Source organism: Oceanobacillus senegalensis, from assembly GCF_900176885.1.
GTDB lineage: Bacteria > Bacillota > Bacilli > Bacillales > Amphibacillaceae > Oceanobacillus > Oceanobacillus senegalensis.
The window spans coordinates 4,046,602-4,161,944 of the sequence record NZ_LT839648.1; the positions used below are offsets into that span (position 1 = coordinate 4,046,602).

A 115,343-nucleotide genomic window follows, 5' to 3' on the forward strand; every position below is an offset into this window, starting at 1 on the left:
GCCGGCATCCGATATCTCGATGGATGATATAAACAAAGCAGGTGGTATCAGTGCGATTATTAATGAACTAACGAAAATTCCGGGCACCATGCACCCAGAACGTTTGACGATTACAGGCCAAACGATGGGGGAGCTTGTTAGCGGATATGAAATCACTAACGATAAAGTTATTCGTACGAAAGACAACCCGTACAGTCCAGTTGGTGGACTTTCCGTTCTTTTCGGTAACCTAGCGCCAGAGGGTGCGGTCATTAAAGTTGGTGCGGTAGACCCGAGCATTAACGTATTTGAAGGGGAAGCCATTGTCTTTAACTCACAAGATGAAGCACAAGAAGCAATTGATAACGGGACAGTAAAAGAAGGACATGTTGTCGTCATTCGTTATGAAGGACCAAAAGGCGGACCAGGTATGCCTGAGATGCTCGCTCCAACGTCTGCTATCATGGGACGTGGACTTGGTAAATCTGTTGCACTTCTCACAGACGGCCGTTTTTCTGGTGCATCACGCGGAATTTCAGTCGGACATATTTCACCCGAAGCTGCAGAAGGTGGGCCAATTGCATTAATTGAAAATGGAGATACGATTACGATTGACCTACCAAACCGTACCATAAACGTTGACCTAACAGATGAAGCTTTAGAAGAAAGAAAGAAAAACCTACCAACATTCGAACCGAAGATTAAACACGGTTGGTTAGGAAGGTATTCGAAGTTAGTAACAAATGCATCAAACGGTGGCGTGATGAGCATATAATTGTCATATATAATAGATAAGCTTAATGGATGAATAGTAAAGCATCTTTACGAGGAAATAAACGTTTGGCCCTTTGAAACCAAGCGTTTATTTCCTTATTTTTTTAACCGGGGTTTTTTATTATTGGGTCGTTCTACAGTTCCTTTTTCCAGATTTCCTCCGCTGGTTTTGTCTATTTATCATTCAAAACGTTCATGATGGTTGATTGGAGTGGAGGGCAGTCGACTCCTTGACCGTGAGATGAGTAGATGACGTGTCTATCCTTTGTCCTGCGGGAAGAACACGTATCTAGATCAGAGCAGGAAGTGGTTCCCTTCCCAATTATTTTTACATTCCATCCCCCCTCCGCTTCTTTCACGACGATTATAGTGGTGAAAGGGAGGTGAGGCACATGGCAGTAGCAGAGTTAAAGAAATCCACATTAACGTTGGTTCTTAATGATGGAAATGACTTGGAAACAGGTTTACCAATCTACCGTAACAAAAGCTTCAACAATGTTAAAACCGATGCAACACCTGACCAGCTTTATGCGGTAGCGACAGCATTTGTAAGCTTGCAAGAACGACCGCTTTATAACATCATCCGTAAAGATAACTCCGATATTGTTTCCGAGTAAAGGATGGATCATGAGTAGTTGAAAAATAGGAAAAGGAGGGCGTACAAACGATGAAAAAAATTGAACTGAAATTTACAAATGAGGATGGGAGAACCGTAACACATTCCCTAGAACATCCGATTGAACCGGTTGATCCGGCTGCAGTGAATGCGGCAATGGATGAAATCATTGCACAAGATGCTTTTACATCAACAGGTGGTAACCTTGTTGCGAAGAAGAGTGCACGAGTGGTGGAAAACATCGTGGAGGATATTGATTTAGGATTATAAAACAAATGGAAATGGATGCATGACCAGCCGGCGATTTGCTTGCTGGTCCTGTTTTTAACCTGTGTTTCACTTTAGCAAAGAGAACAGGAGGTTTTTGTCATGATGGAAACATGGGTATCGTTTATTACGGAAGTAGGCTTTCCGATTGCGGTCACTTTTTATTTGCTGCACCGGATTGAGGGGAAACTGAACCAGTTGATTGATTCGATACATGATTTGCCAGAAAAGATGAGGTAGGGGGGTCATCGTCCCCGTTTGATATTCAATAGGGGGGAGACATTTGCGGTGTACTGTATTTATTTGGGAGCAGCGTCAACATGTCCGAACCCCACTACTTCAGAAATTTAGCGTTTTAGTGTTTACCAACCTTCGTTTCCTTTTGTTGTAACCATACAAATAAGTTTGTGATAAGTTTAGATACCAGGAAAAATGCCACATAAAATAGAAATAAATGAATGTAATTGATTCCCTTAAACATATGGAAAAGGTGAAGGTTTACCATCATTGGTTTTAATACAAAGGCAAGTATTGCGGATAGTAGGACGGCGTATAGATAGATATTCTTTTTATGGTTTAAGGTCCATTGATATAACAACATATAACACACTGGGATGAGTGAAGCGTCTAAGGCAAACCCCGCTAAGAAAGGGAGAATTTGATAGGGATATTCCCATAACCCCAGACTAATACCAATAGCATTAACATAGGCAAACCATACATGATAATTAAGGCCAAAAAAGCCAAGAAGTAACATTTTACCTTTATCAATGGAAAGGAATAACACGATTAGGGGGGCGATTAACATGAGGATAACGACCCAAAATTGCCATATGCCAAAATCCGAAAATGCTTTCCAATACTCTATTTGAAATTGAGTTAACTCTTCAGCCATCGATCTTATTTCATTCAAATATTCTACTTGTTTTTCCTTCATTTCATTCCCACCCGATACGATATAGTTATTCGGTAGTTTAACCCATTTGTTTGTTAACTATTCTATTTACGTGCAATTCTTCACAATTACCGATGGGTTTTATCGTATGTTAAAGGGCAGTCATACCCTATCTCAAAAATGGGGGAGACATTCATCTTTTTTAGATGGAGGATAAACGGAACCCCCACTGATTGGAGGTTCCGTTTAGAGACCAGATCAACAATCAACAGACATATCAAGCACTTGTTTCTGCTTTGGAGCTATTCCTTTTTTCTGCCTTTACCTTCGAGACAAAGTGCTCATTTTCAACAAGGAATGAGACAAACAAACTTCCAACAATTGCCCATAAAGGAGCACCAATATTGAAGAAGTTTACACCGGACATGCCAATAATTAAGGCAAAAAAGGCACCCATTTGAAATGTACTATCTGAAAAAGCCGTTTTGAGTGAGTTAATAAGAACACCTAGCATCGCTAGACCAGCAATTACACTAACAATCACAATCGGCATAGCGATAACCAAAGGAACGACCATTGCCGCAAATAATCCAAAGGCAGAGAAGAACACTCCACACGCAACCGATGCAGCATACCGACTCTCTTTTCTTCCTACGTCGTTTGCAGAACAGATAGCTGTCATTGGTCCCGCAATATTGATTGCATGAGCACCGAACAATGAACCTATAAGTCCCACGATTGAACCATTGACTGCCATTGCACTATTCGGTGGCTTGTATCCTTGAGCCATTAATACACCAGTTGCTTGGGCATTTTCCGTACAAATGATGAGTAATGCAAGTGGAATTCCAATAGAGATAATGGCATCAAGACTAAATGCTGGCATAATGAGTTGTGGAATAATAAAGGAATCATAAACATTCTGAACCTTAAATTCATTCATAAAGACAGCCAACAAAACAGCTACAACTAATGCAGATAAAACAGGTGGAACTTTTTTTAAGAGTCGTGATGAAAGTAAAAAAGCTAAAATAGCCGAACCTGCTAATAAGGGGGAAATGGTAATGGATGTAATCATCTCTGTTGCAAAACGGATCATCACTCCAATAATCATCCCCATGACAATTGGAACGGGTATCCATTTCATCACTTTGTCGATTAATCCGGACGCCCCAAGAACAATGACAAGGATATGAGCTACAATATAAGCTCCTATTGCTTCATTTAATGAAAAATGGGTCAAAGCCCCCGAAACGAGTACAGCACCAGCAATCGAATGGGCACCTGCGATGGGCTGACGATACTTTACAGATAAAAAGATACCTAATAATCCACTAAAAAAATAGACAGCAAATATCCAACTTATCGTCTCCGCATAAGTTAAACCACCACTTGTAGCTCCTCCAATAATAATTAGCGCTGGACCTGTACACCCAAAAATTGCTGCAACGAGACCAGAACTAACTGTATTTACATTTAAATGTTGACGTAAATCTTTAAAATTTGTACGTAACGTATTTTCTCTCATTGCTATCTCCTTTAAGATGGTGAAAAAATATACCTCAATTAAAGCGTGCCATACTTCAAGAAAGAGCTTCTATAATTCCCTGTTCATGGTAGCCTATGAAAGAAAGCATGGTTGGATAGCAAAACGAATGCTAGATGTGGTATCGATTTTTGGTTTAAATCGTCTTCACTAACTCCTTGAATACTTTGGATGAAAGCCTCTCTTGAATTGGTTAATTATTGTTTCAAGTTATCTAATGGTTGATATTCGTTCGATGGAACCCCATTTAAACATCACTATAAAACAAGCAATATTTTTTCTTTTTGAATTTAAGTATTTACATGTAATCGTATGGATAAATAGATTAACTGTCAAGAGATAATTACCATTTTTCAGTAAATTAATACTTTATTAAAGGTTCCGTTAATTACTTATCAAGTTTGAACAGATTCGAAAGGAGATCTGCTTCTCTTCCTAAAGAAATGTGGTTATGTTAACCTTACAAAAGATATAAATGATTCTAGAATAAAATCTATTTCGATAACCGATACAGGTCTAGTCAAGCAACGCCTATTTGGTTACAAATACAAGAAGGGGTTGGATAAATACGGCGAGGGAAATTATAGAGATTTGTTAGAAGTACTAAAAAAATTACAGGAATCTATCGAATGGAACGAAGGTTAACATTTATACTCAATGGATCAATAGAATATCTGTAAACCTCTTTATGAAGAGGACGTAGACTAAATAGTGCTTTAATGGAGCTATCAAACAGCCTCATTTCTTTCGAATTAAAGGAGAATGGAGGCTGTTCTATTTATACATAGATTAAAATGTTTTCATCTTTATTAGACGAGAAGCTACAACCATTAAATGAACGTTTGGAGAGGTTTGAAGGTGGGCAGCAGGTAATTATAGAAAAATTAGATAATGTATCAAAACAAGTTGCTAGTAACACTGAAAATCACTTGAATAAAGTAGGTGCCTTCTTTTTGTAATAATTGTTGAACTAGATTACTTGTTTTGAAATAAGCAACAGGGCCAGATTGTTGCCTAACGAATAAGGAATCATTACATAAACGCTCTTTCATCCTTTATCTAGTGTTTTTCTTTCAAGAGACACCTATACAATCCCTTGTTTCCCTTTATCCATATAGTAATTGTGGGAGGTGAAATAGTATGGGCAAAAAGAAAAAAATGGGTTGTGGTTGTTCATGTGAGGATTTAATTATCGGTATTCCAAAGGGGACGCGTGTTCAAGTATATACGGATAATGGAAATGCAGAAACTGGAGAAATGGGTGAAATCGTAACGGAAGGGATTCTTCAATTAAAAAACCCTCGAGGGCTAGATGGGGGAGTATTAAATATATGTTGTAGTAAAATAAATACAATTCATACACTACAATCCTAGGGGTTCCTCCTATTTCTTCGACAACAATTGTTTCGTGAAAAAGGGGGAGTGACAGCATAGATTGTTGAAAACTTTCCTTCGACAAATAAACCTCTTTATTAAAGCACAATCCTTCACAGAAAATTATTTGCAATCTACTACGCAGTAAAGACTTATAGCCTTTTTTTCTATATTTCGGCAGGATCCCCAATAGAAAAAGGTGCCCGACATTAGTGGAGTAGAGATGAAAATGGACATCCCGTCATTGTCCGTATGGTACCATGCAGTGTGAGGGAATAGAAGGAATGAGGAAACCGATATAGAAAAATGTAAGGTTCAGAGAATCTGTGTAGTTGGCAGCGATTAATCACAAGGATGGGGAGTTTATCCTTTGCATTATGTATTTATAGACTATGCAACAGAAGGGCGCAGTTGTTGAATAAAAACTGCACCCCAATTGTTTGTGTCCAGCAATGGGGGTGCAGTTCAATCAATCTGTTCATTTACCGTTATTTTTATTCTTTATATGAGACAATCTGATGAAGTTTTCATCTCTTTCTGTAATTCTTCTCTGTATTTCCTCCATCCCTGAATAAGTGAATAAGCCTTTCCCTGTTTTTGTCCCAAGGTTTCCGCTTTGGACTTTCTGTTCCACGAATTGCGGGATTTTTTCTTCTTTGGATAATACAGGTGCAAGGTTTTCAACCACACTCTTCCAGATATCTAATCCTCCAAAGTCTGCGGTTTCTAATGGACCAATGAACGCCCATCTGAATCCGGGACCTGCAGTAACAGCTAAGTCAATATCTTCTGCATCCGCGATATCATTGTCTAATAGGTAGTAGGCTTCACGGACTAATGCCGCTTGTAGACGGTTGGCAATGAGACCCGGAATATCTTTTTTCAATACAACTGGTTTCTTACCGATGTTTTGTAAAACCTCCACGGTACGATCAATCATATTTTGTGAAGTTTCTGGGCCTTTAACGACTTCTACAAGTGGAACTAAATGTGCCGGATTGAAGAAGTGTGTAATGATTAGTCTGTCTGTTCTTTGAAGACCTTTGGATAGTTGATGAATGGAAAATGTAGATGTATTGGATGCGATAATCGTATCGTCTTCTGCGACTTCCTCTAGCTGCTTGAACAAGTCAAATTTAATGGTTAGATTTTCAGATACTGCTTCGGTGACAAATCGCGCTCCTCCAACCGCTTCTTTTAAGTCAGTAGATGTAGATATTCGTTTTAATGTCTTTTCTTTCTCGGGTTCTGTCATTGGATTTTCTTGGATTAGCATGTCTAAGTTATTTGAAATTCGTGTCACCGCCTTTTCCAAGATCTCGTCCTTAATATCATACATATATACATCATAGCCAGCTTGTGCATAAAGTTGTGTAATTCCATGTCCCATCGTACCTGCGCCTAATACTGTAATTTTCTCTGCCATTATATACTCCTCCTTATTGACACGTTTGTTTAAAAGGATAGCCTATTCCTAAGCATGGGATTAAAACTATTGTGCAGTATACCCACCATCAATAACCACTGCTTGTCCAGTAACACTTTTTGCTTTATCACTTGCTAAGAATAAGGCGTAGTCTGCGATTTCGCTAACGTCTAATAAATTCTTTTGTGGTACTTGAGCAAGAATCGCTTCTTCAAGTGCTCTTTCTTCGGGGATATTGCGAGCTTTTGCTAAGTCGGAAATTTGTCCACGCACAAGTGGAGTATCCACATATCCTGGAGCAAGTGCGTTTACCGTAATTCCGTGGCGGGCACCTTCTAAAGCTGCTACTTTTGTTAAGCCAATAACACCGTGTTTTGCACTATTGTAAGCTGCTTTACCTGCAAATCCGATTAATCCATTAATGGAAGCGATGTTGATAATACGTCCCCATCCTTGTTCTTTCATAATAGGGAATACTGTTTTTGTAAGAATGAAAGGCGCTGTCAGCATAATTTTTTGCATCAATTCGAATTTCGCTGTAGGGAAGTCTTCGATAGGTGATACATGTTGTAGACCTGCGTTGTTAATAACAATGTCTACTGAATGGTATGTATCCTTTGCTACTTTTACTAAGTTTTGAAGATCTGTTTCGCTTGTCACGTCAGCTTTAATGCCGATTGCTTCAAAACCGAGCTTTTTCAGTTCTTCAGCAGAAGCTTGTACACCTTCTTCATTGATGTCGGAAAGGACAACTTTCGCACCTTCCTGAGCAAAATGTTTACCAATTTCAAATCCGATACCACGTGCAGAACCTGTAATGATAACGACTTTATTTTCAATCACTTTACATACCTCCAATTTTTTACTTGTTCTTTTATAATTTGTTTATACCAAGCCGAATGCGCCCATAATAACCCCTACAATTAATGCAATACTCGGAATAATGAATGCAACCACGAACACATCTTTATAAGTAGTCCTAAGGCTTAATCCAGTAACAGAAACGAGTGTTAATAAGGCTCCATTATTAGGAAAAATCGATGCACCAGATGCAACGGCTGCAATCCTATGGAACACTTCAGGACTAATGCCGGTTGTTTGCGATAGCTCAACGAACGTATCACCAAGTGTACTTAAGGCAATACCCATCCCACCAGAAGCAGATCCAGTGATAATCGCCATGACTTGAACGGCAAGCCCTTCGGCAACTAACGGGTTATCGGATATATTTAACAGCCAGGAGGTTATATCTTCAAAGGCCGGGACAATGGCGATGACGGCACCGAAGCCGACTGCAGCGCTCGTATTAAAGATTGCCATAACGGACCCTTTTGACCCATCATTAATGGAAGGAATAAATTGTTTATAATTCTTCACATTCAGAATCATAATGCTCAGAACCCCGAACAGAAGAGACCATAGAGCTTCCAGCTTCATAACGTTAAGCAATACGACCACAATCAGAAGTGGAAGTAGAGATAGAAACCAGTTCGGGATGTTTTCATCCCTTGTCTCCTCGGTATCTTCTTGATTTTTAGGTTCTGTAAAAACATCTCCTTTAGCAGAAAGCTTCTTTGCTCGGTATGCTAACCAGAGATAACCACCAACTGCCATGATTAAGGTAGTGACAATACCAATGACAGGGCCTGCCATCGGTGTTGTTCCAAAGTGTTCCATTGGAATCAAGTTTTGAATTTGTGGTGTACCTGGAACAGAAGTCATGGTGAATGTAAATGCACCAAGAGCAAATGTCGGTACGAGCAATTTCCTCGAGATATTTGCTTCACGGAATAATTCAAGTGCAATCGGATAGATGGCAAATACAACTACGAACAAGCTTACGCCACCATAAGTTAATACCGCGGCAGCTATTAAAACGCCAAGAACCGCACGATTTTTACCAATTAACTGGGTTATTTTTTTAGCAACAGATTTTGCGGCTCCTGTCTCTTCCATTAATTTCCCAAATACGGCACCCAATAAAAAGATTGGGAACCAGCTCTTAGCGAAACCAACCAACCCTTCCATATAAGGTCCTGTATATGTTTCAAAAACATCTAAGCCGCTTAGTACTGCAACAACTCCAGCCGCCAAAGGTGCTACCCAAATAATCGACCACCCCAGATAGGCTAAACCCATCAGCATTACTAAGCCAACCAGGATACTTAGCACACGGAAACACTCCTTTCCTATGTTGTTATTTATTCGTATTAGTTGAGGTTAAAATTTCATTTATGAAACGATATCCTTTCGTTCAAAAGTAACGAAGGATGACCCAATTCATGGTAATTCTAATTCCTTTCACTACAAGAATTGGCTTTAAATACGTCGGAAATTAGTTTACCCCATTTCTAATCACTTATTTGTATCTATTTGATTTATACATGGCTTTAGTTAACGCCTAACTCTTTTCATATTGGTTTCTTACATGGGGATTAGAATAAATAAAAATCCTATTCGAACATTCTCGAATAGGATTTTCAATCTTTAATTTTTTACGGAACAATTGAAATGTAGGAAAAGAGGTTAGAAATAATGGCTGAGCTTGTCAAAGGGGACAAACTGTGTCTGCTTATAAGGATGGAAAAAGCCATATTTACGCTAATTTTAATCCATAGTACGCACAAATGGCGATTACGATTATGAGAAACTATTACAACTTTTGTTTGACCTATAATACGAAGGAATATGGAGAAATCGTTTCTAAAACACCTGCTCAAAGGCTAGGCATTATTGATAAAGAATTTGATTGGAACGAAATTATTTTTCTTCGATGTTTTTTAAGGATTTATGTAATTTGATGTTAAAATAATTATATGAATAGTTGTTCTGCTTGTTCAACTAAAGGGCAGTTTAGTTGAAGAATGATGTGCTATTATGAATTAAAAACAATTATTAGAAGGGGTTACGCTATGGAGAGAGTGGATGTTGTTTATGCATTTATTTATGATGATAAAATAGAAAAAGTTTTAATGGTTAATAACAAAGGTGGTGGTTGGTCACTACCAGGTGGGGCAGTAGAAAAAGGGGAGACATTAGAGCAAGCAGTTGTTCGAGAAACGAGAGAAGAAACTGGTTTAGTAATCGAAGTAGGGAATATAATTGCAGTTAATGAAGCGTTTTTTTTAAAGCACGAGAATCACGCTCTACTCATTACATTCAATGCAGAAGTTAAAGATGGAGAAATTCAATTGGAAGAAAATGAAGAAATTGCAGAGGTAAAATGGATGGATATAGATATAGCTAATAACTTAATGCCTTACCATAAAGATGGGGTAGAAGGGTTGTTAAAATCTACGTCGCCTTACACTTTTCAAGGTAAGTGTTGATAAATTTACTTCCACTAACGGGTGCGTTAGTTAAAGAACAGGTCATTAGATTATAAGAAACGCAGAGGATGCTAAAAACCTCTGCGTTTTTCTGTGTGATTTTGTTGTCTAAAAGTATGCGATTTACTTTGATATTTACCTTGTAAATTCAATTTTTCTACTTCACAATCGAACTACTTATCGTTTGATATCTCCTCTTTTTTCTTTCATTAGGTTTCCATAGGCCCATCAAAACAAAAATAGATTACTGGCCATTTTTCCTTCGAACGGTTACTGATTCTCCAGCAATACCCCAATTATCCGTATCAACTTCATCAATAACTACAACGGTCGTGTTTGGATTTTTACCCAATACATCAACCAGTAATTGAGTGGCTCCCTTTATTAGCTCAGCCTTTTTTTCAGGTGTAACATCTTCATTAGTAATTTTAATATTTACATATGGCATTAAAATTCCCCCTTTTAATTTGATTTAATAGCTGATGTTTCGATGCTTGGTATTCGATCAAAACGAATACCGCTTACAAGTAACATGGATCCAATGAATACGACGCAAGATGCTCCAGTCAATGCGGAATTAAAACTTCGTGTATAAGATAATAGGATTCCAGCGATAGTTGGTCCTACCATTTGACCAGCAGCATAAATGGCGGTTAGATAACCAATAATTCGACTGCTATTGGATGGACTCATTTGGCGTGCCAAGGTTGTGGCCAGAGTGGTAATACCCATAAAAGTTGCTCCAAATAATAATGCACTTATCATGATACTGGATGGAGTCAACCAGAAGACAGGTAGCGCAATTCCTATGGATTGGAGAAACATCGAAATGACGAGTGTTTTTACAAATCCCCATTTTTTTGCAAGGGTGGACCAGACGATACAGGATGGAATGGCACCTAAGCCCACAACCACCCAAACAATGGCAGGATCCATGAGAAAGATGGAGGTCTTTTCAGCGATGGACACAATAAAGGTCCCTGTTACAATATACCCTAATCCTTCTAGTCCATAGGCAATAATTAACCAAGGAAGCCATTTGAGGGGCGGTGCTTGTATAGTAACCATTTGTGAATCCTTTTTCATCTCTGAGTTTGGGGAATCTTTGAGCCAAAACCATACGAAGATAGTCAGCATACAGCTTATGATGCCTAGCCCGATCCAGACGCCTTCCCACCTAAATAAATCGTTAAGACTCGGAATAAAGAGCGTCGAAAAAAAGATTCCAAAGCCTACGCCTGAATAAAAATAGCCTGCCCAATTTGTTTTACCTGCAATAGCCAGTTTATCTAGAACAATACTGGAAGCTATTACAAAAATGAAGGCACTTGACACTCCTGAAAGAAAGCGGATGATGAGCATCAGTGTGTAGGAGTGGGTCAGCCCCATCATGCCAATGGTCATAATACTTACCACCAGACTACTTCTTAAATAAAATGTTCTGTGCTTTTTCAAAGGGAGAACCCCTGCTAAAATCGCTCCAACGAAATATCCTGCATAATTGCTAGAAGCGAGGTAGCCTGCTACAGCATCCGTAAAGGCGAGAGACTCCTGCATAATCGGTAAGATTGGAGTATAAGCAAACCGCCCAATTCCCATCGCTACCATTAACGAAAAAATTCCTCCGATCAAAAATAAAACAGGATTTTTGTTCAAACTTTCACCTCCAGTAATAATAATTTTCTTATATTTCTATCTTATCTGTTTTTTGCTGTATGGTATAGTACTAAAAAACGATGTCTGGATATCATTTTTATATATAAAGGAAGAGGCGATAAGGGGATTGCGTTAATTCAAGAAGGATTATGGTACGAATGGGGAAACTATTTTAATAGTACGCCTAGCAAATTTATTGATCTTTATGTATAATCATTCATAAATATAAATAATTATACAATAAATGGGAGTGGAAATAATGAAATTGATTTGTGAGTCTGATAACTTAGGGGGATTATTTACTAGAATTAAATGAAGTGAATTATTCCAAGCCAATCATTAAAAGGAAAGCAGATGAACTTTTCAATCCAGCTCAAACGGAAATTGAAAAAGCTAAGGTATCTTTTGAATTTGTTCGTGATGAAATTGCTCATTCTTGGGATATTCAATCCAAACGAGTTACTTGCCATGCTTCGGAAGTGTTAGATGTTCAAGAAGGAATTTGTTATGCAAAATCTCACTTATTAGCGTCTTTATTGCGTTCGCAGGGTATACCAACGGGCTTTTGTTATCAAAGATTGATGTTGTTTGACACTCCAGATAAAGGATATTGTATTCACGCCTTAAATGCTATCTACCTTAAATCTCTAAATAAATGGATTAGGGTAGATGCTCGTGGAAATAAAAAGGGAGTGGATGCCCAATTTTCAATGGAAGAGGAAAAATTAGCTTTTCCTGTTAATGAAGGACTTGATGAAAAAGATTATCCAGTTATCTATACAAAGCCTCACCCCAAAACAGTGGCTGTCTTAGAAGAACATACCAATACATTGGAAATGTATATCAATCACTTACCAGATAGTTTGTAGTGTTCACTAGCAGGTACGATAGGTGAATCAAGTAGCCAGGGCGTTATAAAAAAAGGATTTCCCTCCAATGAAACAACGTCCTTAAGGAGGCTATTCTTTTTCCAACAGTCAATGGCTGTATCAATTACAATTGGAATAGTCACCCTTTTTCTTTTGCTGTTCGAAATTTTCGAAACCAAATGGTACCATGTTTCGTAAACGGATGATGAAAGTTTAAATAGTAGATTACTAATCAACATTATTTTGGTTAGACCTTGCTATAGCATAAGGAGATCATTCTAGCAGGACAAAACATCAACGTTTTACATAAATCTTAAATTTCCTTCATATTCCTTTGTTAAGCTATTATACGAATATTGGAGTAAACTTTTTAAAAGAAACAAGGGGAGATAAGGGGAGATTATCATGAACAAAGCTTTAGTGCTAGGTGCATCAGGCGGAATGGACTTTTCCATTGTAAAAACTGGTTCAGGAAAAACAACCATTCTTAACCTATTATTAAGAATCTATGTTAATTATGAAGGTTCTATAAAATCAATCATAAAGATATTCAAGATTATTCACTGAAAGAGTTACGTGACCAAATTGGACTAATTACTCAAGACAGCGTTCTAAGATATGTTTGGAGTCAGTACCAGTGAAGATAAATTAATCAAGGCATTAGAAAAATCCCAATTGAGGGACGATTTAATGAGCTGGCCTCGAAAAGTTCATGTCCCTATCTTTGAAGGTGGTAAGAATTTCTCGGGAGGTCAACGTCAGCGACTATCCATGGTAAGGATTTTTCTAAAGGAATACCCCATTTTATTACTAGATGAGCCAACTAACCACTTAGACGACAAGACTTCCATGCTATTGATGGAGGAATGGAAAGTGCGTAACTTTATTTTATTGATAACTTTAGGGTTCGAGGTCTTCCTGTAAAATAAGTTAATTTCATAGAAAACCCATTTAAATCAAAGTGAATCACTTACCTTATTCCATGGTACACCCATCATAATAATGTTTGGATACCTAGTCGTTTTTTGGAAATAAGGAACAAAAGATAAAGGATGGTTTAAATGAATGAAAATGAGATAGAAACAGTAGAAATCACGAAAAAATATGGGGGTGAAACTGTCGTTAACAATCTTTCACTTAACATTCCAACAGGAAGCATTTATGGTTTTCTTGGTCCAAATGGAGCAGGAAAAACAACAACGATGAGGATGTTAGTGGGATTGATTAAACCGGATAAAGGTTCGATATGTTATAAAGGGGGGGATTTGCAACAAAACAAAAGAGCAATCCTAAAAAATATTGGGTGCTTCATAGATACTCCAAACTATTATCCGCACTTGACAGGATATGAAAACTTAAAGTATATACAGGAAATATTAAACATGTCTATTGCAGAGGTGGATCGCGTATTAAAAGTCGTGAACTTAGACTTTGCTAAGGATAAAAAAGTAAAGGAGTACTCTCTGGGGATGCGCCAACGACTAGGGCTTGCTTTTTCCCTTCTTAATGATCCCGACGTCCTCATATTAGACGAGCCAACTAACGGATTGGACCCTGAAGGTATTTATGAAATCAGAAATTTACTGATTCATTTAAGTGAAGTGGAGATGAAAACAATTGTGGTCTCGAGCCATAATTTAGCTGAAATAGAGTCAATGGCCTCTCATATTGGCATGATCAATCAAGGAAATATGATTTACGAAGGGAGCCTTAAGGACCTATATGAATCAACCTTAGATGAATATACAATTACTGTTGATAATCCAGAAGGAGTCAAGCAAATCCTAAAGAACCAATCGATATCCTTTAGCGGACAAGCTAATCAAATTGTTGTAAAAATGAGTCAGGATGAAGCTGCTCAACTTAATGAAATACTTGTAAATCGTGGAGTAAAAGTTTTTGAACTGACTCAGTCTAAGAAAACGTTAGAGGATGTATTCTTATCTTTAACACGAAAGAGAAGTGAGGCTTGATGAAGTTTCTTCCGCTTATTAAAGGAGAATTCATAAAGATCCCTAAGTATCAGTTACTTCTATGGACAACAATTTTGTCTATCATTCCCGTGGGAGTGGCTATCATAGCTTATGTGAAAGGATATGAAAACTTCGCATCTCAAGGTTTGGGAAACAGCACGGGACTATTGATGTATTATCATTTTGTCAACAATTATTTTGTTATAGCCTTATCAGCTCTTCTTTGGTCTTTTATTTATTCCAAGGAAAATAGTTATAACACTTGGAGTATTTTATTGACTAAAATTCCATATAAGTTTTATTTAATAAGCGCTAAATCCATTGCTTTTATTATTTATTATGTGTTTTCTGTCGTTATCAGCCATATACTGCTTTTGGTGTTTTGTTTCATGCAAAAGGTTGAGTTGATATCACAATCTTTCATTTCTTCAGTTTTAATTAGTTTGTTTACTGTTTTAAGTATTGGTTTCTTACAATTCATTTTACATGTAGTCTTCAAAAATGGATTAATTGCAGCTTCTCTATCATTGGTATGGATTGTCCTATTATTTTTGTACACATTTTTTCCAAAATTCGTTCAATATTTGTTTCCATTATTCCTATCTACAACTGTGATTGATGCGAGCAAGCTTCAGGGGCTATCAATCGTCATAGTTAGCGCAATAGGTTCTTTATTATTTATATTTTTAACTGTATTGCTATCCTCTAAGGTAAATCTATCTAAAATGGATTAGAAAGGAAATTATTATGGATTTCATTAAAGGTATAACAAATGAATTTAAAAAGAATAAACGTACGGGGCTGTTTACTTTAGTTATCGTCAGTATTATAATTATTATTCCCTTTCAGGGGGGGCTAGGATTACTTGCAGCTTCAATTGACGAAAGTAATATTTTTATAACGGCTCTATCCTTATACTTCAGATTATTTTTTCCTGTTTTCCTCGGCTTGTTTATCTCAATATCTTTGCATAATGAAAAAAAATACGAAGCTATCCTAGTGTACTATTATAATGCAGTCCCCGTAACAAAAGTGTATCGAAATAAACTATGCGCTCAACAAATCCAAGGGGTAATGTTTTATGCCTTATGTGTGATTATTGCGATGTTGTTCATTTTATTGGAAGGTGGAAGTCCCTTAACATATATAAGAGAAAACCTTTACGGCGTACTCTACACAATCATAGGGATTACATTACTGATTAATATTCAGTTTCTTATTTCTATTATTTTAAATAATCAAATCTTGTCTTTGTTGATTGCACTGCTTGGGTCAATCGGTAACTTCTTTGTTGCCTCCACAAGTCTTTGGATTTACTATCCGTGGTCCTACCCATTCAGAATGTTATATCATACTTCTATTCATACTGAACAAATTGCTATGATTGTCTTAATGTTGTTGCTTTCATTTTGGTCTTTGTTATTTAGTAGAAAAAGGTTTGAGAGGATTATGCTTGCTCAATAAATCAGGCTTGAGAGATGTGTTAGGGACAAGAATAAGATACTAAGGAGAGAAATAACTATTAAACCCTAGAAAGTGATTCTTTCACTATTATGTAGTTCACGACAAGTTCTATCACTGTGTAAAAATATGATTCGTATTGGAAGATACCAATGGGGGGGCAAACAGGCGATTAACCCACAGAACACCTACTATTTCAAATTAGAGATAGCATGTCTTTTTGTGGTTACTTTTTAGAACCAGAACCATTTATAAGGTATTGGATACGTATGTTAGAATCAATGTAGATTGAGAGATTTATAGTTAAAACGACGAAACCGACGATTGTAGGGGGAGAGTTATGTCGAAGGTTCTTGATACATTCAAAAATATGTTTTTAGATGTATTTTCTATGGGGAAAGGCTTTGTGTATGGGTTTGTAATGGTTGCATTATATTTATTATCATTTGTGGGTCTATAATATATGGAATTCTATTTTTAAAAAATGTAATCTTTTAGCTTTGTGAAGCATTGTACGTAGACTTTTGGGCGCCTGACTTGAATAAGTAGGTGTCTTTATTTTTGAAAAAGTGGTGGAATAAGATTACTAACTTTGAAATAATTGGTATTAGGCAATAGAGAAATTTAGCGGAATAAAGGAGGGATAATTTGAAAATAAAGGAAAAAGTCATTGAGATGCTGTTTAACGAAAATAAGTAATTATAATGGTAGTTATTATAAGTATCATTCTTTCTGAGTATAAACAACCCTATATCGTTTTCTTTGTACCCTTATTAACAATATTTTTGATTATGGGTATAATCAAAATAATGTGGTACAACAAGAAAAATAATTTTAAGACACGTGTAATAGATAAGATAGCACCTTTTTTATATGTTTTATTAATAATCGCTTGTTTCTATCTTGTCTGACGTTATGAAAGCATGGGGTGCATTTTTTTAAAAAGGGGTTTATTATGGTTAAACTAAATTTTTTAGAAAAGACATTTCTTATAACTGGAATGCTTCATGTTGGTTTTATCTCTTATTGTTTTTTCATTGGATATGATTTAAATTATTATGATGCCTCAAAATATGTAACCTTTGCTTTATTCTCTATGTATTTTGCAATATCGATATACAGAGATATCACGTTTAAACGGAACGGATCTATTGATGAAAAAAACAATGATCACTAAGGAAATACTATTCAACTAAAGGGGCAGTTTTGGTGGAATCTATTAAAAAACAGAAAAAGGAAAGTAAAACAACGGATTCAATCTTGATAGCATTAGTAATTATACTTTTGTTAAAGAATACAATTGACTTATTTTTCTTCGATCTGTTTCCAACAGTAGCAGATAATATCTTTTGGGCTATCCTTTCTGTGATATTTGTTATCGTTTTTTATATAAAGAAAAGCTACATATTTCTTACTATTACGCTTGTCATACTAATCGCAGGGTTTATTCAAACTTTAGTGTAAATCTATATTAAGTACTTTAGCTATTGGGTGCTTATTTTCAAGAAGGTTTAAGCACCTTATTTATAAAATGAAAGAAGTAGAATACATTGAAAAGGGTTTTAGTATTCTATATTGCGATAATTTAAGACAGAAGAAAGGGTGACTGAAAGGTGGAAAAAATAACAAAATATATTTTCTTTTCATTGTTAATTTTGATGTTCATAAATGGATGCAGTTCACATAACAATGAAGAAAATACAACAAATGAAAATATCTTTCAATACGAGGGCACTTTAATAGGCGATAACAGTGCAGTAATTAACATTATTGGGCAATTACAACATAGTGAGGAATTTAATGAAGTCTCACTTCAAACGGAAACAGAGCCATATGGAATGACTTTAACGTACAATGAAATGGATGCGACAATGATAGAAGAGGAATATGAAGAAACGGCGATTCACAATGCTACCTTCCTGTTCGCTTTAATTGATAATGCAGAGTGGATTACCTTCGTTTTTGAAAATGATGAATATAGAATAACAAAGGAAGAATTACAAAAGTGGTATGGTAAAGAGTTAAGTGAATTTAACAATGAAGAAGAATTAAAAAGTCTTGTCCATGAACAATTGAAAGATGGAAATAAGGTAAATCAGTTATTAAACTAACCAGTGAGGATGGGACATAACTAAAGTATTTAACTCAAAAGACGAATAACGCACTACTTAGCGGAGGAAATATACGTAGACTCCTTGAAAATACAAACCAATTTTCTGCGTGCGATGATTCGCTGCCGAAGCGTTCCTTGTCCTGCGGGATGAGAGGCCTAGGTGAGACACCGTAGTGCGTTAGCACGAAGGGGGCTCATCAGCCACCCTAAGGTGCGCGAAGTATATTTTGGAGCGGCTTTTCGCACCAACCGTTCGGGTTTTGTGTTGAAAAAATACTTTTGTCCCAGACTCTGTAATATTATTTCTCCAAGAAATGGCAGGATTGTGCAAAAGGATGGAGAGAAAATGCCTTAATTAGATTAAAGGTAGAACGATTATTAAGGGGGATGAAATGGGCTTTTTCCGAGATAACGAAAAGGTATTTGTGAAATCATTGATATACGGTTTTATTGGAGGACTTTATTACAGTATATTATTTATACCAAGGACTGAAGAAATCATAACTCAGGGAGATTGGACTAAATTTTCATACCAAGAACTTACAGTATTTGAATACATAATAAAAGTATTACAAACCTCGATTATTGTATCTATTGGAACTTTTGCTGTTGCACTGATATATCTTTACTACAAATGGATAAAAAGTAGTAATTAAACCATTTTATTTTTGGAATATTATGGTAGTGTTTAGATAGAAGTTATTAATTTAACGGGGCAGGATTGTTCTATTGTGGGGAGGAGAATAATGAATATTTTAATGTATTTCATAGTTCCAGTAATAGTAGTTATAATTGTTGGTGCAATAATGTCTCGAATCTTTAGGGATGAAGAAAAAAAGGATAAAGGCTTTGTTCTATTCTACCATCAATTAACATATAGAAGAAAGATGATACGTAGTTTATGGAACATTCCAATAATTATCCTTTTATATTTAGTTTTATATTGGATTGGTGATTTTAGCTCAAATGAAAATATAGCCATTGTAATCATTTTATTACTTATCTTTCTCATAGAATTCACCTACAATTATGTGAACTGGAAAAAGGTTGAAAAGGGAGAATAACGTATCGTGAAAAAATGTATTTAAGGTAACAGGTGTGATTGCGAAATAAGGCAGTAGCTTTTTCACTAACGAAAGTAGTAATCCTTCCATAATGAAATTGTTCTGTGATTCCATTGTATTGTTATTTTTAGAGGAAATTTTAAATGGATTGGTTATGAGCGTGGTTCGCAAGTTCTCTTGCTGCTGGGGCGTTATATAACTCCCATGAAGTAAAAATAGAAAGCAAAAAGTTAAGAGAAAGAATTGAAGAATTAGAGGAAGAAGTCTATAAATCATTCAGTCTTCCATAGTCCATTATTTCTTATAACTTACTGTATTTACAGGTAAAACAGCTTTATGTAGATACACTCCCTTATCGATGAATTTTATATAATAAAAAATACACCTAGAGGGAGATGGATATTTGAGCTTTAAAATTACTACTACTTGTTCATACCAAACTGGTACTAAAGCAACAAATGGTGTCATTCAGTTGTGCCATCTTCTAAAATCTCTCTAACTTTCAACTGGGAAGATTACTAAACCATCAGGTTCATCTAAATTCACTCCATTAAACTCCCCAACATGTGTGGGCTCTTCAGGATCAGAAATGTCATATATTTGAATTGTGTTATTATTGAAATTTGTAACATAGAGCGTAGTCCCTATAATCGCTAATCCCTCAGGTTCATCTAAATTCGCACCATTAAACTGCCCAAGATGTTCGGGGTCCTCAGGATGTTCAATGTTATAAATTTCGACTGTGTTATCGCCCAAGTTTGCGACATAAAGTGTGTCCCCGGTAATTGCCAATGCAGTTGGACTGGCTAAATTCACACCATTAAACTGTCCAAGATGTTCAGGGTCTCTAGGATTTTTAATGTTATAAATTTCGACTGTACTATCGCCAAAATTTGCGACATAAAGCGTGTTTCCGGTAATCGCTAATCCGGTTGGGATATTTAAATTTGCTCCATTAAACTCTCCAACATGTGTAGGGGATGTAGGTGTAGTAATGTCATATATTGCTATTGTGGGATCTAACGCATTTGTGACATATAATGTGTTTCTTGTAATTGCCAATGACTCAGGGGTGACTAAATTTCCTGCATTAAATTCCCCAACATGTGTAGGGGCTGTAGGTGTGGTAATGTCATATATTTCGACATGGTTACCGGAGAAATTTGTGACATAGAGGGTAGTCCCTATAATCGCTAAACCAGAAGGACCACTTAAATTCACTCCATTTACCTCTCCAAGATGTTCAGGTGATCTTGGATTGTTTATATTGTAAATTTGGATGGTGTCATTTCCAAAACTTGCAACATACAGGAATCTAGCTGATTTAGTAAGGCTATCAATCTTAGAAAGTTCTGAATGAAGCACGCGGTGAGCCGCAACAAGATTGCCGTCTTTATTTTTACCAAATACATTGACTAAAACATCTATTTCATTTTCTAGTTGAATTTGAATTTCATATTCAGCCGTATTTCGAACATTAAAAGCTCTAAAAGTTGATGATCCAGGTGCAAGAGTGAATGCATCATCAACTATTTCAGTTTTTTCTCCATTTAAACTAAAAACCTTGATACGTACGTCTGTTTCGTTATTTCTGTCATTATTCAAAACTTTAACGAAAGCAACTTCTGTGTTTGTTTTTTTATTGTTGTCATTTTCGAGAGGGCCTGTAGAATATACTTTTTTATCATCTTTGCAATCCTTGTCGTCCTTTGCCTCTGGATGATGGAACCTTTTAGGTTTTTTCCGTCCATAATATTGAACCAACAAAATCTCCTCCTTCAATTTTTTTGTTATGTTAAGAATGAAAGGCTCTGATAACAAAATATTTACGCTTGTATTTATGTATATTAAGGCACTGCGAAAACGAAGCGACCAATCCCTAGTTTTAAAAAAATGGCGCATGACATAGTGACATTTGCTCTGTTCTTGGTGTTATTTGTTATCTATTGTTACTAATAAAGATTTAAATGGGCTACATTCCCTTTTCTTAAAACATTAGAAGAATTTAATTTGAAAGAGCAGAAATCATTAAGTAGCAACATTTAAATAGATGAAAAGATTTAACTTGGATTGAACAGCTACACAATATCATCCTATTAGGGCCGCCGGGAAATGGTAAAATTCATATTTCTATCGGCCTAGGCATTGAGTCTTTAAACCAAGGATATAAGGTTATCTTCACTACCATGGGAGACCTTGTTCATGTATTAAAAACTGAGGAAATCACCCGTCAATCCNACCCTAAGGTGCGCGAAGTATATTTTGGAGCGGCTTTTCGCACCAACCGTTCGGGTTTTGTGTTGAAAAAATACTTTTGTCCCAGACTCTGTAATATTATTTCTCCAAGAAATGGCAGGATTGTGCAAAAGGATGGAGAGAAAATGCCTTAATTAGATTAAAGGTAGAACGATTATTAAGGGGGATGAAATGGGCTTTTTCCGAGATAACGAAAAGGTATTTGTGAAATCATTGATATACGGTTTTATTGGAGGACTTTATTACAGTATATTATTTATACCAAGGACTGAAGAAATCATAACTCAGGGAGATTGGACTAAATTTTCATACCAAGAACTTACAGTATTTGAATACATAATAAAAGTATTACAAACCTCGATTATTGTATCTATTGGAACTTTTGCTGTTGCACTGATATATCTTTACTACAAATGGATAAAAAGTAGTAATTAAACCATTTTATTTTTGGAATATTATGGTAGTGTTTAGATAGAAGTTATTAATTTAACGGGGCAGGATTGTTCTATTGTGGGGAGGAGAATAATGAATATTTTAATGTATTTCATAGTTCCAGTAATAGTAGTTATAATTGTTGGTGCAATAATGTCTCGAATCTTTAGGGATGAAGAAAAAAAGGATAAAGGCTTTGTTCTATTCTACCATCAATTAACATATAGAAGAAAGATGATACGTAGTTTATGGAACATTCCAATAATTATCCTTTTATATTTAGTTTTATATTGGATTGGTGATTTTAGCTCAAATGAAAATATAGCCATTGTAATCATTTTATTACTTATCTTTCTCATAGAATTCACCTACAATTATGTGAACTGGAAAAAGGTTGAAAAGGGAGAATAACGTATCGTGAAAAAATGTATTTAAGGTAACAGGTGTGATTGCGAAATAAGGCAGTAGCTTTTTCACTAACGAAAGTAGTAATCCTTCCATAATGAAATTGTTCTGTGATTCCATTGTATTGTTATTTTTAGAGGAAATTTTAAATGGATTGGTTATGAGCGTGGTTCGCAAGTTCTCTTGCTGCTGGGGCGTTATATAACTCCCATGAAGTAAAAATAGAAAGCAAAAAGTTAAGAGAAAGAATTGAAGAATTAGAGGAAGAAGTCTATAAATCATTCAGTCTTCCATAGTCCATTATTTCTTATAACTTACTGTATTTACAGGTAAAACAGCTTTATGTAGATACACTCCCTTATCGATGAATTTTATATAATAAAAAATACACCTAGAGGGAGATGGATATTTGAGCTTTAAAATTACTACTACTTGTTCATACCAAACTGGTACTAAAGCAACAAATGGTGTCATTCAGTTGTGCCATCTTCTAAAATCTCTCTAACTTTCAACTGGGAAGATTACTAAACCATCAGGTTCATCTAAATTCACTCCATTAAACTCCCCAACATGTGTGGGCTCTTCAGGATCAGAAATGTCATATATTTGAATTGTGTTATTATTGAAATTTGTAACATAGAGCGTAGTCCCTATAATCGCTAATCCCTCAGGTTCATCTAAATTCGCACCATTAAACTGCCCAAGATGTTCGGGGTCCTCAGGATGTTCAATGTTATAAATTTCGACTGTGTTATCGCCCAAGTTTGCGACATAAAGTGTGTCCCCGGTAATTGCCAATGCAGTTGGACTGGCTAAATTCACACCATTAAACTGTCCAAGATGTTCAGGGTCTCTAGGATTTTTAATGTTATAAATTTCGACTGTACTATCGCCAAAATTTGCGACATAAAGCGTGTTTCCGGTAATCGCTAATCCGGTTGGGATATTTAAATTTGCTCCATTAAACTCTCCAACATGTGTAGGGGATGTAGGTGTAGTAATGTCATATATTGCTATTGTGGGATCTAACGCATTTGTGACATATAATGTGTTTCTTGTAATTGCCAATGACTCAGGGGTGACTAAATTTCCTGCATTAAATTCCCCAACATGTGTAGGGGCTGTAGGTGTGGTAATGTCATATATTTCGACATGGTTACCGGAGAAATTTGTGACATAGAGGGTAGTCCCTATAATCGCTAAACCAGAAGGACCACTTAAATTCACTCCATTTACCTCTCCAAGATGTTCAGGTGATCTTGGATTGTTTATATTGTAAATTTGGATGGTGTCATTTCCAAAACTTGCAACATACAGGAATCTAGCTGATTTAGTAAGGCTATCAATCTTAGAAAGTTCTGAATGAAGCACGCGGTGAGCCGCAACAAGATTGCCGTCTTTATTTTTACCAAATACATTGACTAAAACATCTATTTCATTTTCTAGTTGAATTTGAATTTCATATTCAGCCGTATTTCGAACATTAAAAGCTCTAAAAGTTGATGATCCAGGTGCAAGAGTGAATGCATCATCAACTATTTCAGTTTTTTCTCCATTTAAACTAAAAACCTTGATACGTACGTCTGTTTCGTTATTTCTGTCATTATTCAAAACTTTAACGAAAGCAACTTCTGTGTTTGTTTTTTTATTGTTGTCATTTTCGAGAGGGCCTGTAGAATATACTTTTTTATCATCTTTGCAATCCTTGTCGTCCTTTGCCTCTGGATGATGGAACCTTTTAGGTTTTTTCCGTCCATAATATTGAACCAACAAAATCTCCTCCTTCAATTTTTTTGTTATGTTAAGAATGAAAGGCTCTGATAACAAAATATTTACGCTTGTATTTATGTATATTAAGGCACTGCGAAAACGAAGCGACCAATCCCTAGTTTTAAAAAAATGGCGCATGACATAGTGACATTTGCTCTGTTCTTGGTGTTATTTGTTATCTATTGTTACTAATAAAGATTTAAATGGGCTACATTCCCTTTTCTTAAAACATTAGAAGAATTTAATTTGAAAGAGCAGAAATCATTAAGTAGCAACATTTAAATAGATGAAAAGATTTAACTTGGATTGAACAGCTACACAATATCATCCTATTAGGGCCGCCGGGAAATGGTAAAATTCATATTTCTATCGGCCTAGGCATTGAGTCTTTAAACCAAGGATATAAGGTTATCTTCACTACCATGGGAGACCTTGTTCATGTATTAAAAACTGAGGAAATCACCCGTCAATCCCAGATAAGAATGAAAAGAATACGGGATGCGGATTTAGTAATTATTGATGATTTGATGTTCATGGCAATAAACTTTGTAACCGATTATAATAGTATTTCTGATACAATATAATTTAACAGCTGACCAGATAGTTGAACAAATAGATATGGTAATATATAGTTCATTAAATTTTAATTAAACAAAACAAGTAATTGTGGCGCATGACACGCATTTTAGTTGTAGAAGATGATGAAGAAATTCAACATTTTTTAAAAAATGCAGAACAATATGATGCCATCATAGTCGATATTCAATTAGTTGATTATAAAAAGGGACTGATTTGGTTGAACAGCTACGGTCGATCCAGACTCTTTGTGCCATTGCCAAAAAAGAGCGAAAAGAAAATTAAGAGAAGAAGAAATAAAGCAGTAAAACTGTTACTTTGAAAAATAGCTTCATATTTCATAATAAAGATTGAGCTTGGTTTTTTTAAAAGAGTTATATAATTACGTTGACGATAAGGATTGTGACAATTCAATAAACGGGCCACTTTATGGAATAAGGCTTCCAAAATTAGGTTTACCCGATTTAAGACTGTTCGGGTAAATCTTTTGCTAATATTCCAGTGTTCTGAAGTGCCTTCCTATATTCGGCGACAATATATTATCGGATAATTACGAATCTACTTTTTCGAGGGGTTGTGCAAAAATCCCCTATTAATTAACAAAAAAGAGGGAGAGGTTATCAATTATGTTACAAACAATGAAGTTTTCAGGAACATTAATCTTAAGTTTTATCCTACTTGTCGGCTGTACGAACGCAGAGACGGAATCGAGTGACTCTGAACCAAGGGAAGAAAAAACGTCGACAAATGATGTATTTAGGCAGCTAGAGGACGAATACGATGCACGTCTTGGTATCTATGCACTGGACACCGGTACAAATCAGACTGTAAAACATAGGGAGGACGAACGATTTGCCTACGGCTCTACACATAAAGCCCTATCTGTTGGTGTACTGTTGCAACAGAATAATTTAAATGAACTGGATCAAACCATTACATTTACTTATGATGATCTTGTGAATTATAACCCGATTACAGAAAAGCATGTGGATACTGGGATGACATTGAGAGAGATAAGTGATGCAGCCATTCGACATAGCGATAACACTGCTGCCAACCTCATACTGGAACAGATAGGCGGACCTGAAGGATTCAAAGAAGCACTCCGTAAAATCGGGGATGATGTCACGAACCCGGAAAGAATTGAACCCGAGCTAAATGAGGTAGAACCAGGAGAAACACAGGATACAAGTACCCCTGAGGCGCTCGCAACCAGTCTGCAGGCCTTTACTACTGGAGATGCTCTTCCTTCAGAAAAACAAGATTTACTGATCGATTGGCTGAAGCGCAACACAACTGGAGATGCTTTGATTCGAGCTGGCGTGCCAGAAGGGTGGGAAGTCGGAGATAAAACAGGGTCAGCATCTTACGGTACGCGTAATGATATCGCAATTATCTGGCCACCGAATGGGGATCCTATTTTTCTTGCAGTCCTTTCTAGCCGCGACCAAAAAGATGCTGAATCTGATGACGAGCTTATAGAAAAAGCAACCGAAGAAGTATTTAACATCTTAACAAAATAACGTAAGGGTAATTGGTTATAACCGTAGAGTCAACTAATATATTAAATCAGGGAATTTAACAGCCAATATTGATTAAACCTTTTATTAAAAGATGCACGTGATGCACATCGGGCTCTCAATAATCATTATTTGGGAGAACTTTGTCTTAAAATTTACTGAAAGGTACACGAAGGGGAAAAAGCGCAATGGAAAGCATTTTTTCTGGTGCTAATTCATTTACCTTAGGTGTATTTCTACCTTTGTTGGCTTTGCCCTTGGTTACATATCACAGAAGAAGAAATTGATAAGTATATTGATGATTTCATTAAAGAAAAATCAGAAGTTCAAACAATGGTACTTCCCCTCTTAGCAAATATAACAATTAGATCAGGACTTTCATATCTTGCACGTATCTCGGCAGGAGCAATTATAAGGGTTGGTTCACATACAACTTATAGAGCTGTACAAAGATCTATTACATCTCGAAATTTAGATGACGCACTATCTTATGGGGAAAGGTACACAGATATCTATACTGGGGCTAGAATAGCTTTTGACAAATCAAAAGGGGTCGCTGTAGTTGTTGATAAGACTAATAACAAAACAATAACAACTTACCCAATTCTTCTTGCTAAATATCGCTGGCAACGAAGTTTTTGGTCCTGGTAAAGTGAGGGGTTTACAATGGCAGAATTATTAGATTACGGTGTAGAATTTAGTTCATGTAAAATTAATTTAGAAATTGAAAGAATAGCATCTGGGGATGAAACTGTAGTTACCTTCAATGTAACATTGGTAAGTAGATACGGTACAATTAAAGAAGAAATTACTTGCCTGAAAAACGATTTATTATTCATGTTAGAAACCATTCAAGACGTTATTGATACCGAAAAGCCAAACTTTATTTCTACAGATGAGCCAGGACTTTTCATGGAAGTTAAACATGCTCAAAAATTAGAGAACGAAACATTATTTAGTGTGCTTTTCGTAATAGATGCAGGAATCTCTGGACCTAAACAGGTATCTACAGATACAGGACCTGCTTTATACATAACGGTAAAGAAGGAACAACTTCAAACTTTTAAAGAAAATTTAATTTTAGAATTAGATAAAGTTTGACTGACACTCTTATCTTTAAACATCATTCCTTTCTAGTTCAGAATAACAAGCCTTTCTTTCGATGAGACTTGTTATTCTATTGTTTGGATCTTCTTATTTACTTCTGCGAGTTTTGTTTGGAAAAGAGTCATTAAAAAAGGTTGCCATTAAGGCAACCTTTTAAGCATTTCTTAGTTCTCTAAATTTATTGATGGTTCTTTACCTTTGATTATAAGAAAGATACCAAAGGCTAATTATCATAATGTTCACCCATCTTAACTAAAAATTACATAATCTTTCAAACCAATATGCCATTTTGCTATCACATCAAAAGCACCGTTAGCGATCTCGTCTTCATCCTCCGAAATAATATTGACCAAATCACCTTCCTCGGCATCTTCTAAATTCAATTCCTTATGTATCTTTTTCAGCAAACCACCATAACTGATTAGCCTTTTATAAGCCAATGCAAAGTCCAAGGCAAGAACCGTTTCTACGTTATCATCCGTCACCTTGTTTCCCTGTATCACGTCCGTATCCTTCACCGGATACTTTGAGACTTCCAAAAGAGCACTTTGCTCTTTAATCGTATCTTTAACGTCTTTTTCATAGCTCTCCAAATCTGATAAACTCTCTTTTGGCTTAACCTTTCGAACGTCTACAATCGGTGTATAATCAAGTTTCATAGCTCGTTTCCAAAGGCTTGTCCATTCTGAATGTTTTATGTAATCTCTTGTAAAGTAACTAGGTGAAACACATAATAAAACATGAAAATGAGGGTGATACGTTCCAAAGTGCTCACTTTCTGGATTTCGATTCTTGGTAACTTCTAATTTTAAAAAAGATAAAAGCTAGGATATTGAGCTAAAGGGTGTGATAGTTTAATAAGGAGTTGCTTCTATTACTTATGAGAGATAAGAAAAATTTATTGAGCTTATTGTGCTAACGAATGCGATTGTAAGAGAAGGAGAACCACGTTTTTTGTCGAATTAATGAATGAGCCAAGGATTTGAAGAAAGATACGCTTTATCTCTTTAATATCCAACGATTTATGTTTGCCGTTTTTTGTACGAGAGGGAGGTAGAATATGGAAAGGGAAAGAATAGAAAAGCTGGAAGCTCGGATTGTTCAGTTGGAAAAGGAAGTTGCTCAATTAAAAGGGGAAAGAAAAAAGCCAATCCATTCTCCGGTTGAGAAAGTTCATAAACCAATAAAAATGAAAAAAATACGTGAGCCCGATAACCCTAATGTCCATCATACTACGAAAGAGAAAAAAGAGCATACAGATTGGGAAACACTAATCGGAAAGGTATGGCTTCCACGCATTTTTATCTTTGTACTGCTTTTAGGTGTTGTTTGGGGATTTAGAATAGCGGTAGATGCTGGATGGTTAAATGAAACGAACCGTATTATTATTGGTTTTATAGTAGCTGGACTCTTTTATTATATAGGAAGTAAACAAATAAGGAAAAACCGAATCGCATTAGGAAAAGTTTTGCTTGTCGGTTTTATATCTACTTTATTAGTAACCACCTTTGCCATGCATATCCTTTATGGCATGATTCCAAGTAGCATAGCTTTCCTATTAAATGGGCTTTGGGTCGCTTTTGGAATATATTTATCGCATCTTCATCGATCCCAGGCGATGGGTGTGATGTTTGCAATAGCTGGATATTTAATTCCATTTTTAGTAACAGGGAATGGAACTACGACTACAATGGTTATGGTTATTGTCTATGAACTCATTTATTATATAGCTTTACTTTGGTTTGCAGCACGCAACCAATATCGCGTTCTATTCTACGTTTCTAGCCTTTTTTTACATATTGTTTATATCGCATTAATGGTTGCAGCTAATCATGTATTAGATAGTACTCTTATTTTCATAATGACTTTAGCCATTCTTATTCAACATGAAGTTATTTTCTATACGTTAGTCAAAGGAAAAATAGAAAAGTTAAAAGCTTTCCCTGTACTATTTTCTAGTTTTGTTATCACACTGCTATGGGCGAAAATAGGATTTGCAGTTTATGTTGTATCCTATCTCTTCCCGATATATGTACTCCTTACTACGATTCGCTATGGATGGGTAGCTTATCAAGCGAAGATGAAAGAAAAGGCCAATTTATTTTCCATTTTAATCGTTACAACTACAATCGGAATTTCTGTTCTCATCTTAGATTTAGTGGAGAGTCCATATGTCATGGCATCCCTATATCTCATTCAAGGGGCATCCGCTGTCTATGTCGGTTATACCTTCCAATCTAAGGTTCAAAAGATTAGCGGGTATCTCATCTATTATGGAATGACTTTATTCATTATTGGAAACCCGTATATCGGTGGAATTGAGGATATCATACTATGGGGAGTTCTTATTGGAACACTATACTTCCAAGTGTGGTTCAGCCAAAAAGGGAAAGATGAAACATTTTTCCAACTCCATATATCTGCATTCTTATTGGCTCATGTTTTATTCTTAGCAGGATTGGATCATTATGTTTTAACATTTGGTCCGTTATATTGGATGGTAATTATTGGTTCTTTATATGGTTTATATCGTTTGATCAAAGAACATATGAATATAGTCATCAAACAGATTTATCAAGTAGTAAATGTTTTGATTCATCTTCAATTTATTTCTTATCTCGCAGGTGAATTTATATTCTCTACCAATGCACAAGTATTATTAACTACAGCAGGGTGGGCTTTATACGCGTTAGGTTGTGTATATATAGGCATGAAAAAACAATATAAGTCGCTTCGCCTGGCGGGGATAGGATTAATCTTTTTTACACTTTTGAAGCTCATATTCTTTGATTTAGCTTTTATAAGTTTAACGACACGTTCCATTTTATTTGTTTTTATTGGTCTAATAGGTATCCTAGTTTCTCGATTTATATATGGTAAGTATAAATGATTCCGTTACCTATTAGAGGTTAGTATTTGATCTTTCACCAATTCAATTAATTGGCCAAGCGAGAAGAGAGTGTTGTTTAACTTGTGTTCAACATCGGACCGTTTATTGAAAGGACACATTTATAATAAATAAGCGATAAGCCATGTAAACAATTGAATTAAACAACCATGGAATTATACCCATGCTGGATATAAAGAAAGAGTCGATAGCAATTTAAGATGTACTATCGGCTCTTTGTTTAAGCTACTTGTTTATCATGTTTCCTTGCTGTAACCTTTTTTCCATGTAAAAAATAATACAAAGTTAACGACAAGAACACAACTACAGCTAAGGTTAAATAGATTCCCCGGTAACCAACATACGGAACAATCATGCCAATTATAAAGGGACCTAACCCCATTCCCCCATCCATAAAAATAAAGAAGGTCGAGGTTGCTAATCCCACCCTATGTTTTGGTGATTCTTTTATCGCAATGGCTTGTGCAGCGGATACGATTGTTCCATAGCCTGCAGCCAGCAGTATACCAGCTAGAAGAAGAATAAAACCGTTCTGTGCTACACCAATGAGTAATAAGCATAGGGAAAAGAGAAGAATGGCTGGGTACATGATAAAGTTATCTCCTTTATTATCCTGCAGCCTCCCAGCAATCGGTCTTGAAATAAACAGAAATACTGCATAGACAAGGAAGAAGAGACTGGCTGCTTCCTCAAGTTGTATTTCTACCGCATATAAATTGATAAAGGATACGATGCTTGAATAGCTAATCCCCATGATGATTAAAATTACGGAAATAGGCACAGCTCTTTTTTCAAGAAAATCTTGTAACCTTACCCCTTTTTTCATGGATTCTAATTGCTCATCGGTAATGTCAGCTTCAGGAATCTCCGCAAATAGTATAATTAGTAAACTAAGTACAGAAAAAGCTGTACAGGTAACAAAGATCATATGATAGTCTGCATATTGAGTAAGAAAAAGACCTAAGAACGGGCCAACTGCTGTTGCAATTGTCGTGCTTAAAGCAAAATACCCCGTACCTTCCCCGCGCCTGGAATTTGGAATCATGTCCATTACTGCTGTAATCATAGCTGTAGTAGAGGCTCCAAAAGCAACTCCTTGAATAAAGCGAACGAAAAGCAGCAGATTTAAATGATTAACAGGAAAATAAAGCAATGCAGCAATTAAAAACAAAACCAAGCTGCCATATATTACTTTTTTACGTCCAATTACCTCCATATATTTCCCTGTAAAAAGCCGTGCAAATAGAGCACCAATGATAAAAATACCAGAAGCTAGACCTGCCATGCTTTCGGATGCTTGGAACTGCCTAATAGCATAGGCAGCTAGTGTTGTCATCAATAAATAAAAGGTTAAAGATACAAAGCAATTAGCGAAAAAAATCAGAATAAAACTCTTTGTAAACAATTTAGATTTCGTCAATTTGTCCACCCCAGGTTGTAAAAAAAATTATTTATGAAAAATCTCTTTTAAGTCGCCTCGGAATCTAGTTGTTTTATATCCGCCAACTTCTAATTCAGCTGAAAACAGGCAACCAGCTGTTGGTTGTTGGACTCTTTCGATTTCAGATAAAGGCTCTGCTGAGGTTGTAATAAATAAAGTTCGTAATTCCTCGCCGCCAAATGCACAAGATGTCACATTATTGGTTGGCACAGTAATGCTGTCTATCCATTTTTTTCGGAACGGATCAATTTTTGCCACTGTTCCGCCTTTGAAAAGGGCAATCCAAAGCATACCTTCCTGGTCAATCGTCATTCCATCTGGTAAACCATCCGATTCTTCAAACCTATAAACTACCTCCTCGTTCGAGATTTCGCCAGTTTTTGTATCGTAATCAAATTGAACGACCTCTTGATTAGCTGAATCAATAAAATACATGATATTCCTGATGGGATCCCAGTCAAGCCCGTTGGATAGGGTTATATTATCTTTCATTGTTTTAATATCCAAGTTCTCTATACGATAAAGACTTGCTATTTGTCCATGGAATTCGGTTTGAAGGGAATCTTGACTTTCTTTATATAATCTAAAATCATCATTGACAGAACCAGCCCAAAGCCTTCCCTGGGGATCGCATTTAGCGTCATTTAAGAGTAATTTTTCATTTAAATCTTTGGGTTTAAGAAGTTCTTTTAATGTTTCTTGTTTTAAATGATAAAGGTAAAATCCATCCCTCATGATAACGATGAGCTTGTCTTTTGAGTATTTAGCGAGAGACATTGGGGATTTTTGAAGTTGATAGAATGTGTCCTGATTTGTCTTTGGACAATAAGCTCGGATTTTATTTTCAGCATTATCAACCCAGAATAAACATTCGTTTTCATCGTCCCACAATGGACCTTCTCCAAAAGTTGCTCGTACATGTTCATTTGGTAATACAGCTTTCATATTTCTCCTCCTCATTTTGTGTATTATAGATACTGTCCTTCTAGGAAAAATATCTCATTATAATGTACATGGTGTTGATTAGTGAACAACATGTATATTATAATGTTAAACTTGTATTCACATTAGTTTCAATAATCAATTTCTTAAATGTGATGATTATTGAACACGAATATAAAAATTGTCTATTAATAAACAAAACTAAAATAGGGGGGTATTACATGGTGAAAAAAGAGGATAGACGTATACAAAAAACGAAGAAAACAATTAAAAAGGCATTTATTGAACTACTTAATGAGAAAAACTTTGGGGAAGTAAGTGTAAACGATATTGCAAAAAGAGCTGATATTAATAGAGGAACATTCTATTTACACTATCAGGACAAATTTGACCTATTTGAGAAATACGTTGACGAGCTACTAAATGAACTAATTTCAAAAATTAAGATATCAAATCTAGAAGAATATCAGGGGAAAAAAGCAGATAAAAAAGAAAGTAATCCCTATGTGTTATTCTTTAAACACTTTCAGGAGTATTCTTCATTTTATAAACCGATTCTCAGTTTTAAAGGAGGTCCATATTTCTATATCAAATTTATAGAATTTATTAAAGACTATTATATGCAGGAGTATTCTAAATTGCCTATACATCATAAAGAGCCAAAGACTGATAAGGAAATCTTAGTAAATTTTGTCGCACACGCACACTTAGGTGTTATTAATAACTGGTTACAAAATGATATGACAAAAACACCAGAATATATGGGAGAGCAATTATCAGCACTGTTATCTTCGCTTGTCAAAAGTTTATAAAGATCAAAAATAACTTTATTATCTTCAAAATTGGTGTGATATTTAATCCTAAGTTAGAACTTTCATTTTTAAAAAAGATACTATTCAAGACAAAGATCAGTCATTTGAATTTAATGGACGGCAGTATAAAATTGTTGCTATAGATAATAAAGATGAATTTGAAACAACAGTAGCAGAAGATGTTGAAAAAAATCCAGAGTTAAAACAAAAATTGGTACAGGCAAACATTGGACTTACTAAAAACTATAGCTATAGATAGTTGATAATAAAAATGAGGCCCTTATATACATACAAGAGATGTTCTACCTATATTACTGCTATTTTTTATTTAATTACTATATTGGAATTGAATAGATCCATCATTTGCAAGAGGTGCACATGATGGATCTAATTTTTTCTAATGGCGTTAAATGTATTGGTAAGCGATACACTGTACATCGGTTAATTCCGCTATGATAGAGGTCCCTTCTGGGTAACAAAGAATCATTTCTTTCACCGTACAAATCGGTGTTTCAAATTCACAAATGAGTAAATCATCACAGAAGAATTGAATCTGTATGGGTAACCAAAAACGAATGGTGGCCCTCCACTTTTAACGTCATTGGAGGGACAACTTGAACATTGTGTCTTAATACCAGATCCAATTGTAAGTTGTTTGGCCTGGATACCTCTACTTGGATTTCGAATCTGCAGTCAGCGGTATTTCCTGAAGCATCTTCAGCTGTACAAGTAACTTCCGTCGTTCCCAGAGGAAAGAAAGATCCAGATGCAGGGGAACAAGAGAAGATGATTCCTGGGCAATTGTCTGTAACTGTAGGGTCTGGGTAAGTTACCACGTATCCAGTTTCACCGGGTTCAATCAAAACGACGTTATCGGTCGGGCACGTAATAGTTGGTGGCTCTGTATCGTTTACTGTGATTTCAAACGTACAAGGTTCACTTTCATTTCCAGAAGCATCGGTTGCCGCGATTTTTTCACCGATACCGGGGGAGAGAGCGAACATTGGGTAGTTGAAGATTATAAAATCACTACAGGTAAACGATTTTCTACAAAAGATGGAATGCTTTATATGAAAGGTGAGACAGAGTTTTGGGCAGATTATTTTAAACTATCAGCTTATATTGAAAGTGGGGGACGTGAACTTTGGATGCACGAATATGAATTGGAGGCTGACAATCTCTTATCTTGGCAGGACGATGATGTAATGGATATAGTTGAATTAGAAATTGGGAGGACAGCAGGGGTATTTTTAACTGAATTTTGGATGCCGATGACCATAAATAACATCGAACAACTGTATATGATTGTTCAATGGAAAGGTAAGAATGATGATAACTTAAAGGAAGAAAAAATTATTCTTATTCCAAATGAAATATAATTTTTTGCTACTCTAACTGGTGCAATAAAGGAAAGAAATTATATTGGAGCCAGTACCTTTTTGTGTGATAATAATTATAGGAAAAAAATAACGTGGGGTTGTTCATAAAATGGATATGAAAAGCAAGTTAGAAATAGATGTGGCGGAACTCCAGATGATTTTAAATCATTCTCATCCAGAAGTGACGTTAAAATACATTGGCAAATGAATAGATTGAAAATCATTTAAATCATTTTGTTTTATAAATTTGGCGTGTTATAAGTATAACAAAATTAATGTCGAAAATTAATGGAATGTATTATATGTATCTGTCCTTAAGCCTATTTTATTATTAGAAATAATGATTTACTGATCTATTAAAAAGTGATTTGATTGATTGTAAAAAGTGATGAATTAAAGGAGAATAATTGCTTATGTGGTCGTTATTAATAGTTAATCTAATTATATCAGTTATGTTACTTACTGGATTTTTAAATCATATTGTACTTATATTTTTAGTCTTTTTATTTATTTTAGGTGAAAAAATAGAAAGAGTGGTTAAAGTAAAACAACCAAATAGATTATTTTCGATTTTAATTGCATTATATTCAACAATTTTAGTAATAGCTTTATTTTATGAAGTTTATTTATGATAAAAAAAGGGAGACTACCGACTCTCCCATTTTTAATCTTTTAAGTAATAATTAGGGTTCCCCATTATTACTTAGCTTGAACCCAATCAATTGATATGGAATGTTTTGTCGGGAACGTATCATGGTGTGCATAATCTATTTCGTAGTTATAATGATGTTCAATATTCCAACCCACTATATCATCCGAAGTTCCTCTATACATGGTTTCTGCTGCGAATGCTACAGTACCAGTTATTCCCAATGTGTATGAAGTTTTTGTCAACATCTGAGTTGCAATCTTTTCCCAAGCTCCGACAGTAAGAGTAGAAAAGGTAGTGGTATACCCCAGGTCGGCTGCTAATTTACTAAGGTCATCTTTTGAAAAATAAGTAGTTTCAACATAAATCTTACAAGGATTATATTTTTCTAAATAGCCATCATATGGCCAAGCATCTCTATCACATCCAGATTCCCAGTAGTAATCAGTTGACTGGTTAGCAGCAAAACTACTTGATGGTAATACAAAAATAGCTAATGCAGCAATTAAAACTAAAGATAATGAACATTTAAGTAATTTCATTTTTTATAACCCTCCTTTCTCAAAATAGTTATACAATTTATACTAAATTAATTATTAATAAAATTAAAGTGATTAATTGAAATCTTTGTATAATTTTGTTTAACCTAAAAGTCGTTTTGTAGTGTTTTCCTAGCCTAGATGAGCAAAAGTTAATGGATTTAAGAAAATTCTTTATGTAAATGCAAAATATGTAGAAAACGAAGATAGCTATCGAATGAAACATAGATCAACCATATTTGGTCAAGAAAGTGTTTCAAATTAATTAACAGAAATTGTGTCTTTTTACTTGATGGTCATAAGCGTTTGTTTTTTAACCTTTTAGAACCAGAATTATTCATATAATGTATTGAATATGTATGTTAGAATCAATGTAGATTGAGAGAGTTATCATTAAAATGATAATTGTAGGGTGAGAGTTATGTCGAAGGTTCTTGTTACTTTCAAAAATATGTTTTTAGATTTATTTTCTATGGGGAAAGGCTTTGTGTATGGGTTTGTAATGGTTGGATTATTTATTATCATTTGTGGGTCTATAATATATGGAATTCTGTTTCTCAAAAATATAATCTTTTAGCCATGTGAAGAATTGTACATATACTTTCGGGCACCTAACTTGAATAAGTGGGTGTTTTTATTTTCAAAAAAAGTGATGGAACGGGGGATTTTCTTCAAAAAGGTATAGATCCATTTTTAATTGATTTTTTAAATGGACAGTAACCTTTAATAAGGTAATCGAATTTTTAAATAAAACATATGTATGGGAGGGATTATATGTATTTGATTCTATCAATCGTTTTAAGTGCCATTTTAGGTTATGTTTTATTTATGATGGGACCACTTGTTGGTGGTATTGTTGCTTTTGGAATCGTAGTAGGTTGTATATTTAGAGGATTGTATTTAATAAATGATATTCATAAAAGAATTTCAAATATATCACCCAAGGAAGATAAAGCTCAAAAAGCATTAAGAGAATATCTAGAAGAAAAAAGTAAATAGTTTACTGAATTAACGCGGTGCGATTGTTCATGATTGGTAGTAGTCGCTTCTTGTGTTAACAAAGCAGTTTAATGGAAGAAATGAAAATGAGGGGTCAGATTGAAGAATTTTTTATTCATCATAAATTTATTTGCGAATTTTTTATTATACCAAACGATACTTAGGCCAATTTTTAATATGTTATTTGATATAGAGGTGCTACCGCAAATCTTATGGTTAATATTAGTAATAGGATTAAGTTTTTTCACTACCATATACACTTTTTCATACTTACAAAAGAATATAAATTAAATTTATTGGAGTAACGTTGCTATCTTAAAATAAGGGAGGTCGAATAATGTCTAATAATAAAGAACAAGATAAACCTTTTAATGACGCAATGGAACATCAACACAAGGTCGAGGGATTTCCAACAAACCAAGGCGGACGACTACCTCTGCCAATTCGTTTAATCGGTTATTTTATATTTGGCGGAATTATTCTAATGATATTATTAGGTTTTTTCGGAAACATTCTATTTAACTAACGCGTGCTTGTCCTCATAAAGGATAAGCTCCATTTTTGTTGAACAGGTTACATTAACATTTAAATTAAGGGTGGAATGATATGAAGTTGGTAAGAATAGTAAGCTTTATAAATAATTGGTACAAATCAATAGGGCAGTAATGTTGAATACAAAGTAAACAAGAAGGAGATGCATTCATGTTAGGTTACTACAATAAACTTTCTTCAGAAGTCTATGATTTAGGCAAATATATTGGTCTTTCATTTGGAGATGTAGAATTTTATTATGATAGATTAGCTTCCTGCAAGGGTACTATTCTGGAACCAGGAGTTGGAACGGGGCGCATCCTCATTCCACTTTTAGAAAAAGGGTTGAAAGTGGAAGGCTTTGATGTTTCGGCTGATATGTTAGAGATATGTCGTAATAATTGTAAAAAAAGAGGATTAAACCCAAAATTAGTTGAAGCGAAAATGGAATCATTCTCGTTAGAAACAAAGTATGAAGCTATCATTGTGCCAACTGGAACATTCCTATTACTTCACGAGAGAAAGGATTCTATCCAAGCATTAAAGAATTTTTATCATCATCTTGCTAACGGAGGAAGGCTTATTATAGATACTTTCTTACAAACAGACTTAACAAAGGATAACGGATCAACAAGAACATGGGAAACGAAAGATGGTGATATGATTACATTAGAAAGTAAGATTACCGAAGTCGATTATATCAACCAGCATACAATATCGCACAACCGCTACGAAAAGTGGCGAAATGGTTTACTACTACAAACAGAATTAGAATGNTTATGAAGTTTATTTATGATAAAAAAAGGGAGCCTACCGACTCTCCCATTTTTAATCTTTTAAGTAATAATTAGGGTTCCCCATTATTACTTAACTGGAACCCAATCAATTGATATGGAATGTTTTGTCGGGAACGTATCATGGTGTGCATAATCTATTTCGTAGTTCCTCTATACATGGTTTCTGCTGCGAATGCTACAGTACCAGTTATTCCCAATGTGTATGAAGTTTTTGTCAACATCTGAGTTGCAATTTTTTCCCAAGCCTTGTACGGAAGTTATATCCGATTTGAAATGAAAAAGGCTGGAGAGTTGCTCATGACATTTAAAATAAATTAAGTAAATGAGCAAACACTTCGAGACCTTACAGGTTGGACAATGATTAATGAAGCAATTGATGCCACATTACGTGGAGAGAGTTTTAAGTTTAACAAAGAACGGGTAGGGAAGATACGTTAAGAATATGATCGTCAATTGGAAGGATAGTTTACTCAAAGAGTATAGTTATTCAACTAACAGGTGCGTTTCTATAATAAAAGAACCGATATGAAATCAAAAAAGGAGAGAGTGTGTGTCCTCTTCTCTCCTAACTACGTTTTATTGTTTAAAAACAAATTCTTCTCTGTACTTACGAGATTCTTTTCCTTCTTTTTCCCAAGTAACAATAACTTTCAATTTCTTTGCCTGAGTAGATATAGGAAAATTTTGATGGCTAATAGATGGGTAATCACTATTCTTTTCTATTTCTAAACCATCACCGGTAGCAGTAAATAATTCAAATTCATATGAAGAACTTGGGTCGTCTCTGTACACTTCCACTCGTTCAATCTTAATGTCTTCATTACCAATATACTTAATAGCCATACTATATACATGGTAGACATCAGGTTTTGGCTTGAGATCATTGCTTTTTGGCTTATCAATAACTACTTCCCATTGATTTGATGTTTCTGATGATGGCAACTCCTCCAGTGATGATGCCACTCCACTGATGGGAAATAAAAGAAATGATAACATTGTGGTGAGAATAAATGCTTTCATATATTTCATCATTCATTCACCTCCCTTTTTATTAGTTTGCAAATAACTTGGTAATATATTCAAAGGAACATTGTTTGTTTAGTTTATTATGCTAGCTGGTGCATTGCTGAAAAAGGACAGTCGTTCTTGTGCTACCATAAGTGATATATCATATTGAAAAAAAGGAGGTATTCAGGTGATTTATGAACTTAGAAAAAATATTTAACTATAAGGTATTGGAGTACATACTTAATAAAGTTGCAGCGCTTGGTTTGTTAGTATTTATTATGTGTACATATTTATTGTTAGCAACTGGATTTGATCTTTATGAGTTTACGGAATATTTATTGAATACAGAGTTCTGGCTATATATGTGTGGATATGCACTTCTAACAACCGTGCTAATCGATTTAGTAAGATATAAATGGAAAAAATTAACGAATAATAGAGGTATCCTATTGCACTGTTTAGCAGGATTCATTGTGTTTTTTCCATTTATGGGTATAAATCCTTTTTCGTTAATTGCTGGTTTTGTTGGCGCATTATGTGCTTTTATTTATGCTATAGGCTCCTACTTTTTTAAAAAGAAAAAGAGATTCGTATGGATGGCTCTATTCGTTTTTCCTCTACTATTAGGTATGAGATTAATAGACTTTACTGTTAAAACGAATTGGAATGAAGAAATAACAAAATCATCATATTCTGCAGAGTTCGAGTATTTTAATGGAAAGCACGAAATTCCTTTATCTTTAGAAAAAGGAGATAAGGTAACGAGTTATATATCCTTTACACAAACAAACGGAGGAGGATACGGATATCGTATTTTAGATCAAAACAAGGATTATGTTGGGATGAAAGAGATAGAAGAAACATATGAAGACTATGGAGCGGTTGATACGAAAGCATTCCAATTTAATGCTAAAAAAGCAGGTGTATATAAATTAATTGTCACAGGCGATGATCTGAAGGGGAAAATTGATGTGAAATGGGAAATAGAGTAATGAATAGTAATATGGGAACTTTTATATGTTATTCCTAATTATGAAAAGCAAATTAGGTGGGTTTTCAACCATTTTATTTTTTGTTGGGTTAGTATCATACATTGCTGTTTTATTTGGTAATGATAATTTCCTATTATTCGGGGTAATTTTATCTGCAATAGGGTTTGTTTCGGCATTATTTGCTGAAAAAGAGGTGTATAAAAAGATAGGCTTAGTTGGTAACGGTATTATATTATTTATTTCAATTGTTATTCCTTTCATTGTCACAACTTTCTTTTGGAATAAACCATAATACATCAACTGATTACAGTTTGTGAAGGATGATACTTATAGTAATGGGTGTTTTAGTCATACAACAGGGATCGTCATAAGTGACATTTCCCTGTTTATTTTTTCCTTTACTATCTGGGGACAGTTTAAGTATAATTCAGTAAAGTCTTAGAGAGTAACGTTGGAGCAGTGGAAAAAAATAATTATTGGGTGGTTATCCGTTTCCGATGCTTCAGAACAAGCAGATAACATTAAGAAATTATTTCACTCTTCAAATATAACCATTTTCAAGAACGCAATTTGTAAGGGGTTTATACTCCACAACAGAAGATAATTTGATTAAGGTAGACGGCTCTCCGAAGGGTAAAGTAGCATCAATAAATTCTTCAAGTATATTTACTGATTCCGTTACGACCTTTACTAAATAACTATACTGACCCGCTAATCGGTGGCATTCTACTACCACCGGATGTTCTTTGCAAAATTCTCTAAATTTTTTTCCTTGCTTCGTATCGATTAAAATAAATGCTGTTACATCTTTATCGAGTTTTTTAGGATCAATGATAGCCCTATATCCTTTTATAACTCCTTTATCCTTAAGCTTTTTTACTCTTTCGTTTGTTGCAGGAGTTGAAAGTCCAATCTTCTTACCTAATTCTGTCATTGAAATTCGAGCATTTTCTTGAAGTTGAATAAGAATGCTTTGATCAATTTCGTCCATGATAGCCTTCTCCCTTCACATTAAAAATTTAAGTATATGTATATTAATTAAGTTAAAAATGAAGTGACTCTTTAAAATAACCTTAAAATAGTTATGTATTTGGAATAATATACCATATAAAATTGTATTTAATAAAGTTATATCACTTTTTCTAACGGGGAGAGGAATTCAAATGGAATTATATCGAGCTACTATTGAAGATTTAGAAGGTGTATCACATTTATTTAATTTGTATCGTATGTTTTATCAACAAACAGCAGATTTAGAAGGTGCCAAAAATTATATTAAAAATCGTTTAGAAAGTAAGGATTCTATTATATTCGTTGTTAAAGATAAGAAAGGGTATGTAGGATTTACTCAACTATATCCTACATTTTCATCAGTATCCATGAAAAGAGCATGGATATTAAATGACTTGTATGTAGATGCAGAAGCCAGAAACCAAGGAATAGGAGAAATGCTCTTACATAAAGCAAGAGAATTTGCTATTGAAACAGGTGCTAAAAGCATTAGCTTGGAAACAGCACCTGATAATTACGCTGCTCAAAGACTATATGAAAAGAATGGCTACAAAAGGGATTCTCAATATTATCATTATAATTTAGATTTGGCTGAATAGCCTTTAAATGGTTATTCAACTATTGGGTGCATTGACACAACAGGGAGATTGGATGGTGCGTTGATGAGTGAAAATAGAGAAACTCCCGGAGTAAAAGAGAACGAATGAGACAATAGGAATTTAAGCATCCTTCAAGTAGTATTCACGGAGCAATCTTTCTAATCTAGTTGGAGGAATGGGTTGGAAAGGTACTGGAATCCTTATTCGTGATATATAATATACGCTGTCTATCTAGAATGGTGTCCGTTCTGAACTCGATGCACATACATAAATGATATTTGTGCTTTTTTGAGCTATATGAATTAAGTAAAGGAGGATATAGACATGAAATAGAGAAAGTTTGAACAAAACGGTATGGCCATTTGCCATCCGTTTTTCTTTTAATTAATTTAAAAACCTTTAAACGGTGTACGTCGTCTAATAAATAGAAAGGAGGAACTGATGTGGATGACTTAACAGCAGAAGTGTTTGAAATAGAAGATAAGGAAGAACTTATAGATGAAATAATGAATAAGCATGGACAGGATATCTTACAACTTGTTTATTCTTATGTAAATAATAAAGAGCTCGCTGAGGATTTAACCCAAGATATATTTGTTAAATGTTATAAATCTCTTCATACATACAGGGGAAAGTCAAAGATAAAAACATGGTTGTGGAGAATTGCTATTAATCATTGTAAGGACTATTTAAAAAGTTGGTATAACAAAAAGGTAATCGTTACAGAAAATGAATCCATGTACACAGAAGTTCAAAAAGAGAGTGTGGAACAGACTGTTATTCAAAATGATGATGATCACAGGCTAGCTTCAGCAGTTATGAACTTACCAATAAAATATCGAGAGGTAATTTATCTTTTTTATTTTGAAGAATTGCCAATCAAGGATATTGCTATAGTTATACAAGTGAAGGAAAATACGGTTAAAACAAGACTTAGAAGAGCCAAGGAACTCCTTAAAAATGGATTGGAGGAATAGGTAAATGGAAGAACAATTAAAAGGGTTGCGTAAATCAATGAAGAAAACAACCTTTAAACAGTTGGATTTTTCTGCGCAACAGCGTAAGGAAGTTCACAAGAAAATTAATAAATCCTACGAAAATGACGAGGATATTTTCTTAGCAGTATTACGGTTACTTATTCATGAAAAAACTGGGTATGAATTGACACAGCTATTACGGGGGAGAGGAATTCAAAAGTTTGAGGAAAATGAAGGTTTTTTATATACCTTGCTACATCGTCTAGAACAGAATCATTTTATCCAATCAAGTTGGGATTACACAGGAGCAAAATATTATCAAATAGATAATAAGGGGAGAAAGATATTACGTAAGGCAGAAAAAAATACTGCAAAGAAACGCTTTATATTTAAAGAATTGATGCAGGAGTGATAAAAATTGAATAAAAAGGAAGAGCATTTTTTAAAAGAGGTCACTAATCATATTAAATCAAAGGAAGCAAAGAAATTTGTGGGAACTGAATTGGAATTTCATTTAAGGCAAGCTAAAAAGACATGGCTAGAGAAAGGTTTAAGTGAGGTAGATGCAGAAAAGAAAGCGGTTCAAGAAATGGGAAGTCCAACCAAGCTGGGTCTGGAACTCAACAAACTTCATCGTCCAAGGATAGATTGGTTGATTATTATTTTGCTATTGACTGCTATGGGGCTGGGTTTCTTGCCGATTATTTCACTCGGAGACGCAGACCTTATGGATGTGAATCACTTCCTAAAAAATAAGGTTATTTTTGTTATTTTAGGTGTTGCTATAGCCTTGGGAATGATGATGATTGATTATCGTAAATTAGAAAAGCTTGGATGGTTGTTTTACATAGTTGGAGTATTCATACTCTTATCAATCCATCTTTTTCCGAATGTAACAGTAAATGGGGAACCTTTTATAAAAATTGGACCAATTGTAATTGAATGTCTAATGGCTGTACCATTCTTTTTTCTAGCTTGGGCTTCTCTTTTCAATAACAGTAAATTAAAGGTTTGGCATCTTGGTATTTTATTTTTATTTTCTTTGTATCTATTTTTAATGATACCTAATCTTTCCACAACCTTTATCTATACCATGATGGTACTTGTTATGCTTTGGTGGAGTAAGTTAGGTAAAAAAAAGGCACTTATCATTACGGTTGTACCCATTTGTTTATCAATTATTGGTGGCTTCTATTTTTGGTCTTCTGCAGAGAAATACCAACTGCAAAGAATTTTAGGGTATTTAAACCCGAAAAATTATGCTGATGGTGCGGGTTATATGTATGTACGTTTGACAGAGCTAATGTCGTCAGCAGGTTGGTTTGGTACATCTGGAATGAAAGAGTTCATTCCGGCTGCGCATACTGACTTGGTGTTTGCAAGTTTGACTTACTATTATGGGTATTTGTTTGCGCTTTTCCTTGTCTTAATTCTTTCCCTTTTTGTAGCAAGGATAATGGTCATAGCTTATAAAATAAATGGTCATTATGGTAAATTGCTTCTTGTCGGTGGAATGACCCTTTTTGTAGTCCAATTCATTTATAACGTTGGAATGATCCTGGGCTTATTACCAATCACTTCTGTATCCTTGCCTTTTATCAGTTATGGATTGATGCCAACTTTATTTAATGCGTTTTTAATGGGTGTCGTATTAAGTGTGTATCGACGTAAAAATTTGATATCAAGTAGTTCCATTTAGTAAATCTGAGGTTCTTTTAAATTAAGTTTAACTAAGGAAAAATTTAACATATTCGGGAAACGGGTGCCTTCCTGAAATAAGGTGCTATCTTTGTTGTACCATATCGGCAAGAACTGATGCTAGTATAGTTTCATGGACACAACTTAGTTAAGTTTTTCGGGAAATTGACAACACTAATAATGAAAGGTTGTGTCCATATGGGAAACAATAATAATGGCAAAAAATACAATGAAGACTTTAAAAAGATGATAGCTAATCTTTATAACTATGGTAGCTCAGCCAGAGATTTAAGCAGCGAATATGGTGTTTCTGAAGTTACTATTTATGCTTGGGTTAAGAGATTTTCTCCAATTAAAACGGAGGATGGATCAACTGTAACTGCTGACGAAATTGCTAAAATGAAAAAGCAAATGCTCCGTCTTCAGGAGGAAAATGAAATCTTAAAAAAGGCTATGGCTATATTCGCAAAAAAGTAAGTCTTACTGAGCTAACTACTGTTATAGAAAAGAATACAGATCAACACTCTATTCAAATGCTTTGTAATGTTTTAGATATTCCAAGGAGTACGTATTACGATACATTAAATAAAACAGAATCGAATCGTGGTGATATTACTTATATCAATACGTTAAAAGATGGTTGGTGCTATCTGGCATCCGTTATGGATTTACACACGAAAAAAATGGTTGGATATTCTTTCTCACGTTTTATGACAACCGATTTGATTTCAAAGGCTTTAAAGAATGCTTATGATACCCAGCAACCAGAAGATGGACTAGTCTTTCATTCTGATTTAGGTTCGCAATAAACTAGGGATGATTTTGCGAAGAATATTAATTTTTATCATATGAGGCATTCATTCAGCCATAAGGGTTCCCCATATGACAATGCCATTTTAAAATAGGGATTGTTCCTTAAGAAAAAGTTTTAAATTGAATGGATTAGGTCACTTATTTATAGGGGTATGTGATAAAATGATAGAAGATGGTTAAGTTTGTATAGATAAAACAAAGGAGGAGGTTGAATTATGGCTATAAGTAATGATGAATTAGTCGAAATGGTAAAAAAGCTACCACAATCTGCTAAAAAATCAGCATATGATTATTTGAAATATTTAACTATAAGTCATACACGTCCAAACTGGGATGAAATTATGGAATTGGATCCAGATGGAACCCCCTTAACTGAAGAGGAAGAAAGACAACTAAAGAATAACTCTGAGTTTGTGTCATGGGAGGAAGCTTTGAATGAGCTTAACTTACCAACTGACACTAAGTCGTGAATCAATTAAATTTCTGAAGAAGCAGGAGAAATCTATACAATTAAGAATAAGTACAGCTTTAAATGGGCTAACAATACAACCCCCTCTAGGTGATATACGGCCATTAACAGGTAGAAAAGGCCAATTAAGACTAAGGGTAGGAACATACAGAGTTATATTCGAAATTGATCGTAATGAAAAAATGATTTATATACTTACTATTGACAATCGTGGTGATGTATATAAATAACTTAATTTAAGACCATTTAGACAAATTAAATGTCATAATGGTCTTTTTCAATCTTAATAAATTGAATCAGGATGTTTTGTAAAAGAAATACCTTTGTGAAAACATACACTTAAACTATATGGTGCAAGAGTGAAATAGGGAGTTGTTGACGAGGCAACTCCAATTTTGGTGACGAGCAAGTTGATTGAATAAAAATGGAAAATAATAAATAAAGGATAAAATGATAGACCCTATTGTTTATTGTGTTAACTAGGCAGTTTAGTTGAAGAAGAGTTTGGAGTTTTCAGGGAATAAAAAGTACAATTAAAATCAAAAACTTTAATAAAGGATGAAAAAATTGATTGCCAAATTACAGATAAACAATGAAGACTTAATAGCTCAACAAGAGGATGCTATAAGATATACGAAAGTCCATAAAAAAAGGAAGAAAAAATTATTCTTATTCCAAATGAAATATAATTTTTTACTACTCTAACTGGTGCAATAAAGGAAAGAAATTATATTGGAGCCAGTACCTTTTTGTGTGATAATAATTATAGGAAAAAAATAACGTAGGGTTGTTCATAAAATGGATATGAAAAGCAAGTTAGAAATAAATGTGGCGGAACTCCAGATGATTTTAAATCATTCTCATCCAGAAGTGACGTTAAAATACATTGGCAAATGAATAGATTGAAAATCATTTAAATCATTTTGTTTTATAAATTTGGCGTAGCATAAGTATAACAAAATTAATGTCGAAAATTAATTGAGTGTATTATATGTATCTGTCCTTAAGCCTATTTTATTATTAGAAAAAATGATTTACTGATCTATTAAAAAGTGATTTGATTGATTGTAAAAAATGATGAATTAAAGGAGAATAATTGCTTATGTGGTCGTTGTTAATAGTTAATCTAATTATATCAGTTATGTTACTTACTGGATTTTTAAATCATATTGTACTTATATTTTTAGTCTTTTTATTTATTTTAGGTGAAAAAATAGAAAGAGTGGTTAAAGTAAAACAACCAAATAGATTATTTTCGATTTTAATTGCATTATATTCAACAATTTTAGTAATAGCTTTATTTTATGAAGTTTATTTATGATAAAAAAAGGGAGCCTACCGACTCTCCCATTTTTAATCTTTTAAGTAATAATTAGGGTTCCCCATTATTACTTAACTGGAACCCAATCAATTGATATGGAATGTTTTGTCGGGAACGTATCATGGTGTGCATAATCTATTTCGTAGTTCCTCTATACATGGTTTCTGCTGCGAATGCTACAGTACCAGTTATTCCCAATGTGTATGAAGTTTTTGTCAACATCTGAGTTGCAATTTTTTCCCAAGCCTTGTACGGAAGTTATATCCGATTTGAAATGAAAAAGGCTGGAGAGTTGCTCATGACATTTAAAATAAATTAAGTAAATGAGCAAACACTTCGAGACCTTACAGGTTGGACAATGATTAATGAAGCAATTGATGCCACATTACGTGGAGAGAGTTTTAAGTTTAACAAAGAACGGGTAGGGAAGATACGTTAAGAATATGATCGTCAATTGGAAGGATAGTTTACTCAAAGAGTATAGTTATTCAACTAACAGGTGCGTTTCTATAATAAAAGAACCGATATGAAATCAAAAAAGGAGAGAGTGTGTGTCCTCTTCTCTCCTAACTACGTTTTATTGTTTAAAAACAAATTCTTCTCTGTACTTACGAGATTCTTTTCCTTCTTTTTCCCAAGTAACAATAACTTTCAATTTCTTTGCCTGAGTAGATATAGGAAAATTTTGATGGCTAATAGATGGGTAATCACTATTCTTTTCTATTTCTAAACCATCACCGGTAGCAGTAAATAATTCAAATTCATATGAAGAACTTGGGTCGTCTCTGTACACTTCCACTCGTTCAATCTTAATGTCTTCATTACCAATATACTTAATAGCCATACTATATACATGGTAGACATCAGGTTTTGGCTTGAGATCATTGCTTTTTGGCTTATCAATANTGCCATTTTAAAATAGGGATTGTTCCTTAAGAAAAAGTTTTAAATTGAATGGATTAGGTCACTTATTTATAGGGGTATGTGATAAAATGATAGAAGATGGTTAAGTTTGTATAGATAAAACAAAGGAGGAGGTTGAATTATGGCTATAAGTAATGATGAATTAGTCGAAATGGTAAAAAAGCTACCACAATCTGCTAAAAAATCAGCATATGATTATTTGAAATATTTAACTATAAGTCATACACGTCCAAACTGGGATGAAATTATGGAATTGGATCCAGATGGAACCCCCTTAACTGAAGAGGAAGAAAGACAACTAAAGAATAACTCTGAGTTTGTGTCATGGGAGGAAGCTTTGAATGAGCTTAACTTACCAACTGACACTAAGTCGTGAATCAATTAAATTTCTGAAGAAGCAGGAGAAATCTATACAATTAAGAATAAGTACAGCTTTAAATGGGCTAACAATACAACCCCCTCTAGGTGATATACGGCCATTAACAGGTAGAAAAGGCCAATTAAGACTAAGGGTAGGAACATACAGAGTTATATTCGAAATTGATCGTAATGAAAAAATGATTTATATACTTACTATTGACAATCGTGGTGATGTATATAAATAACTTAATTTAAGACCATTTAGACAAATTAAATGTCATAATGGTCTTTTTCAATCTTAATAAATTGAATCAGGATGTTTTGTAAAAGAAATACCTTTGTGAAAACATACACTTAAACTATATGGTGCAAGAGTGAAATAGGGAGTTGTTGACGAGGCAACTCCAATTTTGGTGACGAGCAAGTTGATTGAATAAAAATGGAAAATAATAAATAAAGGATAAAATGATAGACCCTATTGTTTATTGTGTTAACTAGGCAGTTTAGTTGAAGAAGAGTTTGGAGTTTTCAGGGAATAAAAAGTACAATTAAAATCAAAAACTTTAATAAAGGATGAAAAAATTGATTGCCAAATTACAGATAAACAATGAAGACTTAATAGCTCAACAAGAGGATGCTATAAGATATACGAAAGTCCATAAAAAAAGGAAGAAAAAATTATTCTTATTCCAAATGAAATATAATTTTTTACTACTCTAACTGGTGCAATAAAGGAAAGAAATTATATTGGAGCCAGTACCTTTTTGTGTGATAATAATTATAGGAAAAAAATAACGTAGGGTTGTTCATAAAATGGATATGAAAAGCAAGTTAGAAATAAATGTGGCGGAACTCCAGATGATTTTAAATCATTCTCATCCAGAAGTGACGTTAAAATACATTGGCAAATGAATAGATTGAAAATCATTTAAATCATTTTGTTTTATAAATTTGGCGTAGCATAAGTATAACAAAATTAATGTCGAAAATTAATTGAGTGTATTATATGTATCTGTCCTTAAGCCTATTTTATTATTAGAAAAAATGATTTACTGATCTATTAAAAAGTGATTTGATTGATTGTAAAAAATGATGAATTAAAGGAGAATAATTGCTTATGTGGTCGTTGTTAATAGTTAATCTAATTATATCAGTTATGTTACTTACTGGATTTTTAAATCATATTGTACTTATATTTTTAGTCTTTTTATTTATTTTAGGTGAAAAAATAGAAAGAGTGGTTAAAGTAAAACAACCAAATAGATTATTTTCGATTTTAATTGCATTATATTCAACAATTTTAGTAATAGCTTTATTTTATGAAGTTTATTTATGATAAAAAAAGGGAGACTACCGACTCTCCCATTTTTAATCTTTTAAGTAATAATTAGGGTTCCCCATTATTACTTAGCTTGAACCCAATCAATTGATATGGAATGTTTTGTCGGGAACGTATCATGGTGTGCATAATCTATTTCGTAGTTATAATGATGTTCAATATTCCAACCCACTATATCATCCGAAGTTCCTCTATACATGGTTTCTGCTGCGAATGCTACAGTACCAGTTATTCCCAATGTGTATGAAGTTTTTGTCAACATCTGAGTTGCAATCTTTTCCCAAGCTCCGACAGTAAGAGTAGAAAAGGTAGTGGTATACCCCAGGTCGGCTGCTAATTTACTAAGGTCATCTTTTGAAAAATAAGTAGTTTCAACATAAATCTTACAAGGATTATATTTTTCTAAATAGCCATCATATGGCCAAGCATCTCTATCACATCCAGATTCCCAGTAGTAATCAGTTGACTGGTTAGCAGCAAAACTACTTGATGGTAATACAAAAATAGCTAATGCAGCAATTAAAACTAAAGATAATGAACATTTAAGTAATTTCATTTTTTATAACCCTCCTTTCTCAAAATAGTTATACAATTTATACTAAATTAATTATTAATAAAATTAAAGTGATTAATTGAAATCTTTGTATAATTTTGTTTAACCTAAAAGTCGTTTTGTAGTGTTTTCCTAGCCTAGATGAGCAAAAGTTAATGGATTTAAGAAAATTCTTTATGTAAATGCAAAATATGTAGAAAACGAAGATAGCTATCGAATGAAACATAGATCAACCATATTTGGTCAAGAAAGTGTTTCAAATTAATTAACAGAAATTGTGTCTTTTTACTTGATGGTCATAAGCGTTTGTTTTTTAACCTTTTAGAACCAGAATTATTCATATAATGTATTGAATATGTATGTTAGAATCAATGTAGATTGAGAGAGTTATCATTAAAATGATAATTGTAGGGTGAGAGTTATGTCGAAGGTTCTTGTTACTTTCAAAAATATGTTTTTAGATTTATTTTCTATGGGGAAAGGCTTTGTGTATGGGTTTGTAATGGTTGGATTATTTATTATCATTTGTGGGTCTATAATATATGGAATTCTGTTTCTCAAAAATATAATCTTTTAGCCATGTGAAGAATTGTACATATACTTTCGGGCACCTAACTTGAATAAGTGGGTGTTTTTATTTTCAAAAAAAGTGATGGAACGGGGGATTTTCTTCAAAAAGGTATAGATCCATTTTTAATTGATTTTTTAAATGGACAGTAACCTTTAATAAGGTAATCGAATTTTTAAATAAAACATATGTATGGGAGGGATTATATGTATTTGATTCTATCAATCGTTTTAAGTGCCATTTTAGGTTATGTTTTATTTATGATGGGACCACTTGTTGGTGGTATTGTTGCTTTTGGAATCGTAGTAGGTTGTATATTTAGAGGATTGTATTTAATAAATGATATTCATAAAAGAATTTCAAATATATCACCCAAGGAAGATAAAGCTCAAAAAGCATTAAGAGAATATCTAGAAGAAAAAAGTAAATAGTTTACTGAATTAACGCGGTGCGATTGTTCATGATTGGTAGTAGTCGCTTCTTGTGTTAACAAAGCAGTTTAATGGAAGAAATGAAAATGAGGGGTCAGATTGAAGAATTTTTTATTCATCATAAATTTATTTGCGAATTTTTTATTATACCAAACGATACTTAGGCCAATTTTTAATATGTTATTTGATATAGAGGTGCTACCGCAAATCTTATGGTTAATATTAGTAATAGGATTAAGTTTTTTCACTACCATATACACTTTTTCATACTTACAAAAGAATATAAATTAAATTTATTGGAGTAACGTTGCTATCTTAAAATAAGGGAGGTCGAATAATGTCTAATAATAAAGAACAAGATAAACCTTTTAATGACGCAATGGAACATCAACACAAGGTCGAGGGATTTCCAACAAACCAAGGCGGACGACTACCTCTGCCAATTCGTTTAATCGGTTATTTTATATTTGGCGGAATTATTCTAATGATATTATTAGGTTTTTTCGGAAACATTCTATTTAACTAACGCGTGCTTGTCCTCATAAAGGATAAGCTCCATTTTTGTTGAACAGGTTACATTAACATTTAAATTAAGGGTGGAATGATATGAAGTTGGTAAGAATAGTAAGCTTTATAAATAATTGGTACAAATCAATAGGGCAGTAATGTTGAATACAAAGTAAACAAGAAGGAGATGCATTCATGTTAGGTTACTACAATAAACTTTCTTCAGAAGTCTATGATTTAGGCAAATATATTGGTCTTTCATTTGGAGATGTAGAATTTTATTATGATAGATTAGCTTCCTGCAAGGGTACTATTCTGGAACCAGGAGTTGGAACGGGGCGCATCCTCATTCCACTTTTAGAAAAAGGGTTGAAAGTGGAAGGCTTTGATGTTTCGGCTGATATGTTAGAGATATGTCGTAATAATTGTAAAAAAAGAGGATTAAACCCAAAATTAGTTGAAGCGAAAATGGAATCATTCTCGTTAGAAACAAAGTATGAAGCTATCATTGTGCCAACTGGAACATTCCTATTACTTCACGAGAGAAAGGATTCTATCCAAGCATTAAAGAATTTTTATCATCATCTTGCTAACGGAGGAAGGCTTATTATAGATACTTTCTTACAAACAGACTTAACAAAGGATAACGGATCAACAAGAACATGGGAAACGAAAGATGGTGATATGATTACATTAGAAAGTAAGATTACCGAAGTCGATTATATCAACCAGCATACAATATCGCACAACCGCTACGAAAAGTGGCGAAATGGTTTACTACTACAAACAGAATTAGAATGTTTTCCACTTCGTTGGTACGGAGTGGAAGAATTTAAAATGCTCCTGGAACAGATTGGGTTTGAAGATATAGTAGTATCAGCAGATTATCAATATGGACAATATCCAACTAAAGCCAATCAAACCATTACATTCGAAGCTGTCGTTAATAAGAAGTAGAGTTATATTTCATTCTACTAACGGTTGGTGTTAATGAGAGAAGAAATCATCATGATGATGGTCTTTTTTTGGGTTAAATATTCTGAGTGTTAAGAAGTAATCTTAATAGGATCGCCTTTTTATTTTGCACAAAATTCTAATAATATCTTTGTAATATTATGCTATTATTGAAATAAAAGTAATGAAGCTAACAAATTTTATCTTATAATTTAGAGAGAAGGTTGATAGTTATGAGTAAAGATTCCGTTGTTCAAATGTGGGAAAGCTATCAAAAAATTAACCCAGATGCACCTGAAAATTATGAGGCATGGGCATTTGGTGACTCGCAGGAGATGGCTGATGAGCTTGCGAAGTTAGTAATCGAAGGAAAGAAAACAGCTACAGCGTCGAATTATACATTGTATGAATTGGAAAATGAACCACTACCTTATGTTGGTCTTCACAATATTATTCTGGATGGGGATGGAGAAGCTGTTGCGATTTTAGTAACCACATCGGTAGAAGTTGTCTCTTTTGCTGAAGTAACAAAGGAGCACGCCTATTTAGAAGGTGAAGGTGACCGTACATTAGAATATTGGCGTGAAGTTCATGAAACCTTCTTCAAAAAGGAATTTGAGAACATAAATCAAGATTTTACATATAATATGCCTGTTGTTTGTGAAAGGTTTAAACTAGTATATCGAAAATAAGTGAATGTCTATATTTATCCACGACTGCGGTTGCTCAATAGGGGTAATCGCTTCTTGTGCTAAAGGGCAGATTAATCAATTTAAGTAAGGCATAGGGGTAGATAATATATGAAAAATTTATAGCATGCTTGTTAACCGCATTTATTTTGTTAGCTGCTTGTTCAAATACTAGTAAAGAAAAAACAAACAAAGAATCATAGATAGTACAGTTTCAATTGGGGCTGTTGACTCTGAACAATCAAATTTAGACAAACAAAAAATTACGTTTGAAATTACAATTGCAAATGCAGATAAGGTTAGTATTGTTGATACTGTTAATGTCATTCCATCTATAAATATAAAAGATAGACTTATTAGGGTAAAGAATATAGGTGTAAAGTATAATCAAGATACGATTGGAATTAACGGAGAAATTATCTTTGACTCAAAGGGGTTTACAAAGGAAGAAATTACAAACTTTGAGCATTACATAAAAGGACTACATTTTATAGAAGATAATAACAGAGAGTCCTTTTAGTTAATCGTTTAGGTGAATAAAACAATCTCACACGTAATATCTCTGATAATATATCTCTTTTCCATTTATTATGTTATTACGTTTTTTGAGCTTTTCTAGAATAAGTTAAATTAGTATTACCATTGAACAGGCTTTTTCAATCGGATAACTTATCTGAAATAAGGAATACCACCTTGCTGTTTTGCTAAAATGATAGTTTAGTGGAACAAGGTGATGCTTAAGTTTTTGAAACGAATATGGTAATTTGGTGATATCAAATACAATCTATTGGTGGTGATTTTAGATGGAACCGAAATGGCTTGAATGGGCGAAGCAACTTCAATCCATTGCACAGGCAGGATTAACGTACTCGAAAGATGTATACGACTTAGAAAGATTTGAATGGATTAGAGATATTAGCGTTGAAATACTGTCAGAACATACGGATGTTCACAAGACAGTAATAAGAGATTTGTTTGCCAATGAAACTGGGTATGCAACTCCTAAAGTAGATATTAGGTCCGTTGTCTTTAAAGATAATAAAATTTTAATGGTTAGAGAGAACACAGATGGAAATTGGTCGTTACCAGGCGGTTGGGGAGATATTGGAGAAACTCCAAGCGAAGTTGCCGTTAAAGAAGTAAAAGAAGAATCGGGCTTTGACGTTAAAGCAATTAAATTGATAGGTGTACTTGATAAGAAATGTCATCCTCATCCCCCTTCACCCTATCACGTTTATAAAGTGTTTATCCAGTGTGAAATAATAGGGGGGCAACCAAAAGAAGGAATGGAAACGAGTGCAGTTGAATTTTTTGCTGAAGATGAATTACCACCATTATCAATAGCTAGAAATACGGAATCACAGGTTAAATTGGCTTTTAAACATTTACATAATCCACAAGAGCCCGCATATTTTGATTGACTTAGAAGTAGAAAATATCACTTAGTTGTTTTAGAAACGGGCGCATTTTTGGAGTAAGGATCAGCGTACCTTAATTGTATATAAGGAACTGATTGTTTCTCCATAAGGTAGATGTAGCTTCATATAAGAATAAATTATATCTGAGAAGGGAAATTATTCCGGAATAGCAATGGACAAAGGAATGGGTTAACAGAAGGTGCAAAGGTAAAATACCTCTGGATTATGCATCAATGTCTTCATAAAGTGTTACCTGTTTTTTTCTCAATCTTCCCATCTTAAATTCAACTTGAACATTGTAACCATGGTGAATGAATATACATAAAATACCGGGTGCAGAAGTTAAAAAAGACGATCTCAAAATGATTGTCTTTTTTTAGGATCCATTAATATTATTGGAATATTATGTTAGCATCAGAAATGAAGCTAATGGTTTGAATGGTGTAACAAAGTGTTTTGGAAATATATGGGATATTGATTTAGGGGGATATGATGAAAAGGTCTTTGTTCGTAATGCTTTTATCCATATTTTTAAGTGCTTGTTCCGAAACAGAAGTTTTTAATTTTGTTGATCAAAGTGATAATTGGAAGGTAACTTATACAGTGGAAATACTTGATAATCAAATAGAACAGACAAAGACAATAATTGAATACATTGGTGAAAAATCTATTCCAGAACAAATTAATTATTCTATTGAATGGTGTAATGGAAATAGGAGGGCATAGGCGTTATTGTGGTGGTTGTGCATTTATCAATAAAAATACAAATGTTAATGCTACTATAACGTGGAATGAAAACACGGAGGAACTAAAATTAAAAAACAAAAATTAAGGTTCTTAATCAGTCTTTGCAGAAAACGTAATGGTGCAAATTAGGAGGAATGGAATGCAAGAGAAAGTTAATTTTTGGTCATTTATTTTTTCAATATTTTGTATACCTTTGTTTCTAATCGTTATCTCAGGTTGGGTGCGCTATTCCATAATGGGTAATCCCCCTTTAACTATCGTTTTAATTATTACGTTATTTACATTTCTATTTGGTGTATATGGATTTTCTGGTGTAAAAGACTGGAAAGGTATGTTAAGAAGTGTGTCTACAGTAGTCTTAACACTGAGTTTATCGGCATTAATCGGTTTTATTATATTTATAGGAAATGTGTGGAGCTAATTGGTGCAATAGCTGTACAAGGGGTTGTCGATGCGACAGATCTAATTTTTATAAAGGGTAGTTTAGTGGAAAAAAGAAAAGTATACGAGGGGGGGATTATATTGAATAACACCATTATCAATCGTATTAACCATATCCAAGAAAAGGATAAATTCTCTGGAAGCATTCTCGTTAAAGTGAATAATGATATTTTAACAGAATTAAGCTATGGTTATGCTAACCGTTCAGAGCAAATTAAAAATAGCACTTATACAAGATATGGGATAGCATCGGGATGCAAACTTTTTACATCAATAGCAATCTGTCAGCTTGTGGAAGATGGAAAACTTACTTTTGAAACAAAATTAGAAGATTGCCTCGATGTTTCTTTTCCTCATTTTGATAAGGACATAACTATTCATCATCTTTTAACGCATACGGCAGGAGTACCTGATTATTTTGAAGAAGAAGTTATGGGTGATTTTGAGGAATTGTGGGTTAAGAAGCCAATGTATCTTATGAGAAACTTAAAAGACTTTTTACCCCTATTTCAGAATCAACCTATGAAATTTAAAGTAGGAGAAAGTTTTCATTACAATAATGCTGGATATATTATACTTGGTTTAATTATAGAGCAAGTAAGTCAACTTGAATTTTCCGAATATATAGAGGAAAATATCTTTAAAAAATCGGATATGACCAGCTCGGGTTATTTTGAATTTGATTCTCTTCCCAAACGTACAGCACTTGGTTATATTGACCATCCAAATGGTGAGTGGAAAACAAATATTTATTCATTGCCTGTAAAAGGTGGTTCAGATGGCGGAGCCTTTGTAACCGTCTACGATATGGCAAACTTATGGGATTCGCTCTTACATAACCAATTACTTAATGACGAGCACACTAATAAGTTACTTACTCCGTATGTTCGGACAAATGATAAAAATGGCTTTTATGGTTACGGAGTATGGATTGAGAAAAAGGATGATGAAATTTTAAAATTTTATATTATGGGTTATGACCCAGGGGTTAGTTTCCATTCTGCGTTTTATCCTAAAACATCAACCAAAACAGTAATATGTTCGAACAAATCCCAAGGTGCATTCAATGTAATGAAAGAAATTGAGGGGCTAATTTGCAATTAATTATTTGAATTTGAGAAACAACCTTCCTTTTGGCTAACAAGTGCTTATCTTGAACAAAGAGTTGTCGAGGCTGGCAGCTCCTTTTGTGCTAAAGGAGTTAATACTTCAACAAGATAATTTGGTTTATATGGTAATAAATTAGGTGAAAGGGGACGTTATCATTAAAAAAATAAAGTTAAGTTTGTTTGTGATTACGCCTTTGCTAATAGGTGGTTGTTAATGGGTGCTTATCTTTTATAAAGAATACATAAGAAAAAATGGACAGGACTTAGAAAAATATGATTAAGATAATGGAAATGTCAGATTACAGTTTATCGAGTTACAGTAACTTTTTCGGGGGAGAAGCTTAAAATTAGAAAAGGTTTTAATAGATACCAGATTTGCTGGAAAAATCTTTTAACCTATCAGAAAAGAATATATAATGAGAAAAGGAAAACGATAAGGGATTTAATGATGTGTTGGAGGTTATTGATTTGAAATGTATAGCGGTTTTTTGCGGTTCAAGTAATGGAGCGTCTGATATTTATAAAGAAGGCGCTATTCAATTAGGAAAAGAATTAGTCAGACGTAATATTACATTAGTTTATGGTGGTGCAAGTGTAGGGATTATGGGGGAAGTAGCTGATACCGTCTTAGAAGAAGGCGGGAATGTTATAGGTGTGATACCAAGGCTTCTAGAAGAGCGAGAAATATCTCATCAACATTTAACTAAATTATATACCGTGGATACCATGCATGAAAGAAAAGCGAAAATGGCAGAGTTAGCCGATGGGTTTATTGCATTACCCGGAGGTCCGGGGACTTTAGAAGAGTTTTTTGAAATATTTACATGGGCGCAAATTGGATTACACCAAAAACCTTGTGGGCTTCTTAATATTAATGGATACTACAACCCTCTTATTGACCTACTTGATCACATGGTTGAGCAACAATTCCTTCAGAAGAAATATCGCTCATTAGCTCAATTAGATTCAGATCCTAAAGTGTTAATTGATAAATTTTATACATATGAACCACCAACAATAAAAACCTACAACAAATAATAAAAGACTTAAACGGGTGCGATTATCTAATAAGGGTAGTCGCCTATTTATTTAAGAGTTTTTGTTTTATTGAACTTTTATTTTTTTACTTTTAATCAAATTTACTTAAACAAACGGGGTGGTTTCTAGAAAAACGAGGAATGCTTATTTTTCTATTTGGCTGGATAGTGGAAGAGTCCAGATTAGTCTTTATTCAACAATCGGTCCATATAATTGAACAACATCTTTAGAATAAATGTAGAATAGGATTATGCAAAAAGGTATTGGAGAAGTGTATGAGGTATTTTGGTTATAATCTTATTTTGGCATAGGCCAAATCGAATATAGATAAGTAAAAATAGTGATTATTTGCTCCTGATGTAGAAGATAATACAACCCCAAAAATTAGACTTTTACTCTAACTTTTGGGGACATTGATAGTCAGGACACGTGTTTGCTTTTGGTTTTTGATAAATTTATTTTATTATTTTTTATTAAATGAACTAATAAGACGATTAAAGGAAAAGCTGTTCCAATAAGTAAAGTTACTTCGCTATTAAATTTATAGTAGGAATAACTTCCAATCCATGAACCAAAGGCTCCTCCCAAAAAGAAAATGGTCATATATAAGCCATTAAGTCTATTTCTTATCTCGGGATGCAAACTAAAGATAACTTTTTGACCTAATAATAAATTTCCCGATACGCCAATATCAATGCTAATTCCGGAGATAAGAATTAAAATGACACTAAATAGTGAATGATCTTTAACAAAGAATAATAGTACGATAGATAATAGTACGAGCGCCATTGAAATATTAGTCATTGTATAAATATAACCCTTATCCGCTATTTTACCAATAGTAGGAGTTAGTAAAGCTCCAGCTATTGCAGCAAAGCCAAATAATGCAATCTCAATATTTGAAAAATGTAATGGCTCAGACCTTAATAAAATGGGGATAACTGTCCAATAAAGACTAAATGTTGCAAATAAACATGCGTGATAAAATGCTCTTTCTTGTAAAGGCGATGTATTTATTAGTAGCTTCACCATAGAAGCTATTAAATTTGGATATGATATGTTACTAGTCGATACTACTTCATAGTTGGGCAAAAATTTTATAATTAACAGTAATACTGCAACTAACATTATTGCTGAACAAAGAAAGACTGCTCTCCAGCCGAACCAGTCAGCTATTCCGATAGATAAAGGGCGAGCAATCATAATCCCAATCAATAAGCCACTCATCACTTTACCCACATATTTACCTGACTCTCCGATGGGCACAATCCTCATTGTTAGTGGAACTAACATTTGAGCCGCACAAGCTCCAATACCAATTATGGATGTTAATATTAAAAAAACAATTCCATTTGCCGAAATAAGCGTACCAATTAATGAAATAATAGAAAGCCCGATAAGAATAACAATTATTTTCTTACTTTTAAATAAGTCAGCCATTGGTACGATAAAAAATAATCCCAATGCATACCCAATTTGTGTCAAGGTAGTGAGCAATCCAGATAAATCAGAAGAGATGTTCAGATCTTCTGCAATGAATTGTACAATTGGTTGTGCATAATAAATATTAGCAGCAAGTGAACCACAACTAATCGCCAAAATAAATATTAGAAAATTTGTCTTTATAGTCAACTTTATCATTCCTTTTGTTTATTCTTATTTTTGGAACTATCATTCCAAAATGCCTAAAAAAGAAAGACTATAGGTCTGCAATAGTCTTATCCACTAGATTATAGGCTAGATATTTCTCTTTTTTATATCTAGACATTAAATTAATACTGTGATTTAAACTTAATAAAGAATATGCAACTAATTCAGCGTTAGCCTCTTGTGAAATTTCTCCTTTCTTTTTTCCTTCTTCAATGACTTGCTGAAAAACCTTCTCAAGTTCATTAAAATCGTTTAAAAGTATTTCTTCTATAGAAGGATCAATATTTCCAATAAGCAGTGAAGAATTAGTTATAATACAACTTTTGGGAATGTCATCTGAATAGCATTCTTCAATATGTTGATAAAAAAAGGATTTAAGTGATGCTTTAGAGTCTATTCCTCTAAAAAGTAGATTTCTTTTTCGATAGCCATAGTTTTTATAATGCTCTAATACCAGTTTGAAAAGTTCTTCCTTATTACCAAAACTATCGTAAAGCGTAGATCGACTAATTCCCATCGCTTCAATAAGATCTGAGATAGATGTAGCGTCATAGCCTTTTTCCCAGAATAAATACATAGCTTTATTCAAAGCATGTTCTTTGTTAAAACTAATACTTCTACCCAATTTACCACACCCCCATTCATATAAGTTAGTGTTAGTATACAAGTTACGGAACGGTAAGTCCAGAAAAATTTATTTTGAAAGCAATGCCTACGTTAAAGGGCACTGTTCTTTAATAATAAGGCATCTTGTAAGGGTAACACATTTAAATTTAAGGGAATAAGTTTATGAAAGTGTGAAAATTATGAAGTTTTGAGCTTAAACTAACTGGCGCCTTACCGCTACAATGGTAATGCTTTTCTGTATGTAAATGGCAGTTTAGGGTAAGAAGACCTTTAACAACAGAGTCTATAAACGGAATAGCAATTAAATATAAGGACAAAAGACATTCTACATAAAAGAATGTCTTTTTTATTATTTTATACAAAGTATATTGAATATAGTATTCTAATTATATAGAATAGGAGTTAGGAGGCGATTATATGGAGTTATTTTCCACAGGTATTAAACGGGATAGAGAAAAATATATCGTTGAGATCAAAAGCTCTCTTTTATGGGAATCAGCTTTAGGGATAGCAGCTATTACTAATGAATCACTGATCGATACACTGGACCTTTCTGAAGAGGATAAAATTTCCATTACCCAATCATTATCGATGGAGATGAAAGAACAACTTGAATTTGTCCAAAAACACAATACCTGGAAGACGATTCTTCAGATCCTTCACCAAAAAGATTTCGCAGATCTAATTTCCTTTAACAAGTATGTAATGAGTTTATCGTTTATGGAATTAAAGAGCATTGCAATTCCATACCTAGGGAAAGGACAAGAAGAATTAAAAAGTGATCTACTAAAAGGGTCAGAAGAAGCACTTAAGGAATTACAGGACATGACAAAAGAACACCCATTCCTTCCGTCATACCTTGAATTTATTAGTAAAGTGTCTTTTGAGGAACTGAAAAGTCACTTAATTGAAGTTATGACTGGTTGGTTTAAAGCTGTAATTGAGCCTAATAAAGAAAAACTGAAATCTATCCTCTTAAGGGATAAAGCTTTGAAGGAAAAAATGCTGAATAGTTTAGAACCAGATCAGTTTGTTGAATGGGCAACAGATGGTGTGAAATATCCCCCAGAGCCGAGTGTACATAAGGTTTTACTTATTCCCCATTTTATTTATCGACCATGGAATGTTGAAGCTGATTTGGAAGGAGTAAAAGTTTTTTATTATGCCGTAGCAAATGAAAGTATTTCAGGTGAAAGTAAATTTGTTCCTAATAAACTCCTAGTACAAAGGTTTAAAGCCTTAGGAGATGAAACTCGTTTAAAAATTTTGAAATTGATAAAAGAGAAAAATGTATCATTACAAGAGTTAACAACTAAGTTGGATTTGGGTAAAACAACTGTTCATCATCATTTAAAAATATTAAAGTCTGCAAGGCTAGTGTCTCAGAAATCAAATGAATACAGCATAGATATTAAAGCGATAGAGAATTTACCAATGGAACTCGAAATTTACTTGGAAAAGTAAATTATAAAAGGGGTGGAGACCTTCATGGGAGATTCAACTGCACGTGTTGAATTAAAGGAGGAAGTGCCTGAATTTAAAAAGAATTACCCTGTATTTAGATTTATTGGTGGAAACTTAGTTTCTTTCTTCGGTGATCAAATATATTTAATTGCTCTACCTCTAATTGTGGTAACTATCACTGGTTCACCTTTAAGTATGGGAATAGTAGCAGCACTAGAGAGACTACCTATTTTAATTCAGCCGTTTACTGGAGTGTTGGCAGATAATTTTAGTCGTAAGAAAATTTTAATGGTATGTGACTTAGGGAGATTTTTAACAATAGGTACTTTAGGTATATTATACATAATGGAAAACTTGCTTATATGGGAAGTATATGTAGCTGCTTTCGTTGTTGGTGTCTTAACCCAAGTATATAATACATCTCAGTTTGCCTCTGTACCTCAGTTAGTACAAAAAAAAGATCTGCAATTGGTAAGCTAAATAAATACAGGGATATTTCAAATGGCTGTATTTATTGCCCCAGGATTAGGTGGAATTCTTATTAGCATTTATAATCCTGGAATAGGTTTAATTATTAACAGTTTATCTTTCTTTGTGGGATTTCTGGTTATATTGGGTCTTAACATAGAGAGTAACTTACAACAAGGAAAAATTACTAGTACAAAATTTTTTGCGGATATTAAAGAAGGTTTTACCTTTGTCATATACCAGAAGCCAATTTTATACTCAAATCTAGCTATGCTTTTCTCGTTATTTGGGACAACGCTTTTTTTAACAATGCTTGTTATTCATTTAAAATCCACAGTAGGATTAGATGCGATTCGCATAGGCTACATACTTTCTATTGGTGGAGTAGCTGCAATAGTTGGTGCTTTAATGACTAATGTATTAAAAAGATATTTTACTTACAGAGGTATTTTATTTATTGCTGGTGTTGTGGGAGGGGGTTCAATTATAGCTTTTGGTTTATATGATTCGTTTATTTGGTTAGTAATAATGAATGCATTGGGAACAATCTGTGCGGCCATTATGAGTCCCTGTATCGTGACCATAAGACAAAAGCTTAGTCCTGATCACTTATTAGGTCGTGTACAAGCTACTAGTCGCTTTATGACATGGTTATTGATGCCTGTTTCAGCTTTAGTTGCCGGCATCATAGGTGAATACTTGGGGACCACTCCGACTTTATTAATCGGAGGAATAATTGCTATAATAGCATCTTTTATTTATTTGCACCCTTCTCTTAATGATGTATAGAATTACGACATTATTTGATGGAAAATAATAACTTTTTAACAAATAGCAAGATAATGAAACAGAATGATTAAGATACCTAATTAAATTCAGTTACTTTATAACTGGTGCGATTGCTCAATGAGGGTAATCGCTTTTTGTGCTAATGGCAGGATAATGGAAGAATGGTAAATCTAGGCTTCTCTAAATGTACAAATTTGTTTAACATCTTGAACATTAACGTATGAAGTGTTTTAAGATTATAAATAGAGATTTGGATTCACTAAAAAGTTGTTAATAAAACATAGAGCATTATTTGCAAGATTAACGTTATCTTGTACGTAATGCTTTTTTTTACAAGTAATGATTCGGTTTAGGTAAATGTGGGAATATTCACTCAAGACTCTGAAACAATTTTAATTCGTCTTTCGTCTAAAGGTCGAATTCTAATACAGGTTGGAAAAGAGGTGTGGTTATGGATAAAGCTAGAAAGGAAGATAAATTAGAAGAAATAATGATAGAACATGGGAGCGATTTGGTTAGGTTGGCATTTAATTACGTAAAAGATAAAGAGACTGCAAAGGATATGGTTCAAAATACTTTTATCAAATGCTATGAAAACTTAGATAAATTCCGTTATGATTCATCGATAAAAACGTGGTTGTATAGAATCACGATTAATCAGTGTAAAGACTATTTAAAAAGTTGGCATTACAGGAAAGTGCAGACGAAAAGTGTTTTTGAAAGTGCGGTTAAATCCTTTTTACCTTTAACAGAAGAAAAGGTTATTAAGGAATCAGAATCAGAGGAATTGAAAAATGTTATATTTTCCTTGCCCAAAAACTATCGCGAAGTTATCTATCTATATTACTACAAGTCCTTAACAATCAATGAAGTGGCTGAAGTAACTGAATTAAACCTGAATACAGTTAAAACAAGGTTAAGAAGAGCAAAGCAAAGATTAAAAACTTTAATTGAGGAGGCGGGCATTTATGGATAAGTCTAATAAGGAATTTCCTTCATTTGAGGATGATCATGATTTAACTTTTACTAAAGACGATAGGATAGAAACCTTTAAAAAAATTCAGGAAAACTATAATGGAAAACAAGATAACGGTAGCACTTTTTTTCGTATTGGTAAACGTTACGTTGGCCCCATATTAGGGACTGTACTGGTATTAATCCTAGCAATTGGCTTACTTTTACCGAATTTATATTCAGGTAATGAAATGAGTCAAGAAAATCCGAGTAAACAACAAGCATCTACACAGGAGGATTTTTCCTTTTCAGCCTTAATAATGGGAGAAGATTCATCTGATGATAGTAATCACAGAAGTACTATAAATATTTTACTTACTTATAATAACAATGACAATAGCGTGAAATTGGTACCCATTCCTCGTGATACGTACGTTAAGATATATGATTCGGAAGGAAAAATAATTGGTGAGGATAAGTTAGCACATGCATCAGCTTTAAACTACCCAAACCCTCAGGCTGTTTTGACAACGGTGTCGGATCTATTTACTGATATCTCTATCGATTATTACGCAGTTATTCCAGAAGGGGATATATACGGAGAATTAGGAATTAGTAAAAATGAGGCCAGGAATAATCCATTCACAACTAATGAAATTGGATATTTAATGAAAGAACGATTATCCTTTTCTCAGATTAAAAATCTTTTGGAGGAAAGTGAAACAAATATTCCGGGTGAGATAATAAATCAATTCCAAATGGAGGAAGGTAATGCAGAATCTATTCAAGTGATTGATATGGAAAAAGGGATAGAAGAAACATTTATTAATGGTATATATTACGTAGAGATCAATGAAGGTTTATTAGAAACGATCTCTAATACTTTAAAGCAGCATTTGGGTGACAAATAGTCATATAAACTTCAACAAAATATAGATGTAAGGATTAACAGAGAGTACTTAAATTTTCAGGTACAATAGTTGAAAAATGAGATCATCAAATGATGGTCTTTTTCTTTTATTATTAATTTTAGAAAACTACAATGGAAGTATATGGAAGTATTAGGTATTATGCTATGGCTTATGAGGGATGAATTTATCTTCAATCTAAGAGTACAATGACAAAATTGTAAAACCAAACATCAGGAAGGTAGGACGAAAAGATGGGAAAGATAGGCCATAAAACAAATGAAGGTACTCCATCGATTTTTAAGAAAATTTCAGCTTGGATTTTGTTGCTCTTATCTGGCATTGTAGGAATGATCATTTCGATGATTGCGACAATATATTTTGCGGGAATTTCCGGAAGTAGAATTATTGCTTTTGTTGCTGGGATAGTTCTTCTCGTTATCCTTGCAGGTGGAGGTGGATATTTTGCAGGACGAGTGTTAAAAGGAAAGCAGACAAGGTCTATCAGAAAATACACTATGTTTTCTGCCGGAATAACTTTAGCTTTGACAGGATCGCTCGTGTTTGGATTCCTATATACTCCTGTCGAATCCAATCCAATGCAGCCGAGTGATAAGGTTCATTATTGGGATTTAGCTACTGGTTCACGGATTGCGTATACACGGATCTCAGAGGATGTGGATAAGCCATATCCTGTTTTACTTGTTCATGGAGGAGCAGGCGCACCGTCGTTGGAGCACGATGATTATGCTAATGCTCTGTCAAGAGAAGGATATGACGTATACAACTATCATCAAGTCGGTGCAGGCCTTTCCAGTCGGCATAATCCGGATGAGTATACAGTAGAGAGACAAGTACAGGATTTGGAAGCAATCCGTCACCAATTAAATGTGGAAAAAGTGATTTTAATCGGTGAATCATGGGGCGGTACACTGACCGCAAATTATATGGCAGCTTATCCCAATAATGTTGAAAAGGCCGTTTTTGTGTCACCAGGGGGCATCTGGCTTCATAAGGACAGTGATATTGGACCTAAATTGAATGAAGTCGGAAAAAAAGATCAAAATGAAGTAGTTTCAGAAAATCTGCGCTTTACCGTAGCTCAAATCATTTCTCAAGCAGGAGGGGCACAAGGTCTATACGTCTTGATGCCAGAAAAATATCTTGATGGATTATATGAACGTTTTGTAGATATGCTTAACATGGAACCGGGTAACCCGAATCCGGATACGAATGAGGTTCCTCCTTCTGAAGGGTTTGGTTTCTGGGTTAATGTAATGATGGCATTGGATTCTCAGAATGTACCAGATCCGCGTCCATCTTTGAAGAAGAATACAACGCCTGTCTTGGTTTTTCGTGGACAACATGATTATATTGCTTGGGAGCAAACCCGCGAATTCCGGGATACATTCCCAAACTCCAAGCTACTACCAGTTGAGGGGCTTGGACACGTAATAACTAAGCCCTACCAGCAGACTTACACAGAGGCCATTGTTAAATTTTTAAATGGTGAAGAGCTTCCTATCGAACCCTATAACGGGATAGAAAATCCCTTTTCTGTTCAATAACTAATTGATGGAAGAAGTTAAGTTGTGCGTTTATAAAATAACGATTGACAATCGTGGTGAGGTGTATAAATGACCTAATTAATGACTGTATAGACAAAGGAAATGTCATTTGTTTTTTTTTGTAGTAATTTCTCTTTAATATTCTAGAAATATATTCTACAAATTTCTTGTAACGGTCTACAATTCTTCAGTTGTAGGATTGTTATCGTACCAATTTTGATGTTACCCAAATAATCAATAAGTAGTTTAGCTTGTAGCCCATAAGCGTTCAACGTTTGTGCAGAAAATCCCTCAATCTTCTAATCTACCACATATGCCTTTATTGCATCCGACAATAACATAATTGCTCACTCCCAAAATTTATTATTATCAGCATCATTTCTAAGTTGTTGAATAAAGTAGTTTTTTATAATATTCGAATGGATTTATTGGGATTTAATGTTAGGATTAAGATATGATATTAAGCTAACTTGGCAGTTTAGTATAAGAAGAAATATTAAAACTTTTTAATAGAAGGCTTTTCTATAATAAGGAAACCGATATGAAAAGCAAAAAGGAGAGCGAGTTTCCTCTTCTCTCCTTACTACTTTTTATTGTTTAAAAATAAATTCTTCTCTGAAATTCCGTTTGTACTTACTAGAATCTTCGCCTTCCTTTGTCCAAGTAACAATAACTTTCAATTTCGTTGCCTGAGTAAATATAGGGAAATTCTGATGACCAACGGATTTAACATCCTTTTCCGTTTCTAAATCAGGAGTAACAGTGAATATTTCAAAATCAAACGATGAATTTGGGTCGTCTCTGTACGCTTCAACCCTTTCTATTTTAACTTTTTCATCGCCAATATATTTGATATCCATACTGTAAAAATTAACATCAGGTTTTGGGGTGTGTTCATTGCTTTTAGGTTTATCAATAACTACTTCCCATTGGTTTGATTTTTCTGATGATGGTAACTTCTCAAGCGATGATGCCATTCCGCTGATGGGAAATAACAGAAATGATAAAATTGTGGTGAAAATAAATGCTTTAATAAATTTCATAACTCATTCACCTCCTTTTTTATTTAGTATGCAAATAACTTGGGAATATATTCAAAAGAATATTGTATATTCAGCTTATTGTGCTAACGGGTGCGAATCTGCAACAAGGGTTCGCTTATTTCCTTTATTGAAGTATAACTGCTCCTTTAGTATAAGAAGGAAAATTTTAAAATGATATAATAACCTCAAGAGGTGATAGTGTTTTGTTGTTTCTGAAAAAAGGAAAGAAATTATTTTCGTTTGGTGTGTTGTTAGTGATACTTTTACTTTCAGGCTGTGATGGTGGTGAGAAAACGGTAGAAAGTAATTACTATTTATCATTATCGGGAGAAAGTGAAAGTTGGAAAGTAGATTCTTATGAAATTTTGATTAAACCTGAAACATTTGATGTAGGGAATGGAAACGTGACTATGAAAAATAAAACTGAATTTAGTACCGATTTCTTTAGTATTGGGGTTTATGCTGTTATTGATAATAAAGATACGGTAATTCAGAGAAGGTCTGTTACAGGAAGTGAATCAGATATATCCGAAACATCTATGGGTGCAACAGAAGGCGGAACTTTACTCAATGAAAATGGAGAACCTGTTTCTCTTGAAAACATTAGCGATATCTATATGATTATTGAATGGAAAGATAATAAAAAGACAAAGGAAGAAAAAGTAGATTTATTTAATAAAGAAGGTTTATTGAATTAACGGGTGCATTACTTTAACAACAGGAGCAGTCATATGTGGTTGCTCCTGTTACTATTATTCTTCAACTATTGAGCAGGTTAGCGGTGCGAAATGTTTCTGGCTTAAATTGAGAATGGTCACATTTTTCAGGTAAAGGATAGTTCTTATTGGAACTGAAGGATTATATCAAAGAATAAATGGCGGAGTAACGTCCTGAAGGATTCTCTCTTAGTCTAATAGCACTGGATTTAGTAAGAATAATAGTGTTATAAGCTCGGTGAAAAGGCGTGAGAAATTACCGTACCAGTTCGGCTGACGAAAGCCTACTCGATGAGTTATTGAAATGGAAGATGGGAAACTTTGGAGTATTTTAAATTAAGATGGTTGTTTAATTATAGGGTGCGATTGTTCAATAGGAGCAGACGCTTCTTGTGCTAACGAAGCAGTAGAGTTTAATACCAATTAAAGTGTACTGTAACGCTTTCATATATTTATCGTCTAAATAGTAGGGGGGGTATTATGATGAATTTTAGATTTTTATTTTTTGCTTTAACTCTTATATGTCTTTTATCAATAATGGGATGTTCTGGCATAAGTGATACGGATGAAAAAGCTGATAATGATAGTGAAGTTAAGGAGGTTAGTAACAATGAAGAGTTGGACGGTTCTTCAGGAGACGTTATTCCTAAGCCACCAAGTCTAACCGTTTTTGTTGGAGAAGAGACTATTAGGCCATCGCTTGGCACTTATAGTTGGAGTATAGATAATGGAGACGGAACAGCAAGTGTAATAGAGGCAGATTCTGCCGCACCACCAGAATTGGTTAAAGACAGTAATCCAATGCAGGTAACAGCCGATACCAATGTTGAATTAGACTTCGAGGAACAACCAGAAAGCTATACCGTTAGAATATGGGATGACGACAACAATGTTGTAAACAGCTCTGATGAAGTTGTTCTGTCTGGCAAAGGAAAAATTGTTTACGAGGTGTTAGCACATTGGGAACAAGGTACTGCAAGTTATGCCTTTTCTTTATATATTGAATAACTTCACTATTAAGCTAAACCAGCTAATAGTTGTCAATATTTTTCTCTAAAAAAATTAATTCTCTCATGATATACTAAAATTACGTATGCCAAATAACCCTCCACTACTTAGTGACTGGAAGGTTTTGTTATATTTAGTTAGATATAGGTTTTATGCTATATCTTGGAAAGTGGTTCTGTTTTTTAGTAAGGCGTAAATCCAATGTAAGAGCTTATTAACGCATGCAATAACGGCGACTCTAAAGGGTTTACCTTCTTCACGTTTCTTATCATAAAACTCTCTTAGTCTCTTATTGCGTGCTATTATCTCATCGGTTGTTTTCTTTTTACGAGAATCACGAATGCTACTTTGAACAGCCATATATAAAGCGTGCCGTAGTCTATTCGAGCCTCGTTTAGTGATTCGATTTACTGATGCTGTAAACTTACCAGAAGAGTAAACACTCGGATCCACACCAGCGAATGCAACGAGCTTTTTGGCACTATCAAATCGGTTAATCTCTCCAATCTCGGAAATAATCGTTGCAGCGATTTTTTCTCCGATTCCAGGAATAGATTGGAGGAGATGATATTCTTCAACTTCTTTAGCGAGGGCATCTATTTCTGTCGCAATCTTAGATAGATGCTCTTGGTATTGAAGTACAAGACGAACTAACATTTCAAGATTAAAGATATTACTCTGATACAGGTTGTTCTGAAATGGATTGCGACGGGCGGCTTCTTTTAACTTTTTTGCCCTTTCTTGTGCCCAAAGTTCGGAACGACTCTTACATAATTCACTAATCATCTCTGATAATTCCCTCTCACTTGCCCTTAACACAGCTTCAGATGTTGGGAATGCTAGTAAAGTAAGTAATGATACCTTTGAATATAGGCTTCCAAATACACCCCTATATTCAGGGAATACCTGATCTAATAAGGAATGTAACTGCAGCTTAGCTTTGGCTGAGATTTCTGCAATACTTTCTTGTTGTCTAGTAAGGTTGCGTAGATTTAAAAGTTGAATACCTCGCTTTTTATAAGGCTCTAACTCTTCTTTATAAAACAGCTCACAAAGATGATAGGCATCTATTGCGTCTGTTTTAACTTTACGCAGACTTGAACTTTTTGTCCGATGTGAAATAAGAGGGTTAACAATAATATAAACGTAATTTTGTTCTTCCAAAAATTGAGTAACTGGATAATGATAGTGACCAGTTGATTCCAAGACGACCGTAGGTTGGTTGCCGTTAGCCAATTTTTCAACTTCATGAAGGAATTCTAGTAAATTCTCCAACCCTTTAATATCATGCTTAATACTAAAGCTCTTTCGATAAGGTTTGCCTTTATCTAAAAATGCTTGAATCTGACTTTCTCCTTTAGAGACATCCAGACCAATGACTGGATTCATAGACTATCTCCTCCTAGATTATAAATTTGTCGGTATCCCCTAAGGCTTCTTGTAATGTCATAGGTTCGCTTGTTAAACGGGATCAAGTTGTCCCAACCAGCCTGAAACATGTTTATACAAGTAGGGGGTGAACAGTTTAGCTGACGGGATCTAGTCCCACGGGTGCGACGTTCTACCCCGACTACCGTAATAATAAAACCTTATAAAAAAAGGTCAACCAGTAAATTCTGGCTAACCTTATATTACGATCGGGTGCTTTACTTTAATAAATGGAGATGGAAAACTATATGAGATGTCTATGTAAACAAAAAGAAACAAATGAATTAAAAGTTGAGGGAGATGTTGGGGCAGACGCAATTTGGTGTAATCGTTGTAATTGTAACCTTGACATACAAGAAGTACCACTTTCACTCGGTTTAAAGTCGGAGCTAATGAAATGGATAGGGAAACATGGTGATTGGATAGATTGGGAAAAAGATAAAATCGTTCCTAATGGAATAAAACTCGAAGATGAACACAACAAGCAAGGAATGATATTAACAGAGAAAGTACAGAAAGAACTTGGAGTGAAATATAAAGTATCATTTTCACCTTCGACATTTGCAAGGGTATATAAATAAAATATAGTCACCCTTATTGTATTAACGGGTAGCTTTAACACAACAACGGTATTGCCTGTTTTTATAGGTGTTGGGCAGGTTAGCTTAAGTAGATCGGGTTCTGGAGTAAAATTATACAAGATCATCACAGGGGGGATATTAAATGATTAATGAAATATATGAATTTATAAGTGAGGCACGTTTAAAAAAGTATGCAGAACTTGCTGTGCGAGCTGGTGTAAATTTGCAAAAAAATCAATTATTGATTATTCATAGTGATATACAAAATGCTACGTTTGCACGTCTCATCCAAACGGTAGCCTACGAGGCAGGAGCTTCAAATGTATTGATAGATTGGACAGATGAACAGTCTACCAAGGAATTTTACTTAAATGCAGCAGATAGTGTCATCGATCACTATCCTGATTGGCAGGCTGCCCGTTTTAAGGAGTGGGACGATGCGGGTGCTGCATACATCCATATTATTTCTGAAAACTTAGATGTATTTAAGGGGGTTTCTGCAGAAAGGATAAGTCGTTTCCAAAAAGCTTCTCGTACCAAATTGAGGGATCATCATGCGAAAATTAGATCCCATGAAGTACGCTGGTGTCTTCTAGCTGTCCCATACGTTGGATGGGCAACTAAAGTATTTCCTAACCTAAGTAAAGAAGAAGCTTTACAATCATTATGGCAATTCATTTTAAAAGGATCTCGGGCAGATGGGGAAAATCCTATAAAAGATTGGGAGAGTCACAATCAATCCTTCGAGTCTCGCAAAAAAATTTTAAACGAGAGCCAATTGGAATCCCTGCATTTTACAAATAGCCGTGGAACTGATTTATTAGTTGGTCTACCTAAAAATCATCTCTATATCGGTGGGGGTGTCAGAGATAAAAATGGAATACCCTTCTTTCCGAACATTCCTACAGAAGAACTATTTACTGCACCCCATAAAAATAAGGTGAATGGCAAATTAGTAGGTACTAAACCTCTTATCTATGGGGGAAGTGTCATCGATGAATTTTATCTAATTTTTAAAGATGGTCGGATTACCGACTATTATGCCGCAAAGGGACAAGAAGTGTTACATAATCTAATCGAAACAGATGAAGGTTCACATTATCTAGGTGAAATTGCCTTGGTCTCCAATAAATCTCCTCTTGCGCAGGTAGATACTCTTTTTTACAATACCTTGTTTGATGAAAATACGGCCAGTCATATTGGAATCGGAAATGCATCTCCCTCCAATCTTCAAAATGGTAATGACCAATCTGAGGAAGAGTTGAAGGCAGCGGGGCTGAATACTTCACTTTTGTCAGTCAATGTGACCTTTGGTACCGAAGATATGAAAGTAGTGGGCATTAAAGAAGGTGGAACTGAAGTCCTGTTAATGAAGGATGGAGATTTCCAATTCTAAATCGTCTACAACTTAAAAACAAAGAAAACTGATTTCTGGTGAATTATGCTTAAAGCTAGTTATGGTGAAAACAAACTGGTGTGATTGGTTAATTAGGGTAATAGCTTATTGTGCTAAAGGGAAGATTAGTTGAATAAGGAATTCTAAGTTAGGAGTGCTAAAGATGTCTATAAAAGGACTTAACCATGTTCTATTTTCTGTTTCTAATTTAAATGATTCAATTGATTTTTATCAAAAAGTGTTTGATGCTAAATTGTTAGTAAAAGGTAGAAGCACAGCCTATTTTGATTTAAATGGTATGTGGCTTGCTCTTAATGTAGAGAAGGATATACCTCGTAATGAGATAAGTCAGTCATACACACATATTGCCTTTTCAATTGATGAAGCAGAATTTGAAAAAATGTATGACAAACTGGAAGAATTAAATGTAAACATATTGTCAGGTCGTCCAAGAGATGAAAGAGACAAGAAATCTATTTACTTTACTGACCCAGATGGTCATAAGTTTGAGTTTCATACAGGTACTTTACAAGACAGATTAGATTACTACAAACAAGAAAAAACACATATGGAGTTTTATGATTAAAAGACTTTATTTATACCGCTAACGGGTGCGTTTCTTAAATAAGAGAATGAATCCTTGTTTAATTTTAGCAGCAGGTTAATTTAAAAAAATTATTGTAATATTAATCTTGTTTTGGACATCCCCTTAATATAGAAGGGGGGGAATTCATATGTATAAAAGATTATTAGTTTGCTTGTTGTTTAGTTTATCTATCGTGACTGCCTGTAATGCAGATCCCCAAAGTTTTATTGGAGAGAGTAACAATTGGAAGGCTGAACTTAATGCTTCTTCAGATGGAACAGTTGATGGGTTCGTATTAAGCTATAAAGGGTCTGATATGTAGTCAATTGGTTTATTTAATGCAGGTGTTCACGGTGGGAACTTTGGGTTTAATACAAGTGGTGCCAAGTTAAATGAGGATGGGAATTTTATATTGGATGTAAAAGAAAATCCTAATGATCTGATTGTTAAAGAAGACAATGAGATTATCGCTACTATTGAATGGAATGGAAATACTGAGGAAATAACATTAAACGAACAATAAAGGTGTAATATCTTCTTTTATTAACTGTTGTTGTGCGTTCAATTAGCTAATGGCAGTATTCAAGTAACTGGTGCGTTAATTAAACAAGGTGATAATAAATGATCGCCTTTTTTAGAAAATTAATAATTTTGGCATATTATGTTAGTATTTAGATAGAAGTTATTAAGCTATCGGAACAGTTTAATACAATAAGAAGTTCGCAAATATGGAATTTCCTTTGAAAAATAACGTTTAGGAAAAGGGATACTCTGTACTCGTCCAGAATATATAGTTTAAAAAGAACAAACTAGAATTGAGGGCAACGTAATGAGTAAAAAGCTGGTATGGTCTTCTTTAATTTTCATAATAATGATTTCGGTTACTGCTTTAGTAATGAATAAAAACCAAAGCGGGAGTGAAAAGCCAATTATAATTGAGAACAATGCTCTTGGAGACTTCACCCCAAAAACTGTGCCACAGGGCAGTGATAGTCAGTATGATATTGAATTAACAATGACTAAAGATGGAACCTTCAACTTAGAAACGACAGTTATCATAAACAATATTTCCTAAGAATCTTGGAACAACCTTGTATTTTACTTTATTCCAAATATCTTTACGGAGAAAACCTCGCAAAAATTAAATTCTTCTATAGAAACTCCAGCAACTGTCGAATTGAATAATGTCACACTAAACGATGAACAAGTTGAGTATAATCTGGAAAAGGATACATTAAGTATCCCTCTTCCTAAGGAATTAGAGCCAGGTGAGGGTGCAAGAGTGCACTTTGATTATGAATTCACTCTCCCTGAAGGAGGATTAAGGTTTACTAAAAGTAATGATAATTACCATTTAGCTCAATTCTATCCAATGGTAGCTACATACCGGAGTAATCAATGGAATAAAAAGGATTATAGATTTAGGGGAGAAACATACCATACAGGATTCAGTGACTTTAAAGTATCCTATGAGATTCCTGAAGGTTATACCATAGTTTCTACAGGAGAGGATGATGAATACCCCAGCAAAACGGATGGAACATTTGATGTAAATGATGTAAAAGAGGTTTTTATAGCAATCCTTAAAGAACCAATGGTTATTCAAAAACAGGAAGGCGATGTAAACATAAGAGTATTTGGTTTTGAAGATAAGGAAGACTTCTATAGTGAAATTAGTGATGTCGCAGCTGGCGCTTTGCATTACTTTCAGGAGATTATAGGACCGTATCCATTTAAACAATTAGACATTGTCTTAGATGGTTTAGGGATGGAATATCCAGGTATTGTTACAGCTAATTCCATTTATGAAAGTGGTCCTGTTAATCCTGAGGTGTTGAAATATATAGTTGTTCACGAATTAGCTCATCAATGGTTTTATGGCATTATTAGCAATGATCCATATAATGATGCTTGGTTGGACGAGGGTTTTGCAAATTTTGTTACTGGTTTATATAATTTGACTAGTAATGACCAAGAAATACCATATGAATCTATGGAAGAACAGCTGGGAAGCTTAGAATCAATTCCTGTTAATTTACCACTTGATCAATATGATCGACATATGAGCTCATACATCTATTCGAAATCGAGCATAATGTTATTTAAAATATTTGAAAATAGAGGCGGAATAGAAGAGGCAGAAAATTATTTAAAGGTTTATTATGATAACTATAAATACAAAGAAGTAGATACCCAAGAATTCGTAAGATTTACAAAAAAATATTTCTCTTTAACAGATGATTTCTTTTTTAAGGAGTGGTTGTTACTTGAATAAACCTTTAAGAATTTCAGGTTTTATTTAATAATGGTAATCAGATGAATAGAAGTAGATAGTTTGTGAATTACTGTACTTAAACAAACGGGTGCGATTGTTCAATAAGGACAGTCGCTTATTCCGCTAACGGGTACGTTTAGTTATACAACAGGGATCGTCATAAATGACATTTCCCTGTTTATTTTTTGCTTCACTATCTGGGGCAGTTATGTTTAACAGGGTTTTGGGGTTAGATGGAAAATATGTGTTAGAAGAGGGGGATTTCTAAAATAACATCAGCCATTTTTATAATATTAGTACTTGTCATTGTATGTTTATCTTTATACCCAATTACAGTAGGTTGAAGATGAAATAATTGTTATTGGGGGATTAAATGAAATATTTTTTGAAGTTAAATGTTGTTAGTATTCTATACGCTCTTATGGTATTTGTTCCTCTTGAACTTATGTTAAATGTGTATAGGATAACTAGGCTAACAAATTGGGAAATAGGTACGGTGAATATTTTGACTGGTTTAACGCTTATTATTGGAATTATAGGTGGTACTATACTGATTTATTTCTTAACAAAAAAGTGGTTGGGAGAGAGAAAAGCAAACTTTTGGACAGTCGTTTTATGGATACCTTATTTTGTTCTTTTTATCTATGTATTCGCATCTGTATTTCCAATAACCAATGGTGGAGATGCCCCTAATCCTGTTACTGGTCTTTTTGCAATAGGAGGGTTGATCATTTATCCGTTTTATATATTAATTATCAATGTTGTCGGAATGACAAGTGATGATAATACAATTGGGACTGTCTAAATTAGAATAACAGAGTTGTAATTTAAAGTAACGGGTGCGTTACATAATCCTAATTCACTTTAATTTTAGGTAAAACTTGAGGGTTTTAAGAGGGGAGTTACTTTTATATGACTTCAGGTAAATTCAAATTATGGATTCCATTGATATTATTAGTTATCAATATAATCTTATTCTCTTTTACAGTTGAGGAGTTAATAGATGCTTCGATGCCTAACTATGGAGGGCCATTTAAGTTATTAACACCTGTATTTGGCTTGGTTTCATTCTTTTATATTAGAAAACATAATGCCAAAATAAATAAATTCTTAATATGGTTATTACAGGGATCGAATTGTTTTTTCATAGTTTTTCCAATTGCTATTATTATGATTTTTATGTTAGCTTTTATTTAAGTAAAGAGTGCAATTATTCAATTAGGAAGAAGCTTCTTGTGTTACAGGAGGGGGATTAAACAATGGAATTTGAGCTAAGTTTAAAAAACAAAAGAGTAAGAGTATGGTTATGGCTTATGGTTCCAGCTTTTATATTAACTTTTGGCTTGTTTATTTATTTACCTAAAGAATTTAGTATCGTACCTATTTTTCCACTAATTATTGGTTATTTCTCTTATTTATGTTGGGTGTTTGTGGAGAAGAAAAAACAGAAATAACTTGGTAAAGTAACTGGTACGTTACTGAAACAAGAGATCATCATGATGATGATCTTTTTCTTTTGAGTTAAGTATTTTGAATGTTATGTTATTATCTAACGGACAGGTTTATGATAGATGTTGTACTTAAAATTAATAAGTGAAATGTAGTTCAAAAGGAAAGGGGTATTAAATGAAGTTAAAAAATGTAACGTACCTAAATAGTAATATGAAATTTGAAACACAAGATATTGCAATTGAAAAGGCTGAAATTCGTTTTAATTTTAGTGATGCAACTGATGAAGGGGCAATAGATTGCTCGGATTATTTTGTAATCCCAGGTTTGGTTAATGCTCATTTCCATAGTTATTCCCCTCTAACTAAAGGATTGATGAAGGAAATGTCACTTCAGGATTGGTGTGATGGCTCAGAACAAGGAAAAATACAACAATTGTTTTTTGATTATATCGACAATGTAGTTTCTGAAGAAGATTTTGTGTATGTTGCTCAAAAGAGCTATATGGATATGGTTAAAAATGGGGTAACCTTTGTAAGTGACTCAGATCCACAAACGCCACAGTTACTAAGTGATGCAATAAACGAAATTGGAATACGAGGAATAATTGATACATATGAAGAGATTGGAGATTATTATGGGAAGTCTGAAGGTAATGTTTTATTTGGCACTCATTTATTAGAAGAAGAAGACTTTACTAATGCTGAATTAATAAACTTGAAAGATACAAAGGATAAATATAATCCTATAATGATGACGCATTGTTTAGAGAATGAGTGGAGATACAACATAGTAAAATCTAAATTTGGAAAATCAAGTATCGACATTTACAATGAATTGAATTTACTTGATGATAATACCATTTTCTTTCATGGTGTTTTTATGTCAAAAAGTGATATAGAGTTAGTTGCCAAATATAATAGTTCTGTTGTGCATTGTCCCATTTCAAACTTAGATACAGGAGCAGGAGTTGCAGATGTTAGTTATATGTTTGAAAAGGGTGTAAATGTTTGTTTAGGTACTGATTACGGTCATACGAACATATGGGACTTAATGCGGTTAACTTACTATTTATTAAAAATAAATAATCCCGTTCACAAATATTCTGCCGAGGATATTTTTAAAATGGCAACTGTAAATGGAGCGAAAGCATATAACTTACAGAAAATTATAGGTCAAATAAAGGAAGGTTATAAAGCGGACTTAGTATTTATTAGAAAAAATTCAGATTTAGCACCTATGCTAAACCATGAAACCTTTTCTAATTACCTCCACAATGTATTGTTTTATAGTAAAGAAGATTCCATTCAACATGTAATGGTTGATGGTAAGTGGGTTATGAAAGATAGAAAAATGGTGACAGTGGATGAAGGTAAGGTAGAGAGTAAATATAATCAAATGGCAGAAGGTTTTTTAAGTTATTTAAAGGCCCGGACGTATTGAATTAATCGGTTCAATAGTTGAACAAAGTTGTTTTTTCTCCAACTATTGGGGATGGATGTCAAAATAGGATAACTGAAGACTTTAAAATATACTTTAGATAAACATTCATCTTAAATGAAAAAATATAGGGAGGAATAGTTATGTGGGTAATATTAGGGGTGATTGCAATAGTAGTAACTTTTATCAATCTTTATTTGTATGCAACAGGAAAGGATTATAAGCTTGCTATGGCGTTAGGATTATCATTTACAGCATTAACACTTTGTGCAGACTACAGTTATCTAACTCGGTGGGTAGAAGCAGAAGATTGGGCAGCTTTAATGGATGTGGTACCTGGTATGGCAAGGGTATTATGGCTGTTGACAATTGCTTCCATCTTACTAAATATAGCACCTATACTTTTAGAACGAAAAGCTAAGAAATAGTTACATATTGATAACCTCTCTTTCATAATACTTGGAAGGAAGAACGAATTTGTTTCTTCGGCTAACTAAAATTCGGGCATTTATCCGTTTATTCCTTTCGGGGATTGTCTTTTAGGTTAATTTAGCACGTTTTGTTCTATTTCTTTCGCCATTACCAATTTTTGGGGTTCTCCCTGTTCCAGGCATGATTCATGAATTTGGGAATATTTATAGAATAGAAGGGGGAGGGGGGATTTCTATCACAAAAAAAGTTCTTTTATTTTGTGATCCTGGAATTGATGATTCTTTGGCAATTATGTATAGCATGATTGATCCCGAAATTGAACTGGTGGGGATTGTCACGAGTTATGGGAATGTAACAAAAGACCAGGCTACCGCCAATGCTGCATACTTGGTACAATTAGCAGGTAGAAACGACATACCAATTATTCCTGGTGCCTCCAAGCCAGTTCAACAAGAAGATGTAACCTTTTATCCGGAAATCCACGGGGAAGAAGGGATAGGCCCGATAAGACCTCCTAGTAATATGCAATACCAAATATATCCTTTTGATACCATTCGTCTTATCATGGAAAGATATAGAAACGAGCTCATTATTGTAGACACAGGACGTTCGACGACGCTTGCAACGGTATTTATCCTATTTCCCGATCAAATAAAATTGGTTCATTCCTTTTATGTGATGGGCGGGGCATTTTTTGTTCCAGGTAACGTAACGGCACTAGCGGAGGCCAATTTTTTTGGTGATCCGACCTCATCCAATTTCGTTCTAAAGTTTGCTCATAATCTGACCATAGCTCCATTAAATGCTACACAATTTGCCATTCTCACTCCTGATATCGTGGACGCTATTTCCAAAAATACGAAAAATATCTATGCTTTCATGATGGCCCCTGTTTTTGAGTATTACTATGAATTTTATAAAAAACAGGTACCAGGTATTCCAGGTGCACCGATTCATGACCTTCTTGCCATCATGCTTGTTAAAAATCCTGCTATCGTTGATTATATTCATTATGATGCAAATGTGATTGAGGGGTTGGAAGCAAGAGGGATGTCCTATATTGATTACCGACCAACAAGTAAAACAGGAGAAACACGAATCGCCATCCAACTTCATTACGAAGAATTTATAGAAGAATTTAATAAAGTTATGCTGCCAGAATAATCGTTGTTTGATAATCTATCTTAATGATAATGATTGCTGATATAAACATTAGAGACGATTCAGTTCAACCGTAATGATATGAGGAGGGATACTATGAAAATTTTACTTTTCATTTTAGTATCTGGTTTCATGGTGTATTTGAATATCAAACCCCATTTACCGTCTTTATGCCGATTAATGAAAAACAAATAGGCAAAAATGCTAACCAATTAAAGAATAGGTCACCGTAATTCGCTCAATAAGATTGTGAACAACAGATCCATTACATAAATAATAACGAGACTGGGACATAACTAAAGTATTTAACTCAAAAGACGAATAACGCACTACTTAGCGAAGTATATTTCCGGAGCGGTTTTTCACGCCAATCATGTTCGGATCTTGTGATAGGAAAACACTTTTGTCCCAGTCTCATTTCTGGTGTCATAAATGCCATAATACTCATTTTATCATTTACACTTACACAATGTGCTAGATACTTCCATGCTCTCCTGCAATGTGTGGTTTAAAAGTTGTAATTTGTTTTATGGCATCTTCCATCTTTCTTTCATCCGTACAACTTGTCAATGACCTCATCTGAAATGGTAAACGTATGCTCCTTACCAGGAAACGAACCTTCTTTTACTTCGGTGATATAATCTTGAAAGGCGTCTTTCATGATTTCGCCTACATTGGCAAACTGTTTGACAAACTTTGGTTTAAAGTCAGAAAAAATCGCCAACATATCCTGATATACGAGTACTTGTCCATCACAACTCGCACTAGCACCAATTCCGATGGTCGGTATGTTTATTTCTTGGGAAACGATTTCTGCTAGTTTTGCAGGCACACCTTCTAAAACAACCATAAATGCACCTGCTGCTTCTACTGCTTTGGCATCCTCGATTAGCTGTCTGGCAGCTTGTTCGGTTTTACCTTGTACTTTAAATCCACCAAAAGCATTTACAGACTGTGGGGTTAGCCCGATGTGGGCGCAAACTGGAATGGATGCATCTACAATAGCTTGGATCTGTGGACAAATCTTTACACCGCCTTCCAATTTTACCCCATTTGCTCGACCTTCTTTCATTAATCTGCCAGCATTTAATACGGAATCATAAATGGAAGTTTGATAGGACATAAATGGTAAATCGGCTAGAACAAAAGCATTACTTGCTCCTCTGCTCACAGCTCTTGTATGGTGAATGATGTCATCCATTGTTACCGATAATGTATCTTCATATCCAAGTATAACTTGTCCAAGCGAATCCCCGATTAAAAGCATATTAATTCCAACTTCATCCATTAACTTTGCCATCGAATAATCATAGCAAGTAAGCATCGTAATTTTATCGCCTTCGATTTTTTGTTTCTGTAATGACGTTACTGTATTTTTCATTCCTTTAGAACCTCCTTGATTTTTTCATAGTCCCTATCTGTATGTTTTTCTTCTGCTACTTTTAGAACCTGTCTGGATAGAGCTTTATAAACTTCCTTTTCCTGTGGTTCTAAAACTTGCAAATGATTGAAAATGGTAAGCGAATCATTTCTCTCAATGGGTCCAGTAAGTGCATCCCTTGTACCAGATGAAAGGATGTTTTTTGTATTTCCCTGAATTAACGGTGTCAGCGCTTGATGGGCTTTGTCTGGTGTAAAGCCACAATCGACAAGCATTTTCTCACCCAGGGAAACAAGCCCTATATAGAGATTACTGACCATAGATGCAGCCGCATGGTATCGGATTTTATCCTCTGCTTGGATAACTACTACTTGGTTTCCAAATCCTTCAAAAAGACGAGATAGATGGTTGAGATATCTCTCATGTCCTTCTATGGTAAAAAAAGACTTGGATAGCTCTTTATACGAATGATACTTATCATGGATGGCAAAGAGCGGATGGATCGAATAACCGAATGCATGGTGACGGCTTATATCGGAAAATACAGTCGAACTTAACAAACCACTAAAATGACTAATTATTTTGTTTTCGATTGGAAGCATTTTTAACTGTTCCCATACCTTGTTAATCATCCCGTCTGGTACGGTTAAAAATATGGCATCACTATCTTCAACCAGATCGTTGATTCCTTGATATGCGCTTGTGTTCGTAAATTCCGCTGCCTCTATCGATGATTTTGAAGTTTTGCTATAATATCCTGTCACATTTACGTTATGCTCAGTTAAATACTTTCCAAGGGATACCCCTACTTTTCCTGCCCCAATAAACCCAACCTTCATAAACTTCCTCCAATCCAAGGGACAGAGGGTCAGGTTCCTCGTCCCAATCATACCCTCTGGATATTTGTAAGCGTACTTACATTCACTATTGCAATGACTCTTGGCAAAATTGCAAAAAATCCGAATAACCGTTTTCCATGAATTCGCAAACGAAAGATTTCTATCAACGAATGATTCGAACGGTTAAATGGATTGCAACGATATGGATCTTTTAATAATGAACCGCGTTGCCTGTTCCTCCAGTTACCGCAATCACATCGCCCGTAATAGAAACGGATAATGGTGAGGATAAGAATGTAATCACATTAGCTATCTCCTCCGCTTTCACTAAGCGTCCGATGGAATTCATTTTAGAGACCTCCAGTAAATCCGCCTCATTCGGGAATCGATCTTTCGTTGTTTCGGTTTCTGTAATACCGGGATAAACGGCATTGACCGTAATGCCATGTTGACCCAATTCAACGGAAGACGACTTCGTTAAATGAACAACCGATACATTACGTGCACCAGCACTAATACTTCCAGCATTCCTCGCAGCCATCCCACTCACATTTATAATCCGTCCCCAATTATTTTTAATCATATAAGGAGCAACTGCTCGTATACAGCGGAAATAGCCCATAAACTTTTCTTCAAAGTCTTTTAAAATAAGTTCATCTTCTATATGATGGAAGTCTTCAGGCACTCCACCGCTAACACGTGCTCCATTATTCACTAAAATATCGATACTGCCCATCGCCTCTGCTGCTCGTTTCACTAAATGTTGAATCGAATCGGGATCCCCCATATCCGCAACGATGGGGTGAATATTTCTTCCCGTCTCTTCCTTTAATTCTTCCGCTGTTTCGTTTAACGACGATTCATTTCTTGAACATATTACACAATCGACGCCTTCTAAAGCCAATTGGCGAGCTATCGCTTTACCAATTCCTCTACTGCCTCCTGTAATAAGCGCCTTTTTACCAGCTAACTGCAAATCCATTACGCAACCCCCTTATGTATGGTGAAACTTTTTATTAATCCTTCCACCATTACTTTCTAGACGAAGAAGCAATTCTCCTTTAATATTGGGATGAAATATATCCCGATACTTCTATAAAATGTTTCGCTATTTCTATATTTTGTTAAAGGCAGGAAGGTGATAAGACGATGTTTAAGGAAAGCATCAGACTTCCGTTCATATTTTTTGTAGTATCGATTGTATGGCAGTTTATCGTTCATCAAGAGGTTCAGTGGGTTGATAATGTAGGGGTATCTTTTATGATGTTTTTCATTATTCTATTTTATAATTGGTCCAAGAAACCCTATCAATGGAAGAAAGACAGGAATAAATAAATAGTTCTAAAAAGGAGGTTGTTGCCATAATTATCATTTATAAAGGTTACAGTAACTTTTCGAGGGCGTAGTTGAATTTTAATGGATACCGGATCTGCTGGAACAATATGTAATGTCAACATATAAGTCGTTTTATGGAGTGGGTGGATTAGCGTGTAAAATACCTTTACAGAAGTCCTACCAACAAAACGCGGAAAACATAAATTTCGACATAAAAAAAGCCGAGTTTTCCTACATTCAGGAACCATCGGCTTTACTCTATTTCTATTGAATAAGGGGCGCAACGAATGTAAACATGCTATGTTCTTACAGGGGTAATCTGCATTGAACCATTCCACATCCATCGCTATGTTGTCAATTGTCTTCTTTTTAAAGGAAAGATTTGGTTCAATTAAGCGATAGGCACTAGCAATTGCAAATACCACTTGAAGCAGCTATCCTGTTTAGAGAAACATTATTCTGCCAAACCTTCCTTACTTATTGTTTTCTCAAGCGTACTTAATGCTTCTTGTTCATCTTTACCGTCTGCACTCATTTTTATTTGGGCGCCGTTTCCAATTCCTAGTGACATGACACCCATGATAGATTTTAAATTTACGGCTTTTCCTTTATATTCTAATTTGATTTCAGAATCAAATTGGCTTGCGGCATGTACTAAAGTGGTTGCAGGGCGCGCGTGTATACCTGATTCATCAATAACAGTAAACGTTTTTTCTATCATATTCATTTAGCTCCTTTATCATTTTTTCACTATTTAACTGTACGTTCATTCCGAAGTGTGTGAAATAATAAATTCAGCATTTCCTTTTAACTGAAAAGCCTTCATTCCATACGGCAATATAAAGTGCGTACCTTTTTGAATCGGGATTTTTTTCTCATCGACAATGATTTCTGCTTTACCTTCCACAACGCTTACTTGCAAAAAATCCTGACTCATTTCCATGGTCACTTGTCCATTTAATTGCCAATGATATACTGTGAAATATTCTTCTTCTACGAGTTCTTTTATTGTCATATCCTCCATTACTGACTCACTCCATTTGTTCACTGCTTCGGGGTGAGGAACAGTGGTGACTTGCTTCGACTTTTCCAAATGTAGTTCTCTTTTATTACCTAAAGCATCGGTTCGATCATAGTCGTACATGCGATATGTTATGTCAGAGCTTTGTTGTGTCTCCAAGATTACGATGCCTTTTCCAATGGCATGAATGGTACCGCTTGGAACATAAATAAAGTCACCAGCTTGAACTTTGATATGCTTCAATAAACACTCCCACTTCCCGTGGTCTATCATTTGCTCTAGCTCTTCTTGTGTTCGGGCATGATGTCCTAAAATAAGTTCGGCTCCTTCTTCGGCACGTAAGATGTACCAGCATTCAGATTTTCCGTAAGGTTGTCCTTCCACTTCACGAGCAAATGTGTCATTTGGATGTACTTGTACAGACAAATCATCCTGGGCATCTATCATTTTTACTAATAATGGATATTCTTTATCATTACCTTGAGGTTTATTAAATAGTTCTCCATGTTCCTCCCAGGCATCTGCTAAGGTTTTTCCGATTAATGGGCCATTTCGTATCATGCTCGGTCCATTAGAATGAGCTGAGATGACCCATGCTTCTCCCGTTTGTTCAAATGGAATATCATAGTTAAACTCTGTCCGTAATTTCTTTCCTCCCCAAATTCTTTCCTGAAACACAGGTTGTAAAAAAATTGGCTCTTTATACATCCACTCACCTCATCTACAAATCTTAAACAAAGCTGTTAATACCAAATGAGTCGGCATGAACAGCTCTGTTTCTTAAAACATCAATGTCTTTACCTGGTTTTTAGTAATGGACAGTTGAACCTTATTGTCATCTACAGGAACACTGTTTACTGGTCTTTCATTTAGATTCACTTCATCGGCATCTAATAATGTACCTTCTTTTATTTTATAGACTGCTTCACGATCATCTTTTTGTGCATTATATGCCCGTAGAATTAATTTCTCCTCTTTCTCCGCTTTTTTCAGCGTACTTAAAACAACATCACCACTTACTTCCTCTAATAAACTAAAGCTTTCTGGAGTTTCCAAACTAGAGTCATTTAACTTCATAGCATTATAAGGAATTTTATTATAGGTGTGAACAGGTGTTAAATATTCTTTTGCAATACGAGCGACGTTTGCATCTAATGTACTACCCTCATATGTCGTAATAGCAAAGTCAAGCTTTATATTCCCTATCATTTGTGAGTCCGGTGTAGGTAGCTTAATACCTGATGGGCGACCAGGTCTTCTAACTAATTCCTCTTTCCCGAGGACTCCAATACTACGGAACAATGTTATAGCAATGGTGTCATATTCTTCGCCAACTATTTCATATTCTCTTGTGCTATTTGTTAATACACTCATACCGTTTGATTCATTAGACAATCCGACATAGGAAAGCATGGGATAAATAGTATCTGGACGTTCGCTCCAGTTTTCTTCTTTCCACACATCTAAAGCATCGTCATACACATTACGTTTGATTGCACCAAATTGATTATCTGACACCGAGAAGGTAGACGCAATATTCGTTGGAATGAATGCACGCAGACGATGGTCTTTTGCCTGGTTATTCATTTCTGCTTTTACCTTTATTATTGGTTGGTGATTCGGAATAGAGATTTTCCAGTGAACTTCTACAAAGCTATTCACCTTTCCTGATTTACGACATTCTAAATCTCTAGGGACATCCAAGCTCACCTTTATATCTAGTTTTGCTTCATATTGATTTTGTACAACTTTCGACTCAGCTTTCACGTTCTTACTATCAATCAATGTCTCATTTAATAGTGGAGAATAATCATATTCGTCGCCATCATCCCCACCATTTTCTAATAGTAATACTTGATCAAATGTTTTTCCTAATCGTTTATCCACTATTTTTAACGTGCCATTTGTATTCACTTCAACTGTATAATAATCTGTTTCCACAGCGTCTTTTTCCATCCAGCTATGATCCATTTCATTCTGATCACCAACAATGAAGTAGGTTTTATATCCCATTGCAGGAATGGCATCTTTTAATTGAATCGTATACTGATAAAATGGGTCATAGTTTCCATAGTGAACGATTTGTCGATCAATCAATCCAGGGTCTATTTTTTCTTTTTCTGATACTTCAAATGGTACTACATTTCCTTGATCATCTTGTAATATAAAAGAATTCATCTTTGTAATGACAGTAGTAGTAATAACTTCATTACGCAGATATGGCAATAAGTTAAAGACAGTCAGTCTATCTTCCGTCCGTTCTGTTTGGATAGAGTCTGTTATTTTACGTTTATAAAATTCGATGAGTTGATCTGTTTTTTCCTCTGCAAGGTAGAATCGCTCCATAATTTCTCGGTGAACTTTGTCTGAACAGCAGCTACCAATACTATCGTGTGCATGATTTTTCATCATTTCTTTCCAAATCAATTCAATTAGTCCGTGATGGTACTCGAAACCAAGTCGATAAGCTATAGATGCTAGAGGCTCTAAGACATTCGTCAACTTATTTTCAATGCGAGCATTCGCTGCTTTGATATCCATACGGGTTGAGAAAATACTGCGATGTACACGCATATATTTTCCATCTAAAAATTCTCCTTGAATGGTAGGGAGTGCCTCATTCTTCTCTAACTCTTTAAATACATTTTCATATTTGCTTAAGAAAAATTTACGTTCTGGATAAAGCTTGTGGAGTTTCTCCATAATCTCATAAATATTTTTTTGTATGGGCATCTGATCATGTCCGTTCGGCACAATAATATGATCGGAAGTTGCTCCATGATCTAAGACAGAGAAGTATTTATCCATCCGTTTCTGCAGTGCTTCCTCATCCTCTGGCAAGTACTTACCAATCGCATAACCTAGAGGGAATAATTGAACTAATACTTTTGATCCGTCTTCTGTTTCCCAATAAAACTCAGTACGGTCTGTACCATGGCGTTCGGATGCTCCGCGCCAAAAGATAGAGTATTTAATATCGAAACCATTTAAAATTTGTGGCATTTGAGCGGATTGACCGAAAGAATCAGGGAGATAACCGATTTTCATCGGTGCTCCGAATTCTTCACTATCTTTTATTCCATATAGTAAGTTACGAACAATGGATTCTCCACCCACAACCATTTCATCTGTTTGGGTATACCATGGTCCAATAATTAACTTTCCAGCTTGAACTAGTTTTTTTACTCGTTCTTTGTTCTCTGGTTTTACAGCAAAGTAATCTTCAAGGATTGCTGTTTGTCCATCTAATACATAATAAGGATAATCTGGATTCGTTTCTAACATCGTTAGAATCTCTTCCATGTTGTTAACAAGTAAAATACGTGATTCTTCTGTTGAAAAATACCATTCACGGTCCCAATGCATATGTGGTACGATATGAACGTTTTTCATAATTTCCTCCATTCCTGACATCTACAGATTTTATCTATGATGCCAATTTGTTTTGTTTATTAAGTTTTTGTTTTCTTGTTGCAATCAGTAATAACATAGAAATGAATGCCCCGATTATTGCAGCACCTAACCAAATCCCTGCTGCTAGTACTATTGGTTGTCCATCAAGTAACGCTAAGGAGAATATTCCCGCACCTGGTACACTTAACCCAACTCCAAAATAGGCAACAATGGCGCCTGTTACAGCGGAACCAGCAATTAATGATGGAATTACGCGGATGGGGTCATTAATCATAAACGGAATAGCGCCTTCTGTTATTCCTGCTAATCCTAGTAACCATGTCTGTTTCCCAACTTCTTGTTCTTGTTTTGTAAAATATTGTTTTCCGACGATTGTTGCCCCAGTTACAGAGAATGCTGATACCATTTTTACAGAAGCAAAAGCTGCATAAGGAATGAAATTGCCACTGGCCATTGCTGCAATACAGAAAGCATATGCGGCTTTATTAACTGGGCCGCCTAGGTCAAAGGAAACGAATGCACCGATAATAGCACCAAGGATTAAAGCGTTTGCCCCTTGTAAGCCCTCTAACCAACTAATTAATGATTGATTCAACCAAGCAAGTGGTTCACCAATGATAAATAACATCATAATCCCAACAATTAGGGTTCCTACTACTGGGTATACCCAAAAGCTAACAAATCCTGCGAATGTACCTTTTGGTTTTACGATACTCTTCAAATATTTCAATACGTAACCAGCTAATAGACCACCAAGCATACCACCGAGGAATCCACTTCCAATCAGATTGGCAGCAAGTCCAGCAGCAAAACCAGGTCCTAATGCTGGTTTATCAGCGATGGAGTAGGCCATGTAAGCGGCTAATACTGGAACCATTAGTGTACCTAACAGTCCACCACCAAGTTGCCTTAACATCCATAACCATGACCCCTCCGTATCATAGACTTCTTGTAAATCAAATGCTTGAGCTATAAACACAGCAGCTGCTAATGTCATTCCACCTGCAATAATGATTGGAATCATATAGGAGATTCCGGTTAAAATAGAGTCTTTAACTTCCGTTTTAAAGGTCTTTTTAGTATGATCATCATTGGATGATTCCTCATTATTAGAAGGGGTATATTCTGTTTTTCCTTGTGTTTCTGATTTTTCAGCAGCCTCTTGCACTAAATCTTTTGCATTTCTTAGAGGTGCTGCAACGGATGTTTTCACCTTTGGTAAATGGGCAAAGCGTTCCTCATCTTTGATGGCAACATCGTTTGCATATATTACTGCATCAGCCTTACGTAATCTATCATTAGTATGTCGATCCTCTATACCATTGGCTCCCTGTTTTTCAACAAAGACCTTCATGCCGAGCTCTTCACCAGCTTTCGTTAAAGCTTCAGCAGCCATATACGTATGGGCTATTCCAGCAGGACAAGCCGTTACAGCTAAAATGGTTTTATCTTGTTTTTCAACAGTCGTTCTACTCTCTTGAATTTCCTCTACACCATCTAAACTGTTATATAGGTCCATGCTATCCTTTGCATGTAAAAGTCTTTCTTTATAAGAAGAATTAGATAGTCTCGTTACTAATTCCGCAAGTACCTCCAAGTGTGTATTTCCTGCTTCTGATTCAGGTATAGCGAGTAGAAATACAAGCTCTACTTTATTATTAGGATCCACGCTTTCCCAATCAGAAAGTGGCGTTCTCAAAGTACATACGGCAAAAGCAGCTTCTTTCACTGCCGTTGATTTACCATGAGGTATGGCTAAACCACCTTCAAACCCTGTAGGAGAAAGCTTTTCCCTATCTAATACTGCTTGATAAAATTCTTCTTCGGAATGTAGTTTCCCCGCTTCACTAAGTTGTTTTGTTAAATAGCGAATTATTTCTTGTTTGGAATTGAATTCGTTTTCAACACTTATTAAACTGGGTGAAGTAATCTCTCGAAGTTTCATTTTTAATCACCTTTCTTTTTGTAAGTGTTTACATTTCTTATCCTAAGAATATCAAAAAAAAAAATAAGAAGATGGATTCTTCTTATTTTTCAACTAGATTTATATTTTTATTGCATTGGAGTGTGTATTTTTATACAAATTTAATAATGATCCCAAAAATATTGAGATAATGCTTGTAAGACAATAATAGCAGGTGTATGATCCGTGGTGTTATATCCATTTACACTTCTGTACGGAGAATAACAATACAATCTCACATCAGCTAATCCTTGAAGGGTATTACGATTAAAATGTGTTAGGGAAATAATTGTTACGCCACGTTCTTTAGCAATACGAGCAATTTCTAGAACTAACTCTGTTTCACCGGTTAAACTAATAAGAAACAACACGTCTTGCTTTCCCATTTCATTAATTCGATGAAGTACTTCATGTCTGTGGGGGGAAAATTCTGATAGTTTACCTGATACTCGTAAATGACGAACCATCCTTTTGCATAAATCAGAGCTATCTCCTACTGCAAAAAATAATACATGTTTGGAATCTTTCAGCAACTTAAAGGAGGTCTGAATCATTTTATGATCCAATAGTTCAAATGTTTTTTGTATATGATGGTAAGCAGTGTTATCAACCTTATGATGCTTTTCTTCTAATTCACCTTTTAAACTGTTTTTTAAATGAGAAAAGCCATCATATCCTAGTTTTTTAGAAAGTCTCATTATCGTATTTGGGACGGTAAACAGTTCACTGGCAATTTGCTGAATAGTTAAATGAATCACATCTTGTTTATGTTCCATCAGGTATTCAATAATTTGATCATCTGTATCGTTTAATTTATATTCATATTTTTGGACGCGTTCTTCAAATAACATACCTGTCACCTCAAACCGATTATACCATTTATATAAAAGCTAGTAATAACTTAATATTAAATTTCTTATATAGGAGAAGTGAAAGCATGAATGTTTTAGTGGCAATGGATTCTCTAAAAGGGAGTATCTCATCCAAGGAAGCAAATTTGGCTATTAAACAAGGACTACAAAATGCCGGCTCATTTTCTGTACGAACCATCCCAATAGCAGATGGTGGGGAAGGCACGGTAGAAGCATTAGTGGAAGCAACAAACGGACAGTACTTTAATAAAATGGTGACCGGACCATTGGGAGACCCAGTTAAAGCACGCTATGGAATCTTAGGGAATGAGCATGTCGCAGTAATCGAGATTGCTGAAGCCTGTGGTTTACCCTTATTAGTAAATTCGGAAAAAAATCCTTTAGGTGCCACTTCGTATGGCGTAGGAGAACTCATTCTTGATGCGATTGAAAATGGCTGTAACCAATTTATTGTTGGGCTTGGTGGAAGCGCTACAACCGATGCAGGACTTGGTATGTTGCAAGCATTAGGCTATCAGTTTTTTAATGACGATGGTGGTTTAGTAAATGAACATGGTGGAGCCGCACTTACTACTATTCACCATATAGATGATTCTAATGTTCCAGACCAGGTGAGAGAATGTCATTTTCAAGTGGCATGTGATGTAACCAATCCACTATATGGAGAAAATGGCGCTGCTTATATATTCGGGCCGCAAAAGGGAGCAAATGAAAACGAAATGATCCAGTTAGACGATGGGCTTCGTCACTTTGCATCCGTTGTTTCCCAACAATTCGATTGTCCATTACAAATGATTGAAGGAGCTGGTGCTGCTGGTGGACTTGGTGCAGCATTTTCCAGTTTTTTAAAAGGTAAACTTGTTCCAGGTGTAACATTAATCCTACAGACAATCGGATTGGAAGAAACGTTAAGAGAAGTAGACTTTGTTATAACTGGCGAAGGGAAACTCGATCACCAAACTTCCATGGGTAAAGCACCGGCAGGTATAGCAGCTATTGCTAAAAGCCACAATATACCGGTCATTACCTTAGCAGGGGATATATCCAGTGCATTACCCCAGAGTGGAATGAACGCATTCTTCACGATTGTCCCTGGCCCAATGACATTGGAACAAGCAATGAATACAGAAATAGCAAGAAAAAACCTAGAGCGAACAGCGGAACAAATTGGAAGAACGGTAAGGATGTTTAGTTAGGTTCTGTTCTTTCTTAACATTTTTAGCCATGAAGTCTCCATCTTCAAGTGTGTGAAGGGATAACCCAACGGTAAGGTGGAGATGAATTGGTTTTCGGTCAAGTACGTTTTTGGACGTGCTTGACCCAACGTATATATATTCATTAAATGCTACTCCATTTTCACTCCTGATATCGGGGATGCTATTGCTAAAACACGAAAAATATCTATGTTTTCATGAGGGCACCTTTGTTTGAGTATTACTATAAAAAAATGGTGCCAGGCATTCCAGGTGCGCCGATTCATGAACTTCTTACCATCATGCTTGTTAAAATCCTACCATCGTTGATTATAGTTGAAGCAAAAGGGATGACAAATAATTTATAGAATAATCTAGTAAGATATAAAATAGTATCATCCCATAAATGATAGGAGAGATAGATTTGTCGGTAGCTGATAATGACGTCAACATTCATATACGAACAGGTCAGTTAGATGATGCCCAAGCCATTTTAGATATTCAAAGATACGTTATAATGGAAAATAAATTCTTGATTTCAGTTCCAGATGAGTTTGATAGGACATTAGAACAACAAAAAAAGTGGATGCGGAATGTTTTAGAGAATAAAAGAGAAACCATTATGATAGCTGAGAAAGACGACGAAGTGATTGGATGGTTAGTATTCGAATCACCCAATCGAAAAAGGTTATCACATACTGGTTCATTTGAAATGATGATACATAAAGATGTTAGGGGGAAAGGAATCGGTAAAATGCTTATAATGGAATTATTAAATTGGGCAGAAAAGAACCCCTTCATCGAAAAGGTTAGTTTGGGCGTTTTCTCAACAAATAAAAGAGCAATATCTCTATACAAAAGGATGGGATTTATAGAAGAAGGACGAAAATACAATGAAATTAAGTTAAGTGAACATGAATATGCTGATGACATTCTTATGTATAAATATGTTTGATTCCTCTTCAAGTGGCGTTCCACAACAAGGGTAATTATAGCAAACTAGTATAAAAAAGGGGATGGTACTTTGAGAAAGGTTGAAGTGCGTTCTTATAATGAAAAATGGCCTTTGTTGTTTGTCGAAGAACGTGAAAAACTTAAACTCCTATTTGGAAACGAAATCATAGATATTCATCATATTGGCAGTACATCCGTTCCGGGGCTAAAAGCTAAACCAATCATAGACATGATGCCTGTCGTAAAAGACATTGACCTCGTAGATCAATACAATCAAGAGATGCAGGCCATTGGATATGAACCTCAAGGTGAGAATGGAATACCTGGACGAAGATACTTTCAAAAAGGTGGAGACAATCGCTCCCATCACGTTCATATTTATCAGGTTGGAAGTTATGATATAGAACGACATTTGGCTTTTCGAGATTACTTGCATAGACATCCAGATGTAAAGAAGAGCTATGGTGACTTAAAAGAAAGGTTGGCACAACAATTTCCATATGATATCGCATCCTACATAAATGGTAAAGAACGTCTTGTTCAAGAAATAGAAGAAAAAGCATTGGACTGGTATAAAAAATTAGAAATGTAAATCTAAAGTGAAGTTTCATGGATATCTAGATTAGGAGATGTGTAAAATGGATAAATTCACGAAATGGATTATTTCTTCATTTCTATTGGTGATTGTAGGGCTAGTCGCAGTATTTTTCGTGGAAGATATTGCAAGGGTAACTGGTGAAATGAATCGAAGCATATGGTTAGTTAGTATTCTCACTATATTCCTTTTCATTCTATCCTCGTTATGCAGTATGGTTAAAGCTAATTCAAATAGAATCAAAAGGGAATTAGTTATCTCCGCATGTGTTGCCATCGTTCCTTTATCAGCCTTTGTAATGAATGGGTTAATTTTAACCGTTTATTTTATAGGAAAATAATGTGGTTATTGTGAGCAGTATAATTTAAGAATAGATTAAGGTGGGTAACATATGAAAAAAAGTATAGTTATTTTATTAACCGTATTTATTTTGTTAACTGGGTGTTCACATACAGACGAAGAAAAAAATGGACAAAGAATAACAGATAGTGTCATTTCAATCGGGGCTGTTGAATCTGAATCGTCAAATTTTGACAAACAAAAATTGACGTTTGAAATAACAATTGAAAATGCAGACGATGTTCGTATTGTTGATTCTGTTCATGTTATTCCATCCATGAATGTAAAAGATAGAGTTATAGAGACAAAAAAACAAGGTATAACTTATAATCAAGATACAATTGAAATGAACGGAGAAATTATCTTTGATTCAAGGGGGCTTACAAAGGAGGAAATGACAAACTTTGAGCCTTACATTAAAGGATTACAATTTATTGGGGATAATAACAAAGAGTATCTCTTAGTTAATAATTTGGATGGATAAAAGGATGTTGACTATAATTTCTATTAATGTAACCGGTGTGTTCCTATAATATAAAGGAACCGATAGAAAGATCAAAAGGATTTCAACCGTATTTCTGATTAAAGTAATCGGTATTATAAGAAAAACTATTGACAACCTAACTATTTGGAACTAAACTATTATACAATTAAATATTCTTATTAAGAGAAGTGAAGGGATCTGGCCCGTTGAAGCTTCAGCAACCTCTGGCAAATGTCAGAAAGGTGCTAAATCCAGCAAGTATTATTCTTGAGAGATAAGAGTTGAACAAACGCACAAACCCCACCTTTCTCAGGGATGATACTGGAAAGGGGGGTTTTTTTATAGAAAGAAAATAGTATGAAGGATTTTTATTACCAGTAAGTACCTTTCTAAGACTTTTACCATCCAAGATGTACATAACAAATCATTGCCAAAGCCGATTTACGAAAGGAGGTATCGGATGAAAACAGGAAAATTACATTTGGATTCTGTATTATTTGGATTTCCAGTTCGTCTCATCCTTGGATTTGTTGCTATCCTCATTTTTATGGCTGGGGATGGTGTGGAACAGGCTTTTCTTTCTAAATACATTGTGGATTTAGGTTTTACGCTAGATGAATCCGCGCTTGTATTTAGTATCTATGGTATCACCCTTGCAATAGGTTCCTGGTTAGCCGGGGTACTTGCCGAGGTATGGGGGCCGAGGCGGGGAATGTTGCTTGGTTTAGTCGTTTGGGTCATTTTTGAAATTGGTTTTTTATCACTGGGAATCGCACAGGAAAATTATTTCATGATACTTCTTATGTATGGTATCCGAGGATTTGGTTACCCACTATTTGCTTTTTCTTTCATTGTTTGGGTTGCTTACATTACGGAAGAGAAGAGGCTCGCAACGGCAATGGGGTGCTTCTTCTTTATGTTTACCGGGGGTATCGGATTTCTAGGTTCTTTTTATCCAAGCGTCATGCTACCTATTTTAGGATATGTCGGAACACTTTGGAGTTCACTAATTTGGATCATTTTAGGTGGATTGCTAGGTATTCTCGTTGTCAATGACAAAGATAGAAATGGTAACCTAATTGCTGAAAAAAAGGAAAAGACCAATCTATCTAATCTTACCAAGGGAATCACCATCCTATGGGAGAACCCTAAAGTTGCCATTGGTGGTATTTTGCGAACCATTAATACTTCCGCATGGTTTGGATATGTTGTTATTTTGCCCGTATTCTTTACAAGTACATTGCATTTCGACACAACCGAATGGCTTCTCATTTGGACGATTTGTTCCCTTAGCAACATGCTGTTTAACGTGATATGGGGCATGATTGGGGATAAGATTGGTTGGATGTTTGTTATTAGGTGGTTTGGCTGTATTGGTTCTGCTATTACATCGGTCCTATTTTATTATGTTCCACTAGCATTTGGAAATAACTTCTTTGTAGCAGTATGTATCGCGATTTTATTTGGAGCAGCCATAGCCGGTTTCACGCCTTTATCTGCCATCATGCCAGCTTTGGCTCCAGCCAATAAAGGCGCAGCCATGTCTATTTTAAATTTAGGTGCGGGACTGAGTTCCTTTGTTGGCCCAGCCATCGTTGGAGTTGTAGGTTCTGCATATGGAATTCAAGGGGTTGCTTGGGCATTTGGAATTGTCTATGCAGCAAGTTTTGCCCTAACCCCGTTTATTCAAACAGATTCTAAAAAGAAAGAAGACGCTACGGAGAAAACAGTCATTGCACAATAACGAATGATAACAAAAGTATTTTAAAGTTAAAACAATATTGGGGGAGTTTACATGACAAAGCAACGAATTTATTTAAATGCATTTGAAATCAACAGTGCAGGACATCAATCACCTGGGCTTTGGACACATCCGGACGATCAATCGCACCGTTATAAAGATATGGATTACTGGACAGAACTCGCACAGGTCTTGGAGCGCGGTCGCTTTGATGGTGTTTTTCTTGCAGATGTCTTGGGGACCTATGATGTATATCAAAATTCTCGAGATGCGGCTGTGACCCAAGGCGCACAAGTTCCAATAAATGATCCTACCTATGTTATCCCACTCATGGCAAATGTGACCAAGCATCTTGGTTTTGGGGTAACGGCATCAACAAGTTATGAACATCCATACAGTTTTGCACGACGCATGTCTACCCTTGATCATTTGACTAAAGGACGTGTGGGTTGGAATGTTGTCACTTCCTTTTTGAATAGTGCTGCAATTAATTTAGGCTTAGACAAAGAAGTAAGTCATGATAAACGCTATGAAATGGCAGAAGAATACATGGAGGTTTGTTATAAGCTATGGGAAGGAAGCTGGGAAAATGATGCTGTCGTACGAGATGAGGAGAGGAAACTGTATACCGATCCAGCCAAAGTCCATGACATTGGACATCATGGCAAATATTATCACGTTCCAGGAGCACATCTAAGTGAGCCTTCCCCACAGCGAACACCTGTTATTTATCAGGCGGGCGCCTCTTCTCGTGGTCGTGCTTTTGCCGCAAAACATGCGGAATGTGTATTCATCAGTGTACCAACCATAACGGTTGCTAAACATTATGTGGATAACATCCGTAACGAAGCAGTGAAAATAGGTAGAGACCCGAATGAAATTAAAATCTTTTGCCTATTTACGCCAATCGTTGGAAAAACACAAACAGAGGCAGAAGAAAAGTATTTGGATTATCAAAAACATGGTAGCTATGATGGAGCACTTGCTTTATTTGGCGGTTGGACTGGTATCGACTTTTCCGGATATGATCCAGATGAAAAGTTACGGTACATTCGAAATGACGCTATCCAATCAGCTATTGAAACATTTACAAAAATAGACCCAAACAAACAATGGACTGTAGATGAAATTGCCAAATTTATAGGTGTTGGCGGAATTGGTCCGGTAGCTGTTGGAACCCCTGAAAGAATTGCAGACACAATGGAACAATGGGTAAATGAAGCTGGAGTCGATGGATTTAATATCACATACGCCGTAACACCAGGTACGTTTGAAGAATTTGTTGATCAAGTAGTCCCAGTCCTACAGGAACGAGGATTAGTCCAAAAAGAATACGAGGGCAATACCATGCGCGCAAACCTTACCGGGCAAGATCAATTACCTGACCATCATCCAGGGAAAAGCTATCGAATTGGTGTTTCCGAAACAGTGGGATAGAAATAATTGGGGTATGTAGATATCAAGCTAACAAAAGATAGAGGAAATTATCTTTTGTTAGCTTTTTTTTATAACTCTTTCAAATATACTTTTGCATGCCAGGGGTTTTTACTGTGTAAAATTACAGCTACCCATATTAATATGGACAAGAAACGGGCATTAACATCCCTCTATTTACTGTCTCTAAGAATACAAGGATTCCATTTATCAAACTATAAATCACCTAACACTACAACTTACCCGTTTGTTGCCTTCATACCATATTCACAATTTAACTTTAGATGGCAAGGATTAGGAGTTCAAACCATTCTTTCACTTTTTAATCAGTCTACCTAATGGGGAGCATACCAGAACATTGGTGTCATCCTTTTGTGATTTCCTCTGATTCATTAAACGTTCTTCGAGTTAACGCAATAAAAGACTGCAAAGGAATGGTCATTAGTTTATCTTTATGCCAAGCAATTTGCGTGAAAAAAGGAGGAATAGAGTGATTCCAATGAAGTTCTCTCATTCTTCCATCCTTTATATCTCGATCTACTACCATGGCTGGCAGGAGGGCTATTCCAAGTTCAGCCATTACACATTGTTTAATGGCTTCTATACTAACAAACTCAAATTTATTCGTTGGAGAAATAGTAGCCTCTCTGAAAGTATTCACTAAAATGGAACGATACGAGCACCCTTTTTCGGTAAGTAGAAGGGTCTCACGCTCCAAGTCTTTTATAGTTATGTTAGATTTTTTTGCTAAATGGTGGGAAGGAGAAGCTACCAGTCTCATTTCATCCTGAATAAGTTTTTCCGTTATTAATGAATCGGTTGGTTTAGGTACATCCATTATAAAAGCTAAATCTAGATTACCATGCAGTAACTCTTCTTTCGCTATCTCATCAGAATGGGCGGGTTTGAAAACTAGTTTTACATTTGGAAACTGATTTTTAAATTCTTTTAGAATAGGAGGAAGACGATACGTACATTGACTTTCTTGGGCACCAATGACAAGGGTACCTGAAGGCTCCGTCATTCCGCTAGTAACTATTTTTGCCTCTTCTGAAAGGGAAACCATTCTGTCTGCATATTTCTTAAACGCCTTACCAGCTTCTGTTAAATATAATTTCTTCCCTAATCGCTCAAATAACTGCGTCTCAAGCTCCATTTCAAGAGATTTAATCTGTGCCGTTACGCTAGATTGAGCATAATCAAGAATCTTAGCTGTTTGTGTGAAGTTTAAATTTTCTGCCGCGGTTTTAAAAGTCATTAATTGTTTTATATCCAAACTATTAACCTACCTTAATCGGATTTTTTGATTGATGAAATCGAAATAATCATCTTTATTAATGAATGAAACCATTATAAGATGAGTGAAACCAAACATCAAATCATAACAAAGGAGACTTGTAATCATGACGATTGGCGTTATTTATGGAGGAACCCGAGCAAACGGGAATACAGAAATTTTAACAGAAAAGGTAATTCATGACATGCCAGTAGAGAGGATATATTTGTCTGAATTTGAAGTAAAACCGATTGCAGATCAGCGACATGTTTTAGGAGGTTTTCAGGATGTTAACGACGATTATAACTCCATCATTGACCTTATCCTTCCATATGATATTTTGATATTTTCAACACCTATCTATTGGTTTAGTATGTCTGGAACCATGAAGCTATTTATTGATCGTTGGTCACAGACCTTGAAGGATCATAGATATCCCGATTTTAAGGATGGAATGTCTTCTAAAACTGCGTATGTCGTTGCCGTTGGAGGTGACGAACCATTTTTGAAGGGAATTCCTTTGATTCAACAATTTCAATATATCTTTGAATTTATTGGAATAACCTTTGGTGGTTATGTTCTTGGTACTGGAAATAAACCGAATGAGATTCTTCAAGATGACCGAGCATTAGCGATTGCCAGTCAAATGCGAAAAACGTTAAAAATACACAGCTAACATACAGTTAGGGGGTGAACAGAATGATTTTTAACATGTTAAGAATTAGGAATTTCCGCTTTTTTTTCCTTTCTGAAATCATTTATGCGTTTGGAGTAGGAATGAGTACAGTTGGTGCAAATTGGTATTTAATGGATCAAACGAATTCTACGACAGCAGTTGGGGGTATGCTTGCATTAAATGTTATTGCAGGTTTTATGATTTCGCCACTTATTGGGACATTAACAGATCGGTTAAATCGAAAAACAATTATCATTTGGACCTATTTCATTCAGGCCCTACTCATATTGGGGGTTGCAGGTTTATTTATCTTTGACGAATTTAAAATTGGATATCTTTATCTTTTTTCGATGGTGAATGGAATGGGTTGGACGACCTATATGTCGACATCAAGGAGCCTTCTACAAGAAATTTTATCTGAAAAGGAAATGATTACTGGGAATTCCTTAGTTGAAATATGTTTGCAAGTTGGTATGTTTACTGCAGGTGGACTTTCAGGTGCTTTCTATCAAGTTGCAGGGTTTGAATTTATTCTAATCTCCAATTCTATAGCATTTATTTTTAGTGGTTTGTTACTATCTCGAGTTAAACATCAATCGGTTATGAAAGATAATAATGATGAGACCTATCTTGCTAGTTTCACGAGTGGGATGAAGTATTTATTAACGAGGATGAATGTTTTTTTTATTGGTATGGTTGCTATCATTCCGTTGGTTGCTACCATGATGTATAATGTTGTACTTCCTGAATATGTCAATGACAGTGTAAATGGTAGTTCGATTGATTTTGGGGTATCCGATATGTTTTATGGAATCGGGGGGTTTTTATCTGGTATGCTTGCAGAACCTTTTGCTAAGAAATTTTCAAGGAACAGAAGTGTCACTATTTTATTTCTTGTATCCATCAGTTTCTTGTTTGCATTGTCACTAAATACATACATCCTATTTCTGTTTTTAGGAAGTCTTATGTTTGGTTTATGTAATTCATCATTACGAATATTAATGAACACCACAATCATGGAGACCGTACCTAAGTCATACATGGGGAGAGCAATGTCCGTTTGGACGGCGATAGCACTCATGTTACAAGCAATGATTTCTCCAGGGTTAGGCGTTTTAATCGATAGTTATTCTCCTGGTTTGGGCTTTCTCGTTCTGAGTGGATTAATGTTAGTAGGGGTTATTTTACATCTCATAGTTATGTACATGAGATCCAATAGATATAAAAACGAAAATAGCCATACGATAAAGCAAACTATTAATGATTAAAGGAGTCCGTCAAGATGTAGGATTAAGGCAGTTAGCAAAAAAGTTAAATATCCTTGAAGACCTTTTTGTGTTCATCAATCATTCGTAAACGGGCACCTATCTAGAATGAGATAGCTGTCTAAACTTTTAAATAATCATTGAACCGGATTACTTGTTTTGAAATAATAGGTACGAAGCAATAGGTGCAGGTTAATGGAGTAAAGTCACGAAATAAGGGGACTGAGTATATGAAGAAATTCTTTACGGTTTTATCTGGCCTTTTAATTATTTATTTGGAATAAGTTTGTTTACACCTATCCTTCTAAATGCTTTGGGTGTCATAAGTGCTTTTTTTAGTGTAAAAGGAACGACACGAAAAATTCTAGTTTCACTAAATTCATTGATGATTATTTGCTTTGGAGTTCTTTCTTTCGTCGCTATATTCGGATTTCAGGAACCTTAAACATAATCATTGATAGTTATTGTATAAACTGGTGCATATCCTGAATAATGGATAGTACCATTTTTTTATAGTATAGGTTTGTTTCATCGAAAAAGGGGGAGTTTGGTGGAGTCTAATAAAAATCACAAAAAGGGAAATAAAACATCTGACTCGATATTAATGGCATTAGTAATAATATTATTGATAAAAATTACAATTGAACAATTTGCCTTTGACCCGTTACCAACAATAGCAGATAATATCTTTTGGGTTATAATTTCTGTTATATTTATAATCACTTTTTATATAAAGAAAAGCTACATATATCTTGCCATTATGCTTGTCATTCTATTAGTAGGTTTATTCAATCTTTAGTAAAAAAATGTGAAAAGATATACTTAAATAAAATAGTGCTTTACTTGAATAGGCAGGGGGAGGAGTAGATAAGATTGATAATTTTTGCAGAGGTTATACGTACTATTTCTATTGTAATACTTGTTTTTAGTTCTGCTTTCTATTTACGGCATTTGGAAAAGACTAAAAATAAACTTTCAATCTTTGAACGTACCATGTACATCATCATACAAATCGCATATATTTTATTTGCAATCAGTTTATTGATTTTCGTATTTAATGATTGATTAAGATTCGTGATGTTAATAGAGTGGAACAAGTCTTGGAGAATGCTTGTTAGGTAACGTTTCAATTCATTACCATATGGAAAGATAGGAAAGGATTTGAAGTGGTAATGATTTATCTTTTAAAAAACTTCTGTATCAACCCCTTTAGGAAGCCGGTTTGTACCTATGCATGATGAACCATTTGGAAATTCCCTCCATGCTTACCTTCTTTTTCCTATACGCTATACGTGTTATTAGCTTTTGCACCAATTCTGGCCCGTTCACCTTGTCATTTGTTTGGTTCTAACCTATGGAAAACAACTTTATGTATAGCAGACCAATTATAAAAAATAGGAAAGACCTACCTAATGATGGGTTAGAAATGTCTGAGATATGGCGCGGATGAGGAATTATAAAAAAGGTTGGAATTAGGACAACCAGCTATTTCATAATATGAAAAGGGAAGGAAGGAGTAATAGGGAGGGAAGAAATGGCTAATCCGATTGTTGTAAGGTCATTAGACGAAATTAGATTTTGGTCTAGAATTATGAAAGAACATTCCTTATTTTTAAGTTTGGGATTTACACATGATCAGAAAAAATTAATTGAAGAAGCACAGCAGTTTATTGATGTTTTTGAAAGAATAGAGGAGAAATTGAGTAGGTTCTCGGTAAACTCTGATTTGAGTCAAATTCGAGCTTTTAATAGTGAGGTATATCAAGCAGCAGTTGCCATATGGAACTATAAGAGGAAAGTGTTAGGTTTAACGTTACGGTGTGAAATTATTTCAAATAATTACCCTTTATTGGTTGACCACATTAGTAGGGAAGCAGCTTACTTTGCAAACCGATTAAAAGAACTAAATGAAGGAGTACTAGCCCCAAGAAAAGACGCTATTATTCAAGAGAATGTTTTCTTTCTTAAGATTATGGCCGATCATGCTAAGTTTATTGGCCATCTTTTAGACCCTTCAGAAAGAAAGTTAGTAGACCAGGCTAGAGAATTTAGTCACGATTTTGATCAATTGGTATTTCAAGCTGTCGATTTGGACTCAATGCGGCCACAATCTGAAACGAGACCCATACTTAGTCAATTTTTAGACCAAAATAGAGTATCCGTTGCGTCATTAAGGGATTTTAAGAAAACAGCACGAGAGTTAATAGAAGAATGTCGTATCAAAAGTAATATCCATCCGCTTTTGGCTGACCATACCTTTAGAGAAGCGGAGAGATTTTTAGAAATAATAGATTTATTTGAAGCTAGCTTACAAAGAGCATAATTTTGAACAAACTAGTGCGATTGCGGACAAGGCAGTCGCTTTTTTGTTTTCGGATTCGTACAGTTGTTAGTATGGATACTTTTTGTTAAGAATAAAACTATGATTGAGAGGGGGGGAGTAAATGGAAAATGAAAATGCGGAGATGATGCTAACAGGAAACATAACATATGAGGATTTTAAAAAGCATAACGCCTATCATACAAGAAAATTTCTGATTGGTCATTTTTTATTGGAGGTAATGGTATTAAGCGCATTAATTGTATATTTCTTTAATGAAATCGGTATTTTTTTATCTTTTGTTTTTGGATATTCCATATTCTTGGCTTGGATTAGTATAATAGTTGTTTCGTTACTCATTTCTTCTGTAATAGCAGTTCCGTTAACCTTGGTACTTATACTCTTGCTAAAATCAAGAGTTCGGAAGGAATATCAAAGCGATACACAAATCAAACGCGATGTTTCCTATGTGATTAGTAATCAGGGAATCCACCAGAAAAGAGGAAGGTCAAACACATATTTTGAATGGGGAGATATCGTTCAAGCATATGAACATAAAGAGATGTTTCGTTTGTATGTTTCCAAAAATAAAGCCATTCTGTTACCTAAGAGATTTTTTCGAACCAATAAAGACGTTGATGTATTTAAAAATATGATACAGAATAATTTAGATGATAAAAGGGTCATAATGAAAAATTAATTATTCCCCTTCTTTGTAACGGATGTAATGCTTCAATAAGTGAAGGCTCATTAGCCGAGCTAAGGTGCGCAAAGTATATTTCCGGAGCGGTTTGTCCCAGTTTCTCTTATTTTATCGATAACCCATTTCCTACAAGTATAAATTTAGTTAATGGAATCATTATAGTAATGGTCTTTTCTTTTCATTAGGAGGGTAACGTTGGGTACTGTATTATCTTTTTTTTGTATTATATTAGTGGCTTCTGTTTTACAAACAAGTACAGGTTTTGGGTTTTCCATCATGGCGACACCTTTTTTGCTACTGTTATTTCAACCGCAAGAAGCCATACAAATAAATATCATTTTATCTTTCCTTATTTCCATTTCATTGATATGGAAAATAAGAAAAGACATTGACTTTTCAATTATAAAGAGGTTTGTTATCGGGAGTATCGTCGGAGTACCCTTTGGTATAATCATTTTTATCACCATGAATATAACCGCTTTTAAAATAGGGGTTAGTATACTCCTTTTAGTATTAACATTGCTGTTGATATTGAATTTTAGAGTAAAGCCAACTCGCATCAGAGACTTCATCGTTGGAGGGTTATCCGGTCTTTTAACAACAAGCATTGGTATGCCAGGTCCTCCATTATTGCTTTATTTTACAGGAACGGATACGGAAAAAGGGAAGTTAAGAGCAACTACGTTAGCCTTTTATCTGTTTATCTATTTTATTAGTCTTATTACCCAAATCATTTTTACTGGTACAAATAAATTAATATGGGAATCAAGTCTTTATGCAATTCCCATCGTATTTTTAGGGTTGTTTATAGGTCAAATTATTTTCAAATGGCTTAATCAACAGATTTTCAAGGTATTTACATATATTCTTTTGAGTTTTACAGGTATTTATCTTCTTATCGAAAGTTTGTATTCATAACATGTGTTGAACAATGGGGGGGAATTGCTCTATAAGTGATAGTGGACCTTCTGAATCAACGGATGATTATATGTGTATTGATGTAATATACCCTCATCATGTGTTTTGGTCTAACACGTTTATGATGCTGCCATTCTAAACGAAACAAGGAAATGTGATAGGACTTGTAAATCTCGCAGGTTTATTTCCAAATCTGTGTTCGCTCTAATTACCAAAGTTTCCATTATATTTTCTGACATCTAAAAATTATTTGCGCTTTCCGGAAAGAATTTTACCAAAGTAGGCCACAGTCATACAACTTTTTATCATCGTTTTCATAAGTAATAATAACGAATAGGAGAAAGAAGGGTAACCAATGGCCTCTTATAATAATCCCCATCGTCATAATAAACATATCGTTTCTGTCCCTAAGGTTTATGATTGGTTGAATTCGACAGATACGTTTAATATAAAAATTAATATGCAATGTAAGTGTCAGAGGAATAATGGCATTATCCAGGCCGATAACTATCAATACTATGCCATTTCAGATGGTATAAAATCCATTTATACGAATGAGGATGAATTACAGGAATACGGAGATAGAGGTATTTTAGATCCTGCGTCTGTTTCCTATATGAATCTTTTCATTAACGGAATATTACAGCCGCAGAATCAATATGAGGTGAAAAAAGGGAGGCTCATCTTTACCTCTGGAGATGTACCAGAAAGAGGGAGCCCCATTATTCTTCAATTTATTACACTTCAATTATCATAAAAGTTAATGGTTGAATGATTAGTTGACTACAATTTCAACGATAACTGGTGTTGCACCATCAAGTGTATCGCCATCTGGGATAGTTATAGCAGTGGTCGAGATGGTTGAGACATCAGTAGTTTGCACCATTCCATTTATATATAAAATGTAATAGCTTGGCAATGGAAATGCAGTAGCAGCGGCACCTGTGTCATCCGTAAAAGAAGTTGCGTCAATTTCGAATGCCTCTCCTGTCCCTGTACCAGCTCCTATAGTAGAAACAAATTTTCTAGAGCCCAAAAATGGTCTAACGATTGGCATCCTATCCCCTCCATTTCATTAGTAACTAGGGATTAGGAAGAAATCCCTTTCCCTATTATAGTATTGAGTTGTCCATTCTTAGAAACCTCACATACCCTAAGATACAAGTATAATTTTCCATATTCCCTTTAAAGGTAAGGGTTGAATGACTAGTTAACTACAATTTCAACAATAACTGGTGTTGCACCATCAAGTGTTTCGCCATCTGGGATCGTTATAGCAGTGGTCGAGATGGTTGATACATCAGCAGTTTGCACCATTCCATTTATATATAAAATGTAATAGCTTGGCAATGGAAATGCAGTAGCAGCAGCACCTGTGTCATCCGTAAAAGATGTTGCATCAATTGCAAATGTTTCCCCTGTCCCTGTACCGGCTCCTATGGTAGAAACAAATTTTCTAGAAGCTAAAAAAGGTCTAACGATAGGCATTTTATTCCCTCCATTTCATTAGTAAATAGGGATGAAGAAGAAATCCCTTTCCCTACTATAGTATTGAGTTGTCCATTTTTAGAAACGTCACCTAACCTATGATATAAGTATAATTTTCCATCCTCCCTAATTCGGCATGAAATGGTTTCCGGATAGAGAATTTGTTGGTGAAACACACATGGATGTACGTATACCAAATGTTTCATAGGAAGGAAATAGACCGTTTACATGTACAAAAGTAGCCTGAAGACACGTTTGATGTTCTTTTCCTCCTTTTCGTCATTCGCATACATTCCTCTCTGTATCATTAAAATATCTCCAATATGCTCTTATTTTCTTAGAATTTCATAAACAGCTATTTCAGAATGGGATGGCGAATGTATGAAAGCCTTTCGCAGTTTCTTTCTCCCTCGTTTCGTTTTTTTCGTTAGTCCTTTACAATACCCAGAACACCCCAATTACATAGTGATGTACACCAAGAACGCTAAGAACTCCTGGCGCAGCAACCTAGTTGGTGCTAGTAAATAGGTTAGTATTACTTCCCGAAACTCCCATGTATAAAGAAGCCCTTTCATCATTACCTCCTAGTAAGTAAGAGGTGATTCTCCTTTCAGGTTGTGAAGAAATTGACCTAAACTATCCCGTACATTCATGGCTAAGGTATTGCAGATTAATGAGCAGTATTACCTCCACATGAAACATGCAAGAATAACGAATCCTTTAGGTGAGGGGTGAAAGAAACGCCTATTGATTGAAGATTTACTTTATGCTGATCTTAAAACAGGGGAAATTCCTCTGCTTTTATTATTTTATTCCGATGTTTTACCAGTTTTCATCTCAAATGAATAGTAGTTGCTTTGATGGATATATGAGACATCCGAATGAGATTTACACTATTTTATTACCTCCTTTTTAATTATTTTAATAACAAACAACCTTATTGCTAAAACTCAGGATATTTCATTCTGTAAAATGAATGAAATATAACGTAATTCAAACTTAATATCCTTGTGAAATATAAGTAATATAACCGTAAAAAAGTTTAATATTTTGTAAATTAGTTTAACATACTCTAAATATGTTGTAACAATATTGTAATTATTCAGTTTATCTATGGAATTAAGCAATAATGTGTAGTAATATGTTGATTGATGTTTGGTAGACGTCGATATTAATCGATTGACAGAGTTGTGAAAGTCTATCGTGCCAAATGTTAATATGCTGATTTTAAGGAGGTTTTAAAAGGTGTATCTGGTTACTTTATTGAGTTGTATGTTGTTTGTTCTAGGTATGGTAGAAAAAAGGAAGCACCAAAGAAAAGTAGATTCGATACCGATTCGCATTAATGTTAATGGGATAAGAGGTAAGTCAACAATTACTAGATTGATAACATGGGCAATTATGGAAGATGGTTATAAAGCGGTAGGAAAAACTACTGGGACAAGCGCAAGAATGTTTTATTGGAATCGTGAAGAAGAAGAACCAATTATCAGAAGACGCGAAGGTGCAAACATAAAAGAGCAAAAAAATATCGTTAAAAAAGCGTCAGATGTCGGGGCAGAAGTACTAGTAAGTGAGTGTATGGCAGTTAATCCCGATTATCAACGAGTTTTTCAAAAAGACCTTTTACAAGCTAATATCGGTGTGATCATCAATGTTTTAGAAGACCACATGGATGTTTTAGGTCCAACTTTAGATAATGTTGCAGAATCATTTACACATACTATCCCTTATAATGGGACGTTAATTATCGAAAAAAATGAGTATGAAAATTATTACAAGGAAATTGCAAAACAAAGAAATACAAGAGTAATCGTTGCCGATGAAAGCAGAGTTAGTGAAGAATACTTATTAAAATTTGAATATATGGTATTTCCGATCAATGTAGCCATTGCATTAGCTGTTGCAGAAGCGTTAAACATTGAGGAAGAAGTTGCTTTAAGGGGAATGTTGAAAGCTAATCCTGATGTTGGCGCATTGAAAATCATTCCAATTGGTAACCCTATGACTCCTTCCTATTTTGTAAATGGATTTGCTGCAAATGACTCTGCATCAACGTTGAATATATACAATAGAGTTCGCATGCTTGGTTACTATCCTGACAAGTTAGTTGTCATCATGAATTGTCGTAGTGATAGGGTCGATCGAACCGAATCATTTGCAACCGATGTGTTACCTCATTTGGACATGGAGGCACTTTTTCTTATCGGTCAAACTACAAAGCCTATAATAGATAGCTACCAAGAAGGAAATATAAATGTAGAGAATCTTTACAATTTAGAGGGGATAGAAACACGTGAAATAATGGAAAATTTGGAAGATTATTTACATGATCATACGATTTATGGGATTGGTAATATTCATGGGTCTGGTGAGCCATTAATTGAAGAATTAGAAGCATTAAAAGTGGAAGAGAAAGTCAACATGAAAGATTACCAAATAAACGATGATGAAATGGTAATGGAAGAAGAAAAAGAATTGGTATTAAACTAAGGAAACCAGGGGGAGAAAATAATGGTCACAGATGCGTATATAGCATTAGCAGTAGGTGCTTTTTTTAGTTTGTTATATGTAGAAAGAACTGGTATTTTACCAGCAGGGATCGTTGTGCCAAGTTATTTAGCATTAACATTTACTTCACCAATGATTATTGTTGGCACATTATTTATTGCTTTTATCACGTATTTATTTGTCATGAAAGTAATCGGCCGCTTTACTGTCTTATATGGTAGAAGAAAGTTTACTGCCATGTTACTTTGTGGGATTATCTTTAAAATAATTTTTGACCAATTCGTAAATATTCCTACGACTTTAGGAATGATAGAATTGCAGGTATTAGGGATGGTAGTTCCGGGAATCATTGCCAATACCATTCAAAGACAGGGTGTCATTCCAACGGTTAGTAGTACAGTGCTTCTTAGCGCATTGACCTATTCTGTTTTACTTACATATAATTCAATTGTTTAATAGATAGGAGAGGTTAAAATTGGAATCAAAAGTAAATCAAAAATTGTCGTTTAAAGAATGGATGTTAAAACATACGAAAAGTGAACAAAAGAAAGCAGACGTACATTCCATTATAGCTTCTATTATTACTTTGGTATGTATATTGTTATATGAAATGCTATAATATGACTAGAAGAAAATTTTAAAAATAAAATCATGTTAGAGACTGGGACAAAAGTGTTTCAAACCAAATGAAATCCGAACCGCGCATTTCGTTCGTTCGTGTGATGCAATGTTCGGATTTGGTTTAAACACGTACATTATGTCCCAGTTTCTTTTGACTGAAATAATTAGAGTGAAAAAGGAAAAAATTAAAAGAAAGACAGAAATTAGTTCAACCAATCGTATTAGTATAGTGGTTTTTTCTTTACACGAAGTTAAACCCAAAATTGTATTTAATGAATGGATGCTACAAATGAAAAAAGTAAACAGATCTGATTTTTATAGAACAAATATAATCATTTTAGTGATTATTTTATTTATACATTTTTTACTCATTCCTTTATTGAACAAAGAAGATAGTGAAAACAATCCCATACCAAAATTGAACGAGATTGTGAAGAATGGAAAGGAAGACTTTGGTGTTGCAAGTGATAATCCAATTGCAACGAAAATCGGAATGGAAGTTTTAGAAAATAGTGGAAATGCTGTCGATGCATCGATTGCTGTTGCTTACACATTAAATGTTGTAGAGCCTTCTTTATCGGGTATTGGTGGTGGTGGAACGTTAATGGTCATGGAACCTGATGAAGAACCCATTGTTTATGATTATCGTGAGACGGCACCAAAGGATGGAAATATTTCTAGTAAGGGAATTGGTGTCATGGGCTTTGTGAAAGGTATGGAGGAAGTCCACGATGATTATGGAGACCTTCCTATGGATGCTTTAATGGAATATGCCATAAACATAGCAGAGAATGGATTTGAAGTATCCGAGACGTTACATGAAAGATTAGAAGGCGCAGATTATCGGTTGGATGATGAAGAGCTTCCATATCTATTTCCAAATGGGGAGGCAGTAAAAGAAGGAACAATCATAAAACAGCCAGAAATGGCAGAAACATTACAACTGATTCAAAAAGAAGGTACGGATGCCTTTTATGAAGGTGACATTGCAGAAGAAATAAATGATGAAGTGCCTAGTATCGAATTAAGTGATTTAGAGGACTATGAGGTAGAAGTAAAGGAGCCCTTAAGTGTTGATTATAAAGGGTATACGGTCTATTTACCACCACCCCCTAGTGGAGGAATTATGATTGGTCAACAATTGTCGATGGCGAAATACCTCGATTACGATGAGACGTATGACTTTTACAATAATATCAGTATTACCAATCGCCTTGCTTATCGGGAAAGATATGAAAAAGTTGGAGATCCAAACTTTGTAGATGTGGAAACAGATAAAATGTTAGAGGAAGAACATATAAAAGAATTAGTAAGAAATAAAGACGAGGATTTACAAACAAAATTAGATTCAAAAGGTGATATGGAAGATCACGCAAACACAACTCATTTTGTAGTAATAGACAAAGATGGAATGATGGTATCATCTACGAATACGTTAAGTAACTTTTTTGGGTCAGGAGAAACGGTAGAAGGGTTTTTCTTGAATAATCAATTAGACAATTTCAGTCTTAGCGAATCTTCTCCTAATGAATTAGAGGGTGGAAAAAGACCATTTAGCTATACTTCACCAATGATTGTTGCAGAAGATGGAGAACCTATACTTGGAATAGGCAGTTCAGGAGGTAGACGAATAACTTCCGTATTGACTAGTATTTTAGTGCACTATTTTGATCAAGATGTTCCTTTACAAGAAGCTATTGACAAACCAAGGTTTTTTATGGAGTTAAATGAAGATGTGATATTTTTTGAGGATGAAATAGATAATGAATTAGAAGAGAAATTTGAATCAGATGATTTTGAGGTAAGAGAAGATTATCGATCTGTTTATTTTGGTAGTGTAGAAGCATTAGCTGTGGAAGATGGGGAAATAGTTGGCGGATCGGATAAAAGAAGGAATGGAAAATGGTTAAGTAATTAAAAATGGTTCAAGTTATACTGTTTGGAATTGGGGTAGGGAAGAGGTACATCTTCCTAAACCAATTCATTTTTTTTATGGAGGAAAACTACTATGTTTAATGAAAAACACATGTAAGTACGTAAATTTAGATAGAAAAGAAAGCTAGAAGGTTCTCTTTTTAGTTAAAACGATTGGAATAATCTTTGGGTAGAAAATGTAAAAGCCACCCAATCCTTTCTGAGAGGGTGACCTATTCTTTAAGGTTTCCTTGGTAATCGACCAACCGTATAATGGCAATCGATTCTTATCTACTGTATTCCATAATCTTTAGCAAAAACCATTTTGGTGTCAACCAATACATCTTCCGCATTTTCATCTAAGTTGAACACTCGGGCACCACGTAATCTGTCATTTTCTTCTCCGCCAAGGCCATAGGCTCCAAACCCTACGCTTCCTGCATAGCCTAATTTGATTCCATAATAGTCACCAACATAGGTATTGATATGATCATGGCCAGAAAATACCCCTTTTACGTCGCCCCTCTCTAACATAGCTGCAAACATTCCGCTGTTAAATGGACCAGAACAAACACACTCATTCTTTTCCCCTTTGATAGTATGCTTTTCTACAGCTTTTTTGTGGCTTTCTTCTGTTTCTTCAGATGGGCTACCATACCACATATACTTAAATTCTGGGAGTGGAATATGCATGAACGCTAATGAAGGAACCTTATGTCCGGTTGTTTGCTCCAGCTTTTTAGAGGTTTCATTATACCACTGAACTTGATCGTGGCGAAGCCAATCCCAGGTATGGTAACCTTCAAAGTCTTGTCCTGCCATTTCCTTTGGTGCATATCTACCACTGTCAAATAGCCAAATATTAAATGCTGGCTTTGTATTTTTGGAATTTTTGATAACAAGGTTTGTATTTCCTGTTCCGGTAATATCTTTTGGTCCGCGCTTATTAACATTATGTTCATAAGACATATAGATCTCAAGCATTTCTTCTTCATCTAATCCGGTCTTTGGTGTATGGTCCTCATCATGGTTGCCAAAGGTTACTGCCCATTGTACCCCTCTATATTCCATCGGTTGGGCAATAGTATGTATGGCCTGCTTCACCTCATCCGGTGTTTCCAGATTAGCATTAAGCATGTCCCCATTTAAAATGGCTAAATCAGGCTTCTGCTCATCAAGCACAGAATTCATTAACTCTATCGTCCGGGCATCGATATCCTCATCATCCTGAATGTCATTAAACTGAACAATTCGATACTTCCCATCCGAATTGAATTGCAGCTTCTCATTTTCATTTGTTTTCCCTTGAACAGGGGTACTGAAAGAATTTGTTGTGATTAAGACAGCGATAATCGCAGTGGCAATAATACCTAGAAATTTGAATTTCACAAAAAGACCTCCTTCTTCTATTAAGTATTCTTTACTACATCAAATTAAGTTTACTAGATTCGTATTAATTCTATATCAATTCACTTTAAAGGTTATGTAAAATTTTCTGTGGATTTATGGAATGGTTTCCTATCTAAGGTAGTGGCTGTTGTCGATTTTTATGACAGAGTTGGAAGGGTTAATGTGCAGTAACTTGTTAAGGTAAGTTTATACCGCTACGGAAATACACTGCGCTTTCCGTGGGCGGCTGCTGAGCCCTCCTCGTGCTACGCACTCCGGGGTCTCACCTAGGCCTCTGCTCCCACAGGAGTCTTCGTGTATTTCCTCCGCTGGTGTTGTGTTTCAACTTTCTCATTCAATTATCAAAAAGATGATGTGATGAAAAAGTAATTTTCCCTAATATTAAAATGGTTGATTGGAGCGGAGGACAGTCGATTCCTTGAAAAAGAAAATCACTTTTTTTGCGTGTGATGTGACGCTGACGGAGCTTCCTTGTCGTTGTGAGAATAGCGCGTGTCTGAAGACTCCGAAGCGGTGACCTTCCGCAGCGGTATATATGCACACATTCTCACAAGGTTACTACGCATTCTATCTATTATGTACTCTCGTAGAAATCATGATTAAAACGTTTATAAATTAGGTATATTATCATATTGAAAAACATATTTAACTATGATAGAATTTTAGGACAACCAAGATATAATCATAAAATTTAGAAAGTTCCACCAACTATAGTGACACTGGGTACAATTGAATAGAGGGGAGGTAATCGTGTGAAATTTAGAGATGTTATCGCCTTGTTAGCCCTCTTATGTACGTTTGGAACATTCTTAATTGCCATGCTAAACTTTGTCCTTACTATATTATAATACCTCTATATCTCATTCATTATTGAAATGTACAAACCCTCTCTTTTTCGTTTAGTTGAAATAGTTATTTTTCCAGTCTTCTACTAAAAAAGGATAAAAGGGGGTGAATTGTTCGTTTCTCTATTTAAAAATCAAAAGGTTTGTTTTTGAAATGCCTCAGATGAAACGCTTCGGTGTTATCGAACTCAAGTAGATTCATTCGTCTCTTCATTTACCTTAACATTTCATATGTCCTATTTAACCTAATATATTCATTCCTTGTTCATGTGATTATCCATATTCGCACAAAGCTTGGATCTTTTTTGTATCAAGTAAAAATCCATGAACCAGATAAGCTTTTTAGTAATCTCCGTATTTCCTTTCCTAACGACTACCTATTTCTCCAGGTATATCTACTATTTCTGATATGTTATATCGTCCCATTTAAATGATATATGTACGAAGATAATCGTACGGGAACGTTGATGGATTGGACTATGTTTTTCTTTGTCTTATCTTACCTACCATCAACAGAAGCAATGGGAGACATAACCCTATGGTAGCTGAAAAAAACACCCAATAATATGCGATTAGCTCGTAATAGTAAACAATATTGGGATACAATATGAACCCAAGTATAATGAGAATAAAACTTAATGGCGTTGAAAGCGTGGAGGGGCTTTTCAATTTAAAAAAGTGGCTGAATCCTAGCGAAAGAACATAGAAATTTACGGTAATTTTAAAGAAAATCGTGAAAAACCAAGCAATCGCAACCAGAATCTCAATTCGTTCTAGGAAATTGGCAATACTAATTTTCTTCCCTAAAATATAAGTTGGGTAGGCTTGTCTAGCCGTAAACTCTGGTCCTAACACCGTCAAACACATAAACGTGATGAGAAATAAGAGGAAAGATGCAACGATGGTTCCGATATAAAACCCCTTTTTCGCTTTTTTAAAGGCATTCACATATGGAATAATAGCGAGAAATACGACCAGTTCGAGATAAGGGATACCTAATGTTGGGAGGGCACTAACAAACGTTGCACTCGGTTTCTCTGCTAGAATGGGTTTCACTCTCGATAGATCGGCATCAGGAGATACGAGTATAATTAACAACATTAACGAAATAAAAGCATACGGAACAAAAATCTCACAACTCCTTCCAATTACTTCTAAGCCTAGTTTTATCGCATATAAACTAGTTAAAACAAAGATCAACATAATAAAGGAAATCGGCGTCCCTAACATAATATGTGTAATCATAAAATCGCCAATCTGTCGTAAATTGGTTGCAGTAAGAAATAACATAAATAGTAAAAACAAGAGAATAACGATTTTTCCCATCCATTTTCCTAATATGGCTTCCATTAATTCAAATAGATTCTTATTCGTATCCAAGGCGGAAACGTGAACCAATAAAAATACAATACCAATCCCAATGACTGCGGCAATGATCGATGTAATCCAGGCATCCGTACCCGCATAACCAGCTGTTAGGGCTGGGTGCACAATAATACTTGTCCCTAAGGAATACA

The 115,343-nt window shown here is 34.8% G+C and carries 123 protein-coding genes, 6 pseudogenes and 1 riboswitch (1 of these 130 running past the window's edge); of the genes and pseudogenes, 94 read left to right on the top strand and 35 right to left on the bottom strand.

Going from position 1 to position 115,343, the window contains the following annotated elements:
• The 4 genes from CAO17_RS19460 to CAO17_RS19475 all read left to right on the top strand — a co-directional run.
• Positions 1 to 754 (top strand): IlvD/Edd family dehydratase (locus tag CAO17_RS19460; protein ID WP_179151996.1); only part of this gene is annotated, 754 nt, incomplete at its 5' end.
• Between the two features lie 391 nt (positions 755 to 1,145).
• Positions 1,146 to 1,370 carry a DUF1659 domain-containing protein gene (locus CAO17_RS19465; RefSeq protein ID WP_085994141.1) on the top strand — a complete coding sequence of 75 codons (225 nt, stop codon included), beginning with the start codon at positions 1,146 to 1,148 and terminating at the stop codon, positions 1,368 to 1,370.
• Positions 1,371 to 1,420: 50 nt separating this feature from the next.
• The gene (locus CAO17_RS19470; protein ID WP_085994142.1) at positions 1,421 to 1,639 is read left to right on the top strand and encodes a DUF2922 domain-containing protein; all 219 of its coding nucleotides are present in this window, start codon (positions 1,421 to 1,423) and stop codon (positions 1,637 to 1,639) included.
• Positions 1,640 to 1,741: 102 nt separating this feature from the next.
• Positions 1,742 to 1,876, top strand: a complete 135-nt coding sequence (locus CAO17_RS19475; RefSeq protein WP_085994587.1) for a YvrJ family protein — start codon at positions 1,742 to 1,744, stop codon at positions 1,874 to 1,876.
• Positions 1,877 to 1,991: 115 nt separating this feature from the next.
• Here CAO17_RS19475 and CAO17_RS19480 read toward each other — a convergent pair whose 3' ends face one another.
• Complete coding sequence (locus CAO17_RS19480; RefSeq protein ID WP_085994143.1) at positions 1,992 to 2,573, bottom strand: CBO0543 family protein; 582 nt, start codon at positions 2,571 to 2,573, stop codon at positions 1,992 to 1,994.
• 235 nt (positions 2,574 to 2,808) lie between these two features.
• On the bottom strand, positions 2,809 to 4,059 hold the full coding sequence (locus tag CAO17_RS19485) for a benzoate/H(+) symporter BenE family transporter (RefSeq protein WP_085994144.1): 1,251 nt from the start codon (positions 4,057 to 4,059) through the stop codon (positions 2,809 to 2,811).
• Between the two features lie 812 nt (positions 4,060 to 4,871).
• On the opposite strand from CAO17_RS19485, the gene CAO17_RS21505 reads away from it, so the two are divergent.
• Together CAO17_RS21505 and CAO17_RS19490 are read left to right on the top strand one after the other, a co-directional pair.
• Positions 4,872 to 5,036: a hypothetical protein gene (locus CAO17_RS21505; protein WP_218775584.1), complete on the top strand. Its 165-nt coding sequence runs from the start codon at positions 4,872 to 4,874 to the stop codon at positions 5,034 to 5,036.
• Between the two features lie 181 nt (positions 5,037 to 5,217).
• On the top strand, positions 5,218 to 5,451 hold the full coding sequence (locus CAO17_RS19490; RefSeq protein ID WP_085994145.1) for a hypothetical protein: 234 nt from the start codon (positions 5,218 to 5,220) through the stop codon (positions 5,449 to 5,451).
• A gap of 478 nt (positions 5,452 to 5,929) precedes the next feature.
• Here the strand turns inward: CAO17_RS19490 and CAO17_RS19495 are convergent, their stop codons facing one another.
• The 3 genes from CAO17_RS19495 to CAO17_RS19505 form a co-directional block, all read right to left on the bottom strand.
• A complete protein-coding gene (locus CAO17_RS19495) occupies positions 5,930 to 6,877 on the bottom strand; it encodes a 3-hydroxyacyl-CoA dehydrogenase family protein (protein ID WP_085994146.1) in 948 nt (315 codons plus the stop codon).
• Positions 6,878 to 6,943: 66 nt separating this feature from the next.
• On the bottom strand, positions 6,944 to 7,720 hold the full coding sequence (locus CAO17_RS19500) for a 3-hydroxybutyrate dehydrogenase (protein WP_085994147.1): 777 nt from the start codon (positions 7,718 to 7,720) through the stop codon (positions 6,944 to 6,946).
• 42 nt (positions 7,721 to 7,762) lie between these two features.
• Positions 7,763 to 9,049, bottom strand: coding sequence for a GntP family permease (locus CAO17_RS19505; protein ID WP_085994148.1), 1,287 nt, complete (start codon positions 9,047 to 9,049; stop codon positions 7,763 to 7,765).
• Positions 9,050 to 9,789: 740 nt separating this feature from the next.
• Here CAO17_RS19505 and CAO17_RS19510 point away from each other — a divergent pair.
• Positions 9,790 to 10,206: an NUDIX hydrolase gene (locus CAO17_RS19510; protein WP_085994149.1), complete on the top strand. Its 417-nt coding sequence runs from the start codon at positions 9,790 to 9,792 to the stop codon at positions 10,204 to 10,206.
• Positions 10,207 to 10,450: 244 nt separating this feature from the next.
• On the opposite strand, the gene CAO17_RS19515 is transcribed toward CAO17_RS19510, so the two are convergent.
• Together CAO17_RS19515 and CAO17_RS19520 are read right to left on the bottom strand one after the other, a co-directional pair.
• Complete coding sequence (locus CAO17_RS19515) at positions 10,451 to 10,654, bottom strand: 2-hydroxymuconate tautomerase family protein (protein WP_085994150.1); 204 nt, start codon at positions 10,652 to 10,654, stop codon at positions 10,451 to 10,453.
• Positions 10,655 to 10,668: 14 nt separating this feature from the next.
• Positions 10,669 to 11,862, bottom strand: coding sequence for a YbfB/YjiJ family MFS transporter (locus tag CAO17_RS19520; RefSeq protein ID WP_085994151.1), 1,194 nt, complete (start codon positions 11,860 to 11,862; stop codon positions 10,669 to 10,671).
• Between the two features lie 259 nt (positions 11,863 to 12,121).
• Between CAO17_RS19520 and CAO17_RS19525 the strand changes: the two are divergent.
• From CAO17_RS19525 to CAO17_RS19570, 10 genes and pseudogenes are all read left to right on the top strand, one after another.
• Positions 12,122 to 12,731 (top strand): annotated as a pseudogene (locus CAO17_RS19525) (transglutaminase-like domain-containing protein).
• Between the two features lie 405 nt (positions 12,732 to 13,136).
• The gene (locus CAO17_RS21175) at positions 13,137 to 13,298 is read left to right on the top strand and encodes a hypothetical protein (protein ID WP_179151997.1); all 162 of its coding nucleotides are present in this window, start codon (positions 13,137 to 13,139) and stop codon (positions 13,296 to 13,298) included.
• A gap of 51 nt (positions 13,299 to 13,349) precedes the next feature.
• The gene (locus CAO17_RS19530; protein WP_085994153.1) at positions 13,350 to 13,655 is read left to right on the top strand and encodes an ATP-binding cassette domain-containing protein; all 306 of its coding nucleotides are present in this window, start codon (positions 13,350 to 13,352) and stop codon (positions 13,653 to 13,655) included.
• A 137-nt stretch (positions 13,656 to 13,792) separates the two neighbouring features.
• Positions 13,793 to 14,704, top strand: coding sequence for an ABC transporter ATP-binding protein (locus CAO17_RS19535; RefSeq protein ID WP_085994154.1), 912 nt, complete (start codon positions 13,793 to 13,795; stop codon positions 14,702 to 14,704).
• A gap of 95 nt (positions 14,705 to 14,799) precedes the next feature.
• The gene (locus CAO17_RS20835) at positions 14,800 to 15,438 is read left to right on the top strand and encodes a hypothetical protein (protein WP_218775585.1); all 639 of its coding nucleotides are present in this window, start codon (positions 14,800 to 14,802) and stop codon (positions 15,436 to 15,438) included.
• Positions 15,439 to 15,451: 13 nt separating this feature from the next.
• Positions 15,452 to 16,168 carry an ABC transporter permease gene (locus tag CAO17_RS19545; RefSeq protein WP_085994156.1) on the top strand — a complete coding sequence of 239 codons (717 nt, stop codon included), beginning with the start codon at positions 15,452 to 15,454 and terminating at the stop codon, positions 16,166 to 16,168.
• Positions 16,169 to 17,120: 952 nt separating this feature from the next.
• Entirely contained in the window at positions 17,121 to 17,342 is a 222-nt protein-coding gene (locus CAO17_RS19550; protein WP_085994157.1) for a hypothetical protein, read from the top strand.
• Positions 17,343 to 17,374: 32 nt separating this feature from the next.
• Positions 17,375 to 17,629, top strand: a complete 255-nt coding sequence (locus CAO17_RS19555) for a hypothetical protein (protein ID WP_085994158.1) — start codon at positions 17,375 to 17,377, stop codon at positions 17,627 to 17,629.
• 149 nt (positions 17,630 to 17,778) lie between these two features.
• Positions 17,779 to 18,276 (top strand): DUF4825 domain-containing protein, encoded by a 498-nt coding sequence (locus tag CAO17_RS19560; RefSeq protein WP_085994159.1) that lies wholly within the window; start codon positions 17,779 to 17,781, stop codon positions 18,274 to 18,276.
• Between the two features lie 748 nt (positions 18,277 to 19,024).
• Positions 19,025 to 19,342: a hypothetical protein gene (locus tag CAO17_RS19570; protein WP_085994161.1), complete on the top strand. Its 318-nt coding sequence runs from the start codon at positions 19,025 to 19,027 to the stop codon at positions 19,340 to 19,342.
• Positions 19,343 to 19,837: 495 nt separating this feature from the next.
• On the opposite strand, the gene CAO17_RS21730 is transcribed toward CAO17_RS19570, so the two are convergent.
• On the bottom strand, positions 19,838 to 21,106 hold the full coding sequence (locus tag CAO17_RS21730; RefSeq protein ID WP_245831879.1) for an NHL repeat-containing protein: 1,269 nt from the start codon (positions 21,104 to 21,106) through the stop codon (positions 19,838 to 19,840).
• A gap of 356 nt (positions 21,107 to 21,462) precedes the next feature.
• Here CAO17_RS21730 and CAO17_RS21735 point away from each other — a divergent pair, with 356 nt between their 5' ends.
• Together CAO17_RS21735 and CAO17_RS19590 are read left to right on the top strand one after the other, a co-directional pair.
• Positions 21,463 to 21,732 (top strand): ATP-binding protein, encoded by a 270-nt coding sequence (locus CAO17_RS21735; protein WP_245831966.1) that lies wholly within the window; start codon positions 21,463 to 21,465, stop codon positions 21,730 to 21,732.
• A 391-nt stretch (positions 21,733 to 22,123) separates the two neighbouring features.
• Positions 22,124 to 22,441: a hypothetical protein gene (locus tag CAO17_RS19590; RefSeq protein ID WP_085994161.1), complete on the top strand. Its 318-nt coding sequence runs from the start codon at positions 22,124 to 22,126 to the stop codon at positions 22,439 to 22,441.
• 495 nt (positions 22,442 to 22,936) lie between these two features.
• Here CAO17_RS19590 and CAO17_RS21740 read toward each other — a convergent pair whose 3' ends face one another.
• Positions 22,937 to 24,205: an NHL repeat-containing protein gene (locus CAO17_RS21740; RefSeq protein WP_245831879.1), complete on the bottom strand. Its 1,269-nt coding sequence runs from the start codon at positions 24,203 to 24,205 to the stop codon at positions 22,937 to 22,939.
• A gap of 195 nt (positions 24,206 to 24,400) precedes the next feature.
• Between CAO17_RS21740 and CAO17_RS19600 the strand changes: the two are divergent.
• From CAO17_RS19600 to CAO17_RS19620, 5 genes and pseudogenes are all read left to right on the top strand, one after another.
• A pseudogene (locus CAO17_RS19600) lies at positions 24,401 to 24,750 on the top strand (ATP-binding protein); the annotation flags it as partial.
• A gap of 128 nt (positions 24,751 to 24,878) precedes the next feature.
• Entirely contained in the window at positions 24,879 to 25,103 is a 225-nt protein-coding gene (locus CAO17_RS19605; protein WP_085994162.1) for a hypothetical protein, read from the top strand.
• Between the two features lie 304 nt (positions 25,104 to 25,407).
• Positions 25,408 to 26,304, top strand: a complete 897-nt coding sequence (gene bla / locus CAO17_RS19610; protein ID WP_085994163.1) for a class A beta-lactamase — start codon at positions 25,408 to 25,410, stop codon at positions 26,302 to 26,304.
• Between the two features lie 225 nt (positions 26,305 to 26,529).
• On the top strand, positions 26,530 to 26,952 hold the full coding sequence (locus tag CAO17_RS19615; RefSeq protein ID WP_218775586.1) for a hypothetical protein: 423 nt from the start codon (positions 26,530 to 26,532) through the stop codon (positions 26,950 to 26,952).
• Between the two features lie 15 nt (positions 26,953 to 26,967).
• Positions 26,968 to 27,402 carry a hypothetical protein gene (locus CAO17_RS19620; RefSeq protein ID WP_085994165.1) on the top strand — a complete coding sequence of 145 codons (435 nt, stop codon included), beginning with the start codon at positions 26,968 to 26,970 and terminating at the stop codon, positions 27,400 to 27,402.
• 254 nt (positions 27,403 to 27,656) lie between these two features.
• Here CAO17_RS19620 and CAO17_RS19625 read toward each other — a convergent pair.
• Positions 27,657 to 28,223 (bottom strand): annotated as a pseudogene (locus CAO17_RS19625) (protein rep); the annotation flags it as partial.
• Positions 28,224 to 28,468: 245 nt separating this feature from the next.
• Between CAO17_RS19625 and CAO17_RS19630 the strand changes: the two are divergent.
• On the top strand, positions 28,469 to 30,298 hold the full coding sequence (locus CAO17_RS19630; protein ID WP_085994166.1) for a DUF2339 domain-containing protein: 1,830 nt from the start codon (positions 28,469 to 28,471) through the stop codon (positions 30,296 to 30,298).
• 238 nt (positions 30,299 to 30,536) lie between these two features.
• Here CAO17_RS19630 and CAO17_RS19635 read toward each other — a convergent pair whose 3' ends face one another.
• Together CAO17_RS19635 and CAO17_RS19640 are read right to left on the bottom strand one after the other, a co-directional pair.
• Complete coding sequence (locus CAO17_RS19635) at positions 30,537 to 31,736, bottom strand: MFS transporter (RefSeq protein WP_085994167.1); 1,200 nt, start codon at positions 31,734 to 31,736, stop codon at positions 30,537 to 30,539.
• 27 nt (positions 31,737 to 31,763) lie between these two features.
• Positions 31,764 to 32,702, bottom strand: a complete 939-nt coding sequence (locus tag CAO17_RS19640) for an SMP-30/gluconolactonase/LRE family protein (protein WP_085994168.1) — start codon at positions 32,700 to 32,702, stop codon at positions 31,764 to 31,766.
• A 218-nt stretch (positions 32,703 to 32,920) separates the two neighbouring features.
• Here CAO17_RS19640 and CAO17_RS19645 point away from each other — a divergent pair, with 218 nt between their 5' ends.
• Positions 32,921 to 33,511, top strand: coding sequence for a TetR/AcrR family transcriptional regulator (locus CAO17_RS19645; protein WP_179151998.1), 591 nt, complete (start codon positions 32,921 to 32,923; stop codon positions 33,509 to 33,511).
• Between the two features lie 536 nt (positions 33,512 to 34,047).
• Here the strand turns inward: CAO17_RS19645 and CAO17_RS22165 are convergent.
• Positions 34,048 to 34,515, bottom strand: coding sequence for an HYR domain-containing protein (locus CAO17_RS22165; protein WP_085994170.1), 468 nt, complete (start codon positions 34,513 to 34,515; stop codon positions 34,048 to 34,050).
• Between the two features lie 57 nt (positions 34,516 to 34,572).
• Between CAO17_RS22165 and CAO17_RS19655 the strand changes: the two genes are divergently transcribed.
• Positions 34,573 to 34,890 (top strand): hypothetical protein, encoded by a 318-nt coding sequence (locus CAO17_RS19655; RefSeq protein WP_218775587.1) that lies wholly within the window; start codon positions 34,573 to 34,575, stop codon positions 34,888 to 34,890.
• 407 nt (positions 34,891 to 35,297) lie between these two features.
• Positions 35,298 to 35,522 (top strand): hypothetical protein, encoded by a 225-nt coding sequence (locus CAO17_RS21190; protein WP_179151999.1) that lies wholly within the window; start codon positions 35,298 to 35,300, stop codon positions 35,520 to 35,522.
• A gap of 67 nt (positions 35,523 to 35,589) precedes the next feature.
• Here CAO17_RS21190 and CAO17_RS19665 read toward each other — a convergent pair whose 3' ends face one another.
• On the bottom strand, positions 35,590 to 36,081 hold the full coding sequence (locus CAO17_RS19665; protein WP_085994173.1) for a hypothetical protein: 492 nt from the start codon (positions 36,079 to 36,081) through the stop codon (positions 35,590 to 35,592).
• A 771-nt stretch (positions 36,082 to 36,852) separates the two neighbouring features.
• On the opposite strand from CAO17_RS19665, the gene CAO17_RS19670 reads away from it, so the two are divergent.
• The 3 genes and pseudogenes from CAO17_RS19670 to CAO17_RS19680 form a co-directional block, all read left to right on the top strand.
• Positions 36,853 to 37,077, top strand: a complete 225-nt coding sequence (locus CAO17_RS19670) for a hypothetical protein (RefSeq protein ID WP_085994174.1) — start codon at positions 36,853 to 36,855, stop codon at positions 37,075 to 37,077.
• Between the two features lie 337 nt (positions 37,078 to 37,414).
• Positions 37,415 to 37,603 carry a hypothetical protein gene (locus tag CAO17_RS19675; protein ID WP_085994175.1) on the top strand — a complete coding sequence of 63 codons (189 nt, stop codon included), beginning with the start codon at positions 37,415 to 37,417 and terminating at the stop codon, positions 37,601 to 37,603.
• A gap of 176 nt (positions 37,604 to 37,779) precedes the next feature.
• A pseudogene (locus tag CAO17_RS19680) lies at positions 37,780 to 38,382 on the top strand (class I SAM-dependent methyltransferase); the annotation flags it as partial.
• 599 nt (positions 38,383 to 38,981) lie between these two features.
• Here CAO17_RS19680 and CAO17_RS19685 read toward each other — a convergent pair.
• The gene (locus CAO17_RS19685) at positions 38,982 to 39,437 is read right to left on the bottom strand and encodes a hypothetical protein (protein ID WP_085994177.1); all 456 of its coding nucleotides are present in this window, start codon (positions 39,435 to 39,437) and stop codon (positions 38,982 to 38,984) included.
• A gap of 170 nt (positions 39,438 to 39,607) precedes the next feature.
• Between CAO17_RS19685 and CAO17_RS19690 the strand changes: the two genes are divergently transcribed.
• Both CAO17_RS19690 and CAO17_RS19695 read left to right on the top strand, forming a co-directional pair.
• Positions 39,608 to 40,405 (top strand): hypothetical protein, encoded by a 798-nt coding sequence (locus CAO17_RS19690; protein ID WP_085994178.1) that lies wholly within the window; start codon positions 39,608 to 39,610, stop codon positions 40,403 to 40,405.
• 40 nt (positions 40,406 to 40,445) lie between these two features.
• A complete protein-coding gene (locus CAO17_RS19695) occupies positions 40,446 to 40,697 on the top strand; it encodes a hypothetical protein (protein ID WP_085994590.1) in 252 nt (83 codons plus the stop codon).
• Between the two features lie 249 nt (positions 40,698 to 40,946).
• Here the strand turns inward: CAO17_RS19695 and CAO17_RS19700 are convergent, their stop codons facing one another.
• Complete coding sequence (locus CAO17_RS19700) at positions 40,947 to 41,396, bottom strand: Lrp/AsnC family transcriptional regulator (protein WP_085994179.1); 450 nt, start codon at positions 41,394 to 41,396, stop codon at positions 40,947 to 40,949.
• Positions 41,397 to 41,568: 172 nt separating this feature from the next.
• Between CAO17_RS19700 and CAO17_RS19705 the strand changes: the two genes are divergently transcribed.
• The 10 genes and pseudogenes from CAO17_RS19705 (at position 41,569) to CAO17_RS21195 (ending at position 47,293) form a co-directional block, all read left to right on the top strand.
• On the top strand, positions 41,569 to 42,015 hold the full coding sequence (locus CAO17_RS19705; protein ID WP_085994180.1) for a GNAT family N-acetyltransferase: 447 nt from the start codon (positions 41,569 to 41,571) through the stop codon (positions 42,013 to 42,015).
• A 172-nt stretch (positions 42,016 to 42,187) separates the two neighbouring features.
• A pseudogene (locus CAO17_RS21755) lies at positions 42,188 to 42,232 on the top strand (hypothetical protein); the annotation flags it as partial.
• Between the two features lie 226 nt (positions 42,233 to 42,458).
• Entirely contained in the window at positions 42,459 to 42,992 is a 534-nt protein-coding gene (locus CAO17_RS19715) for a sigma-70 family RNA polymerase sigma factor (RefSeq protein WP_085994181.1), read from the top strand.
• Between the two features lie 4 nt (positions 42,993 to 42,996).
• Complete coding sequence (locus tag CAO17_RS19720) at positions 42,997 to 43,404, top strand: PadR family transcriptional regulator (RefSeq protein ID WP_085994182.1); 408 nt, start codon at positions 42,997 to 42,999, stop codon at positions 43,402 to 43,404.
• A 6-nt stretch (positions 43,405 to 43,410) separates the two neighbouring features.
• Positions 43,411 to 44,691 carry an FtsW/RodA/SpoVE family cell cycle protein gene (locus CAO17_RS19725; protein WP_085994183.1) on the top strand — a complete coding sequence of 427 codons (1,281 nt, stop codon included), beginning with the start codon at positions 43,411 to 43,413 and terminating at the stop codon, positions 44,689 to 44,691.
• A gap of 197 nt (positions 44,692 to 44,888) precedes the next feature.
• On the top strand, positions 44,889 to 45,167 hold the full coding sequence (locus CAO17_RS19730) for a transposase (RefSeq protein ID WP_179152000.1): 279 nt from the start codon (positions 44,889 to 44,891) through the stop codon (positions 45,165 to 45,167).
• A gap of 56 nt (positions 45,168 to 45,223) precedes the next feature.
• Positions 45,224 to 45,499, top strand: coding sequence for a DDE-type integrase/transposase/recombinase (locus CAO17_RS19735; RefSeq protein WP_085994185.1), 276 nt, complete (start codon positions 45,224 to 45,226; stop codon positions 45,497 to 45,499).
• 219 nt (positions 45,500 to 45,718) lie between these two features.
• Positions 45,719 to 45,973: a hypothetical protein gene (locus CAO17_RS19740; RefSeq protein WP_085994186.1), complete on the top strand. Its 255-nt coding sequence runs from the start codon at positions 45,719 to 45,721 to the stop codon at positions 45,971 to 45,973.
• Positions 45,939 to 46,202, top strand: coding sequence for a type II toxin-antitoxin system RelE family toxin (locus CAO17_RS19745; RefSeq protein WP_085994187.1), 264 nt, complete (start codon positions 45,939 to 45,941; stop codon positions 46,200 to 46,202). Before CAO17_RS19740 ends, CAO17_RS19745 begins: the two co-directional genes overlap by 35 nt.
• A gap of 866 nt (positions 46,203 to 47,068) precedes the next feature.
• Positions 47,069 to 47,293, top strand: coding sequence for a hypothetical protein (locus tag CAO17_RS21195; protein WP_179151999.1), 225 nt, complete (start codon positions 47,069 to 47,071; stop codon positions 47,291 to 47,293).
• Positions 47,294 to 47,870: 577 nt separating this feature from the next.
• On the opposite strand, the gene CAO17_RS19755 is transcribed toward CAO17_RS21195, so the two are convergent.
• Entirely contained in the window at positions 47,871 to 48,137 is a 267-nt protein-coding gene (locus tag CAO17_RS19755; RefSeq protein WP_085994188.1) for a hypothetical protein, read from the bottom strand.
• Between the two features lie 201 nt (positions 48,138 to 48,338).
• Here CAO17_RS19755 and CAO17_RS19760 point away from each other — a divergent pair, with 201 nt between their 5' ends.
• The 3 genes from CAO17_RS19760 (at position 48,339) to CAO17_RS21200 (ending at position 49,913) form a co-directional block, all read left to right on the top strand.
• Positions 48,339 to 48,593, top strand: a complete 255-nt coding sequence (locus tag CAO17_RS19760; RefSeq protein ID WP_085994186.1) for a hypothetical protein — start codon at positions 48,339 to 48,341, stop codon at positions 48,591 to 48,593.
• Complete coding sequence (locus tag CAO17_RS19765) at positions 48,559 to 48,822, top strand: type II toxin-antitoxin system RelE family toxin (protein WP_085994187.1); 264 nt, start codon at positions 48,559 to 48,561, stop codon at positions 48,820 to 48,822. Before CAO17_RS19760 ends, CAO17_RS19765 begins: the two co-directional genes overlap by 35 nt.
• 866 nt (positions 48,823 to 49,688) lie before the next feature.
• Entirely contained in the window at positions 49,689 to 49,913 is a 225-nt protein-coding gene (locus CAO17_RS21200; RefSeq protein WP_179151999.1) for a hypothetical protein, read from the top strand.
• Positions 49,914 to 49,980: 67 nt separating this feature from the next.
• Here the strand turns inward: CAO17_RS21200 and CAO17_RS19775 are convergent, their stop codons facing one another.
• Complete coding sequence (locus CAO17_RS19775; protein ID WP_085994173.1) at positions 49,981 to 50,472, bottom strand: hypothetical protein; 492 nt, start codon at positions 50,470 to 50,472, stop codon at positions 49,981 to 49,983.
• Positions 50,473 to 51,243: 771 nt separating this feature from the next.
• Between CAO17_RS19775 and CAO17_RS19780 the strand changes: the two genes are divergently transcribed.
• From CAO17_RS19780 to CAO17_RS19820, 9 genes are all read left to right on the top strand, one after another.
• A complete protein-coding gene (locus CAO17_RS19780; protein WP_085994174.1) occupies positions 51,244 to 51,468 on the top strand; it encodes a hypothetical protein in 225 nt (74 codons plus the stop codon).
• 337 nt (positions 51,469 to 51,805) lie between these two features.
• The gene (locus tag CAO17_RS19785; protein WP_085994175.1) at positions 51,806 to 51,994 is read left to right on the top strand and encodes a hypothetical protein; all 189 of its coding nucleotides are present in this window, start codon (positions 51,806 to 51,808) and stop codon (positions 51,992 to 51,994) included.
• A gap of 176 nt (positions 51,995 to 52,170) precedes the next feature.
• Positions 52,171 to 52,932, top strand: a complete 762-nt coding sequence (locus CAO17_RS19790) for a class I SAM-dependent methyltransferase (protein WP_085994189.1) — start codon at positions 52,171 to 52,173, stop codon at positions 52,930 to 52,932.
• Between the two features lie 230 nt (positions 52,933 to 53,162).
• Positions 53,163 to 53,621: an ASCH domain-containing protein gene (locus tag CAO17_RS19795; protein ID WP_085994190.1), complete on the top strand. Its 459-nt coding sequence runs from the start codon at positions 53,163 to 53,165 to the stop codon at positions 53,619 to 53,621.
• Positions 53,622 to 54,421: 800 nt separating this feature from the next.
• The gene (locus tag CAO17_RS19800) at positions 54,422 to 55,039 is read left to right on the top strand and encodes an NUDIX hydrolase (RefSeq protein ID WP_085994191.1); all 618 of its coding nucleotides are present in this window, start codon (positions 54,422 to 54,424) and stop codon (positions 55,037 to 55,039) included.
• Positions 55,040 to 55,528: 489 nt separating this feature from the next.
• Positions 55,529 to 55,762, top strand: a complete 234-nt coding sequence (locus CAO17_RS19805) for a hypothetical protein (RefSeq protein WP_085994192.1) — start codon at positions 55,529 to 55,531, stop codon at positions 55,760 to 55,762.
• A gap of 160 nt (positions 55,763 to 55,922) precedes the next feature.
• On the top strand, positions 55,923 to 56,204 hold the full coding sequence (locus CAO17_RS19810) for a hypothetical protein (RefSeq protein WP_085994193.1): 282 nt from the start codon (positions 55,923 to 55,925) through the stop codon (positions 56,202 to 56,204).
• Positions 56,205 to 56,305: 101 nt separating this feature from the next.
• Positions 56,306 to 57,328, top strand: coding sequence for a serine hydrolase domain-containing protein (locus CAO17_RS19815; protein ID WP_085994592.1), 1,023 nt, complete (start codon positions 56,306 to 56,308; stop codon positions 57,326 to 57,328).
• Positions 57,329 to 57,801: 473 nt separating this feature from the next.
• Positions 57,802 to 58,371, top strand: coding sequence for an LOG family protein (locus tag CAO17_RS19820; RefSeq protein ID WP_085994194.1), 570 nt, complete (start codon positions 57,802 to 57,804; stop codon positions 58,369 to 58,371).
• A gap of 420 nt (positions 58,372 to 58,791) precedes the next feature.
• Here CAO17_RS19820 and CAO17_RS19825 read toward each other — a convergent pair whose 3' ends face one another.
• Positions 58,792 to 60,012: an MFS transporter gene (locus CAO17_RS19825; RefSeq protein ID WP_179152001.1), complete on the bottom strand. Its 1,221-nt coding sequence runs from the start codon at positions 60,010 to 60,012 to the stop codon at positions 58,792 to 58,794.
• A 58-nt stretch (positions 60,013 to 60,070) separates the two neighbouring features.
• Positions 60,071 to 60,646, bottom strand: a complete 576-nt coding sequence (locus CAO17_RS19830) for a TetR/AcrR family transcriptional regulator (RefSeq protein WP_085994196.1) — start codon at positions 60,644 to 60,646, stop codon at positions 60,071 to 60,073.
• Positions 60,647 to 61,065: 419 nt separating this feature from the next.
• Between CAO17_RS19830 and CAO17_RS19835 the strand changes: the two genes are divergently transcribed.
• From CAO17_RS19835 to CAO17_RS19855, 5 genes and pseudogenes are all read left to right on the top strand, one after another.
• The gene (locus CAO17_RS19835) at positions 61,066 to 62,112 is read left to right on the top strand and encodes an ArsR/SmtB family transcription factor (protein ID WP_085994197.1); all 1,047 of its coding nucleotides are present in this window, start codon (positions 61,066 to 61,068) and stop codon (positions 62,110 to 62,112) included.
• Positions 62,113 to 62,136: 24 nt separating this feature from the next.
• Positions 62,137 to 63,369, top strand: a pseudogene (locus CAO17_RS19840) (MFS transporter).
• A 451-nt stretch (positions 63,370 to 63,820) separates the two neighbouring features.
• Positions 63,821 to 64,345 (top strand): sigma-70 family RNA polymerase sigma factor, encoded by a 525-nt coding sequence (locus CAO17_RS19845; RefSeq protein WP_085994198.1) that lies wholly within the window; start codon positions 63,821 to 63,823, stop codon positions 64,343 to 64,345.
• Complete coding sequence (locus CAO17_RS19850) at positions 64,338 to 65,234, top strand: LCP family protein (RefSeq protein WP_085994199.1); 897 nt, start codon at positions 64,338 to 64,340, stop codon at positions 65,232 to 65,234. The genes CAO17_RS19845 and CAO17_RS19850 overlap by 8 nt, the downstream gene beginning before the upstream one ends.
• Positions 65,235 to 65,485: 251 nt before the next feature.
• A complete protein-coding gene (locus tag CAO17_RS19855; RefSeq protein ID WP_085994200.1) occupies positions 65,486 to 66,799 on the top strand; it encodes an alpha/beta fold hydrolase in 1,314 nt (437 codons plus the stop codon).
• A gap of 590 nt (positions 66,800 to 67,389) precedes the next feature.
• Here CAO17_RS19855 and CAO17_RS19860 read toward each other — a convergent pair.
• Entirely contained in the window at positions 67,390 to 67,842 is a 453-nt protein-coding gene (locus tag CAO17_RS19860; protein ID WP_085994201.1) for a hypothetical protein, read from the bottom strand.
• A gap of 203 nt (positions 67,843 to 68,045) precedes the next feature.
• Here CAO17_RS19860 and CAO17_RS19865 point away from each other — a divergent pair, with 203 nt between their 5' ends.
• Both CAO17_RS19865 and CAO17_RS19870 read left to right on the top strand, forming a co-directional pair.
• Positions 68,046 to 68,540 carry a hypothetical protein gene (locus CAO17_RS19865; RefSeq protein ID WP_245831882.1) on the top strand — a complete coding sequence of 165 codons (495 nt, stop codon included), beginning with the start codon at positions 68,046 to 68,048 and terminating at the stop codon, positions 68,538 to 68,540.
• 501 nt (positions 68,541 to 69,041) lie between these two features.
• The gene (locus CAO17_RS19870) at positions 69,042 to 69,566 is read left to right on the top strand and encodes a hypothetical protein (protein ID WP_143833790.1); all 525 of its coding nucleotides are present in this window, start codon (positions 69,042 to 69,044) and stop codon (positions 69,564 to 69,566) included.
• 150 nt (positions 69,567 to 69,716) lie between these two features.
• On the opposite strand, the gene CAO17_RS19875 is transcribed toward CAO17_RS19870, so the two are convergent.
• Positions 69,717 to 70,955, bottom strand: a complete 1,239-nt coding sequence (locus tag CAO17_RS19875; protein WP_085994203.1) for an IS110 family RNA-guided transposase — start codon at positions 70,953 to 70,955, stop codon at positions 69,717 to 69,719.
• 287 nt (positions 70,956 to 71,242) lie between these two features.
• On the opposite strand from CAO17_RS19875, the gene CAO17_RS19880 reads away from it, so the two are divergent.
• The 11 genes from CAO17_RS19880 to CAO17_RS19930 all read left to right on the top strand — a co-directional run bounded on the left by CAO17_RS19880 (position 71,243) and on the right by CAO17_RS19930 (position 80,317).
• Positions 71,243 to 71,575, top strand: a complete 333-nt coding sequence (locus CAO17_RS19880; RefSeq protein WP_085994204.1) for a hypothetical protein — start codon at positions 71,243 to 71,245, stop codon at positions 71,573 to 71,575.
• 142 nt (positions 71,576 to 71,717) lie between these two features.
• The gene (locus CAO17_RS19885; protein ID WP_085994205.1) at positions 71,718 to 72,971 is read left to right on the top strand and encodes an aminopeptidase; all 1,254 of its coding nucleotides are present in this window, start codon (positions 71,718 to 71,720) and stop codon (positions 72,969 to 72,971) included.
• A 163-nt stretch (positions 72,972 to 73,134) separates the two neighbouring features.
• A complete protein-coding gene (gene fosM, locus CAO17_RS19890) occupies positions 73,135 to 73,557 on the top strand; it encodes a FosM family fosfomycin resistance protein (protein WP_085994206.1) in 423 nt (140 codons plus the stop codon).
• Between the two features lie 148 nt (positions 73,558 to 73,705).
• Complete coding sequence (locus CAO17_RS21205; protein ID WP_179152002.1) at positions 73,706 to 73,879, top strand: hypothetical protein; 174 nt, start codon at positions 73,706 to 73,708, stop codon at positions 73,877 to 73,879.
• A gap of 507 nt (positions 73,880 to 74,386) precedes the next feature.
• Positions 74,387 to 74,632 carry a hypothetical protein gene (locus tag CAO17_RS19895; RefSeq protein WP_085994207.1) on the top strand — a complete coding sequence of 82 codons (246 nt, stop codon included), beginning with the start codon at positions 74,387 to 74,389 and terminating at the stop codon, positions 74,630 to 74,632.
• A 102-nt stretch (positions 74,633 to 74,734) separates the two neighbouring features.
• A complete protein-coding gene (locus CAO17_RS19900) occupies positions 74,735 to 75,832 on the top strand; it encodes a M1 family metallopeptidase (RefSeq protein ID WP_085994208.1) in 1,098 nt (365 codons plus the stop codon).
• A gap of 373 nt (positions 75,833 to 76,205) precedes the next feature.
• Entirely contained in the window at positions 76,206 to 76,637 is a 432-nt protein-coding gene (locus CAO17_RS19905; RefSeq protein WP_085994209.1) for a hypothetical protein, read from the top strand.
• Positions 76,638 to 77,091: 454 nt separating this feature from the next.
• The gene (locus tag CAO17_RS19915) at positions 77,092 to 77,286 is read left to right on the top strand and encodes a hypothetical protein (RefSeq protein ID WP_085994211.1); all 195 of its coding nucleotides are present in this window, start codon (positions 77,092 to 77,094) and stop codon (positions 77,284 to 77,286) included.
• Between the two features lie 172 nt (positions 77,287 to 77,458).
• A complete protein-coding gene (locus tag CAO17_RS19920) occupies positions 77,459 to 78,724 on the top strand; it encodes an amidohydrolase family protein (protein ID WP_085994212.1) in 1,266 nt (421 codons plus the stop codon).
• A 140-nt stretch (positions 78,725 to 78,864) separates the two neighbouring features.
• Positions 78,865 to 79,149, top strand: a complete 285-nt coding sequence (locus CAO17_RS19925) for a hypothetical protein (protein ID WP_085994213.1) — start codon at positions 78,865 to 78,867, stop codon at positions 79,147 to 79,149.
• Between the two features lie 184 nt (positions 79,150 to 79,333).
• On the top strand, positions 79,334 to 80,317 hold the full coding sequence (locus CAO17_RS19930) for a nucleoside hydrolase (protein ID WP_085994214.1): 984 nt from the start codon (positions 79,334 to 79,336) through the stop codon (positions 80,315 to 80,317).
• A gap of 547 nt (positions 80,318 to 80,864) precedes the next feature.
• On the opposite strand, the gene panB is transcribed toward CAO17_RS19930, so the two are convergent.
• The 3 genes from panB to CAO17_RS19945 all read right to left on the bottom strand — a co-directional run bounded on the left by panB (position 80,865) and on the right by CAO17_RS19945 (position 83,516).
• On the bottom strand, positions 80,865 to 81,695 hold the full coding sequence (gene panB / locus CAO17_RS19935) for a 3-methyl-2-oxobutanoate hydroxymethyltransferase (RefSeq protein WP_085994215.1): 831 nt from the start codon (positions 81,693 to 81,695) through the stop codon (positions 80,865 to 80,867).
• Complete coding sequence (locus tag CAO17_RS19940; protein WP_085994216.1) at positions 81,692 to 82,534, bottom strand: Rossmann-like and DUF2520 domain-containing protein; 843 nt, start codon at positions 82,532 to 82,534, stop codon at positions 81,692 to 81,694. Before CAO17_RS19940 ends, panB begins: the two co-directional genes overlap by 4 nt.
• 211 nt (positions 82,535 to 82,745) lie before the next feature.
• A complete protein-coding gene (locus CAO17_RS19945; RefSeq protein ID WP_085994217.1) occupies positions 82,746 to 83,516 on the bottom strand; it encodes an SDR family NAD(P)-dependent oxidoreductase in 771 nt (256 codons plus the stop codon).
• Between the two features lie 167 nt (positions 83,517 to 83,683).
• Between CAO17_RS19945 and CAO17_RS19950 the strand changes: the two genes are divergently transcribed.
• Positions 83,684 to 83,869, top strand: a complete 186-nt coding sequence (locus tag CAO17_RS19950; protein ID WP_085994218.1) for a hypothetical protein — start codon at positions 83,684 to 83,686, stop codon at positions 83,867 to 83,869.
• Positions 83,870 to 84,323: 454 nt separating this feature from the next.
• Here CAO17_RS19950 and CAO17_RS19955 read toward each other — a convergent pair whose 3' ends face one another.
• The 5 genes from CAO17_RS19955 to CAO17_RS19975 all read right to left on the bottom strand — a co-directional run bounded on the left by CAO17_RS19955 (position 84,324) and on the right by CAO17_RS19975 (position 91,118).
• Entirely contained in the window at positions 84,324 to 84,590 is a 267-nt protein-coding gene (locus CAO17_RS19955; protein WP_085994219.1) for a phosphocarrier protein HPr, read from the bottom strand.
• Between the two features lie 45 nt (positions 84,591 to 84,635).
• Positions 84,636 to 85,598, bottom strand: a complete 963-nt coding sequence (gene manA / locus CAO17_RS19960) for a mannose-6-phosphate isomerase, class I (protein WP_085994220.1) — start codon at positions 85,596 to 85,598, stop codon at positions 84,636 to 84,638.
• Between the two features lie 72 nt (positions 85,599 to 85,670).
• The gene (gene mngB, locus CAO17_RS19965) at positions 85,671 to 88,283 is read right to left on the bottom strand and encodes a mannosylglycerate hydrolase (RefSeq protein ID WP_218775588.1); all 2,613 of its coding nucleotides are present in this window, start codon (positions 88,281 to 88,283) and stop codon (positions 85,671 to 85,673) included.
• 34 nt (positions 88,284 to 88,317) lie between these two features.
• Positions 88,318 to 90,249: a PTS 2-O-a-mannosyl-D-glycerate transporter subunit IIABC gene (gene mngA, locus CAO17_RS19970; protein WP_085994221.1), complete on the bottom strand. Its 1,932-nt coding sequence runs from the start codon at positions 90,247 to 90,249 to the stop codon at positions 88,318 to 88,320.
• 140 nt (positions 90,250 to 90,389) lie between these two features.
• Complete coding sequence (locus CAO17_RS19975) at positions 90,390 to 91,118, bottom strand: MurR/RpiR family transcriptional regulator (protein WP_085994222.1); 729 nt, start codon at positions 91,116 to 91,118, stop codon at positions 90,390 to 90,392.
• Between the two features lie 86 nt (positions 91,119 to 91,204).
• Between CAO17_RS19975 and CAO17_RS19980 the strand changes: the two genes are divergently transcribed.
• The 8 genes from CAO17_RS19980 (at position 91,205) to CAO17_RS20010 (ending at position 97,882) form a co-directional block, all read left to right on the top strand.
• The gene (locus CAO17_RS19980; RefSeq protein ID WP_085994223.1) at positions 91,205 to 92,335 is read left to right on the top strand and encodes a glycerate kinase family protein; all 1,131 of its coding nucleotides are present in this window, start codon (positions 91,205 to 91,207) and stop codon (positions 92,333 to 92,335) included.
• A gap of 227 nt (positions 92,336 to 92,562) precedes the next feature.
• Positions 92,563 to 92,700: a hypothetical protein gene (locus tag CAO17_RS21210; RefSeq protein ID WP_179152003.1), complete on the top strand. Its 138-nt coding sequence runs from the start codon at positions 92,563 to 92,565 to the stop codon at positions 92,698 to 92,700.
• A 56-nt stretch (positions 92,701 to 92,756) separates the two neighbouring features.
• The gene (locus CAO17_RS19985) at positions 92,757 to 93,287 is read left to right on the top strand and encodes a GNAT family N-acetyltransferase (protein WP_245831883.1); all 531 of its coding nucleotides are present in this window, start codon (positions 92,757 to 92,759) and stop codon (positions 93,285 to 93,287) included.
• Positions 93,288 to 93,356: 69 nt separating this feature from the next.
• Complete coding sequence (locus CAO17_RS19990) at positions 93,357 to 93,878, top strand: GrpB family protein (protein WP_085994225.1); 522 nt, start codon at positions 93,357 to 93,359, stop codon at positions 93,876 to 93,878.
• Positions 93,879 to 93,924: 46 nt separating this feature from the next.
• On the top strand, positions 93,925 to 94,221 hold the full coding sequence (locus CAO17_RS19995; protein WP_085994226.1) for a hypothetical protein: 297 nt from the start codon (positions 93,925 to 93,927) through the stop codon (positions 94,219 to 94,221).
• 51 nt (positions 94,222 to 94,272) lie between these two features.
• Entirely contained in the window at positions 94,273 to 94,704 is a 432-nt protein-coding gene (locus tag CAO17_RS20000; protein ID WP_085994227.1) for a hypothetical protein, read from the top strand.
• Between the two features lie 173 nt (positions 94,705 to 94,877).
• Positions 94,878 to 94,985, top strand: a riboswitch (SAM riboswitch).
• Between the two features lie 179 nt (positions 94,986 to 95,164).
• Entirely contained in the window at positions 95,165 to 96,448 is a 1,284-nt protein-coding gene (locus tag CAO17_RS20005) for an MFS transporter (protein ID WP_085994228.1), read from the top strand.
• A 51-nt stretch (positions 96,449 to 96,499) separates the two neighbouring features.
• Complete coding sequence (locus tag CAO17_RS20010) at positions 96,500 to 97,882, top strand: LLM class flavin-dependent oxidoreductase (protein ID WP_085994229.1); 1,383 nt, start codon at positions 96,500 to 96,502, stop codon at positions 97,880 to 97,882.
• A 361-nt stretch (positions 97,883 to 98,243) separates the two neighbouring features.
• Here the strand turns inward: CAO17_RS20010 and CAO17_RS20015 are convergent, their stop codons facing one another.
• Positions 98,244 to 99,155, bottom strand: a complete 912-nt coding sequence (locus CAO17_RS20015; protein ID WP_085994230.1) for a LysR family transcriptional regulator — start codon at positions 99,153 to 99,155, stop codon at positions 98,244 to 98,246.
• A gap of 127 nt (positions 99,156 to 99,282) precedes the next feature.
• Here CAO17_RS20015 and CAO17_RS20020 point away from each other — a divergent pair, with 127 nt between their 5' ends.
• From CAO17_RS20020 to CAO17_RS20055, 8 genes are all read left to right on the top strand, one after another.
• Positions 99,283 to 99,831, top strand: a complete 549-nt coding sequence (locus CAO17_RS20020) for a flavodoxin family protein (RefSeq protein ID WP_085994231.1) — start codon at positions 99,283 to 99,285, stop codon at positions 99,829 to 99,831.
• 23 nt (positions 99,832 to 99,854) lie between these two features.
• Positions 99,855 to 101,099, top strand: a complete 1,245-nt coding sequence (locus CAO17_RS20025; RefSeq protein WP_085994232.1) for an MFS transporter — start codon at positions 99,855 to 99,857, stop codon at positions 101,097 to 101,099.
• A gap of 544 nt (positions 101,100 to 101,643) precedes the next feature.
• On the top strand, positions 101,644 to 101,895 hold the full coding sequence (locus CAO17_RS20030) for a hypothetical protein (protein WP_143833791.1): 252 nt from the start codon (positions 101,644 to 101,646) through the stop codon (positions 101,893 to 101,895).
• Between the two features lie 74 nt (positions 101,896 to 101,969).
• Entirely contained in the window at positions 101,970 to 102,161 is a 192-nt protein-coding gene (locus CAO17_RS20035) for a hypothetical protein (protein WP_085994234.1), read from the top strand.
• A gap of 469 nt (positions 102,162 to 102,630) precedes the next feature.
• On the top strand, positions 102,631 to 103,419 hold the full coding sequence (locus CAO17_RS20040) for a DUF2935 domain-containing protein (RefSeq protein ID WP_085994235.1): 789 nt from the start codon (positions 102,631 to 102,633) through the stop codon (positions 103,417 to 103,419).
• A 121-nt stretch (positions 103,420 to 103,540) separates the two neighbouring features.
• Positions 103,541 to 104,116, top strand: coding sequence for a YcxB family protein (locus CAO17_RS20045; protein WP_085994236.1), 576 nt, complete (start codon positions 103,541 to 103,543; stop codon positions 104,114 to 104,116).
• Positions 104,117 to 104,314: 198 nt separating this feature from the next.
• Positions 104,315 to 105,037, top strand: coding sequence for a sulfite exporter TauE/SafE family protein (locus tag CAO17_RS20050; protein ID WP_085994237.1), 723 nt, complete (start codon positions 104,315 to 104,317; stop codon positions 105,035 to 105,037).
• Positions 105,038 to 105,392: 355 nt separating this feature from the next.
• Positions 105,393 to 105,794, top strand: coding sequence for a DUF4183 domain-containing protein (locus CAO17_RS20055; RefSeq protein ID WP_085994238.1), 402 nt, complete (start codon positions 105,393 to 105,395; stop codon positions 105,792 to 105,794).
• Positions 105,795 to 105,812: 18 nt separating this feature from the next.
• Here CAO17_RS20055 and CAO17_RS20060 read toward each other — a convergent pair whose 3' ends face one another.
• Complete coding sequence (locus tag CAO17_RS20060; protein WP_085994239.1) at positions 105,813 to 106,094, bottom strand: DUF4183 domain-containing protein; 282 nt, start codon at positions 106,092 to 106,094, stop codon at positions 105,813 to 105,815.
• Positions 106,095 to 106,243: 149 nt separating this feature from the next.
• Positions 106,244 to 106,525, bottom strand: a complete 282-nt coding sequence (locus CAO17_RS20065; RefSeq protein WP_085994240.1) for a DUF4183 domain-containing protein — start codon at positions 106,523 to 106,525, stop codon at positions 106,244 to 106,246.
• Between the two features lie 1,245 nt (positions 106,526 to 107,770).
• Between CAO17_RS20065 and pgsB the strand changes: the two genes are divergently transcribed.
• From pgsB to CAO17_RS20080, 4 genes are all read left to right on the top strand, one after another.
• Complete coding sequence (pgsB, locus tag CAO17_RS20070; RefSeq protein ID WP_085994241.1) at positions 107,771 to 109,018, top strand: poly-gamma-glutamate synthase PgsB; 1,248 nt, start codon at positions 107,771 to 107,773, stop codon at positions 109,016 to 109,018.
• A gap of 21 nt (positions 109,019 to 109,039) precedes the next feature.
• Positions 109,040 to 109,492 (top strand): poly-gamma-glutamate biosynthesis protein PgsC, encoded by a 453-nt coding sequence (pgsC, locus tag CAO17_RS20075; protein ID WP_085994242.1) that lies wholly within the window; start codon positions 109,040 to 109,042, stop codon positions 109,490 to 109,492.
• A gap of 19 nt (positions 109,493 to 109,511) precedes the next feature.
• Positions 109,512 to 109,655 carry a hypothetical protein gene (locus tag CAO17_RS21215; protein WP_179152004.1) on the top strand — a complete coding sequence of 48 codons (144 nt, stop codon included), beginning with the start codon at positions 109,512 to 109,514 and terminating at the stop codon, positions 109,653 to 109,655.
• Positions 109,656 to 109,826: 171 nt separating this feature from the next.
• Positions 109,827 to 111,575, top strand: a complete 1,749-nt coding sequence (locus CAO17_RS20080; RefSeq protein WP_218775589.1) for a gamma-glutamyltransferase family protein — start codon at positions 109,827 to 109,829, stop codon at positions 111,573 to 111,575.
• A gap of 287 nt (positions 111,576 to 111,862) precedes the next feature.
• Here the strand turns inward: CAO17_RS20080 and CAO17_RS20085 are convergent, their stop codons facing one another.
• Together CAO17_RS20085 and CAO17_RS20090 are read right to left on the bottom strand one after the other, a co-directional pair.
• Entirely contained in the window at positions 111,863 to 112,960 is a 1,098-nt protein-coding gene (locus CAO17_RS20085) for a metallophosphoesterase family protein (protein ID WP_085994243.1), read from the bottom strand.
• Positions 112,961 to 114,303: 1,343 nt separating this feature from the next.
• Positions 114,304 to 115,343 carry the 3' portion of a GerAB/ArcD/ProY family transporter gene (locus tag CAO17_RS20090; protein WP_085994244.1) on the bottom strand. The gene runs 52 nt beyond the window's last position, so the window shows 1,040 of its 1,092 coding nt (coding positions 53–1,092); the start codon falls outside the window, past its right edge — the gene reads right to left on this strand; the stop codon is at positions 114,304 to 114,306.

Excerpts from the sequence above, each read along its gene's own strand:
- CAO17_RS19930 (WP_085994214.1), top strand. The coding sequence starts at position 79,334 with ATGATTCATGAATTTGGGAATATTTATAGAATAGAAGGGGGAGGGGGG.
- CAO17_RS19605 (WP_085994162.1), top strand. The coding sequence starts at position 24,879 with ATGACACGCATTTTAGTTGTAGAAGATGATGAAGAAATTCAACATTTT.
- mngB (WP_218775588.1), bottom strand. The coding sequence starts at position 88,283 with ATGAAAAACGTTCATATCGTACCACATATGCATTGGGACCGTGAATGG.
- CAO17_RS19645 (WP_179151998.1), top strand. The coding sequence starts at position 32,921 with ATGGTGAAAAAAGAGGATAGACGTATACAAAAAACGAAGAAAACAATT.
- CAO17_RS19975 (WP_085994222.1), bottom strand. The coding sequence starts at position 91,118 with ATGTTATTTGAAGAACGCGTCCAAAAATATGAATATAAATTAAACGAT.
- CAO17_RS19515 (WP_085994150.1), bottom strand. The coding sequence starts at position 10,654 with ATGCCATATGTAAATATTAAAATTACTAATGAAGATGTTACACCTGAA.
- CAO17_RS19925 (WP_085994213.1), top strand. The coding sequence starts at position 78,865 with ATGTGGGTAATATTAGGGGTGATTGCAATAGTAGTAACTTTTATCAAT.
- manA (WP_085994220.1), bottom strand. The coding sequence starts at position 85,598 with ATGTATAAAGAGCCAATTTTTTTACAACCTGTGTTTCAGGAAAGAATT.
- panB (WP_085994215.1), bottom strand. The coding sequence starts at position 81,695 with ATGAAAAATACAGTAACGTCATTACAGAAACAAAAAATCGAAGGCGAT.
- CAO17_RS19860 (WP_085994201.1), bottom strand. The coding sequence starts at position 67,842 with ATGAAATTTATTAAAGCATTTATTTTCACCACAATTTTATCATTTCTG.
- CAO17_RS19655 (WP_218775587.1), top strand. The coding sequence starts at position 34,573 with ATGCTTTATATGAAAGGTGAGACAGAGTTTTGGGCAGATTATTTTAAA.
- CAO17_RS20010 (WP_085994229.1), top strand. The coding sequence starts at position 96,500 with ATGACAAAGCAACGAATTTATTTAAATGCATTTGAAATCAACAGTGCA.
- CAO17_RS19905 (WP_085994209.1), top strand. The coding sequence starts at position 76,206 with ATGAAATATTTTTTGAAGTTAAATGTTGTTAGTATTCTATACGCTCTT.
- CAO17_RS19940 (WP_085994216.1), bottom strand. The coding sequence starts at position 82,534 with ATGAAGGTTGGGTTTATTGGGGCAGGAAAAGTAGGGGTATCCCTTGGA.
- CAO17_RS19735 (WP_085994185.1), top strand. The coding sequence starts at position 45,224 with ATGCTTTGTAATGTTTTAGATATTCCAAGGAGTACGTATTACGATACA.
- CAO17_RS19850 (WP_085994199.1), top strand. The coding sequence starts at position 64,338 with ATGGATAAGTCTAATAAGGAATTTCCTTCATTTGAGGATGATCATGAT.
- CAO17_RS19620 (WP_085994165.1), top strand. The coding sequence starts at position 26,968 with ATGGCAGAATTATTAGATTACGGTGTAGAATTTAGTTCATGTAAAATT.
- CAO17_RS21205 (WP_179152002.1), top strand. The coding sequence starts at position 73,706 with ATGTATAAAAGATTATTAGTTTGCTTGTTGTTTAGTTTATCTATCGTG.
- CAO17_RS19630 (WP_085994166.1), top strand. The coding sequence starts at position 28,469 with ATGGAAAGGGAAAGAATAGAAAAGCTGGAAGCTCGGATTGTTCAGTTG.
- CAO17_RS19695 (WP_085994590.1), top strand. The coding sequence starts at position 40,446 with ATGAAAAGCAAATTAGGTGGGTTTTCAACCATTTTATTTTTTGTTGGG.
- CAO17_RS19775 (WP_085994173.1), bottom strand. The coding sequence starts at position 50,472 with ATGAAATTACTTAAATGTTCATTATCTTTAGTTTTAATTGCTGCATTA.
- CAO17_RS19955 (WP_085994219.1), bottom strand. The coding sequence starts at position 84,590 with ATGATAGAAAAAACGTTTACTGTTATTGATGAATCAGGTATACACGCG.
- CAO17_RS19550 (WP_085994157.1), top strand. The coding sequence starts at position 17,121 with ATGGTTAAACTAAATTTTTTAGAAAAGACATTTCTTATAACTGGAATG.
- CAO17_RS19470 (WP_085994142.1), top strand. The coding sequence starts at position 1,421 with ATGAAAAAAATTGAACTGAAATTTACAAATGAGGATGGGAGAACCGTA.
- CAO17_RS19870 (WP_143833790.1), top strand. The coding sequence starts at position 69,042 with ATGAATTTTAGATTTTTATTTTTTGCTTTAACTCTTATATGTCTTTTA.
- CAO17_RS20025 (WP_085994232.1), top strand. The coding sequence starts at position 99,855 with ATGATTTTTAACATGTTAAGAATTAGGAATTTCCGCTTTTTTTTCCTT.
- CAO17_RS19570 (WP_085994161.1), top strand. The coding sequence starts at position 19,025 with ATGAATATTTTAATGTATTTCATAGTTCCAGTAATAGTAGTTATAATT.
- CAO17_RS19590 (WP_085994161.1), top strand. The coding sequence starts at position 22,124 with ATGAATATTTTAATGTATTTCATAGTTCCAGTAATAGTAGTTATAATT.
- CAO17_RS19875 (WP_085994203.1), bottom strand. The coding sequence starts at position 70,955 with ATGAATCCAGTCATTGGTCTGGATGTCTCTAAAGGAGAAAGTCAGATT.
- CAO17_RS22165 (WP_085994170.1), bottom strand. The coding sequence starts at position 34,515 with ATGTTCGCTCTCTCCCCCGGTATCGGTGAAAAAATCGCGGCAACCGAT.
- CAO17_RS19720 (WP_085994182.1), top strand. The coding sequence starts at position 42,997 with ATGGAAGAACAATTAAAAGGGTTGCGTAAATCAATGAAGAAAACAACC.
- CAO17_RS19810 (WP_085994193.1), top strand. The coding sequence starts at position 55,923 with ATGCAAGAGAAAGTTAATTTTTGGTCATTTATTTTTTCAATATTTTGT.
- CAO17_RS19475 (WP_085994587.1), top strand. The coding sequence starts at position 1,742 with ATGGAAACATGGGTATCGTTTATTACGGAAGTAGGCTTTCCGATTGCG.
- CAO17_RS21175 (WP_179151997.1), top strand. The coding sequence starts at position 13,137 with ATGAACAAAGCTTTAGTGCTAGGTGCATCAGGCGGAATGGACTTTTCC.
- CAO17_RS20060 (WP_085994239.1), bottom strand. The coding sequence starts at position 106,094 with ATGCCAATCGTTAGACCATTTTTGGGCTCTAGAAAATTTGTTTCTACT.
- CAO17_RS19880 (WP_085994204.1), top strand. The coding sequence starts at position 71,243 with ATGAGATGTCTATGTAAACAAAAAGAAACAAATGAATTAAAAGTTGAG.
- CAO17_RS19480 (WP_085994143.1), bottom strand. The coding sequence starts at position 2,573 with ATGAAGGAAAAACAAGTAGAATATTTGAATGAAATAAGATCGATGGCT.
- CAO17_RS19855 (WP_085994200.1), top strand. The coding sequence starts at position 65,486 with ATGGGAAAGATAGGCCATAAAACAAATGAAGGTACTCCATCGATTTTT.
- CAO17_RS19780 (WP_085994174.1), top strand. The coding sequence starts at position 51,244 with ATGTATTTGATTCTATCAATCGTTTTAAGTGCCATTTTAGGTTATGTT.
- CAO17_RS19790 (WP_085994189.1), top strand. The coding sequence starts at position 52,171 with ATGTTAGGTTACTACAATAAACTTTCTTCAGAAGTCTATGATTTAGGC.
- bla (WP_085994163.1), top strand. The coding sequence starts at position 25,408 with ATGTTACAAACAATGAAGTTTTCAGGAACATTAATCTTAAGTTTTATC.
- CAO17_RS19495 (WP_085994146.1), bottom strand. The coding sequence starts at position 6,877 with ATGGCAGAGAAAATTACAGTATTAGGCGCAGGTACGATGGGACATGGA.
- CAO17_RS19915 (WP_085994211.1), top strand. The coding sequence starts at position 77,092 with ATGGAATTTGAGCTAAGTTTAAAAAACAAAAGAGTAAGAGTATGGTTA.
- CAO17_RS19670 (WP_085994174.1), top strand. The coding sequence starts at position 36,853 with ATGTATTTGATTCTATCAATCGTTTTAAGTGCCATTTTAGGTTATGTT.
- CAO17_RS20065 (WP_085994240.1), bottom strand. The coding sequence starts at position 106,525 with ATGCCTATCGTTAGACCTTTTTTAGCTTCTAGAAAATTTGTTTCTACC.
- CAO17_RS20020 (WP_085994231.1), top strand. The coding sequence starts at position 99,283 with ATGACGATTGGCGTTATTTATGGAGGAACCCGAGCAAACGGGAATACA.
- CAO17_RS19920 (WP_085994212.1), top strand. The coding sequence starts at position 77,459 with ATGAAGTTAAAAAATGTAACGTACCTAAATAGTAATATGAAATTTGAA.
- CAO17_RS19510 (WP_085994149.1), top strand. The coding sequence starts at position 9,790 with ATGGAGAGAGTGGATGTTGTTTATGCATTTATTTATGATGATAAAATA.
- CAO17_RS19745 (WP_085994187.1), top strand. The coding sequence starts at position 45,939 with ATGAGCTTAACTTACCAACTGACACTAAGTCGTGAATCAATTAAATTT.
- CAO17_RS19895 (WP_085994207.1), top strand. The coding sequence starts at position 74,387 with ATGAGTAAAAAGCTGGTATGGTCTTCTTTAATTTTCATAATAATGATT.
- CAO17_RS19945 (WP_085994217.1), bottom strand. The coding sequence starts at position 83,516 with ATGGATTTGCAGTTAGCTGGTAAAAAGGCGCTTATTACAGGAGGCAGT.
- CAO17_RS19805 (WP_085994192.1), top strand. The coding sequence starts at position 55,529 with ATGAAAAGGTCTTTGTTCGTAATGCTTTTATCCATATTTTTAAGTGCT.
- CAO17_RS19685 (WP_085994177.1), bottom strand. The coding sequence starts at position 39,437 with ATGATGAAATATATGAAAGCATTTATTCTCACCACAATGTTATCATTT.
- CAO17_RS19760 (WP_085994186.1), top strand. The coding sequence starts at position 48,339 with ATGGCTATAAGTAATGATGAATTAGTCGAAATGGTAAAAAAGCTACCA.
- CAO17_RS19835 (WP_085994197.1), top strand. The coding sequence starts at position 61,066 with ATGGAGTTATTTTCCACAGGTATTAAACGGGATAGAGAAAAATATATC.
- CAO17_RS20000 (WP_085994227.1), top strand. The coding sequence starts at position 94,273 with ATGAAAAAAAGTATAGTTATTTTATTAACCGTATTTATTTTGTTAACT.
- fosM (WP_085994206.1), top strand. The coding sequence starts at position 73,135 with ATGTCTATAAAAGGACTTAACCATGTTCTATTTTCTGTTTCTAATTTA.
- CAO17_RS19700 (WP_085994179.1), bottom strand. The coding sequence starts at position 41,396 with ATGGACGAAATTGATCAAAGCATTCTTATTCAACTTCAAGAAAATGCT.
- CAO17_RS19665 (WP_085994173.1), bottom strand. The coding sequence starts at position 36,081 with ATGAAATTACTTAAATGTTCATTATCTTTAGTTTTAATTGCTGCATTA.
- CAO17_RS19800 (WP_085994191.1), top strand. The coding sequence starts at position 54,422 with ATGGAACCGAAATGGCTTGAATGGGCGAAGCAACTTCAATCCATTGCA.
- CAO17_RS19730 (WP_179152000.1), top strand. The coding sequence starts at position 44,889 with ATGGGAAACAATAATAATGGCAAAAAATACAATGAAGACTTTAAAAAG.
- CAO17_RS19530 (WP_085994153.1), top strand. The coding sequence starts at position 13,350 with ATGTTTGGAGTCAGTACCAGTGAAGATAAATTAATCAAGGCATTAGAA.
- CAO17_RS19980 (WP_085994223.1), top strand. The coding sequence starts at position 91,205 with ATGAATGTTTTAGTGGCAATGGATTCTCTAAAAGGGAGTATCTCATCC.
- CAO17_RS19845 (WP_085994198.1), top strand. The coding sequence starts at position 63,821 with ATGGATAAAGCTAGAAAGGAAGATAAATTAGAAGAAATAATGATAGAA.
- CAO17_RS19740 (WP_085994186.1), top strand. The coding sequence starts at position 45,719 with ATGGCTATAAGTAATGATGAATTAGTCGAAATGGTAAAAAAGCTACCA.
- CAO17_RS21505 (WP_218775584.1), top strand. The coding sequence starts at position 4,872 with ATGTTTTCATCTTTATTAGACGAGAAGCTACAACCATTAAATGAACGT.
- CAO17_RS19675 (WP_085994175.1), top strand. The coding sequence starts at position 37,415 with ATGTCTAATAATAAAGAACAAGATAAACCTTTTAATGACGCAATGGAA.
- CAO17_RS20055 (WP_085994238.1), top strand. The coding sequence starts at position 105,393 with ATGGCCTCTTATAATAATCCCCATCGTCATAATAAACATATCGTTTCT.
- CAO17_RS19765 (WP_085994187.1), top strand. The coding sequence starts at position 48,559 with ATGAGCTTAACTTACCAACTGACACTAAGTCGTGAATCAATTAAATTT.
- pgsC (WP_085994242.1), top strand. The coding sequence starts at position 109,040 with ATGGTCACAGATGCGTATATAGCATTAGCAGTAGGTGCTTTTTTTAGT.
- CAO17_RS19690 (WP_085994178.1), top strand. The coding sequence starts at position 39,608 with ATGAACTTAGAAAAAATATTTAACTATAAGGTATTGGAGTACATACTT.
- CAO17_RS19995 (WP_085994226.1), top strand. The coding sequence starts at position 93,925 with ATGGATAAATTCACGAAATGGATTATTTCTTCATTTCTATTGGTGATT.
- CAO17_RS19885 (WP_085994205.1), top strand. The coding sequence starts at position 71,718 with ATGATTAATGAAATATATGAATTTATAAGTGAGGCACGTTTAAAAAAG.
- CAO17_RS20005 (WP_085994228.1), top strand. The coding sequence starts at position 95,165 with ATGAAAACAGGAAAATTACATTTGGATTCTGTATTATTTGGATTTCCA.
- CAO17_RS19755 (WP_085994188.1), bottom strand. The coding sequence starts at position 48,137 with ATGGCTATTAAGTATATTGGTAATGAAGACATTAAGATTGAACGAGTG.
- CAO17_RS19490 (WP_085994145.1), top strand. The coding sequence starts at position 5,218 with ATGGGCAAAAAGAAAAAAATGGGTTGTGGTTGTTCATGTGAGGATTTA.
- CAO17_RS19795 (WP_085994190.1), top strand. The coding sequence starts at position 53,163 with ATGAGTAAAGATTCCGTTGTTCAAATGTGGGAAAGCTATCAAAAAATT.
- mngA (WP_085994221.1), bottom strand. The coding sequence starts at position 90,249 with ATGAAACTTCGAGAGATTACTTCACCCAGTTTAATAAGTGTTGAAAAC.
- CAO17_RS19535 (WP_085994154.1), top strand. The coding sequence starts at position 13,793 with ATGAATGAAAATGAGATAGAAACAGTAGAAATCACGAAAAAATATGGG.
- CAO17_RS19785 (WP_085994175.1), top strand. The coding sequence starts at position 51,806 with ATGTCTAATAATAAAGAACAAGATAAACCTTTTAATGACGCAATGGAA.
- CAO17_RS19465 (WP_085994141.1), top strand. The coding sequence starts at position 1,146 with ATGGCAGTAGCAGAGTTAAAGAAATCCACATTAACGTTGGTTCTTAAT.
- CAO17_RS19825 (WP_179152001.1), bottom strand. The coding sequence starts at position 60,012 with ATGATAAAGTTGACTATAAAGACAAATTTTCTAATATTTATTTTGGCG.
- CAO17_RS19640 (WP_085994168.1), bottom strand. The coding sequence starts at position 32,702 with ATGAAAGCTGTATTACCAAATGAACATGTACGAGCAACTTTTGGAGAA.
- CAO17_RS19485 (WP_085994144.1), bottom strand. The coding sequence starts at position 4,059 with ATGAGAGAAAATACGTTACGTACAAATTTTAAAGATTTACGTCAACAT.
- CAO17_RS19705 (WP_085994180.1), top strand. The coding sequence starts at position 41,569 with ATGGAATTATATCGAGCTACTATTGAAGATTTAGAAGGTGTATCACAT.
- CAO17_RS20040 (WP_085994235.1), top strand. The coding sequence starts at position 102,631 with ATGGCTAATCCGATTGTTGTAAGGTCATTAGACGAAATTAGATTTTGG.
- CAO17_RS19545 (WP_085994156.1), top strand. The coding sequence starts at position 15,452 with ATGGATTTCATTAAAGGTATAACAAATGAATTTAAAAAGAATAAACGT.
- CAO17_RS20045 (WP_085994236.1), top strand. The coding sequence starts at position 103,541 with ATGGAAAATGAAAATGCGGAGATGATGCTAACAGGAAACATAACATAT.
- CAO17_RS19950 (WP_085994218.1), top strand. The coding sequence starts at position 83,684 with ATGTTTAAGGAAAGCATCAGACTTCCGTTCATATTTTTTGTAGTATCG.